Here is a 115,343-nt window from a genome sequence, read left to right as displayed (position 1 = left end):
AACCTGCCGCCAACAGACGCACTAGCCATACGGGTGATAACGCATAGAGCACTACCCCCATGACCACCTGCAACATAGGGTAAAGCGTATTTTCTTGCTCTACCTGCATCACCCATTCCACACCGCTGAACACTAGTCCAACAATCACTAACAACGCCGGAATATCTTGTAAACCTTCTTCGCCCGCCTGACGTGACAGCCACAAGCCGCCCCCTACAAAGCACAGCATCACCCAGAAAGAATGTTTGAAGATTTCAGCATCGGTTAATAGTGTCAGCGTCACCAGTATCAAGGCGCTGCCCAATAGCACCGCACCCAAGCGCAACAAACGCAAAAACCACGGTGGTGAGGCCGCATCGGTATGTGTGGGCGCAGCATCGCCTTCTTGTGGGGTTGCCACACGCACAGTATGTGTACGCCACTGCTGCAACAGGTCCTTAGCCAGCAGTACAGCCAAGCCAATTTCTATAATAGTGAAGAGGAACCACGCCGCAATATCGTCACTACCAAGACGGATAAAAAACGGTACAAGTGCGGCTAAAAAAGCACCATACACAAAGCTCAAACTCACCTGATCAGGGGAGTACTGGCGGTAATACCACGCCATTGCCGCCATGACAGCTGACGCCCCTAACCAATATTTCAGGAAACCATCTTCCCATTCCATCAGGCCGCCCATGACCAAATAGAACAAGGCCACGCACGTCACCAAGGCCAACAAACGTGGCACCACCCTAAACGGGTCACGTAAATAGTGCTGACATAGCTCGGATAACACGAGTAGGAAGGTGTTTAGCACCACCACAATCATGGTCACCGCAAGTGGGCCGTCTACCCACCAGTAGACTCGGCTCCACATGTTTAAGGCGTTAAAACCAAAGAGCACGGCGGCTACGTTGACGATCACCACCCACAGCACGGCTAAGATAATAGAGCGCAGCCCCACTAGCCACGGCGTAATGGTAAGCGCCCACACCGCAAAGAGCTGCCACGGGTCTGCGCCGGTTTGGTAAATTTGCCCCAATAACGCCCATAGCCCACCTACCGCTACGGCTGATAAACCCATCACCAATGGTACAGGCGCGTATTCGGGCCACCACCCATGCCCGCGCTTATTGAGTACCCACGCCACACCCGCCGTGAGGACTACCACGCCCTGCACCAGCACGATACGTATGGTTTTACTTAACTCGGACCAGTTCGCTGCGATCACACTAATCAGCGCACTGCATAATAATAAGATGGCTAATGCCAATGCCGCCCGTAATAAAAACCTAGGCCAAACAGGCATACCGAACGTTGCAGAGGCTGGGGATTTAGTGTTAGACATAGTTCCGTGTGTGGATAATTTTTTTCTGCTATCGTACAGTAGCAAACAATGTTGCGCACACAAAAATGGTAAGGCCTTGTGGCTGGAACTTGCGCATACGGGGTTCGACCCGTAATATCCGCGCTATTGCTGCGGGCCCGCTGTCATTGGAAACACATGAATAAAACACTCATCATTGCTGAAAAACCCTCTGTTGCTTTGGACATCTCCAGAGCGTTAGGTGGGTTTACCCGTGAAGGGGACTACTTCGAAAGTGAACAGTACGTACTGTCATCCAGTATTGGACACTTGCTGGGCCTTGTTGCGCCCAACGACCCTAAACGAGGCAAATGGAGTTTTACTCACCTGCCAGTTATCCCCGAGAAATTCGAGTTGGATGTGGCCGACAAGCGTTCCGCAGAGCGCTTAAAACTGCTGGTTAAGCTACTCAAACGCAAAGATGTAGACCGCGTCATTAATGCCTGTGATGCGGGACGTGAGGGTGAACTGATCTTCCGTTACATTGTGCAGTACGCAAAAGTAAACAAACCTATACAGCGTTTGTGGTTGCGTTCCATGACTCAGGCCGCCATACGCGAAGCCTTCGAGAACCTGCGCGACGACGAAGAAATGAAACCACTGGAAGCGGCGGCCCGTGCTCGTGCCGAAGCCGACTGGTTGGTAGGGATTAACGGCACGCGCGCCATGACGGCGTTTAACAGTAAAGATGGCGGTTTTTTCAAAACACCTGTAGGTCGTGTGCAAACCCCTACACTAGCCATTGTGCATGCACGTGAAGAAGCCATCCGTAAGTTTGTGTCCCGTGACTACTGGGAGGTGCATGCCACCTTCGTAGCGGGCGCAGGACTGTACAATGGCCGCTGGTTCGACCCTGAGTTCAAGAAAGACGAAAAAGACGCTGAAAAGCGCGATTCTCGCTTGTGGTCCGAAACGGCTGCTAAAACAATTGTGGTGGCCTGCGATGGCAAACCGGGTGTGGTCACAGAAGAGTCCAAACCTTCTACCCAACAATCCCCTGCGTTGTTTGACTTAACCACCTTGCAGCGCGAGGCCAACTCCCGCTTTGGCTTCTCAGCCAAAACTACGCTGGCACTGGCCCAAACGCTGTACGAACGCCATAAAGCGCTGACCTACCCCCGTACTGATTCTCGCTATCTGCCGGAAGACTACGTAGGCACAGTCAAAGACACCATGCTTGCATTAGCCGATGGCCAAAGCTCTGCTACGGCATCCGTTCAGCCTTTTGCTCGCCAAATCGTCGAACAGCAGTGGGTAAAACCTAGCCGTCGTGTGTTTGATAACAAAAAGGTTTCCGATCACTTTGCAATCATTCCTACGCTGCAAATCCCGCGTGAGTTAAGCGACGCTGAGTTCAAAATCTACGAACTGGTTACACGCCGCTTTTTGGCTATTTTCTTCCCTGCCGCCGAGTTCCGTGTCACTACCCGCATTACCAAAGTATCGGGTAACCACTTCAAAACCGAAGGTAAAGTGCTGGTCAACCCCGGTTGGTTGGCTATTTACGGTCGTGAAGCACAAGGCGAAGACGACAACTTGGTTGCTGTACAGCCCAATGAAGAAGTGCTTACCGAAGATATTGAAGCACGCGGCTTAGCCACCAAACCTCCCGCACGCTTTACGGAAGCGACATTGCTGTCGGCGATGGAAGGTGCAGGCAAACTGATTGACGACGAATCCCTGCGTGATGCTATGTCTGAACGCGGTTTGGGTACGCCAGCCACACGCGCCTCTATTATTGAGGGCTTGCTAAACGAAGGTTACTTACGTCGTGAAGGCCGTGAATTGGTGCCTAGCGCCAAAACTCGCCAATTGATGACGTTGCTCTCTGGCTTAGACGTTACCGAACTGACCTCACCCGAGCTCACCGGTGAGTGGGAGTTCCGCCTCAAGCAAATTGAACAAGGCCAAGAAGGCCCTGAAGCCTTTCTGACCAAAATCGCGCAGATGACACAAATCATCGTGAAACGCGCCAAAGAATACGAACGCGATACTGTGCCAGGTGATTATGCAACACTGCAAACACCCTGCCCTAAATGCGGTAGCGTGGTCAAAGAAAACTACCGACGCTTTGCCTGCACTAGCTGTGACTTCTCATTTGGTAAGCACCCTAGTGGTCGCACGTTTGAGTTGCCTGAAGTAGAAGAGCTGCTGCAAAAACGCGAAATTGGCCCGTTGACTGGTTTTATCAGCAAAATGGGACGCCCATTTGCCGCGATTCTGCGCATTACTGATGAATTCAAACTGGAATTCGACTTCGGCCAAAACGATGACGAAGACGAAGAAGAAGTGGATTTCTCCGGTCAAACACCTGTAGGCGCGTGCCCTAAATGCCAAGCCAATGTGTTTGAGCACGGCATTCGTTATGTGTGTGAGAAAGCCGTGGGCCCATCACAGACCTGCGACTTCCGCAGCAACAAAGTCATTCTGCAGCAGGAAATTTCCCGTGAGCAAATGCACAAATTGCTGACCGACGGCAAAACAGATTTGCTAGATGGTTTTGTGTCTAACCGCACCAACCGTAAGTTCAAAGCCTTCCTGACACGCGATGCTAAAGGTGCAGTGAGCTTCGAATTCGAGCCTCGTGCCGGTAAGACTGCAGCGAAAAAATCCTCCGCTAAAAAGGCTGCCAAGAAAGCAGCTAAAAAAGCGGCAAAGAAAGTCGCCAAAAAAGCCGCTAAGAAAGTGGCCGCCAACGAATGATTATGTCAATTCTTGAACCTTGGCATTACATTAAACCCTCGTCTTTACATGGGACGGGGGTTTTTGCTGCTAGAGATATTCCCGCTGGCACCAGCATCATGGAATACGAAGGCAAGCACATCAGCACCCAAGAAGCGGATGAAATGGAGCCCTCGGACCCCAACAATCCCTTCCATACTTTTTTCTTCTCGCTGTCGTGCGGCAAGATTATTGATGGGGGTGACGGTGGTAACGAATCGCGCTTTATTAACCACTCCTGCGCCCCCAACTGCGAGGGCCACGAGAACAGCGCTGGCAACCGTGTATTTATCGTTGCGTTGCGCGATATCGCCAAAGACGAAGAGCTACTCTACGACTACGCGTTAGTCATTGATGACGACATCACGCCTACGCTGCAAAAGCAGTATCGCTGCTTGTGTGGTGCGCCTACATGCCGTGGCACAATGCTTGCGCTTCCCGACCCCAAAGACAAACCCATTACCAAGTCGGCGCTGCATAAGAAGCTGAAAAAAATCCGCCGCGAACAGAAAAAACTCAGCAAGCAAATGCGCCAGCTGAATAAAAAACTAGACCGAATCCTCCAACATACAGAAGATCCGGTCTAGTCGTAGTAGCAAGGCGGTTAGTATTTTCTTAGCCCACCCTTCCTCTTACAGAATTTGGCTGAGGAAGGTTTGGGTTTTGGGATGCTGCGGGTTATCAAAAAAGCGCTGTGGTTCGGCTTCTTCCAGAATTTGGCCATCGGCCATAAAAATCACTCTATCGGCCACACTGCGTGCAAAACCCATTTCATGCGTCACACACAGCATGGTCATGCCGTCTTCGGCTAAGCCAATCATGGTGTCCAGTACCTCTTTCACCATCTCTGGGTCTAGTGCCGAGGTAGGCTCATCAAACAACATCACCTTAGGGCTCATACACAGCGCTCTGGCAATCGCCACACGCTGTTGCTGACCACCGGATAGCTGGCTAGGATATTTATGCGCGTGAGCCTTAATACGCACTCGATCTAGGTACTTCAATGCAATGGCTTCGGCATCGGCTTTAGACATTTTGCGAGCACGCATAGGAGCCAGCATACAGTTTTCCAGCACCGTTTTATGAGGAAACAAGTTGAACTGCTGGAACACCATACCCACTTCACGACGGATAGCCTGCACATGGGCAGGGTTCTGGTCTAGCACCATGCCATCCACCGTAATCTCACCCGACTTAATGGGTTCTAGCGCATTAATACAGCGTATTAACGTGGATTTACCCGATCCCGATGGGCCACAAATCACGATTTTTTCGCCTGGCTGCACTTCCAGATTAATGTCTACTAGGGCATGGTACTCGCCATACCATTTGTCGACATTGCGCATGGTAATAATAGGTTTAGACATGACTCACTTCTACTCAATATTCATTATCAGAACAACGCACGGCGTAACGACGTGGCTTAGGCTTAGCTAACGTTCAGCTTGCGCTCCAAACGGCTGGCGTACAGCGACAACGGCCAACACAGAATGAAGTAAATCAAAGCCACCAAACCAAATACGATCATGGGCTGGAAAGTTGCGTTATTCACAATCTGCCCTGCACGAGTAAGCTCGGTAAAACCAATAATCGCCGTCAACGAGGTGGCCTTAATGATCTGCACCAAGTAACCCACGGTAGGGGGAATAGCAATTTTGAGCGCTTGCGGCAACACCACATCACGCATTTTCTGGGAATAGCTCAATCCCAGCGCCTCAGCAGCTTCGCTTTGCCCTTGGGGAACAGCCTGTATACAACCACGCCATATTTCTGCCAGAAAGGCGGCACTGTTTAAAATCAGTGCAATGGCGGCGGCATACCACACCCCTATTTCCAAGCCTAAAACAGGCAAACCAAAGAACACTAAGAACAACTGCAGCAACAGCGGTGTGCCACGGAAGAACTCAATAAATACCCGCATGGACTGACTCATCCAACGGCGTTCCGACACCCTACCCAACGCCACCACCAGTCCTAATACCCCACCCCCTATAAATGCGATGAGAGATAGCCAGATCGTCCATTGCGCGGCCTGAACAATAAACCAGAAATCTTCTATTCCAAAAGTACGCATTATTTACGGTCCGGATAATCAAGCAGGTACTTGTAAATGAGAGAAAACAAGCCTGAGAACAGTAAGGTCAGCAGCAAATAAATAACCGTTACCGTGATGTAGATTTCAAAGCTACGGAAGGTTAGCGACTGCAACCCTGTTGCCACTGAAGTCAGGTCATCAGCCGAAATCACCGACACCACACTAGAGGCCAACATTAAGTAAATGAACTGGCTGGTTAGCGCTGGGTAAATAGCCTTTAACGCAGGGCGCAAAATAATATGTAAAAACACCTCTACGCCCGACAAACTCAATGCCCTACCTGCTTCAACTTGGCCCTTGGGAATAGACTCAATCCCCGCGCGCACAATCTCACTGGCATAAGCACCTAAGTTCACCGTCATCGCCACTAACGCAGCCGTATGCGCACTCCACTTCACCCCTACAGATGGTAGTGCAAAGAAAAACACGAACAACTGGATGATGAAAGGTGTATTGCGAATGACCTCGATATAGGCATTCACCAAAAACCGGAAAAACGCATTGCCGTTAATTTTGACACTAGCGCAAATCACCGCCACGATCAGCCCAAAGAACATGGACAGTGCCGACAACTGTATAGTGACCCATGTCCCTTTTAGTAGCAGCGGCCACGCTTCCAGAACCGGATCAAACTGAAAAACGTAATTCATAGCAACTTCCAGACACTGCCGAAGGGGTCACCCCGCCTCGGCCAGTGCTTAGCAACACATTAATTTGATGCAGCGTGTACAGAGGCAGGCAAGGGAGTACCCAACCATTTCTCGAACACTTTATCCAACGAGCCATCGGCTAATTTTTCTTTCAAGAACGCATTCACTGCCGCTTCCAGCGCAGGACGGCCTTTTTGCATGGTCACGCCCATCACTTGCTCGTTAATCACATAACGAATTTCAAATTTTCCAGGGTGACGTTTTTGCACTTCTGAGGCGATAACCGTAGACGTACCCGCCAAATCCACTTGGCCTACGATCATGGCTTGCAGCGCCGATGCATCGTCATCAAAACGGCGAATATCTGTGCCTTCAGGGGCGATTTTCATCACGCCAATGTCTGTAGTACTGGCACGAGGCACACCAATTTTGTATTTAGTGAAGTCAGCAGGGCTATCCACCACCACATCAGTTGGCCCTAACAGCACCATACTCGCGGCGGAGTAGGGGTTAGAAAACTGCACTTGCTCTTGGCGCTCTGGCGTAATAGCCAGCGAAGCCACCAAAACGTCGGCTTTATCCGTCAACAAATACGGAATACGGTTTGGCCCTGTAGTGATCACAGGTTCAACCGTTACACCCAAATAATCGGCCAACATTTGTGCCACTTCTGCATCGTAACCATCAGGTTTGTTACCCGCGCCGGAGCTCGCATAGGGCGGGAAATCCAACATCAAACCGATTTTGATCGTGCCACGGTCTTTAATACGTTGCAGGCTTTGATCTTCCTGCGCTTGGGCCGTGCCAGTCAGGCCGATCATTAACGAGATACCCAGTGCTACACATATTTTTTTCAACATTGTCTTCTCCACAGTCCGTAAGAGGTATTACTTCTTTTTCTGCGCGCCACATACGCTGTAGCGTGCATTGACGAAACCGCTATAGGCATAGTAATTTCATCAACGAAAAATCTTTTTGTATGTAATTTTTTTGTTGCAGACTATCAAAAAAAAAATTCGTGATCCACAGTGTATGGCTAGGTAAAACCCTAGCTTTTTGCTTTTAGAGAATAATCACGAGTTTTTCCTCCCACATACGAAAAAAACTTTTTATTGATAAAAAATAGAAGAAAAATATGAGCCAACCCACTCCCACGCATACCGCTCAGCGGTACCAAGCACCGGCCCTAGATAAGGGGCTGGACATACTGGAGGTGCTAAGCCAAACCCCACACGGCTATACCCTGAGTGAGCTTAGCCAAGCCTTAAATCGAGGCGTGAATGAAATTTTCAGAATGGTCAGCACGCTGCACCAGCGTGGTTACATACAAATCAACGACAGTGATCGCTATATTTTGACCCTTAAGCTGTTTGAGCTATCGCACCAGCAAGAACCTGCCAAATCACTGATTAAAGAGGCGTTACCCTTACTGGCTGAGCTGGCCGAACGCAGCATGCAATCGTGCCATTTAGCGCTTTATCAAAATGGCAGAGTGATTATTGTGGCGCAGCAAGATAGTCCTGAACGCTGGTCTTTCGGGTTGAAGATGGGTGCCCTCATTGGCCTAACAGATACCTCTTCCGGCCACGTATTGCTCGCCTTTGCAGACGACGTCACACGGGTACGCATGCTGAACCACCACATACGCATTGATGGCGAAAATCAGATGGACCCCGGCCAATTGTTTGATTTACTACACACCATACGCCAGCAAGGCTATGCCACTATGCCCAGCGCCCAAATTGATGGTGTGACCAACATTGCTATGCCGGTATTAGGCTTAGAAAACAAAGTAGTAGCTGCTATTAATGTGCCGCATGTATCACGTATAGATGGCCTACGCCGCCCCGATGCAGCACAAATTGCCCGCATTTTGTCTGACATTAGCCTGCGCCTGTCGCAACGTATGGGCTATAGTGGCCCCCATTGTTACACTCCCTGAGCAGTACTATGCCTGATGTTTTTTCGTTGTATGTGTCCGCACTAAGCTCCATTGCCCCTTTGGTTATGTGCGGTGGTATAGGGTTTATTTGGGGTAAAAGCACACTTAGGTTCGACATTGCTTTTATCTCAACGCTGGTCACGCTAGTGGGTGTACCCGCGCTAATTTTTCACACGCTTTATACCACTGAAATCGATACGGCTGCCTTAGTAGATATAGGTTTATCTACCGTTGTAGCCTTGGCAATTACCACCCTACTCTGTGCTGCCACCCTTAAAGCTTTTAAGATATCGGTGCGGGAAAATATGCAGCTGGTCACCTTCCCCAACTCGGGAAACTTAGGTCTGCCGCTGTCTACACTCGCCTTTGGCTCTATAGGCCTATCGGCCGCGTTGGTCTTCTTTGCAATCTGCACCTTCATACACAACACACTAGGCGTGCGCACCCTTACCAACAAGCAAAGCAGCAGCAAAGGCACGCAATTCATCGTAATCAGCGCGGCCTTCATCGCCATTATTGCTAAAAGTTTGTCGGTACCCGTGCCCGAATGGACCTTAAACGGTTTGGGGTTGATCGGTAGTATTACCGTTCCCTTGATGCTGTTTAGCCTAGGCTACTCGTTGGCAAACATCTCGTCTGAAGGCATGCAAAGTGGTAGTTTCATGGCCATTTTGCGCTTAGCGGCAGGTTGCATTGGTGCCATCCTTGCCTGCTGGCTGCTGGGCACTCCAGGTTTGTTGGCCGCCATTATTATTTTGCAAATGACCATGCCCTGCGCCGTATTAAGCTACATGTACGTCTCGCACTTTCAGCCAGATCAAAAACACATTGCAGCCAGTGCGGTACTGGTGTCTACAGTAATTTTCTTACTGGCATCACCACTGTTTATTGCCGCTTTGCAGTACTTTTACCTTTAATCAGCCAGCACTAGACCCTCGCGGCGAGGGTCTGCACCGCCATAAAGCCCTTGGTCGGTAATCACAATGCCCTGCAAACCACTGGTAAACGGCAAAATAGAAACGTCGTGACCTTTGGCACGCAGCGCATCGGCCACGCCCACAATGGCTGTACCTTCCTCTAATTCGGTAGCCTGATTGCGGCTACCGTAATGCGGTAATGAAATAGCCTCTTGTATGTCCAGCCCCCAATCCAACACACCTACCAAGGTTTGCGCCACATAGTTAATGATGGCACTGCCGCCTGGTGAGCCTGTGATCAGATACGGCTTATTCGCCTTAAATACCATCACCGGTGCCATGCTGCTGCGTGGCCGTTTACCCGCCTCTACACGGTTCGCCACCGGCACACCTTGGGCATCGTAAGGTTGACTGGAAAAGTCCGTCAGTTGGTTGTTTAGCAAAAAGCCACGAACCAGAATTTTGCTGCCAAACGCGGCCTCTACGCTGGTGGTCATAGCTACCAAATTGCCGTAAGCATCTGCCGCCACCAAGTGGCTAGTAGACGGCAATTCGTAGGCTTGATCCCTACCTAAACTGGCGAGCATGGCTAAAGGATCGCCCGGAGCCGCTTTGCCCATGCTTTGCTCGGGTTGAATCAGCGCACTACGTTGACGCAAGTACGCAGGGCTTAGCAAACCCTGCACGGGGATATCCACAAAAGCAGGATCAGCCACATAGAAGTCGCGGTCGGCATAGGCCAAACGCCCCGCTTCAGAGAAGTAATGCACGGCCTCTACACTTTGCGGGGCGTAATGTTGCATGGGGAAATTTTGCAGCACACCCAGCAACTGCAATACCGTCAACCCACCAGAACTAGGTGGTGGCATCCCGCACACTGTGTACTGACGGTACGGCCCACATAGTGGGTCACGTTGTACCGCTTGATAAGTCTGCAAATCTGCCAAACTTAAATCACCTGCCTTAGAGTGGTTTTGCACCGAACGCACCATATCGTCGGCGATTTCACCTTCATAAAAGGCAATCACCCCCTCTTTAGCGATACGCGACAAGGTATCGGCCAATGCCGGGTTACGCAGCCTGTACCCCACGGGCAGCGGTTGGCCCTCCGCATCTAAAAAGTACGCTGCACTGGCTGACTGCTCGCGTAGCGCCTGTTGATTGTCGCTAATCAGTGTGTGCAACCTAGGGCTCACCGCAAAGCCTTCCGTGGCGAGTTGTATGGCGGGTGCAAACAATGTTTCCCACGGTAAACGGCCATGCTGTGCATGCGCCATCTCCAATGCTCGCAACACACCCGGCGTGCCCACTGACAAACCACTGTTAACCGCCTGTGTATAACTAAGCGGCTTACCTGCTTCTAAAAAGCGGTCTGCTGTTGCCCGCGCTGGCGCTGTTTCTCGGCCATCGTAGCTTTGCAGTTGCGTCGCTGCCGCATCGTAATGCAATAAGAATGCACCACCACCTATGCCTGATGATTGTGGCTCTACCAGTGTCAGTACGGCCTGTGCCGCAATAATGGCGTCTATGGCACTGCCCCCTTGCTCCAGCATGGCGTAGCCTGCTTGTGTCGCTAGGGGGTTCGCTGTTGCAAACATCTGCCGCGACCCTTGCACCAATTTTTGAGTGGTGTGTGCACTGGCCGCTTCTGGGGCCGTGTCTGCCGCCGTTAACGTAGTGGAAGGCTGTGTAGCACACCCTGCCAACGTGGTCGTCACTACCAGTAGCGCCGCCAAATACCAGGGTTGCGTAGTCGCCTTCATCACTACCTCGTTAACAGGATGGTTACTGGAATGCTGTCTCTAAGAAACTGCGTAGTTTGCGTGAATGTAAACGCTCACTTGGCATTTCTCGTACCATTTCTAATGCGCGTATACCTATGTGCAAATGCTGTCCTACCTGCTTGCTGTAAAACGCGTTGGCCATACCCGGCAGCTTTAGCTCGCCGTGTAACGGCTTATCGGATACGCACAACAATGTGCCATAAGGAATACGGAACCTAAAACCATTGGCCGAAATAGTGGCCGACTCCATATCCAACGCAATCGCACGTGACTGCGACAACTTCAACACTGGCTCGTGATGATCGCGCAATTCCCAGTTACGGTTATCAATAGAAGCCACCGTACCGGTGCGCATAATGCGTTTTAATTCCCAGCCAGACAAACCCGCTACTTCCGCCACCGCTTGTTCTAAAGGCACTTGGATTTCAGCTAATGGGGGAATAGGTACCCACAGAGGCAGATCGTCATCCAGCACTTTATCTTGGCGTACATAGCCATGCGCCAACACGTAATCGCCCAAACGCTGCGACGTACGTAATCCGGCACAATGCCCCAGCATCAACCATGCGGACGGACGCAATACCGCCACGTGATCCGTAATGGTCTTCGCATTAGAAGGCCCCACCCCAATATTGATCAAGGTAATGCCAGTGTGGTCATCACGCATTAAGTGGTACGACGGCATTTGTGGCTGGCGCGACGCATGCGAGCCTTCTACTACGCCACCCGCACGTGTAATACGATTGCCCGGTTCGACTAGCGCGGTATAACCGCTGTTAGGATCGTCCAGCGTAGACTGCGCCCATTTGCAGAACTCATCTACGTAGAACTGGTAGTTGGTGAACAGTACAAATTTCTGGAAATACTCGGGGCGCGTTGCAGTGTAATGCTGCAAGCGGTGCAACGAATAATCAATGCGTGGCGCGGTAAAGGGCGCCAACGGTAGTTCTTCGCCTGGTTTACCTACCCATGTGCCATTCACAATGGCGTCGTCCATCACCTCTAGGTCAGGCACATCAAAGTGATCACGCAGCGTGTGTGCAGATGACTCGGGGTACACCGCTTCTACCGAGTTTTCGCCCGCTAAGCAAAAATGCAGCGGTATGGGTTGTTCGGACTCGGCAATCTCTACCGGCACACCATGATTCTTCAGTAACAGGCGGATCTGGTCGCGTAAGTAGTCAAAGTACAGCTCAGGTCTAGTGACTGTAGTGGCATACGCGCCCGGCTCTACAACATAACCATAGGCCAAACGGCTGTCCACTTCTTGAAACGTGTCTACCCGTATACGTATTTGAGGGTAGCAAGCACGGTAACGCACACCTTGCGTAAACCCTTGTGCCATACACATTCTGAACTGCTCGCGTATGAAGGCCGTATTGCGTCGGTAGATTTCTACCAGTCGCCACACAGCCGCTTCGGCGTCCCAGAATTCTTCGGCCCCGATGACTGGCGGGGTAACCACTTTCACATCGTACTGCACCGATTCACGCATGATGTCCACAGCCTTAATCAAAAGTCCAGTGTATACAGGATTTATGACAATAGAGAAAACCCCGGTCTTTTAGGTATGTACGGGCTTTCCCCTATAAAAACATTCTAATACTAGGTATAGTCTTATAGAACACTGGAAGGTCTTATATAAGACCAAAGACATCACAGCCATGTCTTCCTATGCAAGTCACTGTATTTATTGGTAAAATATGAGAATTCGCGATTTATGAATAAATGGATTCTTTCAGGGCAACTTCCATTTCTCCGCGCTCATCGGGCTATTTTCTCGGCCCACCAGTCAATACTTATAGTAATGAGTGTTCTTACCAGAAGTACATTCAGAGCCACTATTCTGAATACCTATTCCTATTTTCGTGCCCTGCAGCGACCTTCCTGCCCGGGACTACCCTCCCGGTTTCAGCAAACTCTTAACTTTACGCAAAGGCAATCATGACCAAACGAATCACATGTGAAAGACTGCAGATTGCAGAAGCACTGCACCAATTCATCGAAAACGAAGCCCTGCCCGGCACTGGCTTAGATTCCAAAACATTCTGGCAAGGCGTAGACAAACTGGTACACGACTTGGCACCGCGCAACCGCGAACTGTTGGCCGAGCGTGACCGTCTGCAAGCTGAACTAGACACATGGCATAGCGCCAACCCTGGCCCCATCAAAGATATGGGCGCATACAAAGCCCTTTTGAAACAAATCGGCTACCTGAAAGACGCTCCTGCGTCCGTCAAAGTAAACACCACCAACGTAGACACTGAAATCACCGAGCAAGGTGGTCCTCAGTTGGTTGTGCCTATCATGAATGCGCGTTACGCACTGAACGCTGTGAACGCACGTTGGGGCAGCCTGTACAACGCTTTGTACGGTACCGACGCCATTTCCGACGACGGCGGTGCCGAAGCAGGTAAAGGCTACAACCCAGTACGCGGTGCAAAAGTAATCGCTTTCGCACGCAAATTCTTGAACGACACCATTCCTCTGAAGCAAGGCTCCCACACGGATGCTACGCAGTACGCCATTGTGAACGGCGCATTGGAAGTTAGCCTAAAAGACGGCAGCAAAACCACCTTGGCTGATGCCGCCACATTGATGGGCTACCGTGGCGACGCTGCTAACCCAGAAGCGATTGTATTTGGCCACAACGGTCTGCGCTTCGAACTGCAAATCGACCGCAACGATGCTATTGGTAAAGACGATGCTGCTGGCGTAAAAGATGTGCTGTTAGAGTCTGCTCTGACCACCATCATGGACTGCGAAGACTCCGTAGCCGCTGTAGACGCCGACGATAAAGTACTGGCCTACCGCAACTGGTTGGGTCTGGTAACCGGTTCGCTGACAGAAGAAATCAGCAAAGACGGCCGTACTTTCACTCGTAAGCTGAACGCCGACCGTAACTACACCGACCTGCAAGGCAACGCTAAAACGCTGCCAGGCCGTTCTATGATGTTTGTGCGTAACGTTGGTCACCTGATGACTAACCCCGCCATCCTGGACGAAAAAGGTAACGAAGTACCAGAAGGCATCATGGATGCTATCTTCACTAACCTGATTGCAATGCGCGATCTGCAGTTGAAGAAAAACTCCCGCACTGGCTCCATCTACATTGTGAAGCCAAAAATGCACGGTCCTGACGAAGTTGCTTTCGCCAACGAACTGTTTGCTCGCGTTGAAGACGTATTGGGCTTGCCACGTAACACCATCAAAATGGGTGTAATGGACGAAGAGCGCCGTACGACAGTTAACCTGAAAGCGTGTATTGATGCGGCTAACGAACGCGTAGTGTTCATCAACACTGGTTTCTTGGACCGCACTGGCGACGAAATCCACACCATCATGCGCGCTGGCCCTGTAGTACGTAAAGGCGACATGAAAACCCAGAAATGGTTGTCCGCTTACGAGCGCAACAACGTACAAACTGGCTTGGAATGCGGTCTGCGCGGTCGTGCTCAAATCGGTAAAGGGATGTGGGCAATGCCTGACCTGATGGCCGACATGTTGGTACAAAAAGTTGGTCACCTGAAAGCCGGTGGTAACACCGCTTGGGTACCTTCCCCAACAGCTGCCACACTGCACGCTCTGCACTACCATCAAGTAAGCGTAGACGAGATCCAGAAAGGCATGGAAGGCCAGAAAGTAGAAGTTCTGGATGACATCCTGACTATTCCCGTTGCTACCGACACCAACTGGTCGGCTGAAGACATTCAGCAAGAATTGGACAACAACACCCAAGGTATTCTGGGTTACGTTGTACGTTGGATTGACCAAGGCGTGGGTTGCTCTAAAGTACCTGACATCCACAACGTGGGCTTGATGGAAGACCGCGCCACACTGCGTATTTCCAGCCAGCACATTGCTAACTGGATGCTGCACGGCATTGTGACCCCAGAGCAAGTAGACGCCACACTGCAACGCATGGCTGCAGTAGTAGACAAGCAAAACGCAGGCGACGCTCTGTACCGCAACATGGCTGGTAACTTTGAAACCTCCAAAGCGTACAAAGCAGCACGCGACCTGATCTTCAAAGGTCTGGAACAGCCTAACGGCTACACCGAACCTCTGCTGCATCAGTGGCGTTTGGCACTGAAAGCTGAAGGCTAATCGCTTTACGGCATAGCTAACGTAAACGGGCTACCCAATGGGTAGCCCGTTTTGCATGCACGTTATAATGGCCAACGCTTGTTACTGCCACCTTCATTTTCATGAGTCGCCCACCCATGCCTCGCTATAAACGTTATCTACTGCGCACCTTACTGGTGATCGGCATCTTGGCGAGCGTGGGCAGCTATATGTTTTACGCTATACGCTACCAGCACTTGCATGTTCCCATCATGAATTGGTTTAGCGGACAACAACAAGACCAAGACGATTGGAACCGTCCCGAACACCGTGCAGACTCCTTCAATTTAGCCGACTACCGTTTAGCCTATTCCCGCTCTATTAGTGAAATTGAAGACAACTTATCAGGACTGAGTTATTGGGATGAACGCGGCGAGTTATTAGCGGTATTAAATAGGCCCCCTACTGTTCTTACTCTGGATCTAGACGGTCACATTACCGCGCAATATCCTTTAGATGGTATTTCAGACACGGAAGGCGTTGCGTATCTGGGTAATGGCCAAATTGCCCTTAGCAATGAGAAACACGGAAAGATTGTTTTAGCCCATTTACCAGAACAGCCCGGCACCATTGATTTACGTCGTGCTCCCACCTTTGCCTTAGGCCCATCAGACGCTGATAACAGTGGCTTAGAAGGCGTAGAGTACGACCGCCAACATGATCTGCTCTATGTAGTTAAAGAGCACTCTCCTAAAGCCCTGTATCGTCTTGCTGGGCTATGTGCTGCGAAACCTCAGTGTTCGTTTGATGGCGTACAAGTAGAAGATCTTAGCCATTGGCTGCACGCGGTGGGTTTTGTACACGACTTCTCTAGCGTACTCGTCGCCCCGCCGCTAGGCCATGTAATTTTACTAAGCGAGCAGAACCAGTCGTTGCTGGAGCTAGACGATGTAGGAGAACCTCGTAGCTACCGCCCTTTAAATCAGTTCTCGAACGAGTTAAACATTCCACAAGCCGAAGGCATCACACTAGGGCCTAACGGTAGTTTGTATCTGGTCAGTGAGCCCAATTTATTTTATGTATTCACGCGTTAAGTTATTTTTGATGTGATTATTTTGTGTCTATATTTTTGAACAATTAATTTTCTAATCTTCATACAATAAAAATCAATTAACTCACCGCAAGTGCGATTTAAAATAATTATCTTCGCTAAAATTAAGAATTCGTTACACGCAAAAGCACCTTTCTATACTACGTGCTAATTTTTTGCTATCAAAGAGAGCACGGGAAATGAAAAAAGTACTACTTATTGCTGCACTAACAGTAGGTTTGGCTGGTTGTGAAACCTTAAACTCCGTAACCAAAAGCATTGATGACACCTTTGCCAGCGTGAACGATGCAATGGGTGGTGCACCTATCACCGATACACCTGCTCAAATTTGTTCAGAAATTCGTGCTAACAAAGCACGTGCGACTAACAAGTACATGGGTAAAACCATCGAAACCACTGGCCGCCTGACTTCCATCGAACAAAACATGATCGCAAAAAGCATGAGCAGCTTTAACTCCGACGTATGGGGTAGCGCTAAACAGTTCGATGTACACGTCACCAACGGTCAAACTGAATTTTTGACGCTGATCACCAAACGCCCAACCCAGTTGGACGCATTTAATCTGGGCGACTCCGTGACCATTAAAGGTCGTATCGAGAGCGTAGACGGTGGTAATAAAGGCTGCCGTATCGAGCTTGCCTCCGACCCAAGAATCACTAAAAACTAACTAGTCTACGTTTGGCCCGCGCCTCACGCTGCTGCATTTCTGCTTTTTCAACCAGCACGTCTTGTATGTAGCGTATGTGCCCTTGCGCGGCCAATAGCGCGTTATCAGCTGATCCTTGCATGATGGCCTCATACAGCGCTTGATGTTGCGCAATGAGGTCATCACGTATGTGTTGACCCTCTTGCACGCCACCAAAGTTAATACGTACCTCTGGCCCGAGTACCTCGTAGGTATTACGTATGGTATGTAATAGCACAGCATTGTGGCTGGCCTCAGCAATCACCAAATGAAAGTGCGCATCGGCATCTTGGTGCTGCTGTTCATTCGCACTATGTGGTTGTTCATAATGCTGCTTCAACACCTTAAACGCGGCACTTAAGCGTTCTTTATCGGCGTCTGTCGCACGTAGCGCCGCATAATACGAACACGCCCCCTCAACCATGTGCCGGAACTCCAGCAGGTCGCGTTGAGCATCGGCATTGGCCAACAACACGTTTTGTAATGGGTCACGAAAAATAGCCCCCACCTCGTCGGCCACATAGGTACCGCCGCCATGCTGCGTCTGCAGCAAGCCCATTGCCACTAAAGAATGTATGGCCTCACGTACCGAAGGGCGCGACACGCCAAAGCTTTCTGCCAGCTCACGCTCGGCAGGTAAACGTTGTCCTCGTACCCAAGCCCCCTCAAAAATCAGATTTTTGATTTTCTCTGCAATCTCATCTGATAACCGGGGACGCTTCATGATTGGTGTATTCATAAAACCGCAATTTCAGGTAAAGCGCTTACCTGTCCTCCTTTTTCTCATAATTATACGCTGTAGGAACAGGAAGGCAGCACACGATGCTCCACTTCTATAACCTGACAGGGTTTTCCCTTGAGTTTCCCAAGCACAGCGCTAAATAGCTGATTTTCTTTAGGGTTTTCCCCTGACTATAACCAAAAGCAAGAGCTCTGTATCTGCTTTGCTGTATAGCCCTACTGACTTTACCCCATTACAGTCATATGCCATACATGATTATGGTTATCACAAATAAAAAGGAGACTGCTACATGGAGACACATGCAAAAGTAGCACCCGTAGATGAACTGCTACCCGCAGGGAAACTCGGCTTATTGGGCTTGCAACACGTACTGGTCATGTACGCGGGTGCCGTCGCCGTGCCCTTGATTGTAGGGAGGGCGCTGAACCTCAGCCCTGCAGAAGTATCCTTATTGATTGCTGCGGATTTGTTTGTCTGCGGTGTCATTACCATCATCCAATCCTTAGGCGCCACGCAGTGGCTAGGTATACGCCTACCCGTCATGATGGGCGTAACCTTTGCTGCTGTTGGCCCCATGGTGTCCATGGCGCATGCCAACCCGGGCCACGAAGGCGCGCAGCTACTCTTTGGCACGATTATCGGCGCGGGGATTATCACCGTAATTATCGCGCCGGTAGTCAGCCGTTTATTACGCTTCTTCCCGCCTGTAGTCACCGGCACTATCATCACCATGATTGGTATCACCTTGATGCGTGTGGGTATTAACTGGATTTTTGGTAATCCGGTAGGCCCTACCGCCCCCCAGTTGGTAGACCCCAATCACCTTGCGTGGCTACAAGCCGTACAGCAAGCAGCCGCACCTGGTTCGGCACTACCACCGCCGCCAGATGGTTTGGTGCTAGCCGCGTCGGTTCCTAACCCGCGCTACGCCGCCATGCCTGCACTCAGTATCTCTGCCATTGTGCTGCTGTCTATCTTGCTGATTGCTAAGTTCTGCCGTGGTTTCATGGCGAACGTCGCCGTATTGCTGGGGATTGTGATTGGTGCCATCGTGGCGACTGCTATAGGCATGATGACCTACGAGAAAGTCGCTGCCGCACCGTGGGTGGATATTGTGCTGCCCTTCCATTTCGGCATGCCTAAATTCAACCTGCTGTATATCCTGACCATGACCTTAGTCATGATTGTGGTGTTGATTGAATCCACTGGTATGTTCTTGGCGTTGAGCGACATGACTGGCAAAAAGATCACCCAGCGTGAACTTGCCGCCGGTTTGCGTACAGACGGTGTGGGTACGATTGTGGGCGGTATTTTCAATACCTTCCCGTACTCCAGTTTCTCGCAAAACGTGGGGTTGGTAGCCGTAACAGGTATTCGTAGCCGTTTTGTGTGTGTGGCCGCCGGGGTGATTCTGATTATCTTGGGCTTACTGCCAAAAATTGCCGCACTCGTTGAATCCTTGCCTACCGCTGTACTGGGTGGTGCAGGTATTGTGATGTTCGGTATGGTCACAGCCACCGGTATTCGTATCTTGTCGCAAGTCAATTACGTTTCCAACCGCAACAACGCCATGATTGTGGCCATCTCTATTGGTTTTGGCATGATCCCCCTGGTGGCCCCCCACTTCAAACAGTGGATGCCAGAAAGCTTGGGACCGCTCATCGAGTCTGGGATTTTACTGACCTCTATTTGTGCCGTAGTGTTGAACTTGTTCTTCAACGGTGCCAATAAAGACACCCAATTAAGCGTAGACCCTGATGCACCCACGCCAGAGGCTCACGCCTCCTAACCCTACTCGTACGGTATAACGCCGTACGTCTGTAGCAACCTTACAAAGCACAACGCCCACAGTGATTTCCCTGTGGGCGTTGTGCTTTTTTACGGGTAACGACTTAGATTTGTGTCACAAACTTAGTCACCAGATAACCATCAAAGGTTTCTGTACCGCCTTCACTACCAATACCACTGTCTTTCACGCCACCAAATGGCGTCTCAGGCAAAGCGCTACCGAAGTGGTTAATGTTTACCATGCCAGACTCAATGCCTGTGGCCGCTTGATGCGCGGTTTGCAACGAGTTGGTAAACACGTAAGACGACAAACCAAATGGCAGGTGGTTAGCTTTACGAATTACCTCGTCAGTATCCGAGAAAGGCACCACAGGAATCACGGGGCCAAAAGGCTCTTCGGTCATCAACATGGAGTCTTCGCTCAGGTCCGTAATCACGGTAGGCGGGAAGAAGTTACCAATACCTTCCAACTTCTCGCCACCCAGCACCACTTTGCCGCCATGCTGCATGGCGTTTTCCACGAATTTCGCCATACGTGGCACGCTGCGTTGGTTAGCCAGCGGGCCCATTTGTGTCTCAGGGTCTAAACCGTTACCCACACGCACTTGTTTCAGGGCGTCTACGAATTCTGCCAAGAAACGATCATAAATGTTTTTGTGCACGTAGAAACGAGTAGGCGATACACACACCTGACCGGCATTACGTACTTTGAAAGTTGCCAATTGTTTAGCAGCACGATCTACATCGGCATCATCAAACACCAATACTGGTGAATGACCACCCAACTCCATTGTGGAGCGCTTCATATGTGCGCCGGCCAATGCAGCCAGTTGTTTACCCACCGCCACCGAACCCGTGAACGAAATCTTACGCACGATGGGTGAACGGATCAGGTAGTCAGAAATAAACGGTGGATCCCCCCACACGATGTTCAGTACGCCGGGTGGCAAACCTGCATCGTGAAAGGCTTGTGCAATCGCCATCACAGCGCTAGGGGCCGTTTCAGGGCCTTTCAGAATAATGGTACAACCCGCGCCAATGGCGGCGGAAATCTTACGAATAGCTTGGTTGTACGGGAAGTTCCATGGCGAAAACGCCGCACACACACCAATAGGTTCGCGCAACACCATTTGACGCACATCGGGGTTACGCGCTGGTACGATGCGGCCATAGATACGGCGGCACTCTTCAGCATGCCAGTCGGCGTGATCGGCACATGCCACCACTTCGCCAACCGCCTCAGCCAATGGCTTACCCATGTCTTGCGTAATGTTACGGCCAATTTCCTGTGCACGGTCACGTGACAGTTGGGCTACCTTACGCAAAATCTCTGAACGCTGCATAGGGGAAGATTTTTTCCAGCTCTCAAACGCCTTCGCAGACGATTCCAGCGCCAAGTCCAAATCGGCCTGTGTTGCCATTGGCAACTGCCCCAATACCTCTTGTGTGGCCGGATTCACTACCGGCATGGTCTCCCGCCCATTGGCCTCCACAAATTGACCATTGATATATAAAGCCAGCTTTTCGTACATGTTTGTCCCGTTATGCATTAGTAAATATTGTAAATATCGTCACGTGCACGCATTGTTCAATCGTGATTTTTCCACTATACCCGAACTGCTTTATGGGGTCATCGTTGTTGCGGTAGGCACACGATACAAGTCTGGGTTCAGCCCACCTTCTAGCTGGTCTGGCTGCACCGTACGCAACGTTTCAAAGCCTATTAACTGCACACCTTCGGCTTGCAGCTCTTGTTGGATTTCTTCGGTATAGACGCCAGCTAACTCTTGGCTATATAACCCCGCCTCTTGTGCTGTCTCGGCAATCAGCTCTTGCTTCGCAGGGGACAACCCGTCCAAAAATGCCTCACTGCCTAGCCACACGCTCATCGTAGGCTCACCGCCCATCGCCGATAAGTATCTCGCAGACTCCAACCAGCCATACTCATACAGCGTAAATAAACTGCCTTCTGCCCCGTCTACCGCACCATAGGTCAGCGCTGTAGCCACCTCTTTAGGCGCCAACACCACAGGTGTCGCACCGTGCTCTTCCAGCAACTGCTGTTGTGCCGGATTCGCGGTAGTCGCAATTCGCAGCCCCGCTAAGTCACTGGGTTTATAGAGCGGTTTTTTCGCTAAAAACAAAGGCGTGCCACCCTGGTAATTGTCCATGACCACCCTAAACCCCTGCTGACGCAGTGCTTGGCTATAGGCCGCCAATAAGGGCTCGGTTGCTTGTTCAGGCAACGTGCTCAGCGCACCCGCATTCGGTATAGCGCTTTCCTGTATAGGCAATGCCACTAAAGCAATCACGTTTTTGCCATCGGCTATATCGTCTATAGCTTGGGTGATGTCTGCTTCGGCCTTAGCATCGTAATGCAGCACAATCTCGCCAGCACTACGCTCTTTCAACAACGTCGCCCATTTTTCTACCACCTTCGTTGTAAAGCCATTGGGTTCGCCATCATGTACCACTTGTAGCACTGTAGGCGTTGCCCACACCCCCAATGGCATACAGAGCAAGCACAAGGTACGCACTAACATTAGCCAAACTTTGTTTTTCTGCATGGTTACTTCTCTCCACCACATAACTGTTCTTTACACTACTACACCGCACCGTGCTCCTTCGTGTCAGGCTAAACAGTACCCTACCTGTAGGCTAGGCTTACACTTTTTTTGCGATTGGTATCATTCCATGACGTGTTTTAACGAGTTTACGTTTATACACGTTCCAGACTTGCCAGAGATAGAACGGCTTCGGTACAGTTTCAATTAGCTACGTTACAAGCACGCCGCACTACTCTGTGGGTAAGCGTAAAAACGTTACAATGCACCATCACTGGATTTTCACTGCATTTCATGAACAGCTCTTCTTCCGATACGTTGCTGAAGTTCGAATCTGCGTCGCTAGGCTACGGTCCTTTTACCGTGCTAAGCGATATAGATATTGACGTTAAGCGTGGCCAAGTGGTGGCCATGATGGGCGGTTCTGGCTCAGGAAAAACCACATTGATGCGAGCCGCCACACGCCAAATCGTGGCGCAAAGCGGTAGCGTGTATGCATTTGGTCAAGATTTAGCCAAATTAAACGACCAAGAAGTACGCCATGCCAGACAACGTATGGGCGTGCTGTTTCAACAAGGCGCTTTATTCACTGACTTAAACGTCTTTGAAAACGTTGCTTTTCCACTGCGTGAGCACGCTAGCCTGTCTGAAGAACAAATACTAGAACGCGTACTAGGCAAATTAGAGGCGGTAGGGCTGCGCGCTGCAGCGCACCTGCAAATCTCTGAGATTTCTGGTGGTATGGCACGCCGCGTCGCTTTAGCGCGCGCCATTGTGCTAGAACCCGAGCTCATTTTGTACGATGAGCCTTTTGCGGGTTTAGACCCTATTTCCCTAGGCATTACCGCACAGTTAATACGTGACCTTACCGATAAACTGAACTGCGCGTCGGTACTGATTACACACGACGTACCCGAATCCTTTGCCATCGCAGACCACGTATATGTCGTGGGTCAAGGCAAACTGATTGGTCATGGCACACCTGAGCAATTGCAAGAATCTACAGATCCTTATATTGCCCAGTTCTTGCATGGTGAGCCTGACGGCCCCATTGCCTTTAACTACCCAGTGACGCCTGCGTTTAACGACTGGTTAAATACACAACGCCGCTCATGATAAAACTGCTCTCCCCTATCACGGCCCTTGGCCGCTTTGTCAGACTGAGCATTCATGGTTTGGGTGCTTTCACGCGCTTGCTGTTTGCCATCTTGGCGCGCTCCGGCATTGCGTTAAAACGCCCCGGCTTGGTGTCTCAACAAATACATTTCATCGGCAACTACTCCCTGCTGATTATCGCCATTTCTGGCCTGTTTGTTGGTTTTGTGCTGGGCCTACAAGGTTATTACACACTTAGCCGTTACGGTTCCGAGGAAGCCTTAGGGCTATTGGTTGCGCTATCGCTTAGTCGTGAACTGGGCCCCGTTGTCACCGCCTTGCTGTTTGCGGGGCGCGCAGGCACCTCGTTAACCGCTGAAATTGGCTTAATGAAAGCCGGTGAGCAGCTTACCGCCATGGAAGTCATGGCCGTAGACCCTATTCGACGCGTTCTAGTACCTCGCTTCTGGGGTGGTTTTATCGCTATGCCTATTTTGGCCACTGTATTCTCAGCCGTTGGTGTCATCGGCGGCTGGATTGTAGGTGTACCCATGATTGGCATTGACCCAGGCTCTTTCTGGTCTCAAATGCAGTCTGGCGTTGATATTTTTGATGATGTGCTAAACGGCGTTATCAAAAGCATTGTGTTCGGTTTGGTAGTCACGCTGATCGCCCTGTATACAGGCTGGACAGCCAAAGCAACACCCGAGGGTGTTTCCCGTGCCACGACCCGTACTGTGGTCGCCGGCTCCTTAGCCGTGCTCGGTTTGGATTTCCTGCTTACAGCACTGATGTTCAGCAATTAATTTTTTACGGATACGTATCATGTCACGCGAAAGATCTGATTTTCTTGTAGGCCTGTTTGTGCTGATAGGCCTTGTCGCCTTGGCCTTTCTGGCACTGCGCGCAGGCAACCTGAGCTCTTTCTCATTTGCGCCTACCTACCAAGTGCAAGCTTCCTTTAATAACTTAGGCGGCTTGAAAATACGCGCGCCCATCAAAAGCAGCGGCGTAGTCGTGGGTCGCGTCACCAACATCGCTTTTGACAACGAAGACTTCAAAGCCTTGGTCACCATGGAGCTTGAAGACCGTTACCAATTCCCTGATGACAGCTCGGCGTCTATCCTGACCTCTGGCTTATTAGGCGAGCAGTACATTGGCATCACCCCCGGCGGCAGCGATGATCCGCTGCGTAACGATGGTGTGATTCCCTACACACAAAGCGCGGTTGTATTGGAAGAGCTCATTAGCAAATTCCTCTATAACAAAGCTGGCGAATAACCTCCATACACCCGTATAAAGAGTGCGTCCAAAAAACGACTCTACGGTCTTTTTGCTATATATAGGACTCCAGCATCTGGTATCTTTGTCACTCTTTACCACGGATTTTTGATCATGAACGTCACACAGCAAACCTCACCCCCTCTCTATAAACGTCCTCTTGCCATCGGTTCTACGTTGGCGGCACTGGCGTTGGTGAGCGGCTGTGCAACCGTGAACAACCCTAACCCTAGGGATCCGTTTGAAAGTTACAACCGGACCATGTATGCGATCAACTACAACATTGATCAAGCCTTGTTCCGCCCTATTGCCTCGGCCTACCAAACCCTAACCCCTCAACCAGCACAGAACTGTTTCCGTAACATGTTCAATAACTTAGGGGATATTTGGTCTGCTGCTAACAGCTTCTTGCAAGGCCGACCGCACGACTTCTTTAACACCTTGGGTCGTGTGCTGTTCAACACCACCATGGGTGTAGGCGGCTGTTTCGACGTAGCATCACAAATGGGTTCCAGACGTATTCCTAACGACTTTGGCACCACGCTAGGCGTATGGGGCATCCCCACAGGCCCATACCTAGAGTTGCCATTACTGGGTCCAAGCACCCTGCGTGATACCACGGGCTATGTCACTGTCCTTGCGGGTATAGACAGTCTGACTGAAGTACTACCAATCATGGCCATCAAAAACGTACCTGTACGTAACTCGCTGATGGGCGTATACATCGTCAACATGCGCTCTAATCTGTTGGATGCTGACGAGTTGGTGAACGAGGTAGCACTGGATCGCTACAGCTTCATCCGTGATGCATACCTGCAACGACGTGATGCCATGGTAGAAAGCCGCTTAAACGGTGGCACAGCTGGTGATGCTGCACTGCCTGATTACGGCGACGATGAAGATTACGACGACGATAGCTCTACCACTACAGCTCCTGCCCCCGCACAAGACTGAAGGTTGAAACAATGATGCTTACTACTATTTTTAGACTACCTGCTCTCTTGCTCATGACCTTTAGCCTGACACTGTTCAGTCCATTGGCAAGTGCACAGAACATTGATGCCAATGCTGCACCACAAGACTTCGTGGAAGCGGTAGCGAGCACAGCACTGTCAGCGGTTAAAAACGATGCTGCCGCTCGTCAAGGCGATCGTGAGGCCGTTAAAGTACTGATAGAAACCTACGTATTGCCTTACGTTAACTTCGAGAAAACCACACGTTTGGCTGCTGGCCGACACTGGCGTACCGCCACACCAGAGCAACGTCAAAACCTGGTTGATGCGTTTAAAAACACACTGATCCGCACCTACAGTGGTGCCATGGCCAAAGTAGACGACAACTCCAGCATTTCCATGCAACCGTTTCGCGGTGATGCCTCGGCAAATGATGTAGTGGTGCGTTCCATGATCAACCAAAGCAATGGCCCAGCTGTTGCCGTAGATTACCGCTTGGAAAAAACACCTAACGGTTGGAAGGTGTACGATCTGAACGTAGAAAACATCTGGCTCATTCAAAACTACCGCAACCAGTTCAATGACCAGATTGCTCAAAACGGCATAGATGGCCTGATCAACGCGTTGAATCAGCAAAACCGCTAATCCTGCGCTACACTTGATCGGATCACCTCTGCCTTTCCGATCCTAACTCTATGCAGAGTCGGGTTTACTCATAAGCCCGGCTCTTTGTGCTTTCATGTCTGCCATTCTGCTTGAAAACGTTTCAAAAACCTTCAGCCCTAAGCGCCCTACGCTGCCGTTTTTGCGCTCTGCCAAGGCCGCAGAGACCCCGCCTTTTCAGGCACTGAAGGACGTCTCTCTGCGCATTGAGCCCGGAGAGTTTTTTGGTTTGCTAGGCCCTAATGGCGCTGGCAAAACCACCATGATTTCCATTTTGGCAGGTATCACCAAAGCCACCCAAGGTACGGCTAAGGTGTATGGCTACGATGTACAAAGCGAATACAGACAATCACGTCGCGCGTTGGGCGTAGTGCCTCAAGAGTTAGTGTATGACCCCTTCTTCACCGTACGTGAAACACTGCGTTTACAGTCCGGCTACTTTGGCCTACGCAACAACGACGACTGGATTGACGAAATTCTGCACCACTTGGGCCTAAGCGATAAAGCCAACTCCAATATGCGTGCATTATCTGGGGGGATGAAACGTCGTGTACTGGTGGCACAAGCCTTGGTACATAAACCCCCCGTTATTATTCTGGATGAACCCACGGCAGGTGTGGACGTAGACTTGCGCCGCAACCTATGGGAATTCATCACCAGCCTTAATCGCGCGGGCCATACGATTTTGCTCACCACCCACTATTTAGAAGAAGCCGAAGCGCTGTGTGGCCGCATTGCCATGCTGAAAGCCGGCGAGATCATCGCGCTAGACACCACGGCGAACCTGCTGAAAACCGCAGGTAGCCACGATTTAGAAGAAGCCTTTGTACGTATCATGCATGGTGAACAACTGAATGAGGGATTGGCATGAACACACAACCTACGCCCACCAAGCGCTGGGGAGTGCCTGACCAAGACAACCTGACGCAACTCGCACAAGACTCCTTACCACCATTGCAAACTCAACCTGGTGGCTCTGGCTTTCCCACACTGCTGTTTAAAGAGCTGAAACGCTTCTGGAAAGTTGGCGGCCAAACCATGGCAGCACCGGTATTGTCTGCCTTGCTGTACTTGCTGGTGTTCGCGCACATCCTAGAAGGGCGCGTGAATGTATACGACAAAATTCCGTATACCGCTTTCTTGATCCCCGGCTTGATGATGATGAGCATGCTGCAAAATGCCTTTGCGAATCCATCGTCGTCGCTGGTGCAAAGTCGCATGGGTGGAAACCTTATTTTCATCCTGCTACCGCCGCTGTCGCACTGGGATATTTTTGCCGCTTACCTGTTGGCTTCTATTATTCGTGGCTTGGTCGTCGGTATTGCGATTGGCGTTGTGTCGCTGTTTTTTATCCCTTTGCAAATTTACAGCTACCTGTGGGTACTGACCTTTGCGATTTTATCCTGTGGCGTCATGGGTGCTCTGGGTATAATTGCAGGCTTATGGTCTGAAAAATTTGATCAGCTATCTGTGTTCCAGAACTTTTTGATCATGCCGGCTACGTTCTTGTCTGGCGTGTTCTACTCCATACACAGCCTGCCTCCTTTTTGGCAGACGGTATCGCACTGGAACCCAATTTTCTACACCATCGATGGCTTCCGTTATGGCTTTTTTGCCGTATCAGATGCCTCCCCTTGGCACAGTCTGGCCGTGGTTGGGTCCGTGTTTGTCGTACTGTGCCTGATCCTGCTACGCATGCTCATTTCGGGCTATAAATTACGGAATTAATTATGTTGCCGACACCTGAACTCGTACGCCAGTACATTGCCGACAACCTTGACTGTGAACATGTTGAAGTCACAGGCGATGGTGCCCATTTCGAGGCCATCATCGTAAGCCGTGAATTCGAAGGCAAACGCGCTATCGCCCGTCACCAACGTGTATACAAAGCATTGGGTAACCGCATGGATGCTGAAATCCATGCACTATCCATGCGCACCCTTACTCCCGACGAATACAAGGCTGAACAGAATGGATAAACTGCGCATCACCGGTGGTCAACGTTTACACGGAGAGATCACCGTATCCGGTGCCAAAAATGCCGCCCTGCCTATACTTTGCGCGACGTTACTGACTGCCGATACGGTTACGCTACATAACGCGCCAGAGCTGCGTGACATAGACACCACCCTAAAACTGCTAAGCCAGTTAGGTGTGCATGTAGAGCGCAACGCTGAAAGCGTCACCATACGCGCCAATGAACTCAACAGTTTGGAAGCACCGTACGAATTGGTAAAAACCATGCGTGCCTCCATTCTGGTGCTGGGCCCCTTGCTGGCCCGCTTTGGCGAAGCGCGTGTCAGCCTACCGGGCGGTTGTGCCATTGGCCAACGCCCCGTGGATCAGCACATCAAAGGCTTGGAAGCCATGGGTGCTGATATCCATATCGAACATGGTTTCGTTGTAGCCAAAGCCAAACGTCTTAAAGGTGCGGTAATCCGTACCGACATGGTGACTGTTACAGGTACCGAAAACCTGCTGATGGCCGCCACCTTAGCCGAAGGCGAAACCATTCTGGAAAATGCGGCCCGCGAACCTGAAATCGTGGACTTGGCCGAACTGCTGATCGCCATGGGCGCAAAAATTAGTGGTCACGGCACCGATCGCATCACCATTCAAGGTGTAGAACGCCTGCACGGTGCTGAACACACCATCATGCCAGACCGCATTGAAGCCGGTACCTTCCTGTGCGCTGTAGCGGCCACGGGCGGTGACTTAATGTTGCGTCGTGCCTGCCCCGATACCTTGGGTGCCACGCTAGACAAACTGCGTGAAGCAGGTCTGCATATTGAAACCGGCCCTGACTGGGTACGTGGCACTATGTATGGTCGCCCTAAAGCGACTGGCTTTCGTACCAGCGAATACCCCAGCTTCCCTACCGATATGCAGGCTCAGTTGATGGCGTTAAACACCATTGCTGACGGTACTGCCATGGTAGTGGAAACCATTTTTGAAAACCGTTTCATGCACGTACAAGAGCTAATCCGCTTGGGTGCACAGATAGAAATCGATGGTAATGCCGCCGTAGTAACCGGCGTGAGCCAATTGTTGGGTGCCCGTGTGATGGCAACCGACTTGCGCGCATCTGCCAGCTTGGTCATCGCAGGCCTTGCTGCTAAAGGCGACACCATTATCGAACGTATCTACCACTTAGATCGTGGCTACGATCGCATGGAATCCAAACTGCAAGCAGTAGGTGCCCAGATTGAGCGCCTAACGAAGGAAGAAGAATGAGCCCAGCCAGTGCAAATCGTCCACTGACCTTGGCACTTTCCAAAGGCAGGATTTTTGATGAAACCCTGCCTTTGCTGGAAGAAGCCGGTATTAAGGTGTTGGAAAGCCCAGAAACATCACGCAAACTGATTCTGCCTACCAACTCACCTGATCTGCAAATCATTATTGTGCGCGCCACCGACGTACCTACGTATGTGCAATACGGTGCTGCCCATATTGGCATTGCGGGTAAAGACGTGCTGTACGAACACAGCGAGCATCATCCCGGTGGTATTTATCAGCCCATCGATCTGAACATCGCCCGTTGCCGCATGAGCGTGGCCGTGGCCGAGGGTTTTGATTACGACAACGCCGTACGCAAAGGCTCACGCCTACGTATCGCGACTAAGTACACCCGCGCTGCACGCGAGCACTTTGCGTCCAAAGGGGTATACGTAGACTTAATCAAGCTGTACGGTTCTATGGAATTGGCTCCCTTGGTAGGGCTGGCCGATGCCATTGTTGACTTGGTTTCAACAGGTAGCACCTTGCGTGCCAACCATTTGGAAGAAGTGGAAGAAATCGCCCAGATTTCCTCGCGCCTCATCATTAACCAAGCCGCGATGAAAACCCGTCAGACTGAATTGCAGCCTCTGATCAACGCTTTTATGCGCGCAGCGGTTGAACCACCCCAGAACTAGACGATCTCGGATACACTAAACTGTACCCTGTTGTTTCTCTTTTGATTAGTACCATGTCCATGATCCGCCGTTTGAACACGACATCTGCCCAGTTCGACCAAGAACTGCGCGACTTGCTGGCCTATGAAGCCACGCAAGATGATTCCATCGAGCAAGCCTGTAAAACCATTCTGCATGCGGTGCAGCATCGTGGTGACGAGGCCCTGCTAGAGTTCACACAGCGTTTTGATCATGTACCGGCACAATCCATCGCTGACTTAGTCATTTCTGCCGACGAGCTACAGCAAGCACTGAACACGCTGCCTGCTGAGCAACGTAGTGCATTGGAAAAAGCGGCCGAACGTGTACGTTCCTACCACGAGAAACAACGTGCCAGCGACTGGTCTTACACCGAAGCCGATGGCACTGTTTTAGGCCAAAAAATCACGCCACTGGATCGCGTAGGTTTATACGTACCCGGTGGTAAAGCTGCGTACCCATCGTCTGTCTTAATGAACGCCATGCCTGCCAAAGTAGCGGGCGTAAAAGAGCTGGTCATGGTAACGCCCACCCCTAAAGGCGAGCGCAACCAGCTAGTACTGGCAGCGGCGGCATTGGCAGGTGTGGATAAGGTGTACACCATTGGTGGCGCACAAGCCGTGGCAGCACTGGCGTACGGCACACAAACCATTCAACCTGTGGACAAAATTGTTGGCCCAGGTAACGCCTACGTGGCAGAAGCCAAACGCCGTGTCTTTGGCGTTGTAGGCATAGACATGATTGCTGGCCCTAGCGAAATTCTAATCATCGCTGATGGCAGCACACCCGCTGAATGGGTAGCCATGGACTTGTTCTCGCAAGCCGAGCACGATGAATTAGCGCAATCCATTTTGCTGTGCCCAGACGCTGCCTACCTAGACGCTGTTGAAGCCGCTATCGCCAACTTGATCACCACCATGCCGCGTGAAGCCATCATCCGCCAAAGTCTACAAGACCGTGGCGCACTGATCTTAGTACGCGACTTGGACGAGGCATGTAACGTTGCCAACCATATTGCCGCCGAACACCTGGAAATTTCCACTCAGGAACCTGAGCGTTGGGCACAAAAAATTCGCCATGCGGGTGCAATCTTCATGGGTCCTTACAGTTCAGAGTCGCTAGGCGACTACTGCGCAGGCCCTAACCACGTATTGCCCACATCGCGTACCGCGCGTTTCTCATCGCCTTTAGGTGTGTATGATTTCCAGAAACGCAGCAGCTTAATTAATGTCTCGCAGGCCGGCGCTCAAACGCTAGGCCCTATTGCCGCCACACTCGCTAAAGGCGAAGGGCTATTTGCCCACGCTGCTAGCGCAGAATACCGGCTCAAACCTTAACCCCGGTCTGGTTACCGTTTTGTTATGCGTACAGCTGAAGTTTCCCGTAATACCAATGAAACCCGTATCCGTGTTGCCATCAATATTGATGGCACCGGCCGCCATAATCTAAACAGCGGCGTACCTTTTCTGGACCACATGCTGGACCAGATCGCTCGCCATGGTTTGATTGACTTGGATGTATCCTGTGACGGAGACACCCACATCGATGACCACCACACTGTAGAAGATATTGGCATCGCTCTGGGTAAGGCTTTTGCCCAAGCCGTTGGCAACAAAGCAGGTTTGCGCCGTTACGGCCACTCCTACGTGCCACTGGACGAGGCCTTAAGCCGTGTAGTCATCGATTTCTCCGGCCGTCCTGGTCTGTTTTACTACGTAAACTATACGCGTGCTCGTATTGGTAATTTTGATGTAGATTTAGCCCGCGAGTTCTTCCAAGGCTTCGTCAACAACGCCAACGCTACCGTACACATCGATAATCTACGTGGCGAAAACGCACACCACCAGTGTGAAACCATTTTCAAGGCCTTTGGCCGTGCATTGCGTATGGCACTGGAAGTAGACCCACGCAGTGAAGGTATCATCCCCTCCACTAAGGGCGTACTCTAACCCTCACTCTCTGACTATCCATCGTGAGTACGATCGCAATTGTCGATTACGGCATGGGCAACATTCACTCTGTTGCCCGCGCCCTTCAAGCAGCAGCCCCCGAGGCCACCATTTTACTGGCCAGCACACCCGCACAACTACAGCAAGCCGATAGGCTAGTCCTTCCCGGACAAGGCGCCATGCCTGACTGCATGCGCTCCTTACAAGAGTCTGGTTTGCTGCATACGTTGCGTGACCAAGCCAACCTCAAACCTTTATTAGGCATTTGCGTTGGTGAACAAATGTTGTTCACCCATAGCGATGAAGGCAACACTGACTGCCTGAACCTGTTTGAAGGTGATGTGGTACGCTTTAACGGACCCGCTTTCTATCACCCAGAACACCAACGCCAAGGGCTGAAAATTCCCCATGTAGGCTGGAATCAAGTTTTTCAGCAACAAGCGCATCCGTTATGGGTGGATATAGCTCAAAATAACTACTTTTATTTTGTACATAGCTATTACGTAAAGCCAGTTGCCACTACACTATGCGCAGGAAGCACCCATTACGGCTATGCTTTCACCAGTGCAGTCGCGAAAGATAATATTTTTGCTGTGCAGTTTCATCCCGAGAAAAGTGCACAAGCCGGTTTACAGTTGCTGCACAATTTCGCACACTGGAAACCTTAACTTAACCCGCATCGCGGCTTTTTCTTTTCGTTTACTACTTAGACATTAACGCTAGAGATCATGCTTTTAATCCCCGCCATCGACCTACAAGACGGGCGTTGTGTACGCCTACGCCAGGGCGACCTGGATGACGCTACTGTATTTTCCGATGATCCCGGTGCCATGGCAGCACAGTGGCTAGATCAAGGCGCACGCCGCCTGCATCTGGTGGATTTGAACGGCGCTGTATCCGGCAAACCGGTAAACCAGGCCGCGATCAAATCCATTTTGGCCGCCATTGACGAAGAAATCCCCGTACAAATTGGCGGTGGCATTCGTGACCTGAACACCATTGAAGCGTATCTGGACCAAGGTCTAAGCTACGTCATCATCGGCACAGCTGCTGTAAAAAACCCCGGTTTCCTGCGTGATGCATGCAGCGCGTTCCCTGGCCAAATCATCGTAGGTTTGGACGCACGCGACGGCAAAATTGCCACCGACGGTTGGAGCAAACTTAGCCGCCACGATGTGCTAGACATTGCGAAAAAATTCGAAGACTACGGCTGCGACTCCATCATTTACACCGATATCGGACGTGATGGCATGCTAAGCGGTGTCAATATTGAAGCCACTGTTGCACTATCGCGCCACGTGAGCATTCCCATCATCGCCTCTGGTGGTGTCGCCAACCTCAAAGACATCGAGGCATTGTGCGAAGTAGAACACGAAGGCATTGAAGGTGTAATTCTGGGCCGTAGCCTGTATGAAGGCACTCTGAACTTTACTGAAGCCCAAAATTTCGCGGACGAGTACGAAGCATGAGTCAAACCAACACCCACAGTTGCCGCATTATCCCTTGCCTTGATGTAAACGCTGGTCGTGTAGTGAAAGGCGTGAATTTTGTGGACTTAGTGGATGCAGGCGATCCCGTTGAAATTGCCCGTCGCTACAACGAACAAGGTGCCGACGAAATCACTTTACTGGACATCACTGCAACCACAGAAAACCGTGACCTGATCCTACCTATTATTGAAGCGGTAGCCAGCCAAGTTTTCATCCCCTTAACTGTGGGTGGTGGTGTACGTGAAGTAGGCGACATTCAACGTTTGCTAAATGCAGGTGCCGACAAGGTGTCTATTAACAGCGCTGCTGTAGCCAACCCTGACTTAGTGCGTGCTGCCGCTGAACACTACGGCTCACAGTGCATCACCGTTGCGATAGATGCGCGTCGCGTGTCTGCTGACGGTGAGCCTGCTCGTTGGGAAGTACACACCCACGGCGGCAAAAAAGGCACTGGTCTAGACGTTATAGAATGGGCCAAACGCATGGCAGATTTAGGAGCAGGGGAGTTGTTGCTCACCAGCATGGACAAAGACGGCACCAAATCTGGCTTTGACCTTGAGCTTACCCGCGCGGTGTCTGACGCTGTATCCATTCCGGTAATTGCCTCTGGTGGCGTAGGGTCGTTAGAACATTTGGCAGAAGGCGTATTACAAGGTGGCGCAAGCGCCGTCTTGGCCGCCAGTATTTTCCACTACGGCACCTACACTATCCCCCAAGCCAAAGCCTATTTGGCAGAACGCGGCATACAGGTTAGGGCATAACATGACCCCAGATTGGCTAGCTCAGGTGCACTTCGATGAGCAGGGGCTAATCCCTGCCATCGCCCAAGACGCCCACACTGGTGCCATTTTGATGGTGGCGTGGATGAACAGCGAAGCCCTCGCAGAAACGGTAGCAACGAATCGTGCTGTGTATTGGTCCCGTTCCCGCCAGCGCCTGTGGCGCAAAGGTGAAGAATCTGGACATACACAAAACTTAAAAGAAATTCGGCTAGACTGTGATGGTGATGTGATTTTGCTGCGCGTGGAACAACTGGGCGGCATCGCCTGTCACACAGGCCGGGAAAGCTGTTTCTACCAGCGCCTGGAGTCCGATGAACAAGGCCAACCTTACTGGAAATCTGTAGACCCAGTATTGAAAGACCCTTCCTCTATTTACAAATGACCACCGATTACCGTAACGTCTTAAGCCAACTGGCTGATCTGCTGGAAACACGTCTACCTGCCAACGGCGGTGACCCACAAACCTCATACAGTGCTCGTTTGCTGGCGAATGCGCCTGACGCATTTCTCAAAAAAATTGGCGAAGAAGCCTGCGAGCTGGTGATGGCTGCTAAAGACAATACGCCTGATCGTATCGTGTCAGAAACTGCAGACCTCTGGTTTCACTGTTTGGTTGCGCTGACCCACTACCAGATCCGCCCCGAAACTGTGCTTGCCGAACTGGCTCGCCGCCAAGGGCTGTCTGGTTTAGAAGAAAAAGCCCAGCGCAGCAAAGACTAAGCACCTGTTTCAGCAAGTGCTGTAAACTTAGGTCTGACCCCCAATTTTTCACTTGTCTATACGTTATGAGCGAAAACTGCCTGTTCTGTAAAATCATTGAAGGTTCAATTCCTTCCGCCAAGGTTTTCGAGAACGACGAATTTGTTGCTTTCAAAGACATCAACCCGGTTGCCCCTGTGCATATCTTGCTGGTACCGCGACACCATGTAGTGTCCTTGCAAGACGTGGACTCTGCTGATGCCACATGGCTAGGCAAAATGATGGCACTGGTACCGCAAATCGCTAGCGAAAACGGTTGCCGTCCAGGAGCAGAGGGCGGCTTTAGAGTCGTTATCAATAGTGGAAACGATGGTGGTCAAGAAGTTGGCCACCTGCACGTACATATTATTGGGGGCCCACGCCCCTGGAAATCCACGGCTACCGCCGTTGCCTAACTTGCGGAGAACAACATGGGAAGTTTTAGTATCTGGCACTGGCTGGTTGTACTAGTCATTATTGCTCTGGTTTTTGGTACCAAAAAATTACGCAACGTAGGTGAAGACCTAGGCGGCGCTATCAAAGGCTTCAAAAAAGGTATGAAAGATGCACAAACCGACGAACAGCCTGAAGCTGTGACTCAAAAAGTGCAAGATACCACCACCATTGATGTGCAAGCCAAGGAAAAACAGGATACCTAAGGGTTCCACCTTTTAAGGTTTTGCCACGCTTATGTTTGACATTAGTTTCAGTGAACTGCTGCTGATTGCTGTTGTTGCCCTGATTGTGCTCGGTCCCGAGCGTCTACCTAAAGTAGCGCGCACGGTAGGGCACTTGATGGGGCGTGCCCAACGTTATATGAACGATGTAAAAACGGACATACAACGTGAAATGGATCTGGAAGAAATCAACAAACTGAAAAACCAGATGAAAGACGCCGCCGACTCGGTACGCAGCTCGGTGAATGAAGGCGTAAATAGCATCAAAGACCCACTGGCTGATGCACAGCAAGCTCTCTCTGACCTCAATAAGCCCCTAGATATTCCTACGGCCCCCATTGCAGCAGAGCCCGAGAAAAAAGCCGCACTACCTGAAACTACGGCTGCCGCAGAACCTGTAGCGGCCAATACACCAGACAACGCTAATAAGGCCAAAGAATGACCCAAGAGCAATCTGGTGACACCTTTATTTCGCACCTAGTCGAATTACGCAGCCGCTTAATGCGCGCCGTACTCAGTGTACTGGTGGTATTTTTTGTGCTGTTTATGTACCCCGGACCATCCGTCATTTATGACGTGTTGGCCCAGCCTATGCTGGCCTCGTTGCCGCAAGGCACCCGCATGATTGCAACCGGTGTGATCACACCTTTTATGGTGCCTGTTAAGGTCACACTTCTGGCGTCCTTTATGGTGGCCTTACCCATTGTGCTGTATCAAGGATGGGCCTTCGTAGCGCCAGGGCTATACAAACACGAGAAACGTCTGGCCTTGCCACTCATTTTCTCTAGCACCGTGCTGTTTATTGCGGGTATGGCCTTTTGCTATTTTGTGGTCTTTAAAACGGTTTTCCATTTTATTGCCACCTTTGCGCCTGACTCCATTACCCCAGCCCCGGATATAGAAGCCTACCTCAACTTCGTCATGACCATGTTCTTGGCGTTTGGTATTACCTTCGAGGTACCTATTGCGGTGATTTTGCTGGTTAAAACTGGCATGACCAGCGTGGCTAAACTACGTGAAATACGTGGCTATGTGATCGTGGGTGCTTTCATTATTGCAGCAGTCGTAACACCACCCGATGTGGTCAGCCAATTCCTGCTAGCCGCACCACTGTGCTTACTGTATGAACTGGGCATTATCTTTGCCAGCTTCATGAAAAAACGTGAAGCCGAGTCAGACTCAGACTCCCGCGAGTTAGAAAGCTAAACACACCACAAGCCGCTTTATGCGGCTTGTTTGTTTTATGCACCACCCACATCCCACTCAACCTACCTATCGGTAGGTAGGGGTGTTAGAATACGCTTTCTTTACGCCTCAAACATACCAACCATGTCTGCTGTGCTTTCCCCCGCTGCTGAACGTATATGCCAAGCAGCCATTCTGCATTTTGCAGAACATCACTACGGCAGTGCCTCCTTAAATGAGATCGCTACAGCGGCAGGCATACGCAAGGCATCCTTGTATGCGCATTTCAAAAGCAAAGACGAGCTGTACTTGGCTGCGTTTAATCGCGCCTTAGCTGTTGAACTTGAACATGTGCAACAGTGCTTTGAGCACTCCAATGCCACGCCATTAGGTTTGCAGTACTGCCGCAGCCTGCAAGAACGCTACGCCCATGCGCCCACCCTACGTTTTGTGCTACTGGCGGCCTACCTACAACCCGCCTCACTGAAAGTCACGTTAGACGAGGGCTACGAAGACTACTTGCAACTGCTGCAAGACCGCTTTAGTGACGCCTTACTACACGCACAGCCTGCCTTAACGGCTCATCCTGCCGCCATCACCCAATTTAGTGTGGCGTATCTAGGCATCGTAGATAGCCTGCACGTAAAACTCATCTACACCGATGGCAACGACTTCCAAGCTAGACTCACAGCACTGGAAATGCTGCTCTCTGCTTCCTTGCAACACACTCTGCACACGTTGTAATTCATGACCTCCCATCACCATACCGCCTCAGGCGGCCTTTCTTTATCCCTGATTTTGCTGCTGGCTCTGTTTACCGCCATGGATGCCATGGCCATAGACATGTACTTACCCAGCATGCCCGCCATTGCACTAGGCTTTGATGTCTCGGCAGGTCGCGTACAACAAACTCTGTCTATTTTTTTAATAGGCTTGGCCGTAGGGCAAGCCGTATATGGCCCCTTACTCGATAGATACGGCCGTCGCTTGCCTATGTTGGTAGGAGTAGTCGTTTTTGTCGCTGGTTCAGTGGTTGCTGCCTTAGCACCTAGCATTGAATGGCTACTCGCCGCCCGCTTCTTGCAAGCCTTAGGCGCTGCAGCAGGGCTGGTCACACCACGTGCTATTGTGTCGGACCGCTGCACTTTAGCGGAGTCTGCCCCTATTTTTTCCCTGCTCATGCAGATCATGATGATCGCTCCCATTCTGGCCCCCATCCTTGGTGGCTTTTTGCTAGAGCAGGGCAGTTGGCGGCTGATATTCTGGGCGCTGTCTGCCATTGGTGTCCTAGGGTTGATCTGGGGCATAGTCACTATCCCCGAAACCCTAAACCCCAAACACCGTAGCAGCTTAGCTTTAGGCAGCATTTTGCGCTCGTACGGACGACAGCTACGTCTGCCTATCTTTATGGCTTACACCTTAGCGGGTAGTTTTGTACTGTCATCGCTGTTTCTCTATATCAGCCACTCGGCTTTTATCTTCACGCAGCATTTCAGCCTTACCCCCACTCTCTTTAGCTACTTGTTTGCCGGCAATGCCGTAAGCTTGGTCATTGGCGGGCAAATCAGTACGTCATTATTAAAACGCGGCGTTGCTGAAACCCGCGTGACCTACATAGGGCTGACGTTGCACCTGCTCAGCGGGCTGCTGTTATACCTTATCGTGCAAAGTGGGCTGGCAAGCTTATGGAGCTATGCTACGCTGATCGCTATCGCCGTAGGTTCACTGGGCCTAATCTTTGGGAACCTCACTGCATTAACCATGCACCACAGCGGCAAACAAGCAGGGGTTGCCTCGGCCCTGATGGGTACATTGCAATACTTGATCTCCGCATTGGCGGGCTACCTACTCAGTTTCTTTGGTCAAAGCCCTGCCGTATTGCCGGTAGCGATTGCTGCTTGCGCTGCGCTGGCGTTACTGTGCTGCAAACTGGCCGAGCGACCACAACCACCCCTGGTTGCCCAAACCTAACCTGCCTACGTTTAACCCTAGTTTATTGATGGAAGCACCATGTCACACATCACCCGAACCGAACTGGAGCAATGGCTAACTGCCACCTTACAACCCCACCGTTTTTCGGATTACTGCCCCAATGGCATACAAGTAGAAGGGCGTGACACCATCCGCCATATCGTGACGGGTGTAACGGCATCTCAAGCCTTGTTAGACGCCGCCATCGAACGAGGTGCCGATACCGTCTTGGTACACCACGGCTGGTTCTGGAAAAACGAAGATGCACGCATACGCGGCATCAAAAAACAGCGCCTGCTCACCACCTTGCAGCACGACCTGAACTTATTTGCCTACCACCTACCTCTGGACGCACACCCCACCTTGGGCAATAACGCTCAACTGGCTCAGGTTTTAGGGCTACAAGCCGATGTGGACGAAGAGGGCGAACCCCTGACTTGCGGCCCCGGCGGTTTGATCTGGTTAGGCAAAACCATAGAGCCACATACCCTAGAAAGCTTGGGGGCTCTATTTTACAAGCAGTTGCAACGGCAGCCACTTATTGTAGGATCACCACAACAACGCGTACAAAAAGTGGCTTGGTGCACCGGCGGCGCGCAAGGTTATATGCAAGCGGCACTGGATGCCGGCGCCGATGTGTACATCACGGGTGAGGCTTCTGAGCCCAACTTCCACCTCGCCCACGAAACCGGTAGTGCTTTCATTGCGGCAGGCCACCACGCAACAGAACGTTATGGGGTTAAAGCACTAGGAGAGGCCATTGCTAGCCGTTTTGGCATACGTGTGGACTTCCTAGACATGGATAATCCCATCTAACTGTTGTGAGAACAGGACAAAACGACGCACATAGAAAAAGCCCCGAAATCGGGGCTTTTTTCGCGATGTTACAGTCAGATAAATGATTTACTGAGCAGAATCACGTGTCTTCAAAGAGTCACGAATCTCACGCAGCAACACGATATCTTCTGGTGTAGGCGCTGGAGGAGCTGCTGCTTCCTCGACTTTCTCTTCGGCCATCAGCGTATTGCGCATACGGTTGACCATCTTCACCATCAAGAACACCACGAATGCCAGCAGGATGAAATTGATGAAAACCGTGAGGAAGCTACCCCAGGACAGCAATACAGCCCCTGCTTCGTTCAAGGCTTCCAGCGTTTGTGGCCCTGTATAACCTTCAGGTGAACGTAGTACAATGAATTGATTAGAGAAGTCGACTTCGCCGCCCAGCACGAAGCTGATGATGGGCATGAAGAGGTCTTTCACCAGTGAATCAATAATTTTGCCAAACGCGCCGCCGATAATTACACCGACGGCGAGGTCGATCATGTTGCCTTTTACCGCGAACTCCCTAAATTCTTTGATAAATCCACTGGTTTTGCTCATATAAACCTCTCTGATCAAGTCACTTGTGACGGGTAATGGCTATAATACCGGGTTGATATAACTTAACCCAGACCCAAAGTCCGTAAATTTTGTGGTAAGCCCCGAGGGGGGTAGGAATAAGGATACTAGAATGAGTCAGATTACGACACAGCCCGATGAGAACGGGGTCGACGAGCAGAAGCCTGCCGATCCTTCGCGCCGTTTCTGGGTCACTACTGCCTGTGCGGTTGGAGGTGTCGCCGGGGTTGGCGCCGCCGTTCCATTTGTCGGGTCATTCGCCCCGTCAGCCAAAGCACGCGCTGCAGGTGCTCCTGTCGAAGTAGATATCTCCACACTCGCTCCTGGCGAAATGCGTACTGTAGAGTGGCGCGGTAATCCAATCTGGATTATGTACCGCACTCCAGAACAACTCGCCGAGCTTAGCAAGCACGACAACCAGTTGGCTGATCCAGACTCCAACCGTCCTGGTTTCACTCCTGCTTACGCTAAAAACGAGTACCGCTCACGCCGCCCCGAGATTTTTGTCTGTATCGGTATCTGTACCCATCTTGGATGCTCCCCAACACCTCGTCTGAATTCCGGTGCCCAGCCTGGCTTACCCAGCGACTGGGATGGCGGTTTTCTGTGCCCCTGTCACGGTTCTACCTTTGATCTTGCCGGGCGCGTTTACATGAATAAACCTGCACCCGATAACCTGGAAATTCCTCCTTATGAGTTTTCTGCCGACGGCACCCGCATCATGATTGGTGTGGACGAAAACAATAAGGCATAAGACATACAAATTTTCAAAGATTAAAGGAGCCGTTTCATGGCTGGTGACAAAACCGTCGAAACGACAGGTCTCTTAGGATGGATTGATAGACGCTTCCCGCTGTCATCACTCTATAAAGAGCATATGTCGGAGTACTATGCGCCAAAGAACTTCAACTTCTGGTACTTCTTTGGCTCGCTAGCACTGCTAGTGCTGGTTATTCAAATCGTGACAGGTATTTTCTTGGTCATGAACTACAAGCCTGATGCTGCGTTGGCCTTTGCCTCGGTGGAATACATCATGCGCGAAGTGCCGGGCGGCTGGATTATCCGCTACATGCACTCAACCGGTGCCTCCATGTTCTTCGTGGTGGTGTATCTGCACATGTTGCGTGGCCTGATCTACGGTTCATACCGTAAACCTCGCGAACTGGTGTGGATCTTCGGTGTAGCGCTGTTCCTCTGTTTGATGGCGGAAGCCTTCTTGGGTTACCTGTTGCCATGGGGCCAAATGTCCTACTGGGGCGCACAGGTGATCGTGAACTTGTTTGCGGCTATTCCATTTATTGGCCCTGAACTGGCCATCTGGATTCGTGGTGACTACGTGGTGTCTGATGCCACCCTGAACCGTTTCTTTGCACTGCACGTGATTGCTATTCCTCTGGCCATTATTGGTCTGGTAGTGGCACACATTATTGCGTTGCACGAAGTGGGTTCTAACAACCCAGACGGCGTAGAAATCAAAGACGGTCCTAAAGATGAAAAAGGCATCCCTCTGGATGGTATTCCTTTCCACCCGTACTACTCCGTACACGATATCGTGGGTGTAGCTGGGTTCCTGATTATCTTTGCGGCTATTTTGTTCTTCGCACCAGAAATGGGCGGGTACTTCTTGGAATACAACAACTTCATTCCAGCTGACCCCATGAAGACACCTCCGCACATTGCTCCGGTTTGGTACTTCACACCGTTCTACTCCATGCTGCGTGCAACCACTGCCGACTTCACATGGATTCTGGCCGGTTCTGCTGTGTTGGCTGCTGTAGTCTTGTTCTTCAAGAGCCGTCAGCCAGGCGTCATGCGCTTGGTTGCCCCGGTAATTCTGTTGGGCGTGGCTGTAGCACTGAAAGTGTTCGACGCGAAATTCTGGGGCGTGGTCTCCATGGGTGGCGCTGTAGTGATTCTGTTCTTCCTGCCTTGGCTGGATGCATCACCGGTGAAATCCATTCGTTACCGTCCTACTTGGCACAAAGTCCTGTATGCGATTTTCTTCATCAACTTCGTCATACTGGGTTACCTAGGTACACAACCACCAAACGACCTGTTCAACCTGCTGAGCCAAATTGGCACCATCATCTATCTGGCATTCTTCTTCTTGATGCCAATATGGAGCCGACTGGGCACATTCAAGCAGGTACCGGATCGCGTGACCTTTCGCGCTCACTAGGACTCAACACGGATAGACCATGATTAAGAAACTATTTGGAATCTTGGCGTTGTCCCTGTCTTGCTCGGTGGCGGTTGCCGCCGAAGCAGGCTACCCTTTGGAAAGCGCCCCTAATCGTATTACCGACATGCCTGCACTGCAAAACGGTGCCAAGCTGTTCGTTAACTACTGTTTAAACTGTCACAGTGCCAACTCCATGCGCTACAACAAGCTCACGGAAATTGGCCTGACAGACGAAGAAATCCGCAAAAACCTGCTGTTCACAGGCGAGAAGGTTGGTGATCTGATGACCATCGCCATGACACCTGCTGACGGCAAACAATGGTTTGGTGCTACCCCTCCAGATCTGTCGGTTACTGCACGTGCCCTGTCTACTAACTTGGGTCCAAGCGGTACCGATTACATCTACACCTACTTACGCACTTTCTACCGTGACGTTAACCGTCCTACCGGTTGGGATAACTTGGTGTTCCCAAGTGTAGGTATGCCCCATGCGTTGTGGCAACGTCAGGGCCATACCCAAGTAGAACGCACAACTGTCGCTGAAGCGGTGGGTGCAGATGGCAAGCCATCTTGGGTACGCACTGTGACTAATTTTGACCAGTACGGTTTCTCTAGCAGCAAACAAGAAACACTAGCCGCTGACTATAAAGGTGGCGCCAGTGAATCTGTTAAGTACACACCTGTGAATGCGTCGCAAGCCGCCGAATTCGCCAGTGATGTCGCTGACCTGAGCAACTTTATGCAATGGATGGCAGAACCTGTACAAAATACCCGTAAGAAAATTGGGTATGCTGTGATAGGCTTTTTGCTGATCTTCTTCTTTGTTGCCTGGCGTCTGAACAAAGCCTACTGGCGCGACATCAAATAATGTCTTGTGACCATGCTGCCAACGTGGCAGCATGGTAATGTTGCTAAGACGCCGGTATTATTATCAGAGCCTATGCTGGCTCTTGTTTTTATTTCTACGACTGGAATCCTCACTATGATGGTACTCTACTCTGGAACTACATGCCCCTTCTCACAACGCTGCCGTTTTGTGTTGTTTGAGAAAGGCATGGATTTCGAGATTCGCGATATTGACTTGTATAACAAGCCCGAAGACATCGCCGTCATGAATCCATATGGCCAAGTACCTATTCTGGTTGAGCGCGATCTGGTTCTGTACGAATCCAACATCATCAACGAATACATTGATGAGCGTTTCCCGCATCCACAGTTGATGCCTGCAGACCCAACCATGCGCGCCCGCACACGCCTGTTCTTGTACAACTTTGAGCGTGAACTGTTTACCTACGTTTCCATTTTGGAAGACCGTAGACAAGCAGCCGACCCCAAAGCCCAAGACAAAGCCCGTGCGCAAATCCGCGATCACTTGGCACAGTTGGCTCCTATCCTGACCAAAAACAAATACATGTTGGGCGAAGAGTTCTCCATGTTGGACGTGGCTATTGCTCCGTTGCTATGGCGCTTGGACCACTACGGTATTGAATTGCCTAAGAGCGCTGCTCCGGTACAAAAATACGCCGAGCGCGTGTTCTCCCGTCCAGCCTTTATCGAGGCTTTGACACCGTCCGAAAAAGTCATGCGTCGCTAATCACACCATGCAAGAGACTTCTACCAAACCCTACATGCTTCGTGCTTTGCACGAATGGTGCACCGATAACGGCTACACACCGTACATAGTAGTCACTGTGGATGACAACACCGTTGTTCCTGCAGGCTACGTACAAGATGGCCAAATCACGCTGAACCTAGACTTACTCGCCACCAATCAACTCGTGATTGGCAACGACTACATCGAGTTTCAAGCACGTTTTGGTGGTGTTGCCGAAGACCTATTTGTGCCTGTCGCCGCAGTAAGCGCTATTTATGCGCGCGAAACGGGTGCCGGCATGGGGTTTGAAGTCTCTGAGTCCCCAGCGTATCCGGGGACAACCAGCGCATCGGATTCAGCATCTTCCGCTACATCGCAAGCTCCTGCTGCTGGCACTGGCGCACAGAGCAAGGCCGACAAAGCCTCGCACTTGAAAATCGTCAAATAAAGCGCAGCTTATTGCTGTGTGAGATGCTGTAAAAAAGCCTACCTGATATGATCAGGTAGGCTTTTTTTGTTCTGTGGATAAGGCAGCGAGTCGCAAGCGGCTCAAACTGCCTGTATATAACTTTAGTTCTGAGGCGCTGTTTTGTTCTGCTGCAAACGCCACTCCAGTAGGCTTTTCAAACCCACAGTCAAAATAGCCATACATGCTAACAAGCCTGCTGCCGTAAAGGCTGCCGCCGTTTTGTAGTCGTTATTTAACTGTTCCACCAACAACGATAACGTTAAGGTTTGGTTCATCACCGTACCCGACACCACCGACACGGCACCAAACTCACCAATCGCCCGCGCATTGGTCAACACTACGCCGTATACCAAGCCCCAACGTATATTGGGCATGGTCACTTGCCAGAAAATCTGCCAACCTGATGCACCTAGACTTAGCGCCGCCTCTTCTTGTTCGCTACCCAAGGTTTGCATCACCGGAATCAGAATACGAGCCACATAAGGCACGGTCACAAAAATAGTCACCATCACAATACCGGGCCACGCAAACATCAGTTGCACGTTATGTGCGCCCAGCCAGCGGCCCATCATGGTTTCTGCGCCATACACCACCAAATAACACAAACCTGCCACCACAGGCGATACCGCGTAGGGAATATCCACAAACAAGCTCAGCAGGCGTTTGCCCCTGAACTGGTAATGCGTCATACACCACGCCAGCAAAATACCGAACACCATGTTTAGCGGCACACTGAGCAGTGCCACGAAAATAGTCAGCCCAATGGCATGTTGCATGAAGTCTTCGCTTAGGTTTTCTGCCAGCAGCGTCCAACCACCTGCGATAACCTGACTGAAAATTAGCGCCAAAGGGATGATGAGCATCACCACCACTACGGCCAAGCCTGCACCTACTTGCAGCCACTGCCCAAAACTCTGCGGTTTTTTTCTCATGATCGTTGCCGTTGCCAGCCCAATAAACGTCCCTGTACCACTTGCAGGACAAACAATAACAACAAGGAAGCCATCAACACTACCGAGGCAATTGCCGCTGCGGCAGGGTAGTTGAACTCTTGTAAACGCACAAAAATCATCAATGAGGTGACTTCTGTTTTAAAGGGTGCATTACCAGCAATCATAATGACCGCACCAAACTCGCCCAAGCTACGGATGAATGCTTGCGAGGCACCAGTCACGATCGCGGGGATCAGTGGCGGCAAAATCACTTTAAGGAAAATCTGCCAGCGGCGTGCACCTAAAGTTTGCGCCACCTCTTCGTACTCTGACCCTAACTCTTCAATGACGGGCTGCACAATACGCACTACAAACGGCAAGCTGGTGAAGGTCATCGCCACCAAAATACCAGGGTAGGCGTAGGAAATCTTGATGCCCATGGCCGCAAAATACTGCCCTAACCAACCACCCGGCACAAACAGGGTTGCCAAGGTTAGCCCCGCTACCGAGGTAGGTAATGCAAAGGGGATATCCACCAACGCATCCATCATGCGGCGGCCCCAGAAGTTATACCGAGTCGTCACCCACGCAATCAGAAAACCTATGAGTGTTGCTGCAATGGTGGAGTAAAACGCTGCACTGATCGTGACCTTATAACTCTGTACCACCCTAGGGTGCGAGATAGCACGCCAGTACTGAGCCCATGTCATGTCACTGACGTAAATCAGCAAGGCCGACAGCGGTAGCAACACCACGATGGACAAATAGAACAGGCTGAGTCCAAAGCTCAGCCCAAAACCCGGCAATATGGGTTTGCGTAAGAAAAACCACTGACGAACGGGGGAAGCCGTTACCGACTTATCCCCCGATGCCGTGTTAGACAATGTTGTCATAGCTAACTACTTTTACTGTGCCTGAATCTGATCCAATACGCCGTCAGTAGAAAAGTGCTTGGCTTGAATATCTTTCCAAGAACCCAATACATCGGTTGGGTTGACCAGTTTTACGTCGGCAAACTTACCTGCATTTTCTTTGGCCACTTCTTCATTGGTAACGCGGTAGTTAAAACCAGCCAGCAAGCGTTGAATTTCAGGCGTGTACTGGAACTCTAGGTACTCGGTCGCTACATTGCGTGTGTTACGTTCGTCTACCACTTTATCCACAACCGCTACCGGGAACTCGGCCAACACGCTGGTAGGGGGCACAATAATTTCAAACTCTTGGTCCTTGAACTCTTCACCGTTCACGATGTTCAGTTCTTCAGACTCAAAGGTCAGCAATACATCGCCTTGATCGTTCTGTGCAAAAGCCACTGTCGCGCCACGACCGCCTGTAGGGAAGTTCTCTACGTTACCCAGCACTTTGCCTACGAACTCGCGAATCTTTGCTTCATCGCCATCAAATTGGTCGTGTGCGTACAACCATGCGCCCAGATAGGTATAACGGGCGTTACCGGATGTTTTAGGGTTAGGGAACACCAGACCTACATCTTCACGCGCCAAGTCATCCCAGTCTTTAATATTTTTTGGGTTGCCCTTACGCACCAAGAAAGCAATGGTGCTGTAGTAGGGCGAACTGTTATTTGGCAAGCGCTCGGCCCAATCAGCAGCCACAATGTTGCGATCAGCCAAGATATCGATATCAGTCACTTGGTTAAAGGTCACCACATCAACTTTTTTACCTTGGATGATGTCTTGTGCCTGACGAGAAGTACCAGCAAACGACTGGTCAATTTTGATGTCTTCGCCGGTCTTCTGCTTCCAATATTCAACAAACTTTGGGTTAACTGCCGCAAAAGTTTCGCGCGCCACATCAAACGATGCGTTTAACAAACTTGTTTGGGCTACAGCAGCAGAGCTGGCAGCGGTAGCAACCAAGGCAAGAGCCCCAACAATTTTCTTCACATTCATCATAAACCCCGCAATATATTTGAGTGACTGCAACGGCAAAAACCGTTTATCCATGCAGTGCATTATGCAGAGTCTCCATATAAATACGAACGATAATGTACTCATGCGCTTATTACCTTAAGAAATAACAAAGCACTTGAATCCAAAAAAAATCGCAGTACATGTTAAAACTTCCTGACAATCATTACATATGCTAATCATTCGCATAAGAATGGTTTCTGGTAAACTGATAGCCTCCAAAATAAACGATATGAAGGTCTATGAGGTCCAATAAAACCCCAACTAGCCTACACCCTCCCGTCTTTTTTCCTGCAGCTTTTCTAATTTTGGCACTCGTGGCGTTTGCAATTCTTGCGCCAGAGACAGCACAAAACCTCTTTAGCACCACGCAAAACTGGATCATTACCCACGTTAGCTGGTTCTACATTCTTACTGTTGCCATCATTTTGCTTGCTGTCATTTTCTTGGCAGTTAGCCGGTACGGCGATATCAAGCTAGGCCCCGATCACTCTCAGCCCGACTATAAAAACATCACGTGGTTCGCCATGTTGTTTTCCACTGGTATGGGTATTGGGTTGATGTTCTTCGGCGTAGCCGAACCCGTCATGCACTTCATGAGCCCACCTACGGGTGAGGGCGGCACCATTGAGGCCGCACGTGAGTCCATGAGCATCACCTTTTTCCACTGGGGCTTACACGCTTGGGCGATTTACGCCATCGTGGCACTGGTATTAGCGTTTTTCAGCTACCGCCACGGCTTACCCCTGAAACTGCGCTCGGCCTTATACCCGCTCATCGGCGACAAAATCTATGGCCCCATCGGCCATGCGGTGGATATCTTTGCCATTATCGGTACCGTATTTGGCGTGGCAACATCCTTAGGTTTTGGCGTCGCGCAGATCAACAGCGGCCTGGAATACCTGTTTGGCATGGAAGTCACTACGCTCAATCAAATCATCTTGATTGTGATTGCCTGCGGCTTGGCCACCTTGTCGGTGGCCAGTGGCTTGGATCGCGGCATTAAGATTCTGTCTGAGCTGAACTTAGCCTTTGCGGTATTACTGCTGTTGTTCGTGCTGATCTTGGGCCCCACTGTATTTATCATGCAAACCTTTATGCAGAATACAGGCGCTTACTTATCTGACATCGTCAGCAAAACCTTTAACCTCTACGCCTACGAACCTAACGATTGGATTGGTGGTTGGACCCTGTTCTACTGGGGTTGGTGGTTAGCATGGTCCCCATTTGTAGGTCTATTTATTGCCCGTATTTCGCGTGGCCGTACCATCCGCGAGTTTGTACGCGGTGTGCTGCTCGTACCAGCCGGTTTCACCCTGCTGTGGATGACCGTGTTTGGTGACACTGCTATCCATGCCATCTTGTACGATGGGATGGAGTCCTTTGGCCTGTTTGTGCAAGAAAACACCTCACAAGCTCTGTTCGTATTCTTAGAGCAATTGCCTTTTGCTTCTATTACCTCGGGCTTAGCCATTTGTATGGTGGTGGTGTTCTTTGTGACCTCGGCTGACTCGGGCGCGCTAGTGGTAGATTTGCTGGCCTCTAAAGATGGCGAGCCATCCCCTGTATGGCAACGCATTTTCTGGTCGGCCTTGGCAGGTGTGGTGGCAATTGCCTTGCTATTGGCCGATGGCCTACAAGCGCTACAAACGGCCACCATTGCCAGCGCGCTACCGTTCTCTATCATCTTGCTGATTGCCATCTGGGGGCTATTCAAAGCCTTGCAGTTAGATGCTACCAAGCGCCACATCCGTTACCAGACCGTGGCCAGAAGCCAGCCCATCGCACCGGGACAACCTTGGCAAAAACGGTTACGTAATCTGATTGTGATGCCTAAGCGCGAGCAAGTATGCCGTTTCTTAGACAACACCGTAGAGCCTGCCATGCAAGCCGTAGCAGCCGAACTGCGTAAGGCGGGTTTTGATGCCAAGATGACTGTTGTGGAACCCTCGGAAGACCAACCAGAACGCGCCTTGGCACTGGATGTAGAGCACCATGGCGCTTACCAAGACTTCCGCTACAAAGTGCGCCCCATGAGCGTTATACGCCCAACATTGCGTCCTGCTGATGCCAAGCGAGACGACGAGGTGTACTACCGTGCTGAAGTCTTCCTAAGCGAAGGTGGTCAGGATTACGACGTGATGGGTTGGAGCCAAGACGAAGTGATTGGCGACATACTGGATCAGTACGAACGTCACCGCCACTTCTTGCATTTAGTGCACGACAACGACCCAACCATCCTGGCTGAAAACACATCGAATGGGGAATCGTAAGAAAGTTTATAAAAACGCTTGCGTTTTAAGAACACCCCCCATATAATTCTTATTTCGCCGGCTTAGCTCAGTTGGTAGAGCAGCGCACTTGTAATGCGAAGGTCGAGGGTTCAACTCCTTTAGCCGGCACCAAAGTTATCAAGCACTTACGCCACCCCTAATCGGGTGGCGTTTTGCTTTTCTGGTTTCATGTAAGCACTATGTAAACAATTTTGATAAATACAGCGCTTAGTGACACTATCAAAAAATACCTAACCCCCCCTTCAACGTTCGATCTATAGCAGCCTGCACAACTGCCGCTAACGTACTTGCAGTAACCCCCTACGTTTCGCATTATCCGACTCAAGCCATTGAGTCAGCTCTTTTGCACCCTTGCTTGCCTATTTCATCCGCAGCTACGACAATCAAGAGCTAAAAACAGGATAGCGCAACAGTGATTTACTGAAAAACTCTCCTGCTACGCTTTTGACTAAAGCACGCCTCTACACCATAAACTGCATACATAAAATATTTACTATGCATGTAAACAAACAAATTATGACAGGTAGCACATTATGACCAGTACCCAACAACGCGCCGAACTGCAACGACGAATCTGGCAAATCGCCAATGAAGTTCGTGGAGCGGTGGATGGCTGGGATTTCAAGCAATATGTTCTTGGTGCTTTGTTCTACCGGTTTATCAGCGAGAATTTTGTTAGTTACGCAGAGAATGGCGACGACAGTGTAAATTACGCCGGGTTGAGTGAGGAGTGCCTTACGCCTGAGTTTATCGATGACGCCATCAAGACGAAGGGCTATTTCATTTACCCTTGCGACCTGTTTGAAAACGTTGTTAAGGATGCCAATACGAATGAAAGGCTAAATACAGACTTGGCGGACATCTTTAAATCCATAGAGCTTTCTGCCAGCGGTTACCCTTCAGAGAGCGATATCAAAGGGCTTTTCGCTGACTTTGATACCACCAGCAACCGCTTGGGTCATACCGTCAAGGATAAAAACACACGTTTAGCGGCGGTACTTAAAGGTGTAGCTGAGCTGGATTTTGGCGACTTTGGTGCGAGTCAGATTGATCTCTTTGGCGATGCTTATGAATTCCTTATTTCCAACTATGCTGCCAACGCCGGTAAATCTGGTGGCGAGTTTTTTACTCCGCAGCATGTCTCCCGCTTGATCGCGCAGCTAGCCATGCACGGTCAGACTAGTGTCAACAAAATTTATGATCCCGCTTGTGGCTCTGGGTCATTGTTGCTGCAAGCTAAAAAGCATTTTGATGCGCACATCATTGAAGATGGTTTTTTTGGGCAAGAAATTAACCACACCACTTACAACTTGGCGCGGATGAATATGTTCTTGCATAACATCAACTACGACAAGTTCAACATTCAGTTAGGTAACACTCTGATTGAACCGCACTTTGGTGATGACAAACCCTTTGATGCCATAGTTTCTAACCCACCTTATTCAGTGAAATGGATAGGCAGCGACGATCCTACGCTAATCAATGATGAGCGCTTCGCGCCAGCAGGTGTGCTTGCACCCAAATCTAAGGCTGACTTTGCTTTTGTGTTGCATGCGCTTAGCTATCTATCCAGCAAGGGGCGAGCAGCTATTGTGTGCTTCCCAGGCATTTTTTACCGAGGAGGTGCGGAACAAAAAATCCGCCAATATCTGGTGGATAACAACAATGTGGAAACAGTGATCTCATTGGCGCCTAACCTGTTCTTTGGTACGACCATTGCAGTGAACATTCTGGTGTTAGCTAAAAATAAGGTAAGCACAGATATCCAGTTCATTGACGCCAGCAGCTTGTTCAAGAAGGAAACCAATAACAACGTACTGCTGGATGCGCACATAGCCCAGATTATGCAGGTGTTCGACAACAAGGCTAATGTGGATCACTTTGCCAAGTCGGTACCGTTTGAGGAAGTAGCAGCCAACGATTACAACCTGTCAGTCAGTAGTTATGTAGAAACCGAAGACACCCGTGAATTGATTGATATAACCCAACTTAATGCTGAGTTGAAAACCACAGTCGCTAAGATTGACCAGCTACGCGCAGAGATTGATGCCATCGTGACTGAGATTGAGGGGCAGGGGGCTGGAGTATGAGCGGCGTAGAATTTTTGGATAAGCTGTTGGATGGGGTTGAGGTGGAGTGGACTCCGCTGGGCAAGGTCGGCGAATTTATTCGTGGTAACGGATTACAAAAGAAAGATTTTGTTAAAGCAGGTTTTCCAGCAATACATTATGGACAAATCTATACTCGATATGGATTGTATGCAGATGAGGCTTTTACATTTATTGATGAATCCTTGGCTAACAAATTACGGAAAGCCAGAAAAAATGACCTTTTGCTTGCTACGACATCAGAGAATGACGAAGATGTGGTAAAGCCGTTGGCTTGGCTTGGTGATGAGGTAGCGATCTCTGGCGATATGATGCTATTTAGGCATAAGCAAAAAGTGAAGTACCTTGCTTATTTTTTTCAGACTGAAAATTTTCAACGCCAAAAGCAAAAATATATCACTGGAGCAAAGGTTAGGCGTGTTTCAGGTGGAGATTTGTCAAAAATACTTGTTCCAATCCCCTGCCCAAACAATCCCAAAAAGTCTCTGGAAATTCAGGCTGAAATCGTCCGCATACTGGATACCTTTACCCAGCTTACCGCTAAGCTTACCGCTGAGCTTACCGCGCGAAAAAAACAATACAACTACTATCGTGACCAGTTGTTGAGTTTTGAAGAGAGTGATGTGGAGTGGAAAACGTTGGGGGAGATTTTAAGTATGCGAGCAGGGCAACATATTTCTGCAAGCAAGATCATGCGTTGTGCTGGTGATGATAACTTCTACCCATGTTTTGGCGGTAACGGTGTTCGTGGTTACGTTAAAGAAAACAGTCACGATGGTGAGTATTTGCTTATTGGTAGACAAGGTGCTCTTTGTGGAAACGTCCAACGCTTCAAGGGACAGTTTTATGCTACAGAGCACGCTGTTGTTGTGTCAGTTCATAAAGATATAAACGTTGATTGGGCATTTCACATGCTGAGACGTATGAATCTAAATCAGTATGCATCGAAGTCGGCCCAACCTGGGTTAGCAGTAGGTAAATTAGAATGCTTAAAAATTCCCGTTCCATCTCTTTTTGAGCAAACTCGTATCGCAGCCATACTCGATAAATTCGACACCCTGACCAACTCCATCGCCGAAGGCCTACCTCGCGAAATTGAGCTACGCCAAAAACAATACGAGTACTACCGTGACTTGCTGTTCAGCTTTCCTAAGCAGAAAGAGGATGTAGCAGTAGAGCATCAGGAGGTGGCTAATGAGTGGTGAGTTAAGCTTGAAAGACCAGACAACGGAGTTCCTGCTTTATACCGCACCCAATGGGGCGGTTAAGGTGGAGGTGTTGTTAAGCAATGAAACGCTCTGGTTAACCCAGAAGCGTATGGCCGAGTTGTTTGGCGTTGGCGTACCAGCTATCTCCAAACACCTTGAAAATATTTACGAATCCAACGAGTTACAACGCCAAGCAACTATTTCCATTTTGGAAACAGTTCAACAAGAAGGCAACCGGGAGGTGAGCCGGAAACTAGAGTATTACAACCTAGATGCAGTGATCTCTGTCGGCTATAGAGTGAACTCAACCCAAGCCACACAGTTCCGCATCTGGGCCACGCAGCTAATTAGGGAGTACATCATCAAAGGCTTTGCCATGGATGATGAACGCTTAAAAAATGGCCGATACTTTGGTAAGGATTATTTTCGTGAGTTACTGGAGCGGGTGCGTTCTATACGCGCCAGCGAGCGGCGTATTTACCAACAAATTACCGATATTTTTGCCGAATGCAGTATTGATTACGACCCTAAGTCAGACACCACCCGCCTGTTTTTTGCGCATGTGCAGGATAAGTTTCACTACGCCATTACGGGCCATACGGCAGCAGAAATTATTTCACTAAAAGCCGATGCTAGTCAGCCACTGATGGGAATGAATACCTACAAAAATGCGCCGGATGGCCGAGTGTTGAAGTCTGATGCTGCCATAGCAAAAAACTACCTGAATGAGACAGAGATCAAACAATTAGAACGAACGATTTCCAGTTTTTTTGATTATATTGAAGGTGTGATCGAGCGGCGCAACAGTTTTACGATGGCGAGTTTTTCTGAAAGCGTAAACAAATTTTTAGCCTTTAATGAATACCAGATTCTTGAGAACTTTGGCAGTGTTTCACGCCAGCAGGCCGAGCAGAAAGCTTTCGCTGAGTATGACAAATTCAACAAGAGGCAGCGCATTGAATCAGACTTTGATCGTGAAGTGAAAAAACTTCTGCATAACAAGGCCCAGAAAAATGAGTGATTACAAAACCATTGCGGAAACCAATAATTTTATCGTTTTGGAGAAATACACGCCTGAGTGGGTGCTTAAAGAAAGTTACCAAAGCGAAAGCCAGTTAGAACACGAACTTATTCAGGACTTGAGCAACCAGGGTTACGAGTACCTGCCAGGCTTGAACACACCCAAGGCTATGTTGGCCAATGTGCGTGAGCAGTTGCAAGCCCTGAACCATGTTCAGTTCTTAGAGGGAGAATGGTCACGTTTCGTAGAAACCTACCTTGATAAGCCTAGTGATGGCATTGTTGAGAAAACGCGCAAGATTCATGACGATTACATTCATGATTTTGTGTTTGACGATGGCCGTATACAGAACATTTACCTGTTAGATAAAAAGAACATCGCTCGCAACAAGATGCAGGTCATCAAGCAGTTCGAGCAAACGGGTACGCATGCAAATCGCTATGACGTGACGATACTAGTCAACGGTCTGCCTTTGGTTCAGGTAGAGCTAAAAAAACGCGGTGTGGCGATTCGTGAAGCCTTTAATCAGGTACATCGCTACAGCAAAGAAAGCTTTAACAGTGAAAACTCACTGTATAAATACTTGCAGTTGTTTGTGATCTCCAATGGCACAGATAGCCGTTACTTTGCCAACACCACCCAGCGTAACAAGAACAGTTTCGACTTCACCATGAACTGGGCGAAGGCAGATAACAGCCTGATCAAAGACTTGAAGGACTTTACGGCGACGTTCTTCCAGAAACGCACCTTGTTAAATGTACTGCTGCATTACTCGGTTTTTGATACCAGCAATACACTTTTGATCATGCGCCCTTACCAGATAGCGGCGACAGAACGCATTCTGTGGAAAATCAACAGCGCCTACCAAGCCAAAAACTGGAGTAACACGGAAAGCGGTGGTTTCATTTGGCACACCACAGGTTCTGGTAAAACACTGACAAGCTTTAAAGCGGCACGCCTAGCCACTGAGTTGGATTTCATCGATAAAGTATTCTTTGTTGTGGATCGTAAGGATCTGGATTACCAGACCATGAAGGAGTACCAGCGCTTTTCACCTGATAGCGTAAATGGCTCTGATAGCACAGCAGGCTTGAAGCGCAATCTGGAAAAAGACGACAACAAAATTGTTGTTACGACCATTCAGAAGCTCAATAATCTGATGAAAAGCGAAAGTGACCTGCCTATCTATGGTAAGCAGGTGGTATTTATTTTCGATGAGTGCCATCGCAGCCAGTTTGGTGAAGCACAGAAGAATCTGAAAAAGAAGTTTAAAAAGTTCTATCAGTTTGGTTTTACCGGAACGCCGATCTTTCCAAAGAACGCATTAGGCGCAGATACCACGGCTAGTGTTTTCGGCCGTGAGTTGCATTCGTACGTGATCACCGATGCCATTCGTGACGAAAAAGTGCTGAAGTTCAAGGTGGATTACAATGATGTGCGTCCACAGTTCAAAGCTATTGAGATAGAACAGGATGAGAAAAAACTGAGCGCGGCAGAAAACAGACAGGCTTTGCTACACCCTGATCGTATTCGTGAAATCACACAGTACATTCTGAACAGTTTTCGACAAAAAACACACCGTCTGCATCCTGGCAATAAAGGTTTTAATGCCATGTTTGCCGTCAGTAGCGTGGAGGCTGCCAAGCTGTACTACGAGTGCTTCAAGGAATTACAGGCAGGTAGTGATAAGCCGTTAAGGGTGGCTACTATCTTCTCGTTTGCGGCTAACGAAGAGCAAGATGCAATAGGTGATATTCAGGACGAGAGTTTTGATGTGTCTGCCATGAACAGCAGTTCTAAAGAGTTTGTAAGCGCGGCCATTGCCGATTACAACGCACTGTTCAAAACCAACTTTAGTGTAGACAGTAATGGCTTTCAGAACTATTACCGAGATTTGGCTAAGCAGGTTAAGGTCCAAGAGATCGATCTATTGATTGTGGTGGGTATGTTTCTGACGGGTTTTGATGCGCCCACGCTTAACACCTTGTTTGTTGACAAGAATCTGCGCTACCACGGCTTGATGCAGGCTTACTCGCGTACCAACCGTATTTACGATGCCACAAAAACTTTTGGCAACATTGTTACCTTCCGCGACTTGGAGCTGGCGACGGTTGAAGCTATTACACTTTTTGGTGACAAAAACACCAAGAATGTCGTGCTGGAGAAAAGTTACAAGGAATACATGGAGGGCTTTACCGATTTAGTGACTGGTGAAGCGAGACGTGGTTTTGTGGATGTGGTCAACGAGCTAGAGCAGCGTTTCCCAGACCCTGCTGCGATTGAGAGAGAGTCAGACAAAAAAGCATTTGCTAAGTTGTTCGGTGAGTACTTGCGTGTCGAGAACGTACTGCAAAATTATGATGAGTTTGCCAGCCTAAAAGCCTTGCAGCATGTGGATCTCACTGATTCGCAAGCGGTAGAGGATTTTAAGGCCAAGCACTATTTGAGTGATGAAGATCTGAAGGCATTGCAAGCCATCACAATCCCCTCTGAGCGAAAAATTCAGGACTATCGTTCTACCTATAATGATATTCGTGATTGGTTACGCCGTGAAAGGGCGGGCAACGAAAAAGAGCTGTCTACGATTGATTGGGATGATGTGGTGTTTGAGGTGGATCTGCTCAAATCCCAGGAAATCAATCTGGATTACATACTGGAACTGATCTTCGAGCAGAACAAAAAGGTTAAAGACAAAGTATCCTTGATTGAGGATGTACGTCGAGTGATCCGCTCTAGCTTAGGCAATCGAGCCAAAGAAAGCTTGGTGGTTGATTTCATCAATGGAACCGATCTGGATAACATTGGCGACAAGGCTAGTGTAATTGATGCCTTTTTCACCTTTGCTCAAGCTGAACAGCAGCGTGAAGCAAAAGAGCTAATTGATGACGAGAGCTTGAATGCTGAGGCAGCTAAGCGTTACATCACGGCATCACTTAAGAGAGAATACGCCAGTGAAAATGGCACTGAGTTAAATACCATTTTGCCTAAAATGAGTCCACTTAACCCTCAATATCTGACTAAAAAGCAAAGTGTTTTTCAAAGAATTTCTGCATTTGTGGAGAAGTTTAAAGGGGTCGGCGGTAGTGTTTAATCTCTTTACCAAACTGCAATGCACAGACAGGAGGTTTACCCTCTTGTCCCCCAATATTTTTTGCCATACGTTTCCATCCACTGAATCTACCCTAGAAAAGTAAAATGCGCATCGAACGATACATCATCAGAACATTTGCAGAACGAATCGAAACAAGCATTATTGCTCACTCAAAAAAACACCTCAAACAGCTTGGAGGTAATGCATTGTTCTCAGGTGATGATTCGCCACTACTCAACTTATGGGATGAAATCTGCTTTCAGCAACAAGCAGGAGAGTCATTTTACTGGTTCGCCTATCAAGAAGTTATTGATCAGATCGTATTAGAGCGCATCCATCTGCTCGACCATGCTGCTAGATTGACACTTTGGGCTCAAACTGACGAAGGTTTTGACTGGCTTTATGATCAAGAGGACAGCGAAAGCGGGAATAAAACCGCTCCAGAAGATGCTCCCATAAGCACAGATGCAATACTCACGTATATGCGAGGTTTACTACTACGGAAAGCTACAGACGAAGAAAATGAGCGAGCCACTAACTACCATTATTAACTTAGGAAAAATTAGCTGATACCAAAGCGAGAAATGCTAACAAATGCCAACACTCAGCCCATCTGTATTGCTCCATCATTACTCCCTCTTCTGACCTAGATCTCATAGAGCATCACGTCTTACCCTATGATTGAAATAACTCGTTGATACTTACTATTGCTTACCCATTCCATCAGCGGGAGTGTAGTTGCCGCTAAGAGAAAGCCCAACGATAGCGACTAGCACGTTTACCCGCACCTTTTTCCACAAGATCGATAACACCATCTTTCAACAAAGCAGCAAGTAATTTGGCAGCCTCTGTAAAGTGCATCTTCAATAGCTCTCCTGCTTGCCGCGCACTGATGAAAAAAGGTTCTGGCTCGTGATATCTAGCAAGACGTAAACAAATCTTGATCAATGCATTTCCGTACTCTCCATACCCTAATGCTTGAACCCCCTCCGGTAAAGGGTCTCTCTCAAACCCTTGCAGCGCATTATCTAGGACTACACCCGTAGGAAAGCGAACCTGTTCCCAGCCTCGGGAGAAGTCAGCCCATGTAATACCAAAGTCTTTAGTTCCGATAACAGGTAATGCCAATCTATGCCATTCCTGCACAATTGGCCGAAGCTCGTAAAGTGATTCGTTCGGCATTTTCCCCCTTAAATATCGAGCCAATTCAAATAGAGCCTTATTCCTCTGACCTTCTTCGGTAGGAATTGTATGGTGTGGAACACCTACAGAAGAGTACAGAAGATGACCTGTGTGATCCTCTGTAATCCTCCGTGCTCTTCTGTTCTCTTCTGTAGGTCTAAGTTCAGCCGACATAGATATAAAACCAGGAAGAAAAACAATAGCCCCTACGCGCCAAGCATGGCCAGTGACAGTGAGATAACGTTTCTCTGAATACAGTTCCACCTTAATCCCATCAATAATGCCTTTACAGCGCTTAGGAGGCTCTTTGGAGAGCCCAAAACCACGCAAACCATTCCCTGATGGCGAAAACTCAATATACTTACAGCCTATGCGATCTAGTAGGGCAATAGCTTGTGGATTAGGCCTACCATTCTCAACACAATCATCAAGATCAACACCCACAAGACCATCACCATCCAACACAATACCAACACCCTCTCTTCCCCCTTCTTCATAAGCGGTTCGTGCCACCTCAAACGTCCCCCATGTCTCTGGATCGTTGACGTTCGCTAACCCGTTTGTCATCCTTGGATCAAATGGTTTTTTTGCTGCATCCCATGTCACCCAACACGCACGTTCTTTTAATTCGATGGGTATATTTTCAAATTCAGGACGTAAGGGATATTTATACAGATTGCTACGCATCGACATTCCCCTGTACTGATTCTGAGCAAAAAGGATACCTAGCACAGCGACGATGAAAGTCACCAAGGCTTCGTCGGTCATAACTTGTTTTGGGGCCTTGACGTAACACCTTCAAGATATGCTGACGCTGAACCTCGCGGGAGGTAGACCGGCCCACATACAAATGATCTAGGGCTGTAACATACATAACAGTTTTGCTGTAATTAGAGGTGTCTTTCATTTCATACCTCCATCACTGCTTTTATGTCAGCCACGCGCCACGCAAGACGACCATTCACACGAATAGGCTTGATCGGTCCATTTTCCAGACAAGCCCATACACGTAATGTCTGTGGTTTTCGATTTAAATAGTATGCAGCAGTAGCGGTATCTACTGCCGGACGATTAATAGTTTCAAGAGAAGGAAAATCTAAGGACATCCCGATAGCAGGCACCTTATAAGCTTGTGAAGTATTCATGCCCAATCACCTTAATAAATTGCAGGTGATTCAGATTCTTTATCGTAGATACACAAACTCATATACTAGTGTCCACCTGTGGCCACTAGTGACCACTAACGGCCTTGCCGCACCATTTTCTTCCGTAACGCATTCTTAGTGAAGAACCTAACAGCGTCCTCATCCTGCGTATACACTACATACTTGATTCCCTCACCTTCAACGTACTCCTTGATCGGTGATGGCGGAAACTCTAATTCTGCAATCCGCACCATTTCAGCCCATACAGACTGATAGTTATTAGGCTCGTTAACCGCTCCCCTCGCCATATTAATAATATGGTCAAGCGCATGCATTCGACTGCTAACCCTATACGTAGTTTGTGTAGCCCCTAAACACGCTATCACCTCCTCATACTGTTCTGGGGACATGTGCTTTTCATCTATTTCTATCCCTATAGCCTGCATATTCAGGAACGACATGAGCTCTCTAATGCTGCATGGAAACGCTAACACCGGCTCGCTTAAATTACCCGTAGGATGATATCCAGTTAATTCAGCCCGCTCTTCAGGCATCAACCAGATCTCCGTGCTTGGGACCTTGATGTATACCCCATCTGGCCGAATAGATAACCAATCACACCAAGTGTCTAGGCACTCATCAATTTGACATATCCGTAGGAAGTCGCTGTATCCAATATTTTTCATTGCCTATCCCTTCTTGTCTGTTCACACTGCCAACCCCACATCTGCTAGCCAGTCACAGTACAGAAGTAATGAGCTTTAACTTTTCAGATTGCTTGTCATTCTGCTCAATACCAGCCTGATCTAATATCCAACCCTCAATTTTGGAATGCCACATACGCAGCAAATCCAAGGGGCGACGGCGGTAATGTTTTTCAGCAGTCGCGCTAGGCTTATGACCTTGAAGTTGTGCCACTACACCAGCAGGACACTCCACCCATTCTGCCAAAGTACCAAAAGAACGGCGCAGACCATGTATGGTCAGGTGAGGTAATCCGGCAGCCTGTATGGCCTTGTTATGAGCAACTCGCGGTTCTTGTATACGCCCACTGGCAGCGGTCGGACTAAAGAACACCCACTGCGAAGGCTTCCAAGTTTTACCTTGCTCTTTTAATCGATCTAAGTGGTGAACATTTGATGGCATGCTATTAAGTCGCTGCAAGTTCAGCAGCAAGCTTTTAACATATGGCGTCATGGGTATGGTGCGTGTGCCTTCCACTTTATCGCGTATGGTTAGGCTCTCCCACTGAAAATCAATATCAGTCCATTGCAACTCGGCCACTTCCTCACGACGTGCGCCAGTCAGCAAGGCTGTTTGTAAGTAAGCACTAATAACCGGATTAGCAATGGCTCGCACGTATTGAAACCATAGCGCCAACTGCTCACGTTGCAGGCAATCGTCTTTGGCTTGTGCTTTAGGTAACTCAGCACGCATCACTCGAGTACTGCAAGCATCAGGCTTCGCCTGCCCCTTGTACTCTGGCCTATCAGAACACCAGTTAAGAAAAGCGCGTAATCGAACAAAAGCGCTACGTGCCACAGTAGGGCGGTGCTGTTGCTCTCGCAACCAATCTGTAATAGCAGTGCGGTCGATTTTCACCAAAGGGAGCTGCAACAGACCGTACAGCGGCCCCGATAAGGTTTTATCACCTTCTCCTTTTTTACGCCCTCTTGATTTTAGCTTTCCCCCAGCATCGGATAAGCGTTGATGATCTAACAAAGTGCGAGCACTCCATTTGCTGGTACGTGCTTTAAGGTAATCATTCCAGGCATCTAGCGCAGGCGCTCTGTCTAATATAGCCCTAGCGCGCTTGGCTGTATCAGCAGCGGTTGCTTCAGCCTTTACTTCTCGAGGGTCTCGGCCATCATCAATAATGATTTGCAAGTTACGGGCTTTCTCACGTGCTTTATCAATTGTCCATGCATTTACATCGCCGATAGTTACTCGGATACTTTTACCTCCTAACCTTCCTTGAAAGATAAAAGCCTTTGCTCCAGCGGTAGCACGTAATGCAAACCCAGGTGCATCACTATCCCATAAGAAGGCTTGGCTCTTTCCTTCAGGGCAGCCAAACTCCCGTACCCTACCTGCCGTCAGTTTTACTCGCTTGCTCATTGTTTACACCGCCCCATGTAAGCACTATGTAAACAAAATTATGGAATACCACTCAACATTAATCAACCTTCGCATCTTTTAAATCACCCCAAAAACCGCATAAAACATGATCTTTGTCTTTTTCAATCAACATCAATAAATATCAAAAAATACTATTTCTTTCGCACTTGTAATGCGAAGGTCGAGGGTTCAACTCCTTTAGCCGGCACCAAGTATTAAAGCGGGTTACCGCAGAAAATGGCCTCCCACACGGGAGGCCATTTTTGTTTGTAGGGCACAGCTAGGGCACATTCTGCAAAAATCTTGGATATACAAGTATTACAACAGCCTGATTAGAAAACACATCGCTCGCCCAGCCCCTTGCACCAAACTGATACAAACAATTACGGTAACCTTGTTCCTTCGGTTCAAATCGGCAACGAGCGTTTGACATCAGGCCGAAGCAAAGATATTGTTACTTTATCGTATGGGGCATCTTTGTCCCGTTATTGTGTTCACGTTGCTCACTACACCCATGACCGAACTCGACGACCGTTGGCTGTCCATCCACGACATTTGTAAGTACCTTGGGGTCAGCAACGACACCGTGTACAAATGGATCGACAAGCACGCCATGCCTGCCCACCGGATGGGCAGATTATGGAAGTTCAAGCGCGACGAAGTAGACGCCTGGGTGAAGGCCGGTGGCGCGGCGGAGCATCACGAATGACCCCCATTGCTTCACCTTCCACGGGTTATCGCATGTCCTTCACGGCAGCCAGCCTATGTATTCGTGAATCCGCAATACTGGCACAGCGTTATCTGGATCTGGGAAACTGGGAACAAGTAAGCAGCGAGGCGTTCTCCGAGAACCTGCTGCAGGTCAGGACACAAAGTTCCTTGCGTCGCCTGTTGCGCGAACTGACTACTCGCCTGGAAACCCTCAGTCCCGCAGAGCTGGAATTACTGACCAAAGCCACCGAGCCGCACCAAGCCCAGGTCTTATGGCTGGCTGTCTGCCGTTGCTACCCCTTTGTTGCCGAATTCGCTGCCGAAGTCGTACGCGAACGGTATTTGTCGTTGAAGTACGAGCTACCGCTTGAAGAGTTTGATGCTTTCTTCAACCGTAAGGCGCAATGGCACACCGAGCTGGATTCGATCAGCCCATCCACACACAACAAGCTGCGTCAGGTGTTGTTCCGCCTACTGCGCGAAGCAGGTTTGCTGTCTACACAACGCACCATTCAGGGTGTTCAGCTTAACCCCCAACTCGCGCAATTGCTCCGTCAGGGTCGTCCCGAAGAAGCCCTGTACTTCCCCACTTTCGACACACAGATCAAGACCTGACCCATGCCTCACGACATCGCTCGCCGTCCAATAAAAGAACGCTTTGACCACCTTTGTGCGGTCATGTCGGGGCAGCGTTTTCTGCAAAAGCAAGGGTTGGGCAATGAGGTTCCCTTCTTCATCTGCCCCTACCCGCCTGAAGAGGCGGTGGCGATGGACCGCCTACGCAGACAGCTAACCCAGCATCTTGAGCAAAAGGGTGTCCAGGTTCTGGAGATCAATCTTTACGACCTGACCATCGAACTTCTGCACACACGCGGTATCTGGGAACAAATACTGGAAGTAGAGCCTACCGTCAGTAAGGAAGAGCTCAAGGAGCTGTTGCAGGGGGTACTGGATCCTGAAAGCCACCTGGTGCCCGCCATTGCACAGAAGTTGGCTACGCACACCTTCGACATCCTGTTTTTATCCGGTGTAGGTGAAGTCTTCCCCTACATTCGTTCCCACAACGTGCTGAACAACCTGCAAAGCACAGCCAAAGAAAAGCCCACTGTCATGTTCTTTCCTGGCTTGTATACCCAGTCGCAGATATCCGGCGCGTCGCTGGATCTGTTCGGACGCCTGCACGATGACAAGTACTACCGGGCCTTCAACATCTATCACTTCGAAGTATGAACGAGGAAAGCGGCATGCATTTGAAATCCATTTTCAGCAAACCGGTCGATCGCCCCATTGAAGGCGTCATCAAGGCCGACGACGAAGCCAGCCTGCGCCTCGAAATCGAGGAATATGTCCTCACCAACGAGGTGGAAAAGCGGCTGGAGGCTTTTCTTGAGGCCTACAACAACTACACCCATGCGAACGGGGTGTGGATATCCGGCTTCTTCGGCTCTGGTAAGTCGCACTTGCTGAAAATGCTGGCCCTGGTGCTGGAGAACCGCTCCATAGACGGCGCCAGCACGCTGGATCTGTTCTTGCCCAAATGCGGTAGCAACGAGATGCTACGCGCCGACCTGAAAAAGGCCGTAGCCGTTCCATCAAAGAGCATTCTGTTCAACATCGACCAGAAAGCCGCCATCATCAGTAAGACTGAAATTGATGCCCTGCTATCAGTGTTCGTGAAGGTCTTCGATGAGATGTGCGGCTACTACGGCAATCAGGGTCACATTGCCCAGTTCGAGCGCGACCTTGATAGTCGAGGCCAATACGGAGCCTTCAAACAAGCATTCGAGGCGGTCGCCGGCAAACCCTGGCACATCGGGCGCGAACAGGCCCTGCTCGAAAATCGCAACATTGCGCAAGCCTATGCTCAGGCCACCGCCACCGAGGCAGACCAGGCATTGGGCATTCTAGACAAATACCGTGCTCAGTATCGGGTGTCCATTGAAGACTTCGCCGAGCAGGTGCGGCGCTGGGTAGACCAACAAGGGCCGGAATTTCGCCTGAACTTCTTTGTCGATGAAGTGGGGCAATACATTGCCGAGAACACCAAGCTAATGACCAATCTGCAAACCATTGCAGAAAGCCTGGCCACGAAATGCCGTGGCCGCGCGTGGATCATCGTCACCGCGCAAGAGGACATGAGCACGGTTCTGGGTGAAATGAACAAGCGCCAGGAAAACGACTTCACCAAGATTCAGGCGCGTTTTTCCAATCGCATGAAGTTAACGTCGCAAGACGTTGCCGAAGTGATCCAAAAGCGCCTGTTGGCCAAGACGGAAGACGGCGCCACCCAACTCGCACAGATCTACCATGCCCAATCGAACAATTTTAAAACCCTGTTCGATTTCGCGGATGGTAGCCAGCATTATCAGAACTTCCGCGATCAGGAACACTTCGTCAATAGCTACCCCTTCATTCCGTATCAGTTCGCGCTGTTTCAGGCATCCATACAGAACCTGTCGAAACAGAACGCCTTTGAAGGCAAGCACAGCTCTGTCGGTGAACGATCCATGCTGGGCGTATTCCAGCAAGTCATCATACAGATCCGCGACACCAATGTGGGCCAGTTGGCCACATTTGACAGGATGTTCGAAGGCATCCGCACCGCGCTGAAATCCAACATTCAACGCGCCATCTTACAGGCAGAGCAACACCTGGGCGATGAGTTCGCAGTACGCCTGCTGAAAGCGCTGTTCTTGGTCAAGTATGTAAAGGAGTTCAAGCCCTCGATACGCAACCTGTGTGTATTGATGCTGGAAGGCTTCGAACAAGACCTACCCGGCCTGAAGCACCGCGTGGAAGAAGCGCTTAACCTGCTGGAAAACCAGACCTACATCCAGCGTAACGGCGAGCTGTTCGAATTTCTGAGTGACGAAGAAAAAGACATCGAACAGGAAATCAAAAACACCGATGTCGATACCACCGACGTTGCCGAGGAGCTTCAAAAGATTGTGTTTGACCAAGTGCTAGGGCAGCGCAAGATCCGAGTGAGCCTGGGTACTTCAGCCAACCAGGGTCAGGATTACTCTTTCGCCCGGCGTCTGGACGACCGCCTGCACGGCCGCGATCACGAACTGAGCATTCACGTGATCAGCCCGTTTCATGAGCACGTGGAAAGCGAGCAGATGCTGCGCACTGCTTCGGCCTACCAGATGGAAGCGCTGTTTGTCGTGATGCGGCCTGACGAACAGTTGATGCGCGAACTGCTGATGTACAAGAGAACTGAACGCTACATCCGGCAGAACATTTCCATTACCCAGAATGAAACCACCAAACGCATTCTGTATGACAAAGGCCACCAGAATCAGCAGCGCGAAGCGCGCATCCGCCTGCTGGTGCACGAGCTGATCGGCAACGCCAGGCTGATGATTGCCGGGGCCGATGTCGAAGTCACGGCCAATGAACCTGCCACACGCATCACCCGTGGCTTCCATGAGTTGGTTAGCCGGGTGTACCCCAACCTTTCCATGCTGCGCGGTGTCGTTTACACCGAAAACGATATCCGCCGCTGCCTGGAATTGGCCACTGACGGTCTGATCGGCAATGATGCTGCCACTCTGCCGGAATCCGAGCAAGAAATTTTGGCCTTTATTCACGGCAATCAGCGTGAAGGTGTTCGCACCACTCTCAAGAGCGTGCTGGAACGGTTCGAGCGCAAGCCTTACGGCTGGTACTACGCCGCGATCCTGTGCCTGACGGCCAACCTGTGGGCCCGCGGCAAGCTGGAAGCACGCAGCGACAGCAATCTGCTGGAAACCGATGCGTTGGAGCAAGCCCTGCGCAACACCAGCGCCCATGGGCATTTAGTGTTGGAACCGCAGATCGAGTTCACCGCATCTCAGGTTCGCGCGCTGAAAGAGTTCCATGAGGAGTTCTTTGGCCCGCCCAGCAGCAGCGAAGCCAAAGCCCTGGGTAAGGAAGCCTCGGCCAATGCCCAGCGCCTGATAAACGAAAAAATCAAACCACAGCTTGCGCAGGCAGACCGTTTTCCATTTCTGGAGAACCTGCAACCGGTGCAACAGACCCTGCAAGATTTGGCCGGCAAACCTTACACATGGTGGCTGACCGAACTGCGCCAGCAAGAAGACAAGCTGCTGGCCCTGAAAGAAGACATCCTGGACCCCATCCTCAGTTTTATGGGGGGGTCACAGAAAGAGATCTACCTGGAAGCTCGAAACCTGTTGCAGTCACAGGAATCGAACTTTCACTACCTTGAAAGCGACACGCCAAAACAGATCCAGGCCATTCTGGCTGACCCCAAGTGCTACCGCAGCAACCGCATGCAGCAGCTCAAAGGGCTGGTAGACACTTTAAGGGCTGAAGTCACTGCTGCAATCAAACAGGCCACAGATCAGGCGCTCGCAAAACTGAGTGGCTTGCAATCCCGACTGCAAGGCATGGAAGAGTACCAGGCCTTACCCGCCCCCAGGCAGGAAGAGCTCAACCGACCCTTCCAGGACTTGCAACAGTACATTGAACAGACAACGCTGATCGCGGCCATAAACGACCGCATGCACCACTTCGAAGAGCAGGGGTATGCCACCTTGCTGGAAAGAACCGCAGCCTTAGGACAACAAGCCCTCACCCCCGAGCCCATCAGCTCGGGCTCAGACAACAGCAACCGCATTCAAGACGTACCACAGCCGTCTGCGCCAACGCCCGTACCCCCTGCCGCCCCAAAAATCGTACCGGCCCGCAGTTTAAAACCCGACTACCCCAAGGCGTGGCTGGCAACAGAAACCGATATTGATAATTACCTGGATGCCTTACGTAAAGCCTTGCTCAGCGAAGTGCAGCAAGGTCACAAAGTGCAGATTTAAAGGGTAGGAAGGATGGACACCTCAAAATTAAAGAAGTTCGCTCAGTTCGCCCGTAGCAGTTTGATCGAACAGGTGGGTTTGAAGCTTGACTCTGTACTGACCACAGACAGCCTGGCTCGCCGTGAAAGCACTGAAGCGGTCAAAACACTGGAAAAGGCCATCGCCGACAATAGCCGGGAACACGTGATTGAACGCGTGGCCTATATCTGGTTCAACCGTTTCTGCGCTCTGCGCTTCATGGACGTGAACCGCTACACGCGGGTGGGTGTAGTATCACCCGCCGAAGGCCAATTTCAGCCCGAGATTCTGGCCGAGGCCAAAATGGGCCATATCGACGAAGATATGGTGCCTGCCACCGTGCGTCAGGAAATCCAAAGCTTATTGTCGGGCCGCACCCCCAGCCGCGACTCACAAGGCGAAGCCTACCACCTGCTGGTGGTCGCCGCCTGCCGCGACTGGCACCGGAATATGCCTTTCTTGTTCCAGCACATCGACGACTACACCGAACTGTTGCTGCCCGACGACCTACTGTCGGAGAATTCCATTCTGGCCTACACCCGCGAGGCGATGACACCAGACGCCTGCGAAAGCGTGGAAGTGATTGGCTGGCTGTATCAGTTCTACATCTCTGAAAAGAAAGACCAGATCTTTGACGGCCTGAAAAAGAACCAGAAGATCACTCCCAACAATATCCCGGCCGCCACCCAGCTCTTCACCCCGCACTGGATCGTGCGCTACCTGGTGGAAAATTCCCTCGGCCGCCTGTGGCTGCTCAATCGTCCCGGCTCGAAGCTGGTCGAGAAGATGGACTACTACATCAAACCCGAACAGGCCGAGACGGATTTCCTGCGCATCAGCAAGCCGGAAGAGATCAAGATTTGCGACCCGGCCTGCGGCTCCGGCCACATGCTCACCTATGCCTTTGACCTGCTCTACGCCATCTACGAGGAGGAAGGCTACGAGCCCGCCGAGATTCCGGAAAAGATCCTAACGAATAACCTCTACGGCATCGAGATCGACGAACGCGCCGGGGAACTGGCGGCGTTCGCCCTGACCATGAAGGCCCGCGCCAAGCAACGCCGGTTCTTCAACAAGGGGGTCAAGCCAAACATCTGCGTGCTGGAGAACGTCCATTTCGACGAGGGCGAGCTGAAGAGCTACATGGACTTTGTCGGGCGTGACCTGTTCACCGCGCCGCTGCAAACCACCCTGCGCCAGTTCGAAGAGGCCGACAACTTCGGCTCCCTGATTCGTCCCGATGTTACCGACGTGGACGGCATGCTCAAGATCCTGGAGTCAAAAAACGTCTCCGGGCAGCTGTTTATCAGCATGACTCATCAGAAGGTGCTGCAAGCCTTGCGGCAGGCTGATTACCTGAGCCCGAAATACCATGTGGTGATTGCCAATCCGCCGTATATGGGTGGAGGCGGCATGAATAACCGTTTGAAAGTTTTTGCTCAAGAGAATTACAAGGCCAGCAAATCTGATCTGTTTGCGATGTTTATTGAACGCAATCTCGATCTTGGGGATGCAAGATCTTTTGTTGCGATGATAACCATGCAAAGCTGGATGTTTTTGACTTCATTTGAAAGCTTAAGAACTAAATTGTTAACCCAGAAAACTCTCATTTCATTAGCTCATCTGGGGCCGCGTGCATTCGACAGCATAGGAGGAGAAGTTGTTTCTACAGTGGCTTTTGTTCTGAAGAATGCCTCTGACATGGCTTACAAGGCATCAAATATTCGCCTAGTTGAAGGACGAAATGAACAAGAAAAAATGCGTCTTTTAGTCAAAGCTATAAAAGGCGAAATGCCAGAAATCCATCATCTCGCTTCTGCTATCGACTTCAAAAAAATACCAGGAAGCCCATTCGCCTACTGGGCAAGTGAGCGAATCAAAAATGCTTTTAATAGACCAAAGATTGAGTCTTTAACAATTTCTGATGGGCAAACAAAAACGGGAGACAACGACAAATACCTAAGATGTCTCTGGGAGGTTAATGCTTCATCAATAGGAGTAGAAAACAAATGGGTCAAACATCCAAAGGGTGGTGGTTTTCGCCGTTGGTATGGAAATGTTGACAATCTAATAGACTGGTCTGAAACAGCGAGAAAGCATTATCGAAGTGACCGTGTCGCTAGGATATTGCCAGAATATTTATGGTGGAAAAAAGGCTTTTGTTGGACACTTATAACCACTGGAAAACAGTCATTTAGGGTTGTTAGCAAGGATGAAATTTTTAACCTCGCTGCCCCCACGTTATTTCCCAAAAACGAAGAGGACCTATTCCTGTTGCTAGGGTTGGTGAATACTCCAGTAACGGAATACATTACAAAATTGATGAATCCGACGATCAACATGAACGTCGGCGAGATTCAAAGCATCCCTTTAGTCGATGTTGATAAAAACGCTGTAGATGGCATTGTTAAATCTTTGGTGAACCTTTCTGGTGACGATTGGAACTCCTACGAAACCTCCTGGGACTTCACCAGCCTGCCGCTGCTGAATCCCGACAACCGTCAGTCAACTCTGAAGGCCACCTACCAGAAGCTCCGCGCCCAGTGGCTGGAAGTGACCCTGGAGATGCAACGACTGGAGCAAGAGAACAACCGTATCTTCATCGACGCCTACGGACTGCAGGATGAGCTGGATGAAAAGATTGAACTTAACGAGATCACCCTGACCTGCAACCCGCACTACCGCTACGGCAACGACAAGAGCGAAGACGAGTTGGAGGCGTTACTGCTGGCCGACACCATGCGCGAGCTGGTCTCCTATGCCGTCGGCTGTATGTTCGGCCGCTACGCGCTAGACAAGCCGGGGCTGATCCTCGCCAATCAGGGCGAGACCATCGAGGACTACCTGAAGCTAGTTCCGGAGCCGAGCTTCCCAGCGGATGACGACAACGTCATCCCCATGCTCGACGGCGACTGGTTCACCGACGACATCGCCGAGCGATTCCGCAAGTTCCTGCGCGTGGCCTTTGGCGACGAGCACTACGAGGACAACCTCCGCTTCGTTGAGCAGGGCCTGAACATCAAGGGCAAGCGTAACTACGGCATCCGCGACTACTTCCTCGGCGAGTTCTACACCGACCATGTGAGGCGCTACAAGAAGCGCCCCATCTACTGGCTGTTTAGCAGTCCCAAGGGCAGCTTCAACGCGCTGATCTACATGCACCGCTACCGCCCGGATACAGTCAGCGTGGTGCTGAACGACTACTTGCGCGAGTTCCGTGCCAAATTGCTGGCGCGCAAGAACCACCTGGAAGCCCTGGGCATCAGTGCCTCTACCAGCCAAAGCGATAAAACCAAGGCTCTCAAGGAAACTGAGAAAATCAGCAAGATGATTGCCGAAGTGGATGCCTACGAGCGCGACACGCTCTATCCGCTGGCCACCCGGCAGATAGAGATTGACCTGGACGATGGTGTTAAAGCCAACTATCCGAAGTTCGGCGCTGCCTTGAAGAAAATTCCAGGCTTGGAAACCAAGGACGATTGAGATGAACCCACCGATCACACAACTACTGACTGCCGGTGAGGGAAAAACGCTGGAGTTCAAACGCGATCTGTCGTCCCCTCGCAATATTCTGAAAACCCTGGTGGCTTTTGCCAACAGCGCAGGCGGCCAGTTGCTGATCGGTATCGGTGATGATGGCCAGGTGATCGGCGTAGAACAGCCACTGGATGATGAGGAACGCCTCTGCAATCTGATAGCGGATTCGATCAGTCCGCATCTGGTGCCCAATGTGGAAATCGTGACTCATGAGGGCAAAAACGTCTTGATGGTGGAAACCTACCCCAGCAGCTCACGGCCCCACCATCTTAAAAATGAGGGCCATGAGAAAGGGGTGTATGTACGCCTGGGGTCAAGCAATCGCCCAGCCAGTCCGGAACTTGTCGCTGAGCTCAGGCGCTCGACGACGGGTGTGACCTTCGATGAACAAGCCATGCCTGAGCTAAGCATCGCTGACCTGGACATTGACGCGGCACAGCACTTGTTCGGGCCAGAACATCCCCTCTCAGAGGAAGCGCTACTGACCTTGCGGTTGCTGGTGCGCGAACAAGGGCGCTTGGTACCCACCAAAGGCGCAACCCTGCTGTTTGGTAAAAATCGCGAGCAACATTTCCCCGACGCTTGGGTGCAGTGCGGACGATTTATCGGAACCGACAAAGCGCGTATTTTTGACCATATCGAAATTCATTCTCACCTCCCCCTCTGTGTGGAGCAGATTATGGATTTCCTGAAAAAGCACGCCATGCGCAGCGCTGACTTTTCCAAGGTTCAGCGCAAGGATGTCTGGAGCATCCCCCTGCTGATCCTGCGGGAAGCCGTCATTAATGCACTGGTGCATGCGGATTACTCCCATCAGGGAGCCCCTATCCGGGTGGCTTTTTTCGATGACAGAATCGAAGTGGAAAACCCAGGCATCCTCGTGCCAGGCATGACGGTCGAAGCCATGAAGCGCGGTGTCTCCAACCTGCGCAACCGGGTTATCGCCCGGGTGTTTCGTGAGCTGAAACTGATCGAGCAATGGGGCAGCGGCGTCAGCCGCATTTTCCGGGAAGCACAGGAACAAGGGTTGCCCGAACCAGCCATTGAAGAAATTGGCATGCATTTGCGGCTAACCGTGTTTCTTACAACTCCGGTAGCAGCCGCCCCGAGCACCGAAGAAAGGCTAGAGTCAGAGGCCGGGCCAGAGTCGAGGCTAGAGTCGAGGCTAGAGTCGAGGCTAGAGTCGGCGCTTGCAGCTAGAGTCGTTCTGCTCCTGACCGACCAAACCGCAAGCAAGACAGAGCTTGCGCAGTTGCTTGGCCAGAAAGCCGTTTCCGGCGCTCTGAACCGCCAAATTCGCCATTTGCTAGACCAACACATCATTGAAATGACGCTGCCTGACAAACCCAATAGCCGTCTGCAGCAATATCGGCTGACTGAACAAGGCCAGGCCCTGGTCGCTGAACTGAAAGGGGTCTGAGCATGAGCAACCCAAGAATCACTCAAGCGCTGAACAACTTGTTCACCAAGCACCGCATCGTATTCTGGTACGACAGCCACCGGGAGTTCCGGGCCGATTTCGACTCGCTTGCGTTGCCCGATGTCACGCCGATTGAGCTTGCCAACAACGAGTTTGCCGTGAAACACCGGATACTGCGTACGGCCCCCGAAGACAAGTTTCTACTCTTTCATGATGGCCCCGCACCTGCCGAGCTGGATAACTGGCTGCTGGATGTCATGCTGGCTCATGCTGAATTCCGTACAGATCAAAACGCCATCTGGCTATCTGAGCTGGAGCTAAGCCCAACCCCGGAATTCATGAGCCTGCTACAGGATCACAACGAATTCTTCCAGGCCGCCAAGCGCCGTGACTCTCTGAAGAAAATCCTGCACAAACAGGACACGGCCGGTCAGGTTCGTATCAAGATGCTGGCCGTCTGCGCCGACAGCGATGCACGAATCGATGCAGTACTGGAGCACTTGCTGCAGGAACTGGCCGACGATGGCAGCGACAAGTTCAAACTCATTACCCGTTGCAAGCTCGATGCCTTTCTGTGGGAGCAACTGGGTCGCCACTTTGCTTACCATTCAGAGAACCCCAGCCTGCGCGACTTCGCCATTGAACTGTTCAAGTCCTGCTATGCCATGGGAACGGACGGCACCTTAAAGCTGAATGGCGATGCCCTGGTGTTTCTGAAGCGGTGGAAAAACAGCCGCCTCTTTGCCGAAGCCTTTGAAACACTCTCCAATGAATGTGCCCAGATACTGGGCATTGAGCAAGATCTAGGCACGCGCGACTACCGCGCACTGATGGATCTGGATTACTTCCGCCTGATTGACCAGAAAATCATCAGTGACCTGGTGCGCGAGGTCGCCGGGCAAACCGTTGCTGCCGGTGAGGTAGCACAATGGGTGCGCCAGCGCCGCCAGAGCCATTGGTATGGGCAGTTTCAGCACCTGTATGAAGCCCTGGATATTGCTGCGCAATTCACCCAAGCCCTGGCTGATGCCCGTTTGGAAATGTCCAGCATCGCCGATGGTGTGCAGCGTTATAGCCGCACCTGGTACTTGCTGGATCGCCACTACCGCAAGTTCATCTACCACGTCCGTAATTCTGGCCAGACATCGCTGATGGGGCCATTAGCAGAACGTATTGAGAACCTCTACACCAATAATTTCCTGCTCAAACTGGGCGACCGCTTTCAGGCCTGCGTAGATGGCGCCAAGCACTGGGAAGCCCTGCCTGTTCGTCGCCAGGACGAATTTTTCAAGCACTGGGTACAGCCCTTCCTGGATAGAGACACGCGCGTGTGCGTAATTGTGTCCGACGCCATGCGCTATGAAATCGGTGAAGAATTGCTGAGCCTGATTCGACGCGAAGACCGCTATGGCGCCGAGCTACAGCCGGCGCTGGCCATGCTGCCCAGCTACACCCAGCTAGGCATGGCCGCCTTGCTACCGCACAAGAAACTGGAAATCACCGATAACGACCAGGCGGGCGTACTGGTTGATGGCGTCAGTTCCCAAGGCACTATCAACCGGAACAAGATACTGTCGCAGGCGCTTGGTGGGCACGGCCAGGCCATGAAAGCGGAGGATTTCATGCAGTTGAACCGTGAAGAAAGCCGTGAAGTCCTGAAAGCCAATCGTGTCCTGTACCTGTATCACAACCGTATTGATCACACTGGCGACAAGCTCCAGTCGGAAGGCCTGGCCTTTGACGCAGCTGAAGAAACCTTGACCGACATCGTGCAGCTGGTGAAGAAGCTGACCGCAGCGAACGCCAGCAATATCCTGGTGACTGCCGATCACGGCTTCATTTATCAAAACCGCGAATTGGCCGAGAGTGACTTTCTCGCTGCCAATGTGGCGAGCGACAAGGTCCTGTTTCGTAACAGGCGCTTCCTGCTCGGCAAGGAATTAGAGCCTCACCCCAGCGTACACACTTTTGTCCCATCACAGCTTGGCCTGCAGGGCGAGATCGGGGTACAAATTCCGAAGTCGATTAACCGCCTGCGTCTGCAGGGTTCAGGCAGCCGCTTCGTGCATGGCGGGGCCACCCTGCAAGAAGTCGTGATTCCGGTGCTGAAGATCCACAAAAAACGCCAGAGCGACACGGCCTTGGTGGAAGTGGATATTCTGCGCGGCGCGAGTTCCGTTATCACCTCGGGGCAACTGGCCGTGACGTTCTTCCAGACCACACCCGTAACCGACAAGACACAGCCACGGATATTGCAAGCGGGCATCTACACCGATGACGACGAACTGATTTCCGACAGCCACGAACTGCATTTTGATCTGGACTCCGACAACCCGCGTGAGCGTGAATTAGCGGTGCGTTTTGTGTTGACCCGCCAAGCCGACGACGCCAATGGCCAGGAAGTCAACTTACGGCTGAACGAACAATACGCCGGCACCACGCACACGACAATCTACAAATCGCTGCGTTATACGATTCGCCGCGCATTTACGAGCGATTTTGATTTTTGAAGTAAGGGCATACGATGAACGCATTGGACCAAAAAATCAACGAACATTTCCCTGGCTTGGTGGTCCGCAAGGATCTCGTCAAAACGGTCAAGGGCAATGCCATCGTGCCATCGTATGTCCTGGAGTACCTGCTAGGGCAATACTGCGCCACCAGCGACGAAGCCAGCATCCAGACCGGCATTGAAACCGTCAAGCAGATTCTGGCTCAGCACTACGTACACCGTAACGAAGCCGGGCTGGTTCGTTCAAACATTCGTGAGAAGGGCCGATACAAGGTTATCGACAAGATCAGTGTCTCGCTGAACGACAAAGAGGACGTGTATGAAGCCGAGTTTTCCAACCTGGGAATCAAAAAGGTATTGGTGAACCCCAGCACCATCAAAACCCACCCCAAGCTGTTGGTGGGCGGTGTCTGGTGCATCGCCGATCTTGAATACATGGCCACAGAAGACAAGAACGCCAGCCCCTGGCTGCTTTCTTCACTGAAGCCCATTCAACTGTCCCACTTCGATTTTGACGGTTATGCACACGCCCGGCGTCAGTTCAGCACCGATGAATGGATAGACCTGCTGATACAGAGCGTGGGATTCAACCCCGAACTCTTTAGCCGCCGCAGTAAGTTGACCCAGCTTGTGCGCTTGATCCCTTTCTGTGAACGCAACTACAACGTGATTGAGCTCGGCCCCAAGGGCACGGGGAAATCTCATATCTATTCAGAATTTTCGCCGCACGGCATGTTGATTTCAGGTGGGGAAGTCACGGTTCCAAAGCTGTTTGTGAACAACTCCACAGGCAAGCTCGGCCTGGTGGGCTACTGGGATTGTGTTGCCTTTGACGAATTCGCCGGCAAGCAAAAACGTGTAGACAAGGCCTTGGTAGACATCCTGAAGAACTACATGGCCAACAAGTCCTTCTCGCGCGGGGTCGAAACCTTGGGCGCAGAAGCCTCCATGGCCTTCGTGGGCAACACGCAGCACACCGTACCTTGGATGCTGCGCCACTCTCACCTGTTCTGCGACCTGCCCGAGAAATTCTGCGACTCGGCTTTCCTGGATCGTATCCATTTCTACATTCCAGGCTGGGAAGTGGATGTTATCCGCAGCGAGATGTTCTCCAGCGGCTATGGCTTTGTGGTGGACTACCTGGCCGAGATCCTGCGCGACCAGCGCAACAAGGATGAATCGCATCGCTACCAGGAGCACTTTACCCTATCGTCTGACATCTCCACCCGCGACCGCGACGGCATCCATAAGACCTTCTCCGGTCTGATGAAGATTCTGTACCCGCACGGTGAAGCCACGCGAGAGGAAATAGAAGAACTGCTGCGCTTTGCCATCGAAGGCCGGAAGCGGGTCAAAGACCACACGATGCGCATCGACCCCACCTACCCGCCTGTACGATTTACGTATACCGACGCAGCAGGTAATGAACACGCGGTCACTACCCTGGAAGAACGGGAGTACCCGTCGCTCTACCAAAAGGCTGGTGCAGGCACCGAAAAGCCTGAAGCGGGTGACAGCGTTTCGGTGGAGAGTACCGGTAAGTCGGCCAACAACGCTGCAACGGCAGTCGCATCTGACCGAAACCTTGCTGCGGTCCTGAGTAACGCTGCAGCCGAACCAGAGCTGAAAGAACAGCATCTGAGCTTCGAAGAAAACCAGAAAGGAATCTCCTACGACAGGCTGATCGGCCCCTACATCAAAGGCGCCACGACCCTGACGATCACCGACCCGTACATCCGGTTGTTCTTCCAGATCCGCAACTTGATGGAACTGCTGGAAACCGTAGTCAAGTTCAAAGCCCCCGACGAAGAGGTGTCGGTGCATCTGGTGACCGTCGAAGACGAGTTCAAAGGCGAACAGCAGAAGGAAAACTTCGAGAAGATCCAGGCAGGCGCCGCCGCCGCAGGAATCGACTTCGCCTGGGTCTTCGATACCTCGGGAACACTACACGCCCGCCACATCGTCACCGACCACGGCTGGAAAATATCGCTTGATCGAGGGCTGGACATCTTCCAGCACTACGAAATGAACGACGCCTTCTCATTTGCCAATCGCCTGCAGCAGCACCGGGCTTGTAAGGCGTTTGAGGTGACTTATATTAAACAATAAGCGTTTTTCACCAAGGCTAAGAAACCGCCTCACTGGCCTTCCTTGATGAGTCATTTTTTTCGTCAGGAACGGTGACGTATTTGTAAACTGTCGTACGCGATACCCCATAACGCTGCGCAACATCGGCAATTCTGGTTTCAGGATCCATAAGAAGCAACCTGATCTCTCGTACCTGCCGTTCAGACAAAGCTTGAGGCCTTCCCCCATTACGGCCACGAGCACGGGCAGCCGCTAATCCCGCAGAGGTTCGCTCTCGGATAAGGTTTCGCTCAAATTCCGATAGGGCGGCAAACACATGAAAGATGAGCTTACCAGCAGCGCTGCCTGTCTCAATTTTTTCCGTCACGCTCTCGAAGCAAACTCCATCCTGCTCCAGCTGGGCAATTATCTGAACCAGATCTGGTAACGAACGCCCCAACCGGTCCAACCTCCATACAACTAAAGTATCCCCATCGCGCAACGCCTTTAGGCATTGTGCGAGCTCTGGACGCTCTGTGTTCCGACCGCTTTTGGCTTCTTCATAAATTACATTGCAGCCTGCGCTCCGCAACGCATCACGTTGTAGGTCCAAATTCTGATCATCAGTCGATACTCGCGCATAACCAATACGTTTACTCATATCTTTTATGAACATAGATTAACGAACGAGTATTTTGACATAGAAGCAATAAAATAAGGCTGTTTTCTTCAGCCTCAATTAGGCGTCTACAAAACGACCGTTTGTTGAACACTGACGTTGCCCGTATATACAACTCGCATGTCTGTCTCCAAACGATCCTAAAATAGATGATCAAGCTGAACGTATTACGGGCTGCAATCGACCTAGAGCCGTCGCTCATCAAATAATCGTGCCACACGACGTCAGGATGCCGCAGCAGGAAAATGCTTATATTTATCTATCTTTTAGAGAAAAAGGGCTTTCTGCCCCATTGCTATTGTGTTCTCGCAGGCTCTCCAATGCTCTTTAACAGGGCATTGTATTGATGAGGATCTGACGCATAGATCTTATCCAAGACGAAGTTCGCCACCTTAGCGATCTCTGGAATCTCCACAGGCTTAAACCCTCGATCAGGGATTGACTCAAGGTGAGAAAACTCATTGTTTAGCCGGTTCACCAATGCGATTGCCGTTGCGTCTTCATCACCAAAAAATTTCTTGATTCGCTCAAACGCGTCGTTCTTGTCGTCGTGGTAAGGAAACTTGAAGAACAAGAAAGCTTCTAGGAACTTTCGAAGGTTGTTCCCGAAGCCGTAGAACGGCTCGTGTGTTTCTTGCGCGGTGTTCTGGTTCCTGCATTTATAAATTTGGTGAAAGAGGTAGTTGAACTCAGTAATATAGTCCTTCAGGTAAGGCGGCATGAGCGTGATATTGCTTGTGGGGCCATTCCGCTCCAATATGAAATGCTCATTATCATCCACGCTCTTAGTCTTGCCTTCCCCAGCAGGTATCTTCTTTTTAGGTATTGATAACCTTTTCAGATACTTCAGGAAATCAAGGTTGTGGGTGGAAATAAAGAGCTGGTTGTAGCGATGCCCGTTAGATCCATCCCCTTTTTTGAAAGGCTTAGCAATTAAACTCTCGATCAGGCTAAACATGAAGAAAATGTGGTTCCCGTCTAGACTCGAGATCGGATCGTCGATATAGATGATCAAATCCTTGTCCTTGCTGTCAGGCTCTTCTAATTTGGCTATGAAGTAGCAGAAGGCAATCAGGCTGCATTCACCTTCACTCAAATTGTAGGCTGATTTTCCATCTCGCGTAATCTCAAACTTGACGGCATTTTTCTCCGCATTGTCCTTAGCTTCAAGCTTGATGCCGTCATGACCAAAAAAGTGGTTGAGTAAGGAGTTGACCCTCTCTGCGCCTTGGCGTTCATCCTTCTGTTGACCTTGCAAGCGGCTGACATCGGCTTCCAGCTTGACGATCTCAGCTTGGGTATCCTTATAGGCCGTGTTAGCAGTATCGGCCTCCGTCTTAAGTCCAGCTATACGGATCAGCTCGGTATCGTAGGTGATGTCACCGATAAACGAGGCCACATCAGTGAGGCGTAAGGCCTCACGGGCTACTTCCTTGTCACTCTCTAGTGAGATGGTACGACCATTGCTCTTGATGATCAGATCATTGATGTCGTCGGCACACTTTTGAATTGCCGCCGAATCGTGCTTGGAGACCGGCATGGCAATCAGTTGGAAAAGAGAATTCTTTCTCTTATTCAATGCTACCTCGAGTGCTTCCAAATCCTGCCAGTAAACCTGCAAGTATTCATTGAGTAATTCTTTACTGGCTACAAAGGAGGCCTTTTCCTCTGCATAGAACATGTCGTCAGTTAAAGTTAAGAAGCTTGAAGTAGCTTGAGCTTCTCTGGTGATCGAGGTCAGGCATACATCGATGGATAACTCCAGATCGGAAGATTCCTGACTGAAATGTGAGCCCAAAATCTGCCAGATGTCATGAGGAAGATTCTGACGGCAGAAGGCGCACGTATCCCGCTTGTCTTTGTGTAACGGTATGCCTTGCTTTACCCATGCCTGAAGGGCGGTTTCATTCAACAGTTCCTGAATCGCCTGAGTTGGCTTGATTGACCTTGAAAGTAGTTCTTCAGCCTCCTTTCTTATCGATTCGATCTTGAGACTGATCGATACGGTGTCGGTAATGTCAGGAAGAGCATCTTGCCTTAAGAGGTTTACCTTAGCGGCTTGCTCTTCGGTCGTCAACGGTGTGAACTCAACCTTCTTTACAGCAATGATGTCCCTCTTGATGCTTTCGATGTTATAGCCCGCGTGACCATAGGTACGGTTCTGTTTGATCCTATTGTTGGCATGAGAGCGAAGCTTTCCTTCCAGAGCATTAAGAGCTGTCTTATGGTTGTTCGCAGCCCGATCTTTTTCTTTTTTCTTAGCATCCAAGTCATACCGAAGGCCTGACTGGGATTCCAGGCTGCCCAGTTTCATTTGGATGACCGCAATTTCATCATCGATCTCCTTGTTCTTCTCTCCAACAATAGCGAAGGTCTTTATTTCCCCGCCACTCTCCTGATTAATCAGGAAGCTGAGGTTTTCACTGACGAAATCACGGTTGTAGACCCGAACATCGTAACCATGTTCATCAATGCTTGCTTGAGTTACTTCTCCTTTATCTCCACGAACAGTGAAGGTCGAACCTACGTAGTTTGACGGTATGCGCCCCGTTTCCAACGCACGAAAGATTCGAGAGAGGGTAGTCTTCCCAGAGTAGTTACGTCCGTAGAGGATATTTAAGCGCTTGAAGTCCTGAACATTATTGCCACGGTCACGCATGCTCTCCTTCCAGCTCAGACCGCTAAAACTCCCAAAACAGGTGATGTCAATCTGGTTAAACATGGCCCCCCCTTTACGAATGAATTTTATTTTGATGCTGCGCTAACTATGGTTCCCTACTCACATGACACAGTATCGCGATTGAACCTCTCACGTATGCCCACTACTGACTGGGGGCATGCTTAAGCACATCACTCAACGAATTCGTTAGTCAACCTAAAATGTCACAATAACACATTGAAACAATTAGTGTTTATAGATTACTTTTACCATACGTCTTGGCATAATAGACGGCGAAGAGCAAGGGTACCAAGATAATCAAGATGGCCATGTTTTCAAACACTGAGGAGCTGAATGCCTTCTTCCGGATATTAGGTTTCGACTGGAGAATCATATGCATCAGCGTCAAATGAGTACGCCTTAAGGAGGAAATCATGCGTCACAGCCCACTACTCCATACCCCACTCGCTCGCCTTTTAATGGCTTTGATTGCAGTTGGCTCGTTTGGATGGACGTGCATAACTATCACTGAGGCCATTCTCAATATGGCCCCCACTGAAATACTTGAACTAGTAGCGCACAAAGGAATCCCAGCAGTTTTTGCGGCGAGCATAATAACTGGTGTCGTGGGGTTCCTTGGCCCAAGGGTAATTCGATTTGTACTGGCAAAGAGGTACTTGATTATTTTGGCTTTGACCGCGTTAATTCTTATTAATCCGTTCCTTGCGGCCACTACCGTACCTGCGATACTCCTAACCTTTTGCCTGTTACGTGCAGTCCATAGCAAGATAGGCACGAGGCTTATAAGTATTTTAAATTTCAGCGACATTAGTCTGCCTCGAAAGGTGCTTTATACCTTGGGAGGAACGCTTATTATTATGGCTATTCCCACGACACCTCGCCTTTCATTGGATATAGGCGCTCTTCTTCCTTGGCCATTGTTCAGCATTGTCGGCCTACTCACCGTGGTTTCAGTAAGTATCGTATTGGGCTATATAGCAGGAAATCTTTATTTCCCTAAAGTAATCCACAGAAATTGGGCCATGCTCGTATTCTTTTTTACGATACTGTCTATCAATCCTGTAGTGGGAATCTTTTCGGTTATGCACGGGCTGCTACTAGTACTGCTAGATAACACTAGTGAGCGTGGGGCCAACTATGTGAAGAACGAGTCAAAGGAGCTCGACGAACCTAGTATCATGAACCCTATACACCACATCAATCCAGCAACAGGCCTACCAATGGTGGACAATTTCCATGACATCCTGGGTAACCCTTATGGTTTCGCCCTCCACGATCCCTAAGGGGTTTCCACTTCCTTCATTACTATCGCTACGAACGAATTTTGGCTTGGGTGGTACACCCGACAAATCAGCTAAACCCCAAAGAATACAAAGTGCACGATGATGGTTGTACAAAGTCGGAACGGATAGATGGCGGCATTGCCGCCAGTACCGAATGACATGCCGAGATCCGACCTGCCCCTTCTCTCGTACACCGATTGACTCACAGAAATGTGCAAATGCAATCATCCGTGCCGCCTGCTGCCGTCTGTTAGCTTTGCCACCTTTTCGCACATAGCCACGAACCAAAATTTGTACCTGCCCAACGAACTGCCCCATTATCGTCCTCCGATATAAGCCGCAACAACATCTGTTCGTTCAGCGCCGTGCCCCAACTCTTGCGAGATGATTTTTCGTGCGCTTAAATCTACCCCACGGTCGCAGCTTAGGCTAGAGAAAACTGGGGCCATGTGTCCGGTCAATTCTTTATAGCGCTCGCACGCATAAGCAGCTCGCAGATCATGCAACCTACGAATGCCGAATGTTTGAAGCACTTCTCGTACAAGACGTAGCTCACCTTCACGCCACTGCTTCCAGTTCTGACTAGCAGGAAGTAATGCACGGCCGCCTCCCTGAAGGACAGATGCTTTGTGAAGAGTATCTAGCTGAATGGTGGAAACTATTGGCACTTTGCGTACCTTTCCACCTTTTGTTCCTGCTGAAATGATAATTTGTTGATCGCTCTGCGCCATCAGAAAGGCATCCTGCACATTCAACAAACTAGCCTCTTTACTTCTTAAGCCAAACTCTCTGGCCAGTTCTGCTGTTGCCGCACCACGGTGATGACCCGCCTCACGCAAAGCCCTAGTCGCTCTCGCTAACTGTGCCCTGTCTATGCCACCCGGAGGCTCGCTCCGCACATTGCTTCGCTCACAGATACCACACTCTATGGTAGGACTGACCTGCTGCCAACACCGTACTAACCGCATCACAGTGTTGACTGCACTTACCAGATTCTGCGCATATGATGCGCTCATCTCCCCGCCCCGAACTTGGTGTGCAAGCCCCTGCCCATACTGTAGGAGAAACTCAGGGGTGACTCGCTCCATTCTTCCAATGCTTTTCGCCTTTGCAAAGCGACAGAATATCGCCCAGCGGTCAGCCACCGTTGCTACAGACGAAAACGACAACTCTCCACGAGAGCACGCTCGAGCAAGTGCTTTACTACCTGCCTGCGCCATATTGCGTGTACCAAGACCGTAATTCCTACCCATAATGCCCTAAGCCTCCGCTGCTTTACGATTGTTTGTTTAAAACTAATTGTCGGCATACCATTGCTTAGCGAACAAATCCAAGTCTAGAGGCAACTTCGGAACAGTAAGCTTCGCAGCAATCAAACATCCAGGACCAGTACCATAGTGGTGAGTTTTAGATGCACACGGCGGCCCCGTGGCGGGGCTGGATGGCAGCATTTTTTTCAGGCATGGCTGCATTACCTGTAGTTGAATGGCTTTGACTAACCTTCGAGTGCTGGTCAGGCCCGGACGCACAGATATGTGAGTCACCCTCGATCCGCGGTTGATTTAAAGCCTCGGGCAGGTGTTTCATGATTTTTCACGCGACGACCTAAGCCCTGAAAGGCCCGACCCATCGGGCTTTCGGAAGAAAAGAAGAAGACGTCTCTGTGTCTGTAAAGAAAAACCGTACACATATTGGCATGCAACGGAATGAAGGAATTGACTTGTCTGCGGTGGACAGAATACACGTGACAGCTGCGCTGCTGCGACCTTCCAGAGGCACGAGCTTGTCGGACACACGAAGAACAGAATCAAATAGCGAAAGATAGAGACGCAGAAGGCGAACACCAAACAAGTGTTGTAGGCATTACGTCAGAAAGAACCCCGTATACGAGCAGGGGCTTAAAGGAAAAGGACAAAAAGTGCAGACGCACCAATCCATAGATACTGCAGAAAAATGCCAATCGGCAATAAAAATGCTGCTTTGTTTGGGACGCCAGCTACGTCCATATCATCACACGATGGTGACTGATTGTGGATAGTATATCACTCGTTGGTCAGAAACTGACAAAGGCAACACACCGAGACGAGAAGCAACAGTGGCGAGCCTGAACCAACTCCAGCTCGCTCGTTTTACCCCCTAATCACTTTGGTTCACAGGTCTTGTGACACAGTCGGCAATTTTTTATAGGCCACCTTTCGATAATCTCGTTGCACACTAACCGTATAATTAGAAAGGGCCCTCCGTAACGTTGTTAACTCATAATGCCGCTTTCGCAAAATCGCAAACACAGCTTCAACGTTAAGAGCCTGTTCTCGAAATGGCTCCTCCAGCAAGGAAAAGTAAGCGTTCGAATATTGAAAAACCAATGGTTGCAACGGCGGGAAGCAACTCTGACCGGATGAGTTCTTTTTTTGCCTTCCTCCTGTGTCCACCCATCGCCATGTCAGCGATAGTTCGTTTTTTCGTGTAGTAACCACGGCCAGAAGCACCGTTGGCCCCTGAGCCTCCTCTAGAATTACGGGTAGCTCCTCCCAAAATGGACCGCAAGCTGCGTAAGCCTCTTCCTTAATCAAACATTGCTCAAAGTCCAAAAAATTGTCGATTTCCTTAATGTTTTCCAGAGCAAGATCGGCACGTTCAGCCCTTGGAAGCTCGTACAACATAACGGGGTCAACGTCATTCATAAAATTCATTTTTCCCTTCCTACTAATTACAAGCAAACTTAAGATCATCACGATTCAAATAAAAACCCTTGAAGCTCTTGATCATGTTGAGGATGTTGGCTGCTTAGACAGTCGCCAAAACCATCCACCCCCACCCTGCTTCTCGACTTTGATATTTAGAGCAAATTTGGCACGATTAATGGTTGCCTTCGCATGCCCATCTACCTCTGCTCTTGAGAACACCTCCCGCGCTGCTACACATTCACTCTGCTCGAAGATGCTCATCAAAAATTCTTTTGCTTCCTCAAGACGGGTGGGGTTCAAATCGCTCCGGTCAACTTCCGCCATCAAATTCTCCACATCCCCCTCAATGGCAGACCCCACTCGATGAAAGACGTTTCGATATCCCCCGCCACAACTGCTGGGCGTACCTGATAGGTAAAACCACCTCCGTCTGGTCCCAAATTGTTTTTTGCACGCAATAGTACGCGCTCATCTGAGTCAGCACGTTTAGCGGTCACGAGTACCGCACGTGCTAGAGCACCAAACGCTTGACTACCTAATACTCGCTCCAATGGGTGTGCACCTTGCGATCGTTTCGAAAAATGAGTTATCCCTAGAACTGCCGGACCTGTCCTTCCTAACACACATAAATCGGCTAAATCGCGACGCACGTCATTTGCCTTATGCGCATCGCCAGCCACAGCACTAATAAGTGGATCAATAATGACGAGACCTGCACCGCCAATTTCACTGATTTTCATAGTTAACTGGAAAATGTCTGTTGCAGGGTCAAACTCACGCCTTTTTCCGCCCTCTTGAATACCCGTAACAAAATGCACTCGGGACAGTTTCGCATCAGCTGCAATCAGTCGAGGAATCAGTGTGCTGTGAATACTGTCCTCTCCCGACCAAATAACTACGTTTTGCTCCCCCCCATTGACACATAAGTCATCGGGCCACTGCTCTCCTCTTGAAACAATTGACGCGAGAGTCATTGCAATCGTAGTCTTACCAGTTGCTGGAGGCCCTGCCAGTAGCGACAAATCCTCACGGGGAATCCAGTTGTGCCACAACCACTGAACCGGACGGGGTTTTTCGTCAGCGGCGCGCGTTAGGTAGACACCATCAGGCGTATCCGATACAACCCAGTTACGCATCACAATGTCCTCCCTGAAAATGGATGGCTTCGGGAAGAACGACTCTGAGAGGTGTTCTCCTCAATTTGCCGCCGCCATTCTTCAGCAGCCTCTCGCGAAATTAATGTGCGGCGGCCCAGTTTCATGATTTTCGGCCCTGCCCCCTCAGCCAGCATCTTGTAGAACAAATTACGTCCAATGCCGTACGTTTCACAAAACTGTTGGACTGAGTAGACTTTTGGGGCCAGGCCAACCGCACCTTCTATATCAAGGTCTGGAAAGAAATGTTTCTTATGCACTTAAATCTCCTTAAGTTGAGGTCATAGAGGTTTGTATATGTCTATGATCAACCCCCGGAGACTAGGTAGCGGCCGGTACTTGCGCCCATTTTTGGCTCTTAATTAATATAAATTCTTATTTTCGAGCAATTTAGACGATATTTTGGATCATTTGACCAAGATTCAATAGATACGCTGGGTAAACATTTCGCATGCGAAATAATCTAGCCACGCTCCCACACTGTCATTGCTGGGAAGTAACCTAGAGTTTTTCATGGCTGTGTGCCACCAGGAGGCACTTTGACAGCCAGCCCTGAGTTCAGACAAGCGTCGAAGAACATGTGAGGTAGTATTACCGCTGCTACGTTTCTCTTCGTTGAAAAAACGTCAAATAAACAGATGTATTACGAATTTCGTCGTACTCGGTACTTCTGCTCAATGATTAGCTTTGGGCTTTTCTGCGAGCTTTCCCGGTCCGCTCGGCGCCTATTCGCATACATGCCAAGACAGCACAGGAGCACGATAAAAAGCGTCAGACCAGTAACAGCGAGGAAAGAAAGTAGATCCATTGTCATCTCAGTAGAAATCGGGATGAGAAGGCATTAGAGATTGTTCCGTCCCCTTCTCCCATCTAATGCTACTTCTATATATGCTCTCAATGATATATCTGGCTCCCAAACGTAGACAGGAAAATTTCGCATGCGAAATTTATACCACTTCGCCTTTTGGGAGGCTTGTCTATGCCTACCGGAAGCCACCCCTTAATTCACGCTCGCCATTTCCGCAGACTGTTCCTGAGTTTTACTATGAGCCACGGATGGCTTTTTATCCAACTTAGCTACGGCCGCAGATTTGTGTTCTGGTGCAAGGTGCGCATACCGCAAAGTCGTCGCGATGCTGCCATGCCCAAGCAACTCACGCACTGTATTCAAATCCACGCCTGACATTACAAGCTGGCTGGCGAAATCATGTCGCAAATCATGCCACCGAAAGTTTTCAACTTTGGCTCTTTTAACAACACCAGCCCATGATTTTTTTAGGTCTTTTAGAGGTTCGTCGTTTTCTATCGAGAATACATACTTGGGGTGAGCTTGTTTTTTCCAGTGCGTCAGCACCTCAGTAGCCGTTGCATTCAACGGGATTTTCCGATGTTTTTCACCCTTGGCTGTTGCGCTCCGAACATAGATGAAGCAGCGCTCTAGGTCGATATCGGACCACATCAACGCCAACATCTCCCCTCTTCGCATTCCTGTATTCTTTGCCAACAAAACAGCTGGTCTCAAGTAATCCGCAAACGTCAACGTGTCAAGATCCATCAGTAGAGGATACCCCCTTTCTCGTCGCCAAGCATTCGCAGTACGTCGCTCTTGTCGGATTTCCAGTTCCCTTTCTCCAAGCGCTTTCAGCAATGCCTCGCTCTCCTCTTCCGACAAGTATCGCGTAATGGGATCGCTACTACCGGTAACCTTCACACCTTGTAGCGGGTTGGCATGAATTTCCCCCCATTCTAGGGCTTTCGAATACACACCTTTCAGCGTATTCAACTCACGTGCAGCCGTTGCTTTCTGTACGTTCTTCAGTCGACCTGAACGCCATATCTCCACCATCTTCTGAGTGAGATCTGCCATCGGCAAGTCGAGCCAATCTACAAACTTCCGTTCTATCAGTTGCAAAGCCTTCTTACCCGAACGCTGTTCCGTTTCCTTCCAGTGGCGAAAAGGCCCATCTATAAACTCGCGCAACGTGATGGACTCCTGCAACTTCTGGCTTTGTTCCGTCCGACGGCGTCGTTTTTCTAAGCGCACCACGTCACTTTCGTTATATCGCTCAGTTACCAATAAGGTCTCCAGCGCTAAACGCCTCGCATCCGTAATCGTCATCGACGGGAAGTAGCCTAGAGTCTTGCGAGACTGCTTGCCATCTAACTTACGGAAACGAAGGGTGAAAGACACTTTCCCGCCAGGCGAAACTTTGACGGCTAACCCCACGCAGTCTGGATCTGCATATTCTTGGTATGAACCGGTCGCTTGTAGACTACGCAAAAACGTCCGATCTATTCTCCGCTGTAACATCATAAATGCCCTCAACCCTATTAGGGCACAGTATAGGGCACAATCGGCAACGGACAAACCGAAACACTAAAATACACCAAAGATCTTAATTCATTGATTTATATTTATATTTATATATTGACGCACACCAAAAAACAGCAACAAACAGAATAAATAATACTTGTAATGCGAAGGTCGAGGGTTCAACTCCTTTAGCCGGCACCAAGAATAAAGAAAACGCCAATCCTTAGGGATTGGCGTTTTTTTGTGCGCGTTCTAATCTTTCAAACCTGCATCTTCCCTCGCCTGCACTCTATAGTTCTGCGGCGTAGTCCCTACCCAGTTTTTAAAGGCACGAGAAAAGCTTTTCTCGTTTTTAAAGCCGGTCTCAAACGCGATTTGTTTGATGGGCTTACTGGTTCTAGCCAAGCATTCCATAGCCTTTTTCTGGCGTACGTCATTTTTTAGTTGTTGAATAGAAAAGCCTTCTTCTTGCAGATGGCGATAGAGCGTGCGCACCGACATGTGCAGCTTCTCGGCCAGCTCTTCGGCGGTCAAACCTAAATCGTTGTGCAGTTGTTTGCGTATGCCTTGTACCAACAGCTTGTCGCGCCGGTAGGGCAACACTGTTAACAAGATGGCTTGGCGCAGCATGCTTTGCAGCATGGCTTCGTCACGCAAGAGAGGCAACTGCAAATAGCGCGCATCAAAGTGTATGGCGGACTGCCCAGCGTTAAAGCTGGTTTGCCCTGAAAACAACCGAGGGTAAATTTCAGCGTGATCGGGCTTATCAAAGGCGAACATCACATCTTGCAGCTGTATACGCGAATCAATCAGCCAACAGGCGTAGCCCAGCATGTATCTAAATAAGGTGACGTGACAGAATTCACGCATCTCACCCAAATCACGGTTCTCATGCAGGTAAATGGAAGCAACGTTGCTGGACACTTCTAAGCGCAAGCTGACGTCTTCAGTCAGCAGCTTGTGGTGTCTGCACCAGCGCGTTATTGCCAAGCCTAAATCTGGCGAACTTAACGATGCCCTACACAACATGCCGTAGCTACCCCAAGGCAATTTGCGCGAAAACCAACCTAAAGCTTCGTCATCCAGCTCTTGCATGGCAAGCGCCGACATTTGCTCCATTTGCGTGGCCGTCACCCTTGCTTGTGGGTCCTGCAATAACTTAGTCGAGATCTGCGCTTTACGTAAGGCCTTGGCAGGATCCATGCCATATTTTTGATAGGCCAACACCATCGCTTGGATAAACGCGATAGGCGTAGTGGCTTTCTTCCCGAACAATAACGGCAAACTGTGTATAACTGTCATAGGTGCCTCCCTAACACCACGATGCGTGCCACACGTACAGTGGCAGTATTTGCAACCTTTTTGGCATGTCCAGACCCAACGCCCACTTTATCATCAATTCATCACCATACCCATTTAAGATCAACTATACGTATTGCACTCGCACCTTAATACTGCGAGGCAACAGAGACAACCCAGCGCAAGCCTACCCACTTGCTCTGGAACCAATCACCAACAGGAGCATGACACCTGCAAAGGTGTGCATGAAAAGCCATGAGTATTTCAGGCCTTAATTTCTTTCTTGGCGACACTATTGAAATGCTGCAAAACACCGTGCGGTCTTTTGCGGCTAAAGAAATCGCCCCCCGTGCTGCCGACATTGATAGAGACAACGAATTTCCTGCCGACCTCTGGCAGAAAATGGGAGATCTAGGCCTATTGGGCATCACCAGTTCAGAGGAATATGGCGGTACGGATGCCGGTTACTTGGCGCATATTATTGTGATGGAAGAACTGTCACGCGCCTCGGCCTCGGTAGCCCTGTCCTACGGCGCACACTCCAACCTGTGCGTGAACCAAATTACCCGTCACGGCACAGCCGAACAAAAAGCCAAATACTTACCACGCCTCATTTCCGGCGAGCATGTAGGTGCGTTGGCGATGTCTGAGCCTAATGCGGGTTCGGATGTGGTGTCTATGAAGCTGCGCGCCGAGAAAAAGGGCGATCGATACGTACTAAATGGCAGCAAAATGTGGATTACCAATGGCGGCGATGCCGATACGCTGGTGGTCTACGCCAAAACCAACCCCGAAGCAGGCCCTAAAGGCATTACAGCCTTCATCGTGGAAAAAGGCACCAAAGGTTTCACCCATGGTACGCACCTAGACAAACTAGGGATGCGCGGTTCTAACACCTACCCACTGTTCTTTGATGATTGCGAAATCCCCGAAGAAAACGTGCTGGGCGGTGAGGGCAATGGCGTACGCGTATTGATGAGTGGTCTCGATTACGAACGTGCTGTGCTGTGTGGTGGCCCGCTGGGCATTATGGCAGCCTGCATGGATGTAGTGATCCCCTACATTCACGAACGTAAGCAATTCGACCAGCCTATTGGCCAGTTCCAACTGATGCAAGGCAAGATCGCCGACATGTACAGCACCTGGCAAGCCAACCGTGCCTATGTGTATGCCTTAGGTCGTGCCTGTGACTTAAGCGACCACAGCCGTACGCTGCGTAAAGACGCGGCTGGCGCGATTTTGTACAGCGCCGAAAAAGCCACTTGGATGGCAGGCGAAGCGATTCAAGTGCTAGGCGGTAATGGCTACATCAACGAATTCCCTACAGGTCGCCTGTGGCGCGACGCCAAGCTATACGAAATTGGTGCTGGCACCAGTGAAATCCGACGCATGCTTATTGGCCGCGAATTGTTTGAAGAAACCCGTTAAGAAGGGGGTTGCATGACCAAACTTACCTCCAAGCTGAACACGCGCTCTGACGAGTTCAAAAGCAATGCCGAAAACATGCGTACCTTGGTGGACGACCTACGTGCCAAAGCCAAATTGGTGGCCGATGGTTCGTCGCCCCAAGCGCGTGAAAAACACTTAGCACGCAACAAATTGCTGCCGCGTGATCGTATTGATCATCTGCTAGATAAAGGTTCTGCCTTTTTAGAAATAGGGCAATTAGCTGCCTATGGGTTGTATGGCGACGAAGTACCGTCCGCAGGCCTGATTGCCGGTATTGGTCGCATCCATGGCACTGAGTGCATGGTGATTGCCAATGACGCTACCGTTAAAGGTGGTACCTACTTCCCTATGACGGTGAAGAAGCATTTGCGTGCTCAAGAAATTGCCGAGAAAAACCACCTGCCTTGCATTTACTTAGTGGATTCTGGCGGTGCGTTCTTGCCCATGCAAGATGAAGTCTTCCCTGACCGCGATCACTTTGGCCGTATTTTCTACAACCAAGCGCAAATGTCGGCCAAAGGCATTCCACAAATTGCCGTAGTGATGGGTTCGTGTACAGCGGGCGGTGCGTATGTGCCTGCCATGTCGGACGAAACCATTATTGTGAAGAACCAAGGCACCATCTTTTTGGCTGGCCCACCGTTGGTTAAAGCGGCAACAGGTGAAGTGGTGAGCGCCGAAGACTTGGGCGGTGCCGATGTGCACACACGCATTTCAGGCGTGGCCGACCACTACGCCGAAGACGATGCCCACGCACTGTACCTAGCACGTCGCATCGTACTGAACCTGAACCGCAAAAAACCGCAATCGCTGGTGCTACAGCCTAGTGAAGAGCCGCTGTACGACCCTGAGGAAATCTACGGCATTTTGCCTACTGATAACCGCAAGCCCTATGACGTGCGTGAAGTGATTGCCCGTATTGTGGATGGCTCGCGCTTTGATGAATTCAAAGCCCGTTATGGCAACACGCTAGTCACGGGTTTTGCACATCTATACGGTCAGCCGGTAGGCATTATTGCCAACAACGGCATCTTGTTTAGCGAGTCTGCGCAAAAAGGCGCTCACTTTATTGAACTGTGCGGTCAACGCAATATCCCTCTGGTGTTCTTACAGAATATCAGTGGCTTTATGGTGGGTCGCAAATACGAAAGTGGTGGTATCGCTAAAGACGGTGCCAAGATGGTTACGGCAGTGAGTACCGTCGCTGTGCCCAAAATCACCATGCTAATCGGTGGTTCTTTTGGTGCCGGTAACTACGGTATGTGTGGCCGTGCTTACGACCCACGCTTTCTGTGGATGTGGCCTAACAGCCGTATCTCCGTAATGGGTGGCGAACAAGCGGCAAGCGTGCTGTCTACCATTCGTCGCGATCAGTTAGAAGCCAAAGGCGAGAACTGGAGCGCTGAGGACGAAGCGCAATTTAAAGCCCCGCTGTTGCAGCAATACGAGCACCAAGGCCATCCGTACTACTCCAGCGCCCGCTTGTGGGATGACGGCATTGTGGATCCCGCACAAAGCCGTCGCATTTTAGGCCTGTCGTTATCGGCATCCTTAAACGCCCCCATAGAGCCTACCAAGTTTGGCTTGTTCAGAATGTAAACGCGCCACTATCAAGAGGTGTAATGATGTTTAGCTTTCTTGAGATTACCCAACACGCTGGTGTCGCGACTGTCTGGATGAATAGGCCGGAGCTGCACAATGCGTTTAATGCCCAATTAATACACGAGCTGTACACGGCCTTCCAGCAACTGGATAACGATACGGCGGTTCGCGCTGTAGTCTTAGCGGCCAGAGGTAAAAGCTTTTCTGCCGGTGCCGATTTGAACTGGATGAAAAGTGCCGCGACAGCCAGCACCCAAGACAACCACAACGACGCGTTGGCCTTGTCGAATATGCTGCATACGCTCGCCACGCTACGTAAACCCACCATTGCCCGCGTACAAGGTGCGGCCATTGGCGGCGGTATGGGCTTGGTGAGTGCATGCGACATCTGCGTCGCCGCTGATACCGCGAAGTTTGCGACCTCGGAAGTCAAACTGGGGTTGATCCCCAGCGTAATTAGCCCTTATGTGATTCGTGCCATTGGTCCACGCCAAGCGCACCGTTACTTCCTAACGGCAGAAATGATTCCCGCCGCTACGGCCTTAGCCATTGGGCTGGCCCACGAAGTGGTGCCTGCTGAGCAGTTGGATGACAAAGTCGCTACGCTACTAGAGGCCCTGCAAGCCGGTGGCCCCGAAGCACAAGCGGCATCAAAAGTGCTGATCCAAGAGGTAAGCCACAAACCCATAGACCAGAGCTTACTTGAGCTCTGCGCCCGCAACATCGCTGAACTGCGTACTGGCAGCGAAGCACAGGAAGGCATGGCTGCCTTTCTTGCCCGACGTGCGCCTCAATGGCTGCACAGCAAGGAGCCCTAATATGTTCAATCGAATTCTGATTGCCAACCGTGGCGAGATTGCTTGCCGCATTATCAAGACAGCACGACGCTTGGGCATAGAAACCGTTGCAGTGTACTCAGAGGCCGACCGCAATAGCCGCCATGTACGCTTAGCAGACCAAGCGGTGCTTATTGGCCCAGCAGCATCCGCACAAAGCTATTTGAGCACTGAAAAAATCATCGCTGCGGCCAAAGCCTGTAACGCTGAGGCTATCCACCCAGGCTATGGTTTTTTATCGGAAAACACCGCCTTTAGACAAGCCTGCGACGACGCTGGCATTGTGTTTATTGGCCCACCTGCATCGGCAATTAAGGCCATGGGGTCGAAGTCAGCGGCGAAAAAACTGATGGAAACGGCTAATGTGCCGCTCACCCCCGGTTATCACGGCGATAACCAAGACACCGACTTTCTTAAACAGCAGGCCGATCACATTGGCTACCCTGTACTGATCAAAGCCGCAGCAGGCGGTGGTGGTAAAGGGATGCGCTTAGTAGAGAGCGCTGAAGACTTCGCCGCATCGCTGGTGTCATGTAAGCAAGAGGCTAGCGCCAGCTTTGGTGACGATTTGGTGCTGATTGAAAAGTACATCACCCAACCGCGTCACGTGGAAATACAAATTTTTGCTGATGAACACGGTAATTGCGTGCACCTGTTTGAACGTGATTGCTCGGTGCAACGTCGCCACCAGAAAATTCTGGAAGAAGCGCCTGCGCCTGGTTTATCGGCTGAACTGCGCCACACCATGGGTGAGGCTGCTGTTAAAGCTGCTGTCGCTACCGGTTACGTCGGCGCAGGAACGGTAGAGTTCATCATGGGACCTACCGGTAATTTCTACTTCATGGAAATGAACACTCGCCTGCAAGTAGAACACCCTGTGACCGAAATGATTACCGGCCAAGACTTGGTGGAATGGCAATTACGTGTTGCCGCAGGGCAGCCACTACCGCTGCGCCAAGACCAGTTAACCGTCACTGGTCATGCGATTGAAGCGCGTATTTATGCGGAATCTCCCGATAAGGATTTCATGCCCGCAACCGGCACCTTATTGCACTATCACCCCCCTGCAAACAGCCGTTATGTGCGGGTAGACAGTGGCGTAGAACAAGGTGACGCGATCACACCGTTTTATGACCCCATGATCGCCAAACTGATTGTGTGGGACGAAGACCGTGACAACGCTCTGGCGCGTATGCAGCAAGCCTTGCAGCACTATCAAATTGCTGGCGTACAAACCAACATACAGTTTTTGTCGCGCTTGGTTGGCTGCCCAGCCTTTATGCAGGCCGACCTAGACACCGCGTTAATCACCCGCCAACACGATTACCTATTTGTGCCTGCCGCTGCTGTGCCTGACGCCACCTTTGCAGCGTTAGCCGTAAGTGAATTAGTGCGTGAAGCCAATGCGCCCCACCAAGAGAATTCGCCTTGGGACATTCACGATAACTGGCGCAGCAACCTAGCGGCCACCCGTGTGTTCGATTTCCAGCACGATGATGCCAAGGTCACGGTGCGTGCACAGGCTCATTCACAAGGCTGGACACTACACATCAACGGACAACGCTTTGATGCCAATGGCACTGCGCTTGATGCCCAGCGTTTCCGCATTTGCATCAATGGCCATTGCCAAGACATGACCGTGGTGCGCAACGAGCACCAACGCCATGTGTTTTACGGTGATCAACAGTGGCTGATACACAATACGCACGACTTGCCACCGCAGGTAGGGCAAGAGCAGGACGACAAAGGTTTGCAAGCCCCTATGCCTGGCATTGTGGTGGCACTGTTAGCCGAAGCAGGCAGCCATGTCACCCGCAACACACCGCTACTCACCTTAAGCGCCATGAAGATGGAATACACCATCAGCGCGCCCAGTGACGGCATTGTTCGCAAACTACTGTGCGCAGTAGGAGAGCAAGTAGACGACGGAGCAGATCTAATCGAGTTCGACGCTTCAGCAGCATAACAAAACATAAGCTGATAAGCCTAAACAACCCAGGAGACAAAACCATGAGCCATGTAATAGGCAGGACTGACACCCCTCTAATTACTTCCACCATAGGGCAGTTTTTTGACCAAAGCTGCGCCCAGTTTGCCGAGAATGACGCCATTGTCATTCATCAAGACAACATCAGGCTGACCTATAAAGAACTGCAAGAACAGGTCAACACCTTGGCATGTTCGCTGCTGCGCTTGGGCTTGGTGCCTGGCGACCGCGTCGGCATTTGGTCGCCCAACAACCTAGAGTGGCTGTTAATGCAATTCGCCACGGCCAAAGCAGGGCTGATTCTGGTGAACATCAACCAAGCTTATCAACAAGCCGAGTTGGAATACGCCATTAACAAGGTGGGTTGTAGGGCTCTGGTATTGGCTCCGGGTTTTAAATCCAGCAACTATCTGCACATTCTGTCCGAGCTAAAACCTGCGTTGCAACACAACGCCAGTGGACACGACAAATTACCCAGCTTGGAATTCATCGTGCGCCTCGGGTCTGAGACCTCTACTGGCATGATGAATTTTGGCAGCTTGATGGTGCCGCCTAGTGCATCCGAGCTTGAGCACTTAGACGAGCTGGGCGCCACCTTTAGTCCACGTGACCCCGTGAACATTCAGTTCACCTCTGGCACCACCGGTGCCGCTAAAGGGGCTACGCTGTGCCACAGCAATATTCTGAACAATGGCTTTTTCGTGGGTGAAACCATCAAGCTCACTCACCAAGACCGTGTCTGTATCCCTGTGCCGCTGTACCACTGCTTTGGCATGGTGATGGGGAACATTGGGTGCATGACTCATGGCTCTACCATGGTGTATCCGTCTGAAGCCTTTGATGCTAAAAGCGTCTTAGAAGCCGTCACGGCAGAACGTTGCACCGCCTTATACGGCGTGCCTACGATGTTCATCGCCTTGCTAGACCACCCCGAGTTCGGCAACTTTGATCTTAGCTCTCTGCGTACGGGCATCATGGCTGGTAGCCCATGTCCGGCAGAAATCATGAAGCGCGTCATCGAAAAGATGCACATGAGCGAAGTCACCATTTGCTATGGTATGACTGAAACCTCTCCTGTTTCTTTCCAAAGTCATACCGATGCACCGTTGGATCGCCGTGTTTCTACCGTGGGGACTATTCACCCGCACTGCGAAGTCAAAATTGTGGACTCCGATGGCCATACTGTGCCTCGTGGTCATACAGGCGAACTGTGCACGCGCGGCTACTCGGTCATGCTGGGTTATTGGGGCGATGAAGAAAAAACCCTAGAAGTCGTCGATGACGAAGGCTGGATGCACACTGGTGACTTAGCCACCATTGATGACGAAGGTTACTGCAACATCGTAGGCCGCATCAAAGACATGATTATTCGCGGCGGCGAAAACCTGTACCCACGCGAAATTGAAGAGTTTCTGTACCGTCATCCTGACATCAAAGACGTACAGGTAGTGGGCGTGTCAGACCAGAAGTTCGGCGAAGAGCTGTGCGCGTGGGTCATCTTGCAAGACAACGTGTCCACCACTGAAGACGACATACGCAACTTCTGCCGTGGGCAAATCTCGCACCATAAGATTCCTCGCTACATACGTTTTGTAGACGAATTCCCCTTAACCGTTACCGGTAAGGTGCAGAAATTCCGCATCCGCGACCATATGGAGCAAGAACTAAGCCAACAAACAGCCCCAGAACAACCACGACGTACTGGCACGGCCTAACCCTTTTCTTGTGAGTCCACTATGCCCTTTTATGAAATCAACGGAATACGGCCGGTGGTACACCCCACCGCCTATATACACCCCGATGCAGTACTCATAGGCGATGTCATCGTGGGGCCAAATTGCTATGTGGCCCCCTTGGCCAGCTTACGCGGCGACTTCGGTAGGTTGATTTTAGAAGAGGGCAGCAACATACAAGATTGCTGTGTGATGCACGGTTTTCCTGGAAGTGACACCGTGGTGGAAGTAAACGGGCACGTGGGACATGGCGCCATTTTGCACGGTTGCCGTATTAAGAAAAATGCACTGGTAGGTATGAATGCAGTGGTGATGGATAACGCCGTGGTAGGCGAATCTAGCATCATCGCCGCCAGTGCATTTATTAAAACAGGCATGATCATTCCTGACCGTGTGTTGGTGGCCGGCATCCCCGCCAAAGTGGTGCGTGATCTAAACGACGACGAAATGGCATGGAAACGTAAAGCGACCAACCGCTATCAACAACTGGTGACAGAAAGCCAGCAAAGTCTGCGACCTTGCACGCCGTTAACCGAAGTAGAGCCCGATCGAACACGCCATTCAGCCTCTGACGTGGTGCCTTTAGCGGCCCACCGGGAAAAAACCAAAGCCTAAAAAACTCTACAGCAGCACACAACGCGGCAGACCACTATTGCTAGTCTGACGCACAACCCAGAGTAACCGCCACACTGCACTGACAGCGACACAGAGCGCTGCGGTGGCAGTTTAGCGACCATGTAGCACTGTTACACACTCAATCCGCGATATCTATCACAACAAACAATAGTCGTAGAAAAAGGAGTAGGGAGATGACACAAGCTATGAATCCCAAGGCTATAGAGCCTGGGGTGGTAAACGTATGCCCCATTATTAATGAGGCGAAATTTCAAAAATTTCATTGGCTCACGATTTTCTGGTGCGCCTATATCATTATTTTTGATGGCTATGACCTAGCGGTACTGGGGGTGATTTTGCCCTCCATCATGACTGAATGGAATTTAAGCGGTGCCGCAGCAGGGTTGCTCGGTAGCTATACGCTGATAGGGATGATGGTAGGAGCCCTATCCCTAAGCGCCCTGTCAGATAAGCTAGGCAAGAAAAAAGTCATCACCATTTGCGTGCTGCTTTTCAGTATTTTTACGTTTTTGTGTGCCTTTGCGACCACCCCCACACAGTTCGGCTTGTATAGGTTTATTGGTGGTGTAGGGCTAGGTGGCGTGATGCCCGTCGTCACCAGCCTCACTAGCGAATACTCGCCCATACGTAGGCGTAGCCTCATGGTTGGCGTGATGTTTAGCGGCTATTCCGTCGGTGGCATGTTGGCCGCCATACTGGGAATTTGGGTGATTCCCGCCTTTGGATGGCAAGCCATGTTTTACATTGCCATCTTCCCGGTCTTACTGTTGCCCTTGATGCTCAAACAATTGCCAGAATCTGCCGCCTACATGGTGCAAACTCAGCAATGGGAAAAAATAGGGGCAACGCTTCGCAACGTCAACCCTAATTACCACTACGAGCCAGGCACACAATTTAGTAACCCCAGCGTAGCCGCCAACAACAGCAAAGCACGCATCGTCATTCGCGACCTGTTCTTAGAAGGGCGCATGCTGAGCACCTTAATGCTGTGGGCCATGTGTTTCATGGCACTGTATGTGGTGTACGGCATGACCTCATGGCTACCACGTCTAATGCTGCAAGCAGGCTATCCTTTGGGATCTAGTCTAAGTTTCTTATTCACCGTGCACTTCGGTACGGTACTTGGAGCACTAAGCTGCAGTTGGCTCATGGACCACTTCAATGGCCGTAATGTGCTGGTGATTTATCTATTTGTGGCTGCTGCAGCGATTGCTGCATTGGGTTTTGCCACCAACAGCGTGGTGCTTTATACCCTCTTGACGATTACAGGGGCGACCACCATTGGTACACAAATAGGTCTATACGCCTTTATTGTGCGTTTCTACCCCACGACCATGAGTTCCACCGGCATGGGTTGGGCATTAGGTGTAGGGCGTTTGGGAGCCATCATTGGACCGTTTGCGGTAGGCCTACTGTTTGACCTCAACCTTACACTAAAACAAAACTTCTTTAGCTTTGCTATCCCTGCCTTGCTTGCTGCGATTTTCATGAGCTTGGTGAGCAACCGTCAAACGGCCTCGTAAACAGCACTAAACCCTATACCAAGCCCCCGCAAAGTTGGCTACTGCGTCAACTTTGTGGGGGCTTTACGTACCCATAGGGCAACACCACAGCACACAGGCGATAACTAGCAGTAAGACAAAAAAGAGTAAATACGCCTAAAGTTTATATGAACTAAACTTCCTATATGAATACGATCATACGGACGTATTACAGATTCTTAACACACCACACAGCGTAATTCACTTTTAACGCTTTCTTACGACTACCCTGTATTAGCACGAAGAAATGTCACAACGCATGCTACTCACGACTCAAACAGCCCGTCATACGCCGTAGACCCTGTCAGTAAAACTGTTGAAATATAAAAGAAAATCTTGAAATCTTAAAAATAGCTTAAAGATGATTTTTTAGTATTAATATGCAGTATTAAAAACAATAAAATTAATTATAACTATTACAGTATTTAATAAAAAATAACTCATAAATAAACGCAAAAACATAAACCATAATTATTATTTTCTTTCTATTTATATTTTTTATTTTTATAGAAAAAACACTGCTCAATTAATCAAAAAATCACCCGTTTTTATAAACCCCTCATCCTCCCGTACCGTGTCGCCCTACAGTCGCCTGCTCGCGCATGGCTGTAGATTGCTATACAATTCTCTGTACTTATCATGGTTTTTGTCGGTACCTCGGCTTCTCAGCTGTTACATCAGACCAACCATTACGCGCTTCAAATCTTTACAGATGTAACCAGATTGATTTTCTCTTGTTATTCATGTAACTGTTTACAGTAACCCGCGTCATTTAACTTTTATTACGCGTCTTACTGAAGTAAAACTTTCAACACCCATTTGTTTTTTATTTCTCCTGTCATCCAGATCTTCTTCTGGGTACTTAGAAAAGGAGTTTCCTATGCACGACCAATCCCAAAAAGGAAGTCTGACGCGACGCCGTTTCTTGATGGTGTCTGCGGCTACAGCAGGTCTGGCCAATGTGCCCATGTCACTGCACGCCAAACCGGCAGACTTTCCGCCACTAGACCAGTACACACCCACCTACTTCACCCCTGAAGAGTGGTCTTTCATCCTTGCCGCTACTGCACGCTTGATCCCCTCGGATGGTGACGGGCCCGGCGCAATCGAAACCCGTGTACCCCTGTTTTTAGACCTGCAATTGGCAGGCGATTACGGTAAGGCGGTGGATTGGTACATGGAAGGCCCTCACGATCCTTCGGCAGCTCCTCAACTGGGGTACCAAACACCCTACAACCCTGCTCAGCTATACCGTGAAGGTATTAAGGCGTTTGATGCATGGTGTGTTACCGAACACGGTGCTGTGTTTGCCAAACTGACTACCGAACAACAAGACGCTGCATTGCTGGCCTTGCAAGACAACAAAATTGGCTTGGAACCCGAATTGCGCGACTTCTTCACCTTGTTGTTAGGCAATACCAAAGAAGGGTATTTTGCCGACCCCATGTACGGCGGTAACCAAGGCATGCAAGCGTGGAGCTACATCGGCTTTCCCGGTGCACGCGCCAGCTTCAAAGAATGGGCTGATCAGTACAACGTCCGTTATCCGCTGGGACCGGTTTCAATTTCTGGAGAGAGGGCATAACCATGGCACGCACAGCACCCAAAAAAGATGTAGTAGTTGTTGGTCTGGGCTGGACCGGTGCCATTCTGTCTATGGAATTGGCGCAAGAAGGTCTGGAAGTTTTGGCCTTAGAGCGCGGTGAAGATCGCGACACCGTCCCCGGTTTTGAATACCCCAACGTGATTGACGAGCTGAAATACGGCGTGCGTTACGGCTTTATGCAGCGCCCCTCGCAATCCACCGTGACGGTACGTCATGCACCCGGTGAAAACGCATTGCCATACCGCATTCTGGGCTCTTTTTTGCCCGGTAACGGTGTAGGTGGTGCGGGTATGCACTGGAACGGCCACACATGGCGTCCACAGCCAGAAGAAATGCGCCTGCGTTCATACACCATTGAGCATTTTGGCCGTAATGTCATCCCTGATGGTATGCAACTGGCTGATTACCCCTTAAGTTACGAAGAACTGGAACCTTTCTTGGCTCGCTTTGAAGGCGTAGCGGGTATTTCTGGTCAGGCAGGTAACATCAACGGTAAATTGATCCCCGGCGGTAACCCTTTCGAAGGCCCACGTTCAGGCAATTACCCTATGCCCGCCATGCCGCACACTTACGATGCGGACTTGTTTACCCAAGCCACTAAAGCCATGGGTTACCACCCATTCCCGCTGCCAGGTTCTATTGCGTCGCAATCGTATGTGAACGAATACGGAATGCAAATGGGCCCCTGTAACTTCTGTGGTTTCTGTGAGCGCTTTGGTTGTTACAACTACTCCAAAGGTTCACCACAAACCTGTATTTTGGATGCGTTAAAACGCAAACCAAACTTCAGCTACAAAACCCACTCTGAAGTACTGCGTGTAGAGCTGGCTGCTGATGGTAAAACCGCTACTGGCGTAACCTACTTTGACCACGCTGCTGGCGAAGAAGTGTTCCAGCCTGCCGACCTAGTCTTGCTGTGTGCCTACCAGTTGCACAACGTGCACTTGTTGCTGTTGTCTGGCATTGGTAAGCCCTACAACGCCTCTACCGGCGAAGGCGCAACAGGCCGTGGCTATGCCTACCAGATGACTGGCGGCACCACCATGTTCTTCAAAGACAAAGAGTTCAACCCCTTCATCGGTACCGGCTCCAACAGCATGGTGATTGATGACTTTGGTGTGAACCAAATTGACTTTGCTAAAGAAGGCTTTGTAGGCGGCAGCTACATCACTGCCGGTACATACAATGGTCAGCCTATTCGCTCTATGCCTCTACCAGCCGGTACACCGTCATGGGGTAGCGAATGGAAGAAAGCCATTGGTGAATGGTACGGCCACGCCATGAGCATCGGTTCGCACGGTTCCTGTATGTCCTACCAAGATAACTACTTGGATCTGGACCCTACCTACAAAGATCAGTTCGGTCGCCCCATGCTGCGCATGACCTTCAACTGGAAAGACAACGATATCCGTATGACACAGTTCATGCGTGGCAAGATCGAAGAAATTGCCAAAAACATGAACCCCGATATCATGCAGTCTGGCTACAAATCTGAAGGCGCTATGTACGACGTACGCCCTTACCAAACCACACACAACGTGGGTGGTGCCGTGATGGGTAACGATCCTAACTCCTCTGTTGTGAACCGTTATTTGCAAGCACATGACGTACACAACTTGTTCGTCATGGGTGCGGGTGCATTCCCACAAAACCTGCAATACAACCCAACCGGGTTGGTAGGCGGTTTAGCGTACTGGGCTGCACATGCATTGCGTAACGACTACCTGCGTAACCCACGCATTCTGGCCTAAGGGGAGGACTCATCATGAAAACGTTTGTACGTATAGTCCTAGCACTGATCGTAATCGCCGTTTTGGTGATTGCCGGCATGATCTGGATTCCTTCTGAGCGCACGCCTGCGCAAGCCTTGGCTCCCGATAGCGAAGTTAGCGTGGCACGTGGCGAATACATGATGCGTGCCGCTGACTGTATCGCGTGTCACACTGCGCCCGAAGGTAAAACCTTTGCGGGTGGCCGTGCCATTCAAAGCCCATTTGGCGTGATTTGGTCTACCAACATCACTCCGGACAAAGAGACAGGTATTGGTAACTACACGCTGGACGACTTCCGTGCTGCGTTGTACGACGGTGTGAACAAAGAGGGTGCTCACTTGTACCCAGCTATGCCCTATGAAAACTACCGCGTCATCAGTGAAGCGGACGTACAGTCTCTGTACAAGTACTTCATGGAAGCCGTACCCGCTGTGAACAACAAAGTGCCTGAAACCGACTTGGCTTTCCCCTTCAACCAACGTTGGGGTCTGCGTGCTTGGAACTGGGTAGCGTTGAACCCTGTGGGCTTCGATGCACCTACCGATGATCAAATGATTAATCGCGGTGCGTACTTGGTACAAGGTGCAGCACACTGTGCAGCCTGCCATAGCCCACGTACGATGTTCATGTCGCAAAAAGGCGCAAATGCCAGCGATCCAGCATTCTTGTCCGGCGGTGAAGTAGATGGCTGGAGCGCACCTAGCTTACACGGTGCAGACAGCGTTGCGGGTCAGTGGAGCGTAGAGCAAATGGCGCATTACTTGGCTACTGGCCGTAATGATTACGCTACTGCTGTAGGCGAGATGTCCTTAGTCGTCGGTGATTCGTTGCAATACCTGACTCCTGAAGACAACACTGCTATTGCGGCGTACCTGAAACACATTAGTGGCGGCAAAACACCTGCAGCCCCTGATGCGGCCAACCGTACTGTGACAGACACAGAAAAACTGTTGGCATCGGCAGATCCTTCCATGCCGTTGGGCCCAAGACTGTACCTGGACAACTGCTCCGGCTGCCACTTTGTGGATGGTCGTGGTGCACCAGAAATCTTCCCCGCGCTGGATGGCAACCTGATGGTGACTGCTGATTCGCCTAAAGGTCTGATCTACACCATTTTGCACGGTGCAGAGCTGCCTTCTACCGAAACGCGTCCTGCTCGCTTACGCATGCAAAGTTACGCATGGCGCTTAAGCGATGAAGAGGTAGCTGAATTGGCCACCTTCATTCGCCAAGGTTGGAACAACAACGCATCGGCCGTCACTGCCAGCGATGTAGCTCCAGTGCGCTAAGTACAGCCGTACTTGCTATAGCCGTGTGGCAGCCCATGCCACACACCGATCAGAGCCGCTACCACGCGGCTCTGATCGTTTTTGTGTGCTACTGATCGCAAAAAGGAGCATGCTAAACTGACCCGCACCACGATTTGCCCACCGCAGCACTACCCTAAACAGCCCCTAGCCTGACGTCTTTTTGTGTATGAACATTGCATCCACATCGCCTTCTACTCATAGTCATTTGGTTCTGATTGTTGAAGATGAACCCGCTATCGCTAGCGTACTCGAGGCCTATTTACGCCGCGATGGCATGCGTACGTGTATGGCGGCTGATGGCATAGAAGCCTTACAGTTGTTCCGAGACATGCGCCCCGACATGGTGCTGTTAGACATCAACTTGCCCGGCATAGATGGGCTAGATGTATTGCGTCATATACGCGACGAAGACCAAACACCTGTTATTTTGGTCACTGCCTTAGCCGATGATGTGGATAAGTTGCTGGGGCTACGTTTAGGTGCTGACGATTACGTCATTAAGCCGTTTAACCCCGCCGAAGTGGTAGCCCGTGTTAAGGCTGTATTGCGCCGTTCTGCCAACATGCATACCGTTAGTGCCCCCATACGCGTGGGCGACTTAGAAATCGACGAGCAAGACCACGTTGCTTTGGTACATGTGCAAAATAAGGCCATACCACTGCCCTTAACGCTCACCGAATTCCGATTATTAGCGTGCTTAGCCGCTCAACCCAGACGCTGTTTTTCTCGCAGCTACCTGATTGAACAATGTTTGCCTGAAAGCGATGCACTAGAGCGTGTCATCGACTCACATATTTCCAAGTTACGCCGCAAACTACAGCAAGCAGGCCAAGAAGACTTGATTGAAGCCGTACGTGGCATAGGATACCGCCTGTGGCAAGAAAGATAGACCGCATCTGGGTACGCTTCGGTATTGCTACCGCCGCCATCATTTTCTTCATGATGGCCTTACTCACCACCAGCCTGCTGCTATTTTGGCGAGTAGAATACAGCGACTTCTACCAACGCCTGCCCCAAGACGTACGCGTAGAATTTGACGACCTTAACGACCGTGGCTTATCGGAAAGCCCACGAGCCATGCAAATTTATGCCGAGTACTGGGTAGGCGACCCCATTAAAGGCGAACAGTTTTCGTTGCTGCTCACGCTGATTGCGGGCTTACCGTTAGGGCTAGGTGCCAGTTTCTGGGTATCTAGGCTCGTTACCCAACCCTTAGGGTCTATGGCCGAAACCGCCAAACGCGTGGCTGTGGGCGACTTCACCGTACGCGCACTACCGGGACACGCTAGAGGTGAGATGGCCGATATGGTGCGCGACTTCAATCGCATGATTGACTCACTGGAAACCCTAGAACGCGAACGCAGTGCGACGGTAGCCTCGCTCTCGCATGAGCTGCGCACCCCGCTGACGATTCTCAGCACGCGCTTACACGCCATTTGTGATGACGTCATTCCGGTGTCCAAAGATGAGCTACGCGGTTTGCTAGACCAGTCGTTGCATTTAGGGCGCTTGGTGGATGATCTACACACTATCTCTATGGCCTTTGCCAACCGCTTATCGTTGCACTACGAGCCGCTAGACTTAGCCCAGTTCATTGATGCTGAACTGAATACCTACGCCTCTAGACTGGCTGAGCAAGGTATGGAACTAGAGCGCCGAATCCCTGCCTCCTTAGGCGACGCACTGGTCATGGTGGACCCTGACCGCATACGCCAAATTTTATCCAACCTACTGGAAAATTCACTACGTTATGCCCACGCTGGAAAGTGGGTGGAAGTTGCCGTTTCTAGCGACGATAACAACGTGAGTTTGCATATTAGTGATGCTGGCCCTGGCTTGCCTGACGCCATGCGCGACAACCCTTTTAGACGCTTTCCACACCCCACAGGCAGTCATAAAGACGGCTCGGGTTTAGGGTTGTCTATAGTACAAGCCTTGGTAGAGCGCCAAGGAGGGGATGTACAGGGTGGTGTGTCACAACGCGGTGGTGCGCGTTTTAGCATACATTTTCCACGTCATGATACTGCAGATAACCCTTTGGTTTAATTAGCCATTTTGCCCCTTTACACCTACGGTTACACATAGGGCGGGCACTCCATCATTTCTCCATAAAACCTGCATCACCACGCAACGTTGGTCTTTTACTATGTAAATCTAGCCATGGTGTCACTATGGCGACCACGCCTACTTTCATCACTTTTGTACGTGTTTAGTTTGTCTTATTTTGCTACCCGCTTCAGTGCTTCTGTTATCTGCAGCCTGCTACTTGCAGGGTGCGTAACCTTAGACACACCTGAATTGCCTACTCACACTCCCACCTCTTGGTCCGAGCAGTCGCCCAAGAATGCGCCCGCTATTGCCTTGCGCTCGTGGTGGCAAACATGGCAAGACCCTACACTGAATGCATTGATAGACGAAGCCCTAACGGCAAACTTAGACCTTGCACAAGCGACTCAACGCCTAGAAAGCGAAAGACTCATTGCAGGCCGTTGGCAGTCACCCTTTCTGCCTACTATCACGGCAGGTGCTCGCCCCACACAAGACGTGTCAGCAACAGACATGTACTACCATGCCAGCCTAGACATGACGTGGGAATTAGGCCTGTTTGGCGCGCTGGATAATTCCAAGCTATCTGCCAACGCCCGCCTGTATCAGGCCGAAGCAACCGAGCAGGGCACACGTGTCATCGTGATTGCCAATGTAGTACGTCACTACTTGGCCCTAGGACTGAGCCAAAAACAGCAGCAACTACTGCAACATCAACTAACCCTAGACGAAGAAACGCTAGAGCTGGCCTTAACGCGTCAGCGCGCCCACTTAGGCACACCAGAAGAAAGCACTCAAGCACAACTGCGCTTGGCGCAAACTCGTGCCAATTTGGCGCTTGAACGCGAAGCGTCATCGCGATCGGCACGTGCCTTAGCCGTACTGCTGGGTCGTGAACAACCCGATAGCGCGTGGACACAGATCAATGCACCACTACAAGCACCTGCTTTCACCCTGACAGAACTGCCGGCTGACTTGCTGCGCACACGCCCCGACATACACACAGCAGAGGCCGACGTACTGCAAGCTGCTGCGCAGGTAGGCTTGGCTCGTTCGGCCTTGTTCCCACGCCTGAGCCTAGGTGGCTCTATTCTGTATGCGTACAACACCACTCAAAACATGCGCACCAGTACCGACTACGCCCCCTCGGTTGGTCTTTATGTGGATATTCCTCTGTGGGATTGGGGCCAACGCCGCACTCGTATGCAAGCCAACGAATCGCTGCTGGATGCCGCCTTGTTGGGCTATCGCAAAGCCGTGCTGGATGGCGTCAGCGAAGTAGAAAACGCCTTAAGTGGCCTGACACACCAACAAGAGCGTATTCAGGCCTTAGAAAGCTCAGAGCAAGCGCTTAAAAAACAGCAACAATCGCAACGTACATTGCAGTCCTTAGGGCTGTCTAGCCGCTACGATCAGTTGCTACAACAACGTGCTGTACTGGAAACACAGTCTGACCTATGGCGTGCACACGCCGCACGCACCTTGTCGTTCATCGCTTTATATAAAGCCTTAGGCGGTGCGCCCTTGCCAGAAAAACCCGAGGAAACCACGCCATGATCCCTTTAGCGCGTAAAACCCTCATCTACGAATGGCGACGCTTTGTACCCGTCATCCTGGCCGTCTGTTTTTCGGGTGTGTTGTTGGTCGTACAAGCCGCCTTAGTACTGGGTATTTTTGGTGCGTCGGCGCTTTATGTAAAAAGCTCTTCGGCCACCATTTGGGCGGGCTACCCCGGCACCCAAAGCGTGAACTTTGGTCAACGTGTAGACCAAGACGTAGAAATGCTCTTGCGCATGGACCCCGACATCAGCGACGTAGAACCCTATGTGTGGGTAGATGGCGAATGGAGCTCTGAGCACAGCCAAGCGGGTAGCGTATCGGTGTATTTATCGGGTATTACGACGCGTGAAGACGCCATGATGTTTTCATCGCTGCTGTCCAAAGGCCTGCGCGCGCGACTACGCGAACCGGGTGCTGTCATTGTGGACCCCGCTGACCTGGACACCTTAGACACCCACGAAGGCGGCCGTGCATGGATCAATACACACCCCGTCCACATTGTGGGTGTGTTACCTGGCCTGCGCGGCTTAGGGGGGGTGAACGTACTCAGCTCCTTAGACACGGCCCGTAACATTGCCGGTAATGGCGCCCAATATGGCAGCACCTACTATGTAGCCAAAACCCCCGCTACGGTGGATGCCAAAGCCGTGCAAGCCCGTTTGCAAAACGAGGCAGCTAGCTTTGGGCCTGTGGAAATCTGGACAGCGCCACAATTTGCGTACAAATCGCAGTTGTACTGGTTACTAGACACCGGCGCCGGTATGGCCGTGCTGTTTATGGCCATTATTGTGTGTTTGGTTGGTGCCATCATTACCAACCAATCCTTTGCGGCTGTGGTGGCCGGCTCGGCGCGCGAATATGCCACGCTAAACGCTCTGGGTGCTAGCCGCGGAGCCTTAGCTCGCGTCGTGATTGAGCAGTCGTGCTTGATAGGCGGTATAGGTATGCTGCTGGCAGCTATGGTCAGCGTGGCATTGCTCAGTTTGGCTGCTGTGTATCACGTCCCTATTGCGATGACACCGTTGGTGGCAATAGGTTGTGCAGCCTTGGTCAGCTTGATGGCTCTGTTTTCTAGCGTCATGGCTATACGTAGCCTGATGCGTACAGACCCTTCATTGTTGCTGCGTTGATATAAGGGAGCACTACGGATGTCTACGCCCACCCCTTTATTGGCTACCAAGCCTACCCTAGAAGCCCTGCGCATTAGCAAAGCCTTTTTGTCAGGCATGGTGCAAGTACAAGTGCTGCGGTCGCTGTCCTTATCGGTGTATGCCGGTGAACTCACCCTTATCTCTGGGCCGTCGGGCTGCGGTAAAAGCACGCTGCTGTCGCTGTTATCCGGCTTGCAGCACCCCGATGCAGGTGAAGCACATGCCTTAGGCCAAGACTTAAGCAAGATGAAACGCAGCGAACTGGACACCTTTAGGCTACACCACACTGGTTTCGTATTTCAGGGCTTTAATCTCTTTCCCGCATTAACCGCACAAGAACAAGTGCAATTGCCATTGGGCTATTTGGGCATGTCCGACAAGGAAAGTGCCAAACGCGCCCTGCAAGCACTGGAAAGTGTGGGTTTGTCCCACCGTTCACATATGCGTCCTGCTCAGTTATCAGGCGGGGAAAAGCAGCGCGTGGCCATTGCTCGCGCTATTGCTAAAGAACCAAAATTTTTGTTTGCCGATGAACCCACTAGCGCGTTGGATGCCGAAAATGGCCAACGCGTTGCGGACATACTGCAGCGTTTTGCCTCTACCCACCAAGCTACAGTCCTATGTGTCAGCCATGACCCTCGTCTGGTACGCCACGCTGATCGCGTGATTGGTATGGAAGACGGCATGATACGCAGCGACCGGCGACTGCATGTCCGTACAGAAGGAGTGACTGCATGATTGTTTTTACACGCACGCGTTGTGGCGTGATTCTTACTGCTGCTTCTTTACTGTTGGCAGCATGCTCTGACAACACCAGCACCTCGGCATCCACCCAAGCCGCTACCGGCACTCAACAAGAATCCAGCCGTAAAATTGCGGTTGCCAGAGGCACCGTCGATGTAGAAGGTGGGTTGATTAACCTATCATCCAGCACGGATGGGGTAGTGCGCGCCTTAAACGTACGCGAAGGCGAATCAGTCACCAAAGACCAACGCTTACTGACCTTATCCACAGCCACCGAAACTGCCGCTGTCGCCGTTGCCGAGTCGGAATGGAAGTTGGCGCAAGAACGCAGACAAGCCAGCCTTGCCAAACTGCCCGAGCTACGCCGTGCCGCTTCTAGACTAGAACAAGCCGCTCGCGCGGGTGCTGTGCAAACACAATTATCCGATACGGCTCAACAGCAACTCAAAGATGCGGAGGCCGATGCTCGCATTGCCCAAGCCGAAGTGGACGTCGCCTTACAGCGGTTAAATCAGGCCAAAGCGCTGCTAGCACAACGTTCTATTACCGCCCCTGAAGCCGGTGAAATCATCAGCATTCATGCCCAACCCGGTGCCGCCATCAGCGCCAATACGCCAGCCATGCTGCTATTGCCTGCACGCCCACTGATTGTGCGTGCTGAGCTCAACGCGGCCTACGTGGGCAACATTGCCCCCGGCATGCAAGCCTCCATCACGTCAGATATGGACAGTGACTCTGACAGCAACGCCCTACCTCAAGCACGTGTGATACGCGTCAGTCCTGTGTACCGCCAAGGTCGTCTACAAGAAGAGGCGCAACGCGGCCCCGTCCGCGTCGTGGAATGCATACTTGAATTTGAAGAGCCTGCGAACGTGCGCGTTGGCCAGAATGTACGAGTCAATTTTCATGAATAATCACCCTTTACTTTCTACCGTTGCACTCAACGCCATTCAACCCTCATCCGAGTGGGTGATACAGTGCGACTTCGATGGCACCATCAGCCTAAAAGACACCACCGACAGCCTGCTAAATAGCTACGGGCTACCCGGTTGGGAAGACCTAGAAGACGCGTGGGAAAATGGCGAAATAGGCTCCAGAGAATGCATGCAGAAACAAGTCGCGCTGCTAGAGATGAGCCCCGAACAGTTGGATGCCAGCTTAGCGCAACTACACATAGACCCGGGCTTTGCAGCCTTCCTGCAATCAGCCCAACACCAAGGCCTGCCATTTTTCGTGGTCAGTGACGGTCTAGACTATGCCATCACCACTATGTTGCGCAGCGCAGGCATCAACGACTTGCCCGTCATCGCCAACCATTTGGTGTACGAGCAAGACGCGAGATGGTCGCTGCAAACGCCATGGAATCAACCCACCTGTGCCAGTGCCAACTGCAAATGCCAACACGCCATAGCCACCCATCAAGCTGGGCGTAAAGTGCTATACATCGGTGACGGCAGCTCTGATTTCTGCGTATCCGGCAAAGCCGATGTGGTGCTGGCCAAAGGCAAACTGATTAACTATTGCCGTGAGCACGGCATCGCCCACGTACCCTTTACGGATTTCCGTGAAGCATTGGCATTATTGCCTGGCATACTTTCTGGGACGGCACTGGAACCTGCAGTATGAGTAACCTAGCCCCTACCTTTCCTGCTACCTTGATTGCTACTGATGAAGCAGAGCACGCGCGTGCCGTGACACCCGCCTCTGCATCGTGCACCATTACCCCGCACGAGTTCTTGCTAGAAGGTAAAGACGAACGTGCGCGCACCGGTGTGCTGTTAATACATGGCTTAACTGGTACGCCTAACGAAATGCGCGTACTCGCTCGTGGCTTAAACCGCCAAGGTTTCACCGTGTATGCGGTGCAACTCGCCGGGCATTGCGGTACCCAAGACGACTTGGTGAACACCTGCTGGCAAGACTGGTTAAACAGCGTCATTGCAGGCGCAGACCGCTTGGCAGCCCGCGTAGACCGCGTGGTAGTGGGCGGCCTGTCTATGGGGGCCGTGCTATCACTGGCGTTAGCACAACGCCGTCCAGATTTAATTTCAGGTGTCTTGGCACTGTCTACCACCTTCCGTCACGACGGGTGGAGCATGCCTCCCCACACGCGTCTTGCCTTCATTTTGCCCTTATTCCGTGCACTAGGAATAGGGCGCAACAGCATGTTCTTAGAACAGCCGCCTTACGGTATTAAAGACGAAGCCTTGCGTGCACGCGTAGTCGAGCAAATGAACTCGGGCGATAGCTCGGAAGCAGGCTTACCCGGTAACCCATGGTGGTGCGTCATTGAAATGCAAGCGTTATCGCGTTCTGTGCTCAAAAACCTGAAAGCCATACAAGCCCCCTGCTTGGTGATACATGCGCGCCACGATGACATCGCCTCGGTGTCTAACGCCTACGCCATCGTTAAAGGGGTGCGTAATGCACCGGTAGAACTACTGTTACTAGATAACAGCTACCACATGATCACCATAGACCGAGAACGTCGCACGGTGATTGCGAAAACGGCTGATTTCATTGCCTCGATCACTGAAAGCGGCGCAGAAGTTCGCGCCGGAGGCACGCACTGATGGAGTCTATATCACCGTTGGTGCTACTGCTGTGGGCCACCAACATCATCTTAGATAGCGGCGGGCAATTAGCCCTTAAAGCCGCTGCGGCTGACCCCCGTGCCGGCGATGGCCTAGAACGCTGGCGCTGGATGTGCAAACGCCCTTGGCTGTGGGTGGGCATAGGCTGCTACATCGTCGAATTTGTGATGTGGCTGGCCTTTTTGTCGCTCGTGCCCTTATCAAACGGCGTATTGCTAGGCTCTATTAACACGGTGGTCATCATGATCTTAGGGCGCATGTTCTTTAACGAACAACTCACCCCCCTGCGGGTGACCGGCATTGTGTTAATTTCCATTGGCGTTGCCGTCGTGGGCTTGCAGGCCTAAGGAACTCAAGATGAAACGTTTTTACTTGATTGGCTTCTTGGTCTTAATGGCCTTAGACACCTTCGCACAAGTCAGTTTTAAGATGGCTGGCAACAATGCCTTACCGCTGGAATTTACCGCCAGTTGGTTTGGGCGCGTGTTTGGTCAACCCTGGATTTACGGGGCATTTTTAGGCTATATAGGCACCTTTTTTGCCTGGATGACCCTGCTAAAACATGCCCCTATTGGGCCTGCCTTTGCCGCTTCGCACTTAGAAATTGTGGCGGTATTAGTGGTGTCGTCGCTGCTCTTTGGTGAGACCATAGGCTGGCCACAAATTACCGGCACGATTTTTATTCTGGCCGGCATAGTGTGTCTGGCCATTAGCGAAACCCGATTGGCCGCTAAAACGCCAGACTAAACACTAGCCATCCATTACACGCGGGCCGCCTGCAGCATCTGCAACAACTGTTGATTGAAGCTGGTTTGGTGGGCCTGCCATTGAGGCAGTTCGGCATCTTCTTGCGTCGTATCTTGGCCATCGGCCGTGCTTAACCAACGCTTCCATGGGGTGCTGTAATTCCACACAGACACTTCACCCGTCACATCGCTACCCACAATACGGCCACGCAGCGCCTGCACAATGTCTTGCATGTGCTGGGTACGTAATTCACCTTGGTCCCAGTTCGTGCGTACTACGTCGGGTGAAAACGCGTCTTTGTCTACACTGAAATAAGTGTCAGTATCCCCTTCGGCTAAGGTGTCGCACAAGGCCTGCACCATGGCATCTTCGGTATCAAAGGCATGGAAAAAACTGCCTAAGCCCAAGAGTTTTGCCCAACCCGTATCTACCTTGGTGCTCCAGTAATGAAGCTTACCCGCGCATAAGGCCGCCAACCTGTGCTCCCACGCATGGGCAGCTCCCAAGTCAGACGAGGTAATACCCACCACATGCACCTTGGCTACCGCCGGCAACAACGCGACGCGCTGCACCCATGAGCCACAATGAATGCCCCAAGGAAAACGCATGTTATCGGGGTGATTATCCAAAATCACTACCTGCAACGGGCGCAACATATCGTAGCCACCCGCGTCTATACAACGCTGTATGAGCGCATAACTTAAGTGATGAAAATCACCGCTGCCCATGAATACCGTGCCATGTTCTTGAAACGTTGGCATTAACGCTTCCATCTCGGCAATGCGTTTCGCCCACACCGAGCGGCGGCACCCAAAACGCACCGCTTCACGCCACGCGTTGGAAAGCGTAATACGCTGCTCATTTTCTAGGGTGCCGATGGAGTCATCGGTATTCAGTACCAGTGGAAAACGATGTTCAGAAGAAGTTACGACGTGATCCATTGACTATCACTTTCAAAACGATTGGCAAAACGTCTGGCCAATGCACGTAACACCGGATTACGCACATACACCATATGACGTGTGGGCGTAAACGTAGCACCCAATAACGCTTTCACCCCGGGGTCGGTCCAGCCCGCTACATAGTGGCTAAGCCCTTTTTCCAAGGCATACTCCAAATTCACAAACCAGCTCACAAAATACAGGTTCATTTCCCGCGATAGGGGATACGACAAGCCTATGTATTTATCCACCAATTTGCCCTGATGCTCAAAGCACAGGTTCCAGCCCAAAAACTCGTGAGTGTCGGCGTGTCGGTATTCAAATACGATACCGCCGTTGCTCTGATCACGCAGCAATTGCGCAAAAAAAGCACGGGTTAATTTATCGAAATGCACTTCACTTTGTGCGTACACACCTTGGTACAACGCGTAGTAAGCATCGACTTTAGCGTCGTCCTCGAAGGCTGGTCCGGTATACACACGCGACACCTTTATTTGCTCACGTGTACGCAGCTTGCGTCGCAAATAACGCCGTCCATCCTTAGGGAGACGGTCTAAATAGGCATCTGTGCTCTCAAAATTAATAGGCACGTATGCCAACGCCTGACCTTCTACTGGCACAAAACCAGCGTCTTTACAGGCAGCGACCAATGCATCCGCATACGCATTATCGTCATCCGACAATAAGGGCGACTGCTGTGGAAGATCTTTGATGATGGTGAGCTTTTGTGCCTTACACGGCCCGTTCAATAAAGCGTGTACAGCGTCCTTCACACCCAACTGTGGTGGCCACACCGCGTACTCACTGACCGTAGTCCCTACAAAGGCAGTACGGATAGTAAGCCAACGCGACCACATGCTGTAACCCACAAAACCTTTGATACGCGCTTTAAAGTCGTCATCGGCGGTGGTTAACAAGTCAAAGGGCGCTACAAACGCCGGAACCGGCACACCTTCCAATACATGAAAACCCTCCGGCGGGTGCCGGAGGAAACATGCATGCAAAGCGGCCGGTTCTAACGCGTTACGCAATAACGGCAAATGTGGCATTAGGCCTGTTTTGCACGTGTGATCAATTGATCCAGCAAGGCCATTGCTTCGTCAATTTCAGCACGCGTAATCATCAGTGAAGGAGCAAAAGTAATGACGTTTTTGTAGTACCCGCCCACATCTAGCACCAAACCACGTTTGCTGCCCTGATAGTCCAAATTGCCTTCCAGACCGATATCCACCATTTTGTCCAACAAGGCTTTGTTGGGGGTGAAGCCGTCTTCGGTACAAATTTCTGCACGCAATGCCAGACCCAGACCATCTACATCGCCGATTTCACGGTGACGTTTCTGCAAGTCACGCAAACCGTCCAAGAAGTACGCACCCGCGTCACAAACTTGCTTACCGAAGTCCATTTCGTGCGTCATTTTCATCACTTCCAGACCAATGGCGGTACCCAATGGGTTAGACGCAAAGGTGGAGTGTGTAGAACCTGGAGGGAACACAGTGGGGTTGATCAGCTCTTCACGAGCCCACAAACCGGACAATGGGTTCAAACCGTTAGTCAGTGCTTTAGCAAATACCAATACGTCTGGTTTGATGCCAAAGTTTTCCACAGACCACAATTTACCGGTACGCCAGAAACCCATTTGAATTTCGTCTACTACCAGCAATACGCCGTGGTCATCCAATACGCGTTTCAAGCCTGTGAAGAAGTTCGCAGGAGGAATCACGTAACCACCGGTACCTTGAATAGGTTCAATGTAGAACGCCGCGTATTCACACTGGTTGGTTTTAGGATCCCAAATCGCGTGGTATTCGTTTTCAAACTTACGTTCGAAATCGCGCACGATGGAGTCCGCATACTCTTCCGCAGTCATGCCTTTAGGGCGACGGAAAGGGTAGGGGAAAGGAATAAACTGCGCACGGTCACCAAAGTGGCCGTAACGACGACGGTAACGGTAGCTGGACGTAATGCTGGATGCCCCCAAGGTACGGCCGTGATAGCCACCCTCGAACGCAAACATCAGGCTTTTACCGCCGCTGGCGTTACGTACAATTTTCAGGGAGTCTTCAATGGCTTGTGCGCCACCTACGTTGAAGTGCACACGGCCTTGG

General features: G+C 50.7%; 102 protein-coding genes and 1 tRNA gene (2 of these 103 running past the window's edge). 73 read left to right on the top strand and 30 right to left on the bottom strand.

The genetic code is table 11. The features are described from left to right. Positions 1 to 1,330 carry the 5' portion of a GDYXXLXY domain-containing protein gene (locus tag GY634_RS01010; protein WP_166406717.1) on the bottom strand. 1,292 nt of this gene lie to the left of the window's left edge, so 1,330 of the gene's 2,622 nt are visible here — the first part of the coding sequence; its start codon is at positions 1,328 to 1,330; its stop codon lies off the left edge, out of view. A gap of 156 nt (positions 1,331 to 1,486) precedes the next feature. On the opposite strand from GY634_RS01010, the gene GY634_RS01005 reads away from it, so the two are divergent. After that, positions 1,487 to 4,051 (top strand): DNA topoisomerase III, encoded by a 2,565-nt coding sequence (locus tag GY634_RS01005; protein WP_166406716.1) that lies wholly within the window; start codon positions 1,487 to 1,489, stop codon positions 4,049 to 4,051. Then, the gene (locus GY634_RS01000) at positions 4,048 to 4,656 is read left to right on the top strand and encodes an SET domain-containing protein-lysine N-methyltransferase (protein WP_423227280.1); all 609 of its coding nucleotides are present in this window, start codon (positions 4,048 to 4,050) and stop codon (positions 4,654 to 4,656) included. The genes GY634_RS01005 and GY634_RS01000 overlap by 4 nt, the downstream gene beginning before the upstream one ends. A 45-nt stretch (positions 4,657 to 4,701) precedes the next feature. Here GY634_RS01000 and GY634_RS00995 read toward each other — a convergent pair whose 3' ends face one another. The 4 genes from GY634_RS00995 to GY634_RS00980 form a co-directional block, all read right to left on the bottom strand. Then, positions 4,702 to 5,436: an amino acid ABC transporter ATP-binding protein gene (locus GY634_RS00995; RefSeq protein ID WP_207625438.1), complete on the bottom strand. Its 735-nt coding sequence runs from the start codon at positions 5,434 to 5,436 to the stop codon at positions 4,702 to 4,704. A 62-nt stretch (positions 5,437 to 5,498) separates the two neighbouring features. Next, complete coding sequence (locus GY634_RS00990; RefSeq protein ID WP_166406715.1) at positions 5,499 to 6,143, bottom strand: amino acid ABC transporter permease; 645 nt, start codon at positions 6,141 to 6,143, stop codon at positions 5,499 to 5,501. Next, positions 6,143 to 6,814 carry an amino acid ABC transporter permease gene (locus GY634_RS00985; RefSeq protein ID WP_166406714.1) on the bottom strand — a complete coding sequence of 224 codons (672 nt, stop codon included), beginning with the start codon at positions 6,812 to 6,814 and terminating at the stop codon, positions 6,143 to 6,145. Before GY634_RS00985 ends, GY634_RS00990 begins: the two co-directional genes overlap by 1 nt. 59 nt (positions 6,815 to 6,873) lie before the next feature. After that, the gene (locus GY634_RS00980) at positions 6,874 to 7,674 is read right to left on the bottom strand and encodes a transporter substrate-binding domain-containing protein (protein WP_166406713.1); all 801 of its coding nucleotides are present in this window, start codon (positions 7,672 to 7,674) and stop codon (positions 6,874 to 6,876) included. A gap of 275 nt (positions 7,675 to 7,949) precedes the next feature. Between GY634_RS00980 and GY634_RS00975 the strand changes: the two genes are divergently transcribed. Next, complete coding sequence (locus GY634_RS00975) at positions 7,950 to 8,756, top strand: IclR family transcriptional regulator (RefSeq protein WP_166406712.1); 807 nt, start codon at positions 7,950 to 7,952, stop codon at positions 8,754 to 8,756. 8 nt (positions 8,757 to 8,764) lie between these two features. Next, a complete protein-coding gene (locus GY634_RS00970) occupies positions 8,765 to 9,673 on the top strand; it encodes an AEC family transporter (RefSeq protein ID WP_166406711.1) in 909 nt (302 codons plus the stop codon). Here GY634_RS00970 and ggt read toward each other — a convergent pair. Beyond that, complete coding sequence (ggt, locus tag GY634_RS00965; RefSeq protein ID WP_166406710.1) at positions 9,670 to 11,436, bottom strand: gamma-glutamyltransferase; 1,767 nt, start codon at positions 11,434 to 11,436, stop codon at positions 9,670 to 9,672. The two genes, GY634_RS00970 and ggt, sit on opposite strands and share 4 nt — an antisense overlap. 22 nt (positions 11,437 to 11,458) lie before the next feature. Beyond that, the gene (locus GY634_RS00960; RefSeq protein ID WP_166406709.1) at positions 11,459 to 12,952 is read right to left on the bottom strand and encodes an AMP nucleosidase; all 1,494 of its coding nucleotides are present in this window, start codon (positions 12,950 to 12,952) and stop codon (positions 11,459 to 11,461) included. A 449-nt stretch (positions 12,953 to 13,401) separates the two neighbouring features. On the opposite strand from GY634_RS00960, the gene GY634_RS00955 reads away from it, so the two are divergent. From GY634_RS00955 to GY634_RS00945, 3 genes are all read left to right on the top strand, one after another. Beyond that, complete coding sequence (locus tag GY634_RS00955) at positions 13,402 to 15,564, top strand: malate synthase G (RefSeq protein ID WP_166406708.1); 2,163 nt, start codon at positions 13,402 to 13,404, stop codon at positions 15,562 to 15,564. A gap of 116 nt (positions 15,565 to 15,680) precedes the next feature. Further along, the gene (locus tag GY634_RS00950) at positions 15,681 to 16,616 is read left to right on the top strand and encodes an SdiA-regulated domain-containing protein (protein WP_166406707.1); all 936 of its coding nucleotides are present in this window, start codon (positions 15,681 to 15,683) and stop codon (positions 16,614 to 16,616) included. A 196-nt stretch (positions 16,617 to 16,812) separates the two neighbouring features. After that, entirely contained in the window at positions 16,813 to 17,301 is a 489-nt protein-coding gene (locus GY634_RS00945) for a hypothetical protein (protein WP_166406706.1), read from the top strand. Here the strand turns inward: GY634_RS00945 and GY634_RS00940 are convergent. Continuing rightward, positions 17,291 to 18,043 carry a FadR/GntR family transcriptional regulator gene (locus GY634_RS00940; protein WP_207625436.1) on the bottom strand — a complete coding sequence of 251 codons (753 nt, stop codon included), beginning with the start codon at positions 18,041 to 18,043 and terminating at the stop codon, positions 17,291 to 17,293. The genes GY634_RS00945 and GY634_RS00940 overlap by 11 nt on opposite strands. A 307-nt stretch (positions 18,044 to 18,350) precedes the next feature. Here GY634_RS00940 and GY634_RS00935 point away from each other — a divergent pair, with 307 nt between their 5' ends. Next, a complete protein-coding gene (locus tag GY634_RS00935; protein WP_166406704.1) occupies positions 18,351 to 19,850 on the top strand; it encodes a nucleobase:cation symporter-2 family protein in 1,500 nt (499 codons plus the stop codon). 103 nt (positions 19,851 to 19,953) lie between these two features. Here GY634_RS00935 and GY634_RS00930 read toward each other — a convergent pair whose 3' ends face one another. Next, positions 19,954 to 21,381 (bottom strand): NAD-dependent succinate-semialdehyde dehydrogenase, encoded by a 1,428-nt coding sequence (locus tag GY634_RS00930; RefSeq protein WP_166406703.1) that lies wholly within the window; start codon positions 21,379 to 21,381, stop codon positions 19,954 to 19,956. A 90-nt stretch (positions 21,382 to 21,471) separates the two neighbouring features. Continuing rightward, positions 21,472 to 22,416, bottom strand: coding sequence for a TRAP transporter substrate-binding protein DctP (gene dctP / locus GY634_RS00925; protein WP_166406702.1), 945 nt, complete (start codon positions 22,414 to 22,416; stop codon positions 21,472 to 21,474). A 291-nt stretch (positions 22,417 to 22,707) separates the two neighbouring features. Here dctP and GY634_RS00920 point away from each other — a divergent pair, with 291 nt between their 5' ends. The 24 genes from GY634_RS00920 to GY634_RS00805 all read left to right on the top strand — a co-directional run bounded on the left by GY634_RS00920 (position 22,708) and on the right by GY634_RS00805 (position 39,945). Then, entirely contained in the window at positions 22,708 to 23,529 is an 822-nt protein-coding gene (locus tag GY634_RS00920) for an ABC transporter ATP-binding protein (protein ID WP_166406701.1), read from the top strand. After that, positions 23,526 to 24,314, top strand: coding sequence for a lipid asymmetry maintenance ABC transporter permease subunit MlaE (gene mlaE, locus GY634_RS00915; protein ID WP_166406700.1), 789 nt, complete (start codon positions 23,526 to 23,528; stop codon positions 24,312 to 24,314). Before GY634_RS00920 ends, mlaE begins: the two co-directional genes overlap by 4 nt. A gap of 19 nt (positions 24,315 to 24,333) precedes the next feature. Then, a complete protein-coding gene (gene mlaD / locus GY634_RS00910; protein ID WP_166406699.1) occupies positions 24,334 to 24,789 on the top strand; it encodes an outer membrane lipid asymmetry maintenance protein MlaD in 456 nt (151 codons plus the stop codon). Between the two features lie 114 nt (positions 24,790 to 24,903). Beyond that, positions 24,904 to 25,743, top strand: coding sequence for an MlaA family lipoprotein (locus tag GY634_RS00905; RefSeq protein ID WP_166406698.1), 840 nt, complete (start codon positions 24,904 to 24,906; stop codon positions 25,741 to 25,743). 14 nt (positions 25,744 to 25,757) lie between these two features. Next, on the top strand, positions 25,758 to 26,387 hold the full coding sequence (locus GY634_RS00900; protein ID WP_207625479.1) for an MlaC/ttg2D family ABC transporter substrate-binding protein: 630 nt from the start codon (positions 25,758 to 25,760) through the stop codon (positions 26,385 to 26,387). Positions 26,388 to 26,481: 94 nt separating this feature from the next. Further along, positions 26,482 to 27,276, top strand: coding sequence for an ABC transporter ATP-binding protein (locus GY634_RS00895; protein WP_166406697.1), 795 nt, complete (start codon positions 26,482 to 26,484; stop codon positions 27,274 to 27,276). Positions 27,277 to 27,326: 50 nt separating this feature from the next. After that, positions 27,327 to 28,133 carry an ABC transporter permease gene (locus GY634_RS00890; RefSeq protein WP_166407118.1) on the top strand — a complete coding sequence of 269 codons (807 nt, stop codon included), beginning with the start codon at positions 27,327 to 27,329 and terminating at the stop codon, positions 28,131 to 28,133. Between the two features lie 2 nt (positions 28,134 to 28,135). Continuing rightward, positions 28,136 to 28,384 (top strand): BolA family protein, encoded by a 249-nt coding sequence (locus GY634_RS00885; RefSeq protein WP_166406696.1) that lies wholly within the window; start codon positions 28,136 to 28,138, stop codon positions 28,382 to 28,384. Further along, entirely contained in the window at positions 28,377 to 29,639 is a 1,263-nt protein-coding gene (gene murA / locus GY634_RS00880; protein ID WP_166406695.1) for a UDP-N-acetylglucosamine 1-carboxyvinyltransferase, read from the top strand. The genes GY634_RS00885 and murA overlap by 8 nt, the downstream gene beginning before the upstream one ends. Continuing rightward, complete coding sequence (gene hisG / locus GY634_RS00875; protein WP_166406694.1) at positions 29,636 to 30,319, top strand: ATP phosphoribosyltransferase; 684 nt, start codon at positions 29,636 to 29,638, stop codon at positions 30,317 to 30,319. Before murA ends, hisG begins: the two co-directional genes overlap by 4 nt. A 53-nt stretch (positions 30,320 to 30,372) precedes the next feature. After that, a complete protein-coding gene (gene hisD / locus GY634_RS00870; protein WP_166406693.1) occupies positions 30,373 to 31,674 on the top strand; it encodes a histidinol dehydrogenase in 1,302 nt (433 codons plus the stop codon). A gap of 24 nt (positions 31,675 to 31,698) precedes the next feature. Beyond that, positions 31,699 to 32,286 carry an imidazoleglycerol-phosphate dehydratase HisB gene (gene hisB / locus GY634_RS00865; RefSeq protein ID WP_135861413.1) on the top strand — a complete coding sequence of 196 codons (588 nt, stop codon included), beginning with the start codon at positions 31,699 to 31,701 and terminating at the stop codon, positions 32,284 to 32,286. A 23-nt stretch (positions 32,287 to 32,309) separates the two neighbouring features. Then, positions 32,310 to 32,954 (top strand): imidazole glycerol phosphate synthase subunit HisH, encoded by a 645-nt coding sequence (gene hisH, locus GY634_RS00860; RefSeq protein WP_166406692.1) that lies wholly within the window; start codon positions 32,310 to 32,312, stop codon positions 32,952 to 32,954. Between the two features lie 60 nt (positions 32,955 to 33,014). Further along, positions 33,015 to 33,755, top strand: a complete 741-nt coding sequence (gene hisA, locus GY634_RS00855; protein WP_166406691.1) for a 1-(5-phosphoribosyl)-5-[(5-phosphoribosylamino)methylideneamino]imidazole-4-carboxamide isomerase — start codon at positions 33,015 to 33,017, stop codon at positions 33,753 to 33,755. Continuing rightward, positions 33,752 to 34,537, top strand: coding sequence for an imidazole glycerol phosphate synthase subunit HisF (gene hisF, locus GY634_RS00850; RefSeq protein ID WP_166406690.1), 786 nt, complete (start codon positions 33,752 to 33,754; stop codon positions 34,535 to 34,537). Before hisA ends, hisF begins: the two co-directional genes overlap by 4 nt. A 1-nt stretch (position 34,538) precedes the next feature. Then, the gene (gene hisI / locus GY634_RS00845) at positions 34,539 to 34,940 is read left to right on the top strand and encodes a phosphoribosyl-AMP cyclohydrolase (protein ID WP_166406689.1); all 402 of its coding nucleotides are present in this window, start codon (positions 34,539 to 34,541) and stop codon (positions 34,938 to 34,940) included. Further along, on the top strand, positions 34,937 to 35,278 hold the full coding sequence (locus tag GY634_RS00840) for a phosphoribosyl-ATP diphosphatase (protein WP_166406688.1): 342 nt from the start codon (positions 34,937 to 34,939) through the stop codon (positions 35,276 to 35,278). Before hisI ends, GY634_RS00840 begins: the two co-directional genes overlap by 4 nt. Positions 35,279 to 35,343: 65 nt before the next feature. After that, on the top strand, positions 35,344 to 35,712 hold the full coding sequence (locus GY634_RS00835) for a histidine triad nucleotide-binding protein (RefSeq protein ID WP_166406687.1): 369 nt from the start codon (positions 35,344 to 35,346) through the stop codon (positions 35,710 to 35,712). A 15-nt stretch (positions 35,713 to 35,727) separates the two neighbouring features. After that, complete coding sequence (tatA, locus tag GY634_RS00830; protein WP_166406686.1) at positions 35,728 to 35,955, top strand: Sec-independent protein translocase subunit TatA; 228 nt, start codon at positions 35,728 to 35,730, stop codon at positions 35,953 to 35,955. Positions 35,956 to 35,986: 31 nt separating this feature from the next. Next, entirely contained in the window at positions 35,987 to 36,415 is a 429-nt protein-coding gene (tatB, locus tag GY634_RS00825) for a Sec-independent protein translocase protein TatB (RefSeq protein WP_166406685.1), read from the top strand. After that, positions 36,412 to 37,179 (top strand): twin-arginine translocase subunit TatC, encoded by a 768-nt coding sequence (gene tatC / locus GY634_RS00820; protein ID WP_166406684.1) that lies wholly within the window; start codon positions 36,412 to 36,414, stop codon positions 37,177 to 37,179. Before tatB ends, tatC begins: the two co-directional genes overlap by 4 nt. 123 nt (positions 37,180 to 37,302) lie before the next feature. Then, the gene (locus GY634_RS00815) at positions 37,303 to 37,902 is read left to right on the top strand and encodes a TetR/AcrR family transcriptional regulator (RefSeq protein ID WP_166406683.1); all 600 of its coding nucleotides are present in this window, start codon (positions 37,303 to 37,305) and stop codon (positions 37,900 to 37,902) included. A gap of 3 nt (positions 37,903 to 37,905) precedes the next feature. Further along, on the top strand, positions 37,906 to 39,129 hold the full coding sequence (locus tag GY634_RS00810; protein ID WP_166406682.1) for a multidrug effflux MFS transporter: 1,224 nt from the start codon (positions 37,906 to 37,908) through the stop codon (positions 39,127 to 39,129). Between the two features lie 39 nt (positions 39,130 to 39,168). Beyond that, positions 39,169 to 39,945 carry a Nif3-like dinuclear metal center hexameric protein gene (locus tag GY634_RS00805; RefSeq protein WP_166406681.1) on the top strand — a complete coding sequence of 259 codons (777 nt, stop codon included), beginning with the start codon at positions 39,169 to 39,171 and terminating at the stop codon, positions 39,943 to 39,945. 87 nt (positions 39,946 to 40,032) lie between these two features. Here the strand turns inward: GY634_RS00805 and mscL are convergent, their stop codons facing one another. After that, a complete protein-coding gene (mscL, locus tag GY634_RS00800; protein ID WP_166406680.1) occupies positions 40,033 to 40,512 on the bottom strand; it encodes a large conductance mechanosensitive channel protein MscL in 480 nt (159 codons plus the stop codon). Between the two features lie 130 nt (positions 40,513 to 40,642). Between mscL and petA the strand changes: the two genes are divergently transcribed. The 5 genes from petA (at position 40,643) to GY634_RS00775 (ending at position 44,754) form a co-directional block, all read left to right on the top strand. Next, complete coding sequence (petA, locus tag GY634_RS00795; protein WP_166406679.1) at positions 40,643 to 41,284, top strand: ubiquinol-cytochrome c reductase iron-sulfur subunit; 642 nt, start codon at positions 40,643 to 40,645, stop codon at positions 41,282 to 41,284. A gap of 36 nt (positions 41,285 to 41,320) precedes the next feature. After that, a complete protein-coding gene (locus GY634_RS00790) occupies positions 41,321 to 42,709 on the top strand; it encodes a cytochrome b (RefSeq protein ID WP_166406678.1) in 1,389 nt (462 codons plus the stop codon). 19 nt (positions 42,710 to 42,728) lie between these two features. After that, positions 42,729 to 43,580: a cytochrome c1 gene (locus GY634_RS00785; protein ID WP_166406677.1), complete on the top strand. Its 852-nt coding sequence runs from the start codon at positions 42,729 to 42,731 to the stop codon at positions 43,578 to 43,580. Between the two features lie 114 nt (positions 43,581 to 43,694). After that, positions 43,695 to 44,306, top strand: coding sequence for a glutathione S-transferase N-terminal domain-containing protein (locus GY634_RS00780; protein ID WP_166406676.1), 612 nt, complete (start codon positions 43,695 to 43,697; stop codon positions 44,304 to 44,306). 7 nt (positions 44,307 to 44,313) lie between these two features. Beyond that, positions 44,314 to 44,754, top strand: coding sequence for a ClpXP protease specificity-enhancing factor (locus GY634_RS00775; RefSeq protein WP_166406675.1), 441 nt, complete (start codon positions 44,314 to 44,316; stop codon positions 44,752 to 44,754). A 122-nt stretch (positions 44,755 to 44,876) separates the two neighbouring features. On the opposite strand, the gene cysW is transcribed toward GY634_RS00775, so the two are convergent. Genes cysW through cysP form a run of 3 tightly spaced genes read right to left on the bottom strand, consistent with a single transcriptional unit; the run spans position 44,877 to position 47,617 of the window. Beyond that, the gene (gene cysW / locus GY634_RS00770; protein WP_166406674.1) at positions 44,877 to 45,707 is read right to left on the bottom strand and encodes a sulfate ABC transporter permease subunit CysW; all 831 of its coding nucleotides are present in this window, start codon (positions 45,705 to 45,707) and stop codon (positions 44,877 to 44,879) included. Beyond that, positions 45,704 to 46,600, bottom strand: a complete 897-nt coding sequence (gene cysT / locus GY634_RS00765; RefSeq protein WP_166406673.1) for a sulfate ABC transporter permease subunit CysT — start codon at positions 46,598 to 46,600, stop codon at positions 45,704 to 45,706. The genes cysW and cysT overlap by 4 nt, the downstream gene beginning before the upstream one ends. A gap of 12 nt (positions 46,601 to 46,612) precedes the next feature. Further along, on the bottom strand, positions 46,613 to 47,617 hold the full coding sequence (gene cysP / locus GY634_RS00760) for a thiosulfate ABC transporter substrate-binding protein CysP (RefSeq protein ID WP_166407117.1): 1,005 nt from the start codon (positions 47,615 to 47,617) through the stop codon (positions 46,613 to 46,615). 260 nt (positions 47,618 to 47,877) lie between these two features. Between cysP and GY634_RS00755 the strand changes: the two genes are divergently transcribed. The 7 genes from GY634_RS00755 to GY634_RS00725 all read left to right on the top strand — a co-directional run bounded on the left by GY634_RS00755 (position 47,878) and on the right by GY634_RS00725 (position 57,908). Then, on the top strand, positions 47,878 to 49,908 hold the full coding sequence (locus GY634_RS00755) for a BCCT family transporter (protein ID WP_166406672.1): 2,031 nt from the start codon (positions 47,878 to 47,880) through the stop codon (positions 49,906 to 49,908). 56 nt (positions 49,909 to 49,964) lie between these two features. Beyond that, positions 49,965 to 50,040 (top strand) — tRNA-Thr (locus GY634_RS00750). Positions 50,041 to 50,462: 422 nt separating this feature from the next. Beyond that, positions 50,463 to 52,019 carry a type I restriction-modification system subunit M gene (locus GY634_RS00745; protein WP_166406671.1) on the top strand — a complete coding sequence of 519 codons (1,557 nt, stop codon included), beginning with the start codon at positions 50,463 to 50,465 and terminating at the stop codon, positions 52,017 to 52,019. Beyond that, entirely contained in the window at positions 52,016 to 53,242 is a 1,227-nt protein-coding gene (locus GY634_RS00740) for a restriction endonuclease subunit S (RefSeq protein ID WP_166406670.1), read from the top strand. The genes GY634_RS00745 and GY634_RS00740 overlap by 4 nt, the downstream gene beginning before the upstream one ends. After that, on the top strand, positions 53,232 to 54,266 hold the full coding sequence (locus tag GY634_RS00735) for a virulence RhuM family protein (protein ID WP_166406669.1): 1,035 nt from the start codon (positions 53,232 to 53,234) through the stop codon (positions 54,264 to 54,266). The genes GY634_RS00740 and GY634_RS00735 overlap by 11 nt, the downstream gene beginning before the upstream one ends. After that, positions 54,259 to 57,357, top strand: a complete 3,099-nt coding sequence (locus GY634_RS00730; protein ID WP_166406668.1) for an HsdR family type I site-specific deoxyribonuclease — start codon at positions 54,259 to 54,261, stop codon at positions 57,355 to 57,357. Before GY634_RS00735 ends, GY634_RS00730 begins: the two co-directional genes overlap by 8 nt. Before the next feature lie 104 nt (positions 57,358 to 57,461). Beyond that, positions 57,462 to 57,908: a hypothetical protein gene (locus GY634_RS00725; protein WP_166406667.1), complete on the top strand. Its 447-nt coding sequence runs from the start codon at positions 57,462 to 57,464 to the stop codon at positions 57,906 to 57,908. A gap of 193 nt (positions 57,909 to 58,101) precedes the next feature. Here the strand turns inward: GY634_RS00725 and GY634_RS00720 are convergent, their stop codons facing one another. From GY634_RS00720 to GY634_RS00705, 4 genes are all read right to left on the bottom strand, one after another. Next, the gene (locus GY634_RS00720) at positions 58,102 to 59,307 is read right to left on the bottom strand and encodes a hypothetical protein (RefSeq protein ID WP_166406666.1); all 1,206 of its coding nucleotides are present in this window, start codon (positions 59,305 to 59,307) and stop codon (positions 58,102 to 58,104) included. A gap of 140 nt (positions 59,308 to 59,447) precedes the next feature. Beyond that, the gene (locus tag GY634_RS00715; RefSeq protein WP_423227279.1) at positions 59,448 to 59,684 is read right to left on the bottom strand and encodes a DNA-binding protein; all 237 of its coding nucleotides are present in this window, start codon (positions 59,682 to 59,684) and stop codon (positions 59,448 to 59,450) included. 95 nt (positions 59,685 to 59,779) lie between these two features. After that, entirely contained in the window at positions 59,780 to 60,238 is a 459-nt protein-coding gene (locus tag GY634_RS00710) for a hypothetical protein (protein ID WP_166406665.1), read from the bottom strand. Positions 60,239 to 60,422: 184 nt separating this feature from the next. Continuing rightward, positions 60,423 to 61,802 carry a tyrosine-type recombinase/integrase gene (locus GY634_RS00705; protein ID WP_166406664.1) on the bottom strand — a complete coding sequence of 460 codons (1,380 nt, stop codon included), beginning with the start codon at positions 61,800 to 61,802 and terminating at the stop codon, positions 60,423 to 60,425. Positions 61,803 to 62,316: 514 nt separating this feature from the next. On the opposite strand from GY634_RS00705, the gene GY634_RS00700 reads away from it, so the two are divergent. From GY634_RS00700 to brxL, 8 genes are read left to right on the top strand one after another with little or no spacing between them, the layout of a single operon-like run. Beyond that, positions 62,317 to 62,511: a helix-turn-helix domain-containing protein gene (locus GY634_RS00700; RefSeq protein WP_121737843.1), complete on the top strand. Its 195-nt coding sequence runs from the start codon at positions 62,317 to 62,319 to the stop codon at positions 62,509 to 62,511. Further along, positions 62,508 to 63,128: a DUF1819 family protein gene (locus GY634_RS00695; RefSeq protein WP_166406663.1), complete on the top strand. Its 621-nt coding sequence runs from the start codon at positions 62,508 to 62,510 to the stop codon at positions 63,126 to 63,128. Before GY634_RS00700 ends, GY634_RS00695 begins: the two co-directional genes overlap by 4 nt. A 3-nt stretch (positions 63,129 to 63,131) precedes the next feature. Further along, positions 63,132 to 63,743 (top strand): DUF1788 domain-containing protein, encoded by a 612-nt coding sequence (locus GY634_RS00690; protein WP_121737845.1) that lies wholly within the window; start codon positions 63,132 to 63,134, stop codon positions 63,741 to 63,743. A gap of 14 nt (positions 63,744 to 63,757) precedes the next feature. Continuing rightward, positions 63,758 to 67,330, top strand: coding sequence for a BREX system P-loop protein BrxC (brxC, locus tag GY634_RS00685; protein WP_166406662.1), 3,573 nt, complete (start codon positions 63,758 to 63,760; stop codon positions 67,328 to 67,330). Between the two features lie 12 nt (positions 67,331 to 67,342). Continuing rightward, a complete protein-coding gene (pglX, locus tag GY634_RS00680; protein WP_166406661.1) occupies positions 67,343 to 70,831 on the top strand; it encodes a BREX-1 system adenine-specific DNA-methyltransferase PglX in 3,489 nt (1,162 codons plus the stop codon). Position 70,832: 1 nt separating this feature from the next. After that, positions 70,833 to 72,305 carry an AlbA family DNA-binding domain-containing protein gene (locus GY634_RS00675; RefSeq protein WP_166406660.1) on the top strand — a complete coding sequence of 491 codons (1,473 nt, stop codon included), beginning with the start codon at positions 70,833 to 70,835 and terminating at the stop codon, positions 72,303 to 72,305. Positions 72,306 to 72,307: 2 nt separating this feature from the next. After that, positions 72,308 to 74,815: a BREX-1 system phosphatase PglZ type A gene (gene pglZ, locus GY634_RS00670; protein ID WP_166406659.1), complete on the top strand. Its 2,508-nt coding sequence runs from the start codon at positions 72,308 to 72,310 to the stop codon at positions 74,813 to 74,815. A gap of 14 nt (positions 74,816 to 74,829) precedes the next feature. After that, complete coding sequence (gene brxL, locus GY634_RS00665) at positions 74,830 to 76,926, top strand: BREX system Lon protease-like protein BrxL (RefSeq protein WP_166406658.1); 2,097 nt, start codon at positions 74,830 to 74,832, stop codon at positions 76,924 to 76,926. A gap of 16 nt (positions 76,927 to 76,942) precedes the next feature. Here brxL and GY634_RS00660 read toward each other — a convergent pair whose 3' ends face one another. Both GY634_RS00660 and GY634_RS00655 read right to left on the bottom strand, forming a co-directional pair. Next, positions 76,943 to 77,545, bottom strand: a complete 603-nt coding sequence (locus tag GY634_RS00660) for a recombinase family protein (protein ID WP_166406657.1) — start codon at positions 77,543 to 77,545, stop codon at positions 76,943 to 76,945. Between the two features lie 313 nt (positions 77,546 to 77,858). Beyond that, positions 77,859 to 80,285, bottom strand: a complete 2,427-nt coding sequence (locus GY634_RS00655) for an AAA family ATPase (RefSeq protein ID WP_166406656.1) — start codon at positions 80,283 to 80,285, stop codon at positions 77,859 to 77,861. Positions 80,286 to 80,656: 371 nt separating this feature from the next. On the opposite strand from GY634_RS00655, the gene GY634_RS00650 reads away from it, so the two are divergent. After that, positions 80,657 to 81,526: a hypothetical protein gene (locus GY634_RS00650; protein ID WP_166406655.1), complete on the top strand. Its 870-nt coding sequence runs from the start codon at positions 80,657 to 80,659 to the stop codon at positions 81,524 to 81,526. A 317-nt stretch (positions 81,527 to 81,843) separates the two neighbouring features. On the opposite strand, the gene GY634_RS00645 is transcribed toward GY634_RS00650, so the two are convergent. The 7 genes from GY634_RS00645 to GY634_RS00615 form a co-directional block, all read right to left on the bottom strand. Further along, entirely contained in the window at positions 81,844 to 82,542 is a 699-nt protein-coding gene (locus GY634_RS00645; RefSeq protein WP_207625423.1) for an integrase domain-containing protein, read from the bottom strand. A gap of 1,134 nt (positions 82,543 to 83,676) precedes the next feature. Then, the gene (locus GY634_RS00640; protein ID WP_166406653.1) at positions 83,677 to 84,210 is read right to left on the bottom strand and encodes a hypothetical protein; all 534 of its coding nucleotides are present in this window, start codon (positions 84,208 to 84,210) and stop codon (positions 83,677 to 83,679) included. An 81-nt stretch (positions 84,211 to 84,291) separates the two neighbouring features. Then, positions 84,292 to 84,537 (bottom strand): hypothetical protein, encoded by a 246-nt coding sequence (locus GY634_RS00635; RefSeq protein ID WP_166406652.1) that lies wholly within the window; start codon positions 84,535 to 84,537, stop codon positions 84,292 to 84,294. Beyond that, the gene (locus tag GY634_RS00630) at positions 84,537 to 85,349 is read right to left on the bottom strand and encodes an AAA family ATPase (RefSeq protein ID WP_166406651.1); all 813 of its coding nucleotides are present in this window, start codon (positions 85,347 to 85,349) and stop codon (positions 84,537 to 84,539) included. Before GY634_RS00630 ends, GY634_RS00635 begins: the two co-directional genes overlap by 1 nt. After that, complete coding sequence (locus GY634_RS00625; RefSeq protein ID WP_166406650.1) at positions 85,349 to 85,627, bottom strand: helix-turn-helix transcriptional regulator; 279 nt, start codon at positions 85,625 to 85,627, stop codon at positions 85,349 to 85,351. The genes GY634_RS00630 and GY634_RS00625 overlap by 1 nt, the downstream gene beginning before the upstream one ends. A gap of 740 nt (positions 85,628 to 86,367) precedes the next feature. After that, positions 86,368 to 87,681: a site-specific integrase gene (locus GY634_RS00620; RefSeq protein WP_166406649.1), complete on the bottom strand. Its 1,314-nt coding sequence runs from the start codon at positions 87,679 to 87,681 to the stop codon at positions 86,368 to 86,370. Positions 87,682 to 87,933: 252 nt separating this feature from the next. Then, complete coding sequence (locus GY634_RS00615) at positions 87,934 to 88,983, bottom strand: AraC family transcriptional regulator (protein ID WP_166406648.1); 1,050 nt, start codon at positions 88,981 to 88,983, stop codon at positions 87,934 to 87,936. Between the two features lie 252 nt (positions 88,984 to 89,235). Between GY634_RS00615 and GY634_RS00610 the strand changes: the two genes are divergently transcribed. The 20 genes from GY634_RS00610 (at position 89,236) to GY634_RS00515 (ending at position 112,294) form a co-directional block, all read left to right on the top strand. After that, positions 89,236 to 90,408, top strand: coding sequence for an isovaleryl-CoA dehydrogenase (locus GY634_RS00610; protein ID WP_166406647.1), 1,173 nt, complete (start codon positions 89,236 to 89,238; stop codon positions 90,406 to 90,408). A gap of 12 nt (positions 90,409 to 90,420) precedes the next feature. Then, a complete protein-coding gene (locus tag GY634_RS00605) occupies positions 90,421 to 92,028 on the top strand; it encodes a carboxyl transferase domain-containing protein (protein ID WP_166406646.1) in 1,608 nt (535 codons plus the stop codon). Positions 92,029 to 92,051: 23 nt separating this feature from the next. After that, complete coding sequence (locus GY634_RS00600; protein WP_166406645.1) at positions 92,052 to 92,849, top strand: enoyl-CoA hydratase/isomerase family protein; 798 nt, start codon at positions 92,052 to 92,054, stop codon at positions 92,847 to 92,849. Between the two features lies 1 nt (position 92,850). Next, entirely contained in the window at positions 92,851 to 94,833 is a 1,983-nt protein-coding gene (locus GY634_RS00595) for an acetyl/propionyl/methylcrotonyl-CoA carboxylase subunit alpha (protein ID WP_166406644.1), read from the top strand. Positions 94,834 to 94,877: 44 nt separating this feature from the next. After that, positions 94,878 to 96,569 carry an AMP-binding protein gene (locus GY634_RS00590; RefSeq protein ID WP_166406643.1) on the top strand — a complete coding sequence of 564 codons (1,692 nt, stop codon included), beginning with the start codon at positions 94,878 to 94,880 and terminating at the stop codon, positions 96,567 to 96,569. Between the two features lie 21 nt (positions 96,570 to 96,590). Next, entirely contained in the window at positions 96,591 to 97,202 is a 612-nt protein-coding gene (gene paaY / locus GY634_RS00585) for a phenylacetic acid degradation protein PaaY (RefSeq protein WP_166406642.1), read from the top strand. 194 nt (positions 97,203 to 97,396) lie between these two features. Beyond that, a complete protein-coding gene (locus tag GY634_RS00580) occupies positions 97,397 to 98,746 on the top strand; it encodes an MFS transporter (RefSeq protein ID WP_207625421.1) in 1,350 nt (449 codons plus the stop codon). Positions 98,747 to 99,644: 898 nt separating this feature from the next. Next, on the top strand, positions 99,645 to 100,349 hold the full coding sequence (locus GY634_RS00575; RefSeq protein ID WP_207625420.1) for a gluconate 2-dehydrogenase subunit 3 family protein: 705 nt from the start codon (positions 99,645 to 99,647) through the stop codon (positions 100,347 to 100,349). 2 nt (positions 100,350 to 100,351) lie between these two features. Beyond that, positions 100,352 to 102,121 (top strand): GMC family oxidoreductase, encoded by a 1,770-nt coding sequence (locus GY634_RS00570; RefSeq protein WP_166406641.1) that lies wholly within the window; start codon positions 100,352 to 100,354, stop codon positions 102,119 to 102,121. A gap of 14 nt (positions 102,122 to 102,135) precedes the next feature. Then, on the top strand, positions 102,136 to 103,431 hold the full coding sequence (locus GY634_RS00565; RefSeq protein WP_166406640.1) for a c-type cytochrome: 1,296 nt from the start codon (positions 102,136 to 102,138) through the stop codon (positions 103,429 to 103,431). Between the two features lie 187 nt (positions 103,432 to 103,618). Beyond that, positions 103,619 to 104,341: a response regulator gene (locus GY634_RS00560; protein ID WP_166406639.1), complete on the top strand. Its 723-nt coding sequence runs from the start codon at positions 103,619 to 103,621 to the stop codon at positions 104,339 to 104,341. Continuing rightward, positions 104,326 to 105,498 (top strand): sensor histidine kinase, encoded by a 1,173-nt coding sequence (locus GY634_RS00555; RefSeq protein WP_242683565.1) that lies wholly within the window; start codon positions 104,326 to 104,328, stop codon positions 105,496 to 105,498. Before GY634_RS00560 ends, GY634_RS00555 begins: the two co-directional genes overlap by 16 nt. Before the next feature lie 114 nt (positions 105,499 to 105,612). After that, positions 105,613 to 107,055, top strand: a complete 1,443-nt coding sequence (locus tag GY634_RS00550; protein ID WP_166406638.1) for an efflux transporter outer membrane subunit — start codon at positions 105,613 to 105,615, stop codon at positions 107,053 to 107,055. Further along, entirely contained in the window at positions 107,052 to 108,188 is a 1,137-nt protein-coding gene (locus tag GY634_RS00545; protein WP_166406637.1) for an ABC transporter permease, read from the top strand. The genes GY634_RS00550 and GY634_RS00545 overlap by 4 nt, the downstream gene beginning before the upstream one ends. A gap of 18 nt (positions 108,189 to 108,206) precedes the next feature. Next, entirely contained in the window at positions 108,207 to 108,947 is a 741-nt protein-coding gene (locus GY634_RS00540; protein ID WP_166406636.1) for an ABC transporter ATP-binding protein, read from the top strand. Next, positions 108,944 to 109,867, top strand: coding sequence for an efflux RND transporter periplasmic adaptor subunit (locus GY634_RS00535; RefSeq protein WP_166406635.1), 924 nt, complete (start codon positions 108,944 to 108,946; stop codon positions 109,865 to 109,867). Before GY634_RS00540 ends, GY634_RS00535 begins: the two co-directional genes overlap by 4 nt. Then, entirely contained in the window at positions 109,860 to 110,579 is a 720-nt protein-coding gene (locus tag GY634_RS00530; protein ID WP_166406634.1) for an MtnX-like HAD-IB family phosphatase, read from the top strand. Before GY634_RS00535 ends, GY634_RS00530 begins: the two co-directional genes overlap by 8 nt. Further along, positions 110,576 to 111,526, top strand: coding sequence for an alpha/beta hydrolase (locus GY634_RS00525; RefSeq protein ID WP_166406633.1), 951 nt, complete (start codon positions 110,576 to 110,578; stop codon positions 111,524 to 111,526). The genes GY634_RS00530 and GY634_RS00525 overlap by 4 nt, the downstream gene beginning before the upstream one ends. Next, positions 111,526 to 111,894: an EamA family transporter gene (locus tag GY634_RS00520; RefSeq protein WP_207625418.1), complete on the top strand. Its 369-nt coding sequence runs from the start codon at positions 111,526 to 111,528 to the stop codon at positions 111,892 to 111,894. Before GY634_RS00525 ends, GY634_RS00520 begins: the two co-directional genes overlap by 1 nt. 10 nt (positions 111,895 to 111,904) lie before the next feature. Further along, positions 111,905 to 112,294 carry a DMT family transporter gene (locus GY634_RS00515; protein WP_166406632.1) on the top strand — a complete coding sequence of 130 codons (390 nt, stop codon included), beginning with the start codon at positions 111,905 to 111,907 and terminating at the stop codon, positions 112,292 to 112,294. Positions 112,295 to 112,308: 14 nt separating this feature from the next. On the opposite strand, the gene GY634_RS00510 is transcribed toward GY634_RS00515, so the two are convergent. The 3 genes in view from GY634_RS00510 to GY634_RS00500 are tightly spaced (each overlapping or abutting the next) and all read right to left on the bottom strand, a layout consistent with a single transcriptional unit that may run on beyond the window. Further along, the gene (locus GY634_RS00510) at positions 112,309 to 113,235 is read right to left on the bottom strand and encodes a hypothetical protein (RefSeq protein ID WP_166406631.1); all 927 of its coding nucleotides are present in this window, start codon (positions 113,233 to 113,235) and stop codon (positions 112,309 to 112,311) included. Next, entirely contained in the window at positions 113,220 to 114,284 is a 1,065-nt protein-coding gene (locus GY634_RS00505) for a GNAT family N-acetyltransferase (RefSeq protein WP_166406630.1), read from the bottom strand. The genes GY634_RS00510 and GY634_RS00505 overlap by 16 nt, the downstream gene beginning before the upstream one ends. Next, positions 114,284 to 115,343, bottom strand: partial view of an aspartate aminotransferase family protein gene (locus tag GY634_RS00500; RefSeq protein ID WP_166406629.1) — the 3' portion only. 317 nt of this gene lie beyond the right edge of the window; only the last 1,060 of its 1,377 coding nucleotides appear in the window; its start codon lies off the right edge, out of view — the gene reads right to left on this strand; the stop codon is at positions 114,284 to 114,286. Before GY634_RS00500 ends, GY634_RS00505 begins: the two co-directional genes overlap by 1 nt.

Source organism: Paenalcaligenes suwonensis (assembly GCF_011290505.1).
In the GTDB taxonomy this organism is placed as follows: Bacteria; Pseudomonadota; Gammaproteobacteria; order Burkholderiales; family Burkholderiaceae_B; genus Paenalcaligenes; species Paenalcaligenes suwonensis.
The sequence above is the reverse complement of the archived record's forward strand: the minus strand, read 5'-3'. Positions and strand labels throughout refer to the sequence as shown.

Bases quoted from the DNA above. Each gene is read 5' to 3' on its own strand.
- GY634_RS01005 (WP_166406716.1), top strand. From the start codon at position 1,487: ATGAATAAAACACTCATCATTGCTGAAAAACCCTCTGTTGCTTTGGAC.
- GY634_RS01000 (WP_423227280.1), top strand. From the start codon at position 4,048: ATGATTATGTCAATTCTTGAACCTTGGCATTACATTAAACCCTCGTCT.
- GY634_RS00995 (WP_207625438.1), bottom strand. From the start codon at position 5,436: ATGTCTAAACCTATTATTACCATGCGCAATGTCGACAAATGGTATGGC.
- GY634_RS00990 (WP_166406715.1), bottom strand. From the start codon at position 6,143: ATGCGTACTTTTGGAATAGAAGATTTCTGGTTTATTGTTCAGGCCGCG.
- GY634_RS00985 (WP_166406714.1), bottom strand. From the start codon at position 6,814: ATGAATTACGTTTTTCAGTTTGATCCGGTTCTGGAAGCGTGGCCGCTG.
- GY634_RS00980 (WP_166406713.1), bottom strand. From the start codon at position 7,674: ATGTTGAAAAAAATATGTGTAGCACTGGGTATCTCGTTAATGATCGGC.
- GY634_RS00975 (WP_166406712.1), top strand. From the start codon at position 7,950: ATGAGCCAACCCACTCCCACGCATACCGCTCAGCGGTACCAAGCACCG.
- GY634_RS00970 (WP_166406711.1), top strand. From the start codon at position 8,765: ATGCCTGATGTTTTTTCGTTGTATGTGTCCGCACTAAGCTCCATTGCC.
- ggt (WP_166406710.1), bottom strand. From the start codon at position 11,436: ATGAAGGCGACTACGCAACCCTGGTATTTGGCGGCGCTACTGGTAGTG.
- GY634_RS00960 (WP_166406709.1), bottom strand. From the start codon at position 12,952: ATGCGTGAATCGGTGCAGTACGATGTGAAAGTGGTTACCCCGCCAGTC.
- GY634_RS00955 (WP_166406708.1), top strand. From the start codon at position 13,402: ATGACCAAACGAATCACATGTGAAAGACTGCAGATTGCAGAAGCACTG.
- GY634_RS00950 (WP_166406707.1), top strand. From the start codon at position 15,681: ATGCCTCGCTATAAACGTTATCTACTGCGCACCTTACTGGTGATCGGC.
- GY634_RS00945 (WP_166406706.1), top strand. From the start codon at position 16,813: ATGAAAAAAGTACTACTTATTGCTGCACTAACAGTAGGTTTGGCTGGT.
- GY634_RS00940 (WP_207625436.1), bottom strand. From the start codon at position 18,043: ATGAAGCGTCCCCGGTTATCAGATGAGATTGCAGAGAAAATCAAAAAT.
- GY634_RS00935 (WP_166406704.1), top strand. From the start codon at position 18,351: ATGGAGACACATGCAAAAGTAGCACCCGTAGATGAACTGCTACCCGCA.
- GY634_RS00930 (WP_166406703.1), bottom strand. From the start codon at position 21,381: ATGTACGAAAAGCTGGCTTTATATATCAATGGTCAATTTGTGGAGGCC.
- dctP (WP_166406702.1), bottom strand. From the start codon at position 22,416: ATGCAGAAAAACAAAGTTTGGCTAATGTTAGTGCGTACCTTGTGCTTG.
- GY634_RS00920 (WP_166406701.1), top strand. From the start codon at position 22,708: ATGAACAGCTCTTCTTCCGATACGTTGCTGAAGTTCGAATCTGCGTCG.
- mlaE (WP_166406700.1), top strand. From the start codon at position 23,526: ATGATAAAACTGCTCTCCCCTATCACGGCCCTTGGCCGCTTTGTCAGA.
- mlaD (WP_166406699.1), top strand. From the start codon at position 24,334: ATGTCACGCGAAAGATCTGATTTTCTTGTAGGCCTGTTTGTGCTGATA.
- GY634_RS00905 (WP_166406698.1), top strand. From the start codon at position 24,904: ATGAACGTCACACAGCAAACCTCACCCCCTCTCTATAAACGTCCTCTT.
- GY634_RS00900 (WP_207625479.1), top strand. From the start codon at position 25,758: ATGCTTACTACTATTTTTAGACTACCTGCTCTCTTGCTCATGACCTTT.
- GY634_RS00895 (WP_166406697.1), top strand. From the start codon at position 26,482: ATGTCTGCCATTCTGCTTGAAAACGTTTCAAAAACCTTCAGCCCTAAG.
- GY634_RS00885 (WP_166406696.1), top strand. From the start codon at position 28,136: ATGTTGCCGACACCTGAACTCGTACGCCAGTACATTGCCGACAACCTT.
- murA (WP_166406695.1), top strand. From the start codon at position 28,377: ATGGATAAACTGCGCATCACCGGTGGTCAACGTTTACACGGAGAGATC.
- hisG (WP_166406694.1), top strand. From the start codon at position 29,636: ATGAGCCCAGCCAGTGCAAATCGTCCACTGACCTTGGCACTTTCCAAA.
- hisD (WP_166406693.1), top strand. From the start codon at position 30,373: ATGTCCATGATCCGCCGTTTGAACACGACATCTGCCCAGTTCGACCAA.
- hisB (WP_135861413.1), top strand. From the start codon at position 31,699: ATGCGTACAGCTGAAGTTTCCCGTAATACCAATGAAACCCGTATCCGT.
- hisA (WP_166406691.1), top strand. From the start codon at position 33,015: ATGCTTTTAATCCCCGCCATCGACCTACAAGACGGGCGTTGTGTACGC.
- hisF (WP_166406690.1), top strand. From the start codon at position 33,752: ATGAGTCAAACCAACACCCACAGTTGCCGCATTATCCCTTGCCTTGAT.
- hisI (WP_166406689.1), top strand. From the start codon at position 34,539: ATGACCCCAGATTGGCTAGCTCAGGTGCACTTCGATGAGCAGGGGCTA.
- GY634_RS00840 (WP_166406688.1), top strand. From the start codon at position 34,937: ATGACCACCGATTACCGTAACGTCTTAAGCCAACTGGCTGATCTGCTG.
- GY634_RS00835 (WP_166406687.1), top strand. From the start codon at position 35,344: ATGAGCGAAAACTGCCTGTTCTGTAAAATCATTGAAGGTTCAATTCCT.
- tatA (WP_166406686.1), top strand. From the start codon at position 35,728: ATGGGAAGTTTTAGTATCTGGCACTGGCTGGTTGTACTAGTCATTATT.
- tatB (WP_166406685.1), top strand. From the start codon at position 35,987: ATGTTTGACATTAGTTTCAGTGAACTGCTGCTGATTGCTGTTGTTGCC.
- tatC (WP_166406684.1), top strand. From the start codon at position 36,412: ATGACCCAAGAGCAATCTGGTGACACCTTTATTTCGCACCTAGTCGAA.
- GY634_RS00815 (WP_166406683.1), top strand. From the start codon at position 37,303: ATGTCTGCTGTGCTTTCCCCCGCTGCTGAACGTATATGCCAAGCAGCC.
- GY634_RS00810 (WP_166406682.1), top strand. From the start codon at position 37,906: ATGACCTCCCATCACCATACCGCCTCAGGCGGCCTTTCTTTATCCCTG.
- GY634_RS00805 (WP_166406681.1), top strand. From the start codon at position 39,169: ATGTCACACATCACCCGAACCGAACTGGAGCAATGGCTAACTGCCACC.
- mscL (WP_166406680.1), bottom strand. From the start codon at position 40,512: ATGAGCAAAACCAGTGGATTTATCAAAGAATTTAGGGAGTTCGCGGTA.
- petA (WP_166406679.1), top strand. From the start codon at position 40,643: ATGAGTCAGATTACGACACAGCCCGATGAGAACGGGGTCGACGAGCAG.
- GY634_RS00790 (WP_166406678.1), top strand. From the start codon at position 41,321: ATGGCTGGTGACAAAACCGTCGAAACGACAGGTCTCTTAGGATGGATT.
- GY634_RS00785 (WP_166406677.1), top strand. From the start codon at position 42,729: ATGATTAAGAAACTATTTGGAATCTTGGCGTTGTCCCTGTCTTGCTCG.
- GY634_RS00780 (WP_166406676.1), top strand. From the start codon at position 43,695: ATGATGGTACTCTACTCTGGAACTACATGCCCCTTCTCACAACGCTGC.
- GY634_RS00775 (WP_166406675.1), top strand. From the start codon at position 44,314: ATGCAAGAGACTTCTACCAAACCCTACATGCTTCGTGCTTTGCACGAA.
- cysW (WP_166406674.1), bottom strand. From the start codon at position 45,707: ATGAGAAAAAAACCGCAGAGTTTTGGGCAGTGGCTGCAAGTAGGTGCA.
- cysT (WP_166406673.1), bottom strand. From the start codon at position 46,600: ATGACAACATTGTCTAACACGGCATCGGGGGATAAGTCGGTAACGGCT.
- cysP (WP_166407117.1), bottom strand. From the start codon at position 47,617: ATGAATGTGAAGAAAATTGTTGGGGCTCTTGCCTTGGTTGCTACCGCT.
- GY634_RS00755 (WP_166406672.1), top strand. From the start codon at position 47,878: ATGAGGTCCAATAAAACCCCAACTAGCCTACACCCTCCCGTCTTTTTT.
- GY634_RS00745 (WP_166406671.1), top strand. From the start codon at position 50,463: ATGACCAGTACCCAACAACGCGCCGAACTGCAACGACGAATCTGGCAA.
- GY634_RS00740 (WP_166406670.1), top strand. From the start codon at position 52,016: ATGAGCGGCGTAGAATTTTTGGATAAGCTGTTGGATGGGGTTGAGGTG.
- GY634_RS00735 (WP_166406669.1), top strand. From the start codon at position 53,232: ATGAGTGGTGAGTTAAGCTTGAAAGACCAGACAACGGAGTTCCTGCTT.
- GY634_RS00730 (WP_166406668.1), top strand. From the start codon at position 54,259: ATGAGTGATTACAAAACCATTGCGGAAACCAATAATTTTATCGTTTTG.
- GY634_RS00725 (WP_166406667.1), top strand. From the start codon at position 57,462: ATGCGCATCGAACGATACATCATCAGAACATTTGCAGAACGAATCGAA.
- GY634_RS00720 (WP_166406666.1), bottom strand. From the start codon at position 59,307: ATGACCGACGAAGCCTTGGTGACTTTCATCGTCGCTGTGCTAGGTATC.
- GY634_RS00715 (WP_423227279.1), bottom strand. From the start codon at position 59,684: ATGAATACTTCACAAGCTTATAAGGTGCCTGCTATCGGGATGTCCTTA.
- GY634_RS00710 (WP_166406665.1), bottom strand. From the start codon at position 60,238: ATGCCTGAAGAGCGGGCTGAATTAACTGGATATCATCCTACGGGTAAT.
- GY634_RS00705 (WP_166406664.1), bottom strand. From the start codon at position 61,802: ATGAGCAAGCGAGTAAAACTGACGGCAGGTAGGGTACGGGAGTTTGGC.
- GY634_RS00700 (WP_121737843.1), top strand. From the start codon at position 62,317: ATGACCGAACTCGACGACCGTTGGCTGTCCATCCACGACATTTGTAAG.
- GY634_RS00695 (WP_166406663.1), top strand. From the start codon at position 62,508: ATGACCCCCATTGCTTCACCTTCCACGGGTTATCGCATGTCCTTCACG.
- GY634_RS00690 (WP_121737845.1), top strand. From the start codon at position 63,132: ATGCCTCACGACATCGCTCGCCGTCCAATAAAAGAACGCTTTGACCAC.
- brxC (WP_166406662.1), top strand. From the start codon at position 63,758: ATGCATTTGAAATCCATTTTCAGCAAACCGGTCGATCGCCCCATTGAA.
- pglX (WP_166406661.1), top strand. From the start codon at position 67,343: ATGGACACCTCAAAATTAAAGAAGTTCGCTCAGTTCGCCCGTAGCAGT.
- GY634_RS00675 (WP_166406660.1), top strand. From the start codon at position 70,833: ATGAACCCACCGATCACACAACTACTGACTGCCGGTGAGGGAAAAACG.
- pglZ (WP_166406659.1), top strand. From the start codon at position 72,308: ATGAGCAACCCAAGAATCACTCAAGCGCTGAACAACTTGTTCACCAAG.
- brxL (WP_166406658.1), top strand. From the start codon at position 74,830: ATGAACGCATTGGACCAAAAAATCAACGAACATTTCCCTGGCTTGGTG.
- GY634_RS00660 (WP_166406657.1), bottom strand. From the start codon at position 77,545: ATGAGTAAACGTATTGGTTATGCGCGAGTATCGACTGATGATCAGAAT.
- GY634_RS00655 (WP_166406656.1), bottom strand. From the start codon at position 80,285: ATGTTTAACCAGATTGACATCACCTGTTTTGGGAGTTTTAGCGGTCTG.
- GY634_RS00650 (WP_166406655.1), top strand. From the start codon at position 80,657: ATGCGTCACAGCCCACTACTCCATACCCCACTCGCTCGCCTTTTAATG.
- GY634_RS00645 (WP_207625423.1), bottom strand. From the start codon at position 82,542: ATGAGCGCATCATATGCGCAGAATCTGGTAAGTGCAGTCAACACTGTG.
- GY634_RS00640 (WP_166406653.1), bottom strand. From the start codon at position 84,210: ATGAATGACGTTGACCCCGTTATGTTGTACGAGCTTCCAAGGGCTGAA.
- GY634_RS00635 (WP_166406652.1), bottom strand. From the start codon at position 84,537: ATGGCGGAAGTTGACCGGAGCGATTTGAACCCCACCCGTCTTGAGGAA.
- GY634_RS00630 (WP_166406651.1), bottom strand. From the start codon at position 85,349: ATGCGTAACTGGGTTGTATCGGATACGCCTGATGGTGTCTACCTAACG.
- GY634_RS00620 (WP_166406649.1), bottom strand. From the start codon at position 87,681: ATGATGTTACAGCGGAGAATAGATCGGACGTTTTTGCGTAGTCTACAA.
- GY634_RS00615 (WP_166406648.1), bottom strand. From the start codon at position 88,983: ATGACAGTTATACACAGTTTGCCGTTATTGTTCGGGAAGAAAGCCACT.
- GY634_RS00610 (WP_166406647.1), top strand. From the start codon at position 89,236: ATGAGTATTTCAGGCCTTAATTTCTTTCTTGGCGACACTATTGAAATG.
- GY634_RS00605 (WP_166406646.1), top strand. From the start codon at position 90,421: ATGACCAAACTTACCTCCAAGCTGAACACGCGCTCTGACGAGTTCAAA.
- GY634_RS00600 (WP_166406645.1), top strand. From the start codon at position 92,052: ATGATGTTTAGCTTTCTTGAGATTACCCAACACGCTGGTGTCGCGACT.
- GY634_RS00595 (WP_166406644.1), top strand. From the start codon at position 92,851: ATGTTCAATCGAATTCTGATTGCCAACCGTGGCGAGATTGCTTGCCGC.
- GY634_RS00590 (WP_166406643.1), top strand. From the start codon at position 94,878: ATGAGCCATGTAATAGGCAGGACTGACACCCCTCTAATTACTTCCACC.
- paaY (WP_166406642.1), top strand. From the start codon at position 96,591: ATGCCCTTTTATGAAATCAACGGAATACGGCCGGTGGTACACCCCACC.
- GY634_RS00580 (WP_207625421.1), top strand. From the start codon at position 97,397: ATGACACAAGCTATGAATCCCAAGGCTATAGAGCCTGGGGTGGTAAAC.
- GY634_RS00575 (WP_207625420.1), top strand. From the start codon at position 99,645: ATGCACGACCAATCCCAAAAAGGAAGTCTGACGCGACGCCGTTTCTTG.
- GY634_RS00570 (WP_166406641.1), top strand. From the start codon at position 100,352: ATGGCACGCACAGCACCCAAAAAAGATGTAGTAGTTGTTGGTCTGGGC.
- GY634_RS00565 (WP_166406640.1), top strand. From the start codon at position 102,136: ATGAAAACGTTTGTACGTATAGTCCTAGCACTGATCGTAATCGCCGTT.
- GY634_RS00560 (WP_166406639.1), top strand. From the start codon at position 103,619: ATGAACATTGCATCCACATCGCCTTCTACTCATAGTCATTTGGTTCTG.
- GY634_RS00550 (WP_166406638.1), top strand. From the start codon at position 105,613: ATGGTGTCACTATGGCGACCACGCCTACTTTCATCACTTTTGTACGTG.
- GY634_RS00545 (WP_166406637.1), top strand. From the start codon at position 107,052: ATGATCCCTTTAGCGCGTAAAACCCTCATCTACGAATGGCGACGCTTT.
- GY634_RS00540 (WP_166406636.1), top strand. From the start codon at position 108,207: ATGTCTACGCCCACCCCTTTATTGGCTACCAAGCCTACCCTAGAAGCC.
- GY634_RS00535 (WP_166406635.1), top strand. From the start codon at position 108,944: ATGATTGTTTTTACACGCACGCGTTGTGGCGTGATTCTTACTGCTGCT.
- GY634_RS00530 (WP_166406634.1), top strand. From the start codon at position 109,860: ATGAATAATCACCCTTTACTTTCTACCGTTGCACTCAACGCCATTCAA.
- GY634_RS00525 (WP_166406633.1), top strand. From the start codon at position 110,576: ATGAGTAACCTAGCCCCTACCTTTCCTGCTACCTTGATTGCTACTGAT.
- GY634_RS00520 (WP_207625418.1), top strand. From the start codon at position 111,526: ATGGAGTCTATATCACCGTTGGTGCTACTGCTGTGGGCCACCAACATC.
- GY634_RS00515 (WP_166406632.1), top strand. From the start codon at position 111,905: ATGAAACGTTTTTACTTGATTGGCTTCTTGGTCTTAATGGCCTTAGAC.
- GY634_RS00510 (WP_166406631.1), bottom strand. From the start codon at position 113,235: ATGGATCACGTCGTAACTTCTTCTGAACATCGTTTTCCACTGGTACTG.
- GY634_RS00505 (WP_166406630.1), bottom strand. From the start codon at position 114,284: ATGCCACATTTGCCGTTATTGCGTAACGCGTTAGAACCGGCCGCTTTG.